The organism is Hydrogenophaga sp. LT287, from assembly GCF_055702805.1.
This window is the reverse complement of sequence record NZ_JBVPZC010000003.1, coordinates 1-111662: the sequence shown is the minus strand read 5'-3', so window position 1 is coordinate 111662 and position 111662 is coordinate 1. Positions and strand designations below refer to the sequence as shown.

The following is a 111662-nucleotide window of genomic DNA, read 5'->3' as shown; positions in this document are numbered from 1 at the left end:
CCAGGTCTTCCTGCACGGCGTCAAAACCGCGCGAGCGCAGAAAGCCGGTGAGGTAAGCGGTGGACGGGTAGGGCGTGTTGAGCTGCGTCATCGGGGGGATGAGGCTCAGCACGCGGAAGTCGGTGGGCATGGGCGGTTGGGCTTGGGGGCAATACCGGGAGCTTAGCCCAAGCCCACCACCGCAGCGGGCTTGGGCGTGCCATGCCCGCTGCCGGTGGAGGCTTACGCGGGTTGCGCGCGCGGCATCAAAGGGCAGGGGCCGGCACCACCAGGCGCGTGTGGCGCTGCTGGGCCTGCCACTGCGCCACATGCCCGGCGAGCTGGTGCGCGGTGATGGCCGAGAGCGTCCAGCCCAGGTGGCCGTGGCCGGTGTTGTAGAACACGTTGGCTTTTTTGCCAGCGCCCACGCGCGGCAGCATGTCCGGCATCATGGGGCGCAGGCCGGCCCAGGGCTCGGCGCGGCGGGTGCTCACGCCGGGGAAACACTGGTTCACCCAGTCGGTCAGCGGGCGGATGCGGTCGGCCCGGATGTCCAGGTTGTAGCCGTTGAACTCGGCTGTGCCGGCTACGCGGAAGCGGTCAGCGCCCAGGCGGCTGGTCACGAGTTTGGTGGCGTCGTCGAGCAGGCTCACCGTGGGTGCGGCGGCCTGGCTGGCTGCGTCGTTCAGGTGCACGGTGATGGAATAGCCCTTGACCGGGTACACGTTGAGCCGGTCGCCCAGTTGCGCGGCCAGAGCGCGGCTGCGCACACCGGCGCAGACCACCACAGCGTCGGCTTGCACGGTGTCGCCGCTGGCCAGCACCACGCGCGCCACTTGCCCGTTGCTGCTGACCGACTGCACGGCCTCACCGGTGAGGAAGCGCACACCCAGGCGCTCGCAGGCCTGGGCCAGTCCGTGGGTGAATTTGTGGATGTCGCCGGTGCTGTCGCTCTCGGTGAAGTAGCCGCCATAAAAATCGCCGTGCAGCGTGGGCTCAATGGCGCGCATCTCGTCGGGTGTCACGGCGCGGCGCGGCAGCCCGCCCGCAGCCAGCAGTTTGGACACTTCGCCCGCGTGGTCAAAGCCGGCCTTGTCGCGGTAAATGTGCAAGATGCCTTCGCGCTTGAGGTCGAAGTCGATGCCTTCGTCCTGGGCCCAGGCAAACAGGTGCTGGCGGGCTTCGATGGCCAGGCGGGTGGTGGCTATGGTGTTGTCGCGGTACTTGGGGATGTTGGCCACGAACTCGGCCATCCAGCTCAGTTTGTGCCAGCTGGGCTTGGGGTTCATGAGCAGCGGCGCGTCGTTTTTCAGCATCCACTTGATGCCTTTGACCAGGGTGGACGGGTGGGTCCACACCTCCGCGTTGGAGGCCGAAAGCTGGCCGCCGTTGGCGTAGCTGGTTTCCATGCCGGCGTAGCGATTTTTTTCAATCAGCGTGACGCGGTGGCCTTGTTTGGCCAGGGTGTAAGCGCTGGTGACGCCGGTGATGCCGCCACCGATGACGATGAGGTGTTGTTGAACCATGGGAATCTCGCTTTCAAAGCCGTCAAACAAAGGGGTACGTGGCCTGCACACGGTGTGCGGACCACGACCCCCTCTGTTTGGGACCTGAGAGATTCACCACCCCGCTGGGGAAATGGCTTGCTCCTGCGGTGGGCCGGGAGACGAATCCCGACCACTCTTCAGAGTTTTGATGCGTGTCGATCGGTCCTTTTGCCTGAGAGTTTCCGGGGCGGTTGCTCCTTCGGCGCTGGCCTGCGTGGCAGGTCAGTCTCTCCCGATCGACTGCGTGATTGTCGCTTAACTTACCGCATCCATTGCACCAACACCAGGCTGATGGAAGGGAATGCCACCAGGACCGCCAGGCGCAGCACGTCGACACCCACAAAGGGGAGCAGGCCGCGGAAGATGGTGCCCACCGGCACCTTGGGCAGGTTGGCTTTGAGCACAAACACATTCATGCCCACGGGCGGTGTGATGAGCCCGATTTCGGTGAGCACGACCACGATGATGCCGAACCAGATCAGGTCATAGCCCTGGGCCACCAGCGTGGGCAGGAACAGCGGTACAAAAATCAGGATGATGGCCATCGCGTCCATGACGCAGCCCAGCAGCAAAAACACCGCCAGGATGGCCAGCAGAATGCCCAGCTTGGAGAGGCCCGAGTCGTTGATGAGGGACAGCAGCTCGTCGGCCAGACCCGAGAAGCTGATGAACTGCGCAAACATCATGGCGCCGAACAGCACCACATACAGCATGACCGAGGTCATGGCGGTTTCCTTCATCACCTCCATGAATCGGCTCCAGCCCATGCGCCGCTGTGCCAGCGCAATGAGCAGCGCCATGCCGGCACCGATGCCGCCGGCTTCGGTGGCGGTGAACCAGCCTATGTACAGGCCGCCGATGATGAGCAGAAACAGCGCCACAAAGGGCCACACGCCAGCCAGCGACGCCCAGCGTTCGGCGGCCGAGACGCGTGCACCGCGCGGTGCGTGCTCGGGTTTGACCACGGCGATCAGGTAGATGACGCCCATGTACATGGCCAGGCCCAGCAGGCCCGGCAGCACGCCGGCGATGAACAGCTCGCCGATGTTTTGCTGCGTCAGGATGCCGTAGATCATCAGGATGATCGAGGGTGGAATCAGGATGCCCAGCGTGCCCCCGGCCGCAATGGTGGCGGTGGCCAGCCGGTCCGAATAGCCGTATTTCTGCATGCTCGGGTACGCCACCTTGGACATGGTGGCGGCGGTGGCAAAGCTCGATCCGCAAACCGCGCTGAAGCCCGCGCAGGTGACCATGGTGGCCAGCGCCAGGCCGCCGCGCACACTGCCCAGAAAGGCGTTGGCGGCGCGGAACAAATCCGCCGAAATACCGGTGCGCGACAACACGTTGCCCATCAGGATGAACAGCGGCACCACGGCCAGTTCATACGAGAAAGCGGCTTCGCTCAGCGTCATCGGCAACAGGGTGGCGGCCACGCCGAAGCTGTTGATGGCGGTGATGCCACCGATGGATACGGTCAGCAGCGCAATGCCCAGCGGCACGCGCAGGAAAGCCAGTAGCAGCACCAGGCCGAGACAGATCAGTCCGATGGTCATGATGGAAGTTCCTCGGTGTGGGATTCGGCGTGCGGTGCTGCCGTAAACAGCGCCAGAAGGGAAGCCAGTGCGGTGGTGATGGCGATGAAGGTGTACATCCAGGCGCGCGGGATCATCAGCGCCGGGCTGATCTCGTTGATCTGCCGCGCCTCTTCGATGGCCAGGTAGTACTCCCAGGCAATCAAGCCCAGCACGGCGGCGATCAGCAGGTCCACCGCCTTGTGCCACAGGCGCCAGCGCGGCTGCAGCAACCAGTGGTCAAACAGGTCGATGCTCAGGTGGCCGCGGCGGGCCGTGAGCAGCGGCAGACCCGCAAAAATGATGACGGCCATGAGGTGCTCGGTGATGTCGTTGGCGCCAAACACCGGGGTGTTGAAGAGGCGCCGCCCCACCACGTCGGTGAAGGTCAGCGCCACCATGGCCGACAGCATGAGCACCAGCAACAGGCTCACCGCCCGCTGGATGCCTTGTTCAAAGGGTTTCATGGCCGTGTTCTCCGTTCAGTCGCGGCTTACTTGGCCAGCGTTTTGTATTGCTGCTCGTAGAAGGCGACCATGGCGTTGTGGTCCTTCACACCAAAGCTGGCGCCGTCTTTATGCAGCTCGCTGAGCATGGAGGTGCGCACCTTGCGAATGTTGTCCAGCAGCGCGGGGCTGGGCTGGGCGAACTTGTGGCCGTTGGCACGCAGCGTGGTTTCGGCCGACTTGTTTTGCTTGTCGAATTCCTGGCCCCAGCGGCGCGACAGGGCCTCGCCAGACACCTTCAGGATCGCCTGCTGGTCAGCAGCGGACAGGCTCTTGAACTTGCCCTCATTGATGCCGATGAAGAAGGAAGCTTCGTACAGACCACCAGGGATGATGGTGTGGTTCTTCAGCTTGCCGTCCAGACGGAAATTGACCACCGATTCCAGCGCGTGCAGCGACGCGTCGATCACGCCGCCTTCGAGCAGTTCGTAGGCCTTGGTGCCGGGGCCGGCCACCGGAATGGCGCCCAGGTCTTCCAGCAGGCGTTTCTGGATCGGGCCGCCCATGCGCACCTTCTGGCCCTTGAGGTCATCAGGCGTGTCGATCACCTTGGAGGGGTGGTGAAACTGGCCGCCACCCAGCATGCCGGTGCCCAGCAGGGTCACGCCCTTGAAGGCTTCGTTGCTGGCCAGGAACTGGGTGTAGGTGCGCCACAGCGCCACCGAAGAGGCTTCGCTGCTTGCGCCCATCAGGGGCAGCTCGGAGAACCAGACGTGCTTGAAGCGCTCGGGCTCGTAGGTGAAGTTGCCCCAGGTGATGTCGGCCACGCCTTTGCGGGCCAGTTCCCAGTGCTGGGCGGGTGAGCCCACGGCCTTGGGCAGCAGGTTGATCTTCACGCGGCCTTCGGTGGCTTTCTCCACCTCGGCCATCCAGGGCTGCAGGATGTCCTTGACCACGTAGTGCGTGGGTGGCACCCAGCTTGACATGGTGAGCGTGGTCTGGGCCTGGGCGGTGGCGGCGCTGCCCAGCGTGAGCAGGGCGGCGCTGGCGATCAGGGCGTGGATGCGTTGGCGGTTTTTCATGGTTTGTCTCCTCGGGTGAAAGTGAGGTGGTGGTGGGAAGGTCAGGGGGCAGGGGAAAGCAGCTCTTGCACCAGCGCGATCCAGTAGCTCGCGCCGGGGCCGATGTTGTTGTCGTTGAAGTCGTAGGCCGGGTTGTGCACCATGCAGGCGCCGGGTTCGCCATCGGCGCCGTTGCCGATGAACAGGTAGCTACCGGGTACTTTTTCCAGCATGAAGGCGAAGTCTTCGCTGCCGGTGAGCTGGGCGCCCTGTGGGTTCACCTGGTGCGCCGGGAAATGCTTCACGGCCACCTGCAGCGCGCGCTGGGTTTGCTCGGCGTCGTTCACCAACACCGCGTAGCCGGGGCGCCAGTCGATCTCGGCGTGCACACCGAAGCTCTGTGCCTGCAGGCGAATCACCTCGTGCAGACGGCGCTCCAGGTCGCGGCGCACCTGCGGATCGAGCGCGCGCACGCTGATCTCCAGCCGGGCCTCGGCCGGAATCACGTTGTTGGCCTGCCCGGCGTGGATGGCGCCCACGGTGACGACCGCTGCGGCCTGCGGGTCCACGTTGCGCGACACCAGGGTCTGCAGCGCCATCACGATGGAGGCCGCGGCCACCACCACGTCGGTGGCCTTGTGCGGCATGGCGCCGTGCCCGCCATGGCCGTGCAGCGTCACGGTGACGTAGTCCGACGAGGCCATGGTCGGCCCGCTGCGAAACACCAACTGGCCCTGCGGGTAGCCCGGCATGTTGTGCATGGCAAAAATGGCGTCGCAGGGGAAGCGCTCAAACAGGCCGTCTTCCATCATCTTCAGCGCACCGCCGCCGCCTTCTTCGGCGGGTTGGAAGATCAGGTTCAGCGTGCCGTCAAAGCGGCCCTGCTGGGCCAGGTGCTGGGCGGCGGCCAGCAGCATGGCGGTGTGGCCGTCGTGGCCGCAGGCGTGCATCACGCCGTGGTGGCAACTGGCCCACGCCGCGCCCGTGGCCTCGGCAATCGGCAGCGCGTCCATGTCGGCACGCAGGCCGATGCTGCGCCCGGAGGTGCCGCGCTTCAGTTGCCCCACCACGCCCGTGCCGCCCAAGCCCGTGCTGACGGCATAGCCCCAGGCGCCCAGCTGGGCCGCCACCAGCGCGGCGGTGCGGCGTTCGCTGAAAGCCAGCTCGGGGTGCTGGTGAATGTCGCGGCGCAGCAGGGTGAATGCCTGTACCGCCGATTCGCTGAGTCGATCCATCCGGGTGTCTCCTGAAACATGAACTTTGTTGCATGTTAGGGAGGGGCTGATTTAAAGTCCAATGCATTGATCGGCAACAACCTATGAATTCGACAGGAGATTAGGGATGACCCTCGTGCAACTCAGGCACTTCGTGGTGCTGGCCGAAGTCGGCAGTTTTGTGCAGGCGTGCAAGGCGCTCTTCCTCACGCAGCCCGCGCTCACGCGCAGCATCCAGGCGCTGGAGGACGAGCTGGGCGGGCAGCTGTTTGACCGCTTGGGCCGCCGCATCGCGCTCACGCCCTTCGGCCAAGAGGCGCTGCAGCGCGCACGCCGCCTGGTGGCCGACGCCGAGGCGCTCAAGCAAACCGGCAAAGGACTGCATGCGGGCCTGACCGGCAGCCTGCGCGTGGGGCTGAGTTCGGGCCCCGGTGCGCTGCTGTCCCTGCCGCTCATGCTGCACATGGCCGAGCACCACCCGAAGCTGCAGTTGCAAATCTCGCGCGGCAACACGGCGGTGCTGATCGATGCCCTGCGCGAACAGCTGCTGGATGCGGCCGTGGTCGATGTGCGCTCGGTGCGCCCCTCGGCCGACCTGCAGGTGGCCCAGGCATTCGAATTGCCCGCAGGCTTTCTGGTGCGCCCCGACCACCCGCTGACCCAGCTGGGCCGGCCCGTGACCCTGGACGAGCTGCTGGCTTACCCGGTGGCGTCCACCCCGCTGAGCGACGAGGTGGCGCGCGTGATGATTGGGCGCTACGGCCCGCAGGCCAACCCCGACGACATGGTGACCCTGCGCTGCGACGAAACCCAGAGCATCGTCGAGGTGGCGCGGCGCAGCCTGGCCATTGTGCTGACCGCCGAGGCCGCAGCGCCCGGGCTGGTGCCGCTCGACATGAGCCCGCCCCTGAACGCCACGGCACGCTTCGGCTTGGTCACGCTGGCGCAGCGCCAGGAAGCGCCGGCCCTGCGGCTTTTGCGCGAGCAGTTGCCCGTGTGGATCCAGGGCTTTCAGCACATGGCCAGCGCGCCATGAAAAAGGGCGCCATCGGCGCCCTCTGTCGTTCAGTGTGGCTTCAAGCCAGTTCGCTGATCGGCACGCAGCTGCAAAACAGGTTGCGGTCGCCGTAGACGTTGTCCACCCGGCCCACCGACGGCCAGAACTTGGTGTTGACGGCACGGCCCGCGGCGGCAACCGCCGTTTCGCGCGGGTAGGGGTGGGCCCACTCGCTCTTGAGCACGCTGGCGGCGGTGTGCGGCGCGTTCTTCAACGGGTTGTCGTCCTGAGGCCAGGTGCCGGCCTCGATCAGGCGGATCTCATGGCGGATCGCGATCATCGCGTCGATGAAGCGGTCCAGCTCTTCCAGCGTTTCGCTCTCGGTCGGTTCCACCATCAGTGTGTTGACCACCGGGAAGCTCAGCGTGGGCGCGTGAAAGCCATAGTCCATCAGGCGCTTGGCCACGTCTTCGGCCATCACGCCGCTGGTTTCTTTCAGTTGCCGCAGGTCCAGAATGCACTCGTGCGCCACGTGGCCGTTGGCCGAGGCGTAGAGCGTGGGGTAGTGATCGGCCAGGCGCTTGCTGATGTAGTTGGCGCTCAAAATGGCTGCTTCGGTGGCGTGCTTGAGCCCATCGGCGCCCATCATGCGGATGTACATCCAGCTGATCGGCAACACCGCTGCGTTGCCCAAAGGTGCTGCGGACACAGCGCCCACGCCGCCCTTTACGCCACCGGTGGCATGACCCGGCAAGAAAGGCACCAGATCTTCCACCACGCACACCGGGCCGACGCCCGGACCGCCGCCGCCGTGGGGAATGCAGAAGGTCTTGTGCAGGTTCAGGTGGCTCACATCGCCGCCAAACTCGCCCGGCGCGGCCACGCCCACCAGCGCGTTCATGTTGGCGCCGTCCACATACACGCGCCCGCCGTGCTGGTGCACCAGAGCGCACAGCTCTTTCACGGTGGTTTCAAACACGCCGTGCGTGCTGGGGTAGGTGATCATCGCGGCGGCGAGGTTGGCGCTGTGCTGCTCGCACTTGGCTTTCAGATCGGCCATGTCGACGTTGCCGTTTTCATCGCACTTGGTCACCACCACTGTCATGCCCACCATCTGGGCACTGGCCGGGTTGGTGCCGTGGGCGCTACTGGGAATCAAGCAGATGTTGCGGTGGCTGTCACCGCGCGAGGCGTGGTAGCCCTGAATGGCCAGCAGGCCCGCGTATTCACCCTGCGAGCCTGCGTTGGGCTGCAGGCTGATGCCGGCGTAGCCCGTGGCTTGGCAGAGCCAGGCGCGCAGTTGCTCGTCCAGCGCTTTGTAGCCCTGCAACTGGTCGGCAGGGGCAAACGGATGCACGTTGGCAAACTCGGGCCAGGTGATGGGAATCATCTCGCTGGTGGCGTTGAGCTTCATGGTGCAGCTGCCCAGCGGGATCATGCTGCGGTCCAGCGCCAGGTCTTTGTCTGACAGGCTGCGGATGTAGCGCAGCATGCCGGTTTCGCTGTGGTGGCTGTTGAACACCGGGTGCGTCATGAACTCACTGGTGCGGCGCAGCTCGGCGGGAATCAGCGGCTCGATGCCTTTTTCGAACGCGTCGAAGCTGGGCAGGGTCTGGCCGCTGGTGGCGAACACGCGCCACAGCGCGGCAATGTCTTCGCGCGTGGTGGTTTCGTCGATCGACATGGTGATGCTCTGGTCACAGGCCTGGCGCAGGTTCAAGCCGGCGTCGCGGGCGCGCTGCATCAGCGAGGCGGTGGCGTCTTTGGCCAGCACCCAGATGGTGTCAAACGCGGTTTCCTTGCGCAGCGTGTAGCCCATGCCCTGCAGACCGCGGGCCAGCACGGCGGTGTAGGCGGCCACGCGCTGGGCAATGCGTTTCAAGCCTTGCGGGCCGTGGTACACGGCGTACATGCTGGCCACCACGGCCGGCAGCACCTGCGCGGTGCAGATGTTGGACGTGGCTTTTTCGCGGCGAATGTGTTGCTCGCGCGTTTGCAGCGCCAGGCGGTAAGCCGGGTTGCCGTGCACGTCCACGCTCACGCCCACCAGGCGGCCGGGTAGCGAACGCTTGTACTCGTCGCGGCAGGCCATGTAGGCGGCGTGCGGGCCACCGGCGCCCATGGGCATGCCAAAGCGCTGGGTGGTGCCCACCACAATGTCGGCGCCCATCTCGCCAGGGGCTTTCAACAGCGTCAGGGCCAGCAGGTCGGCAGCCACAATGAAAGCGGCGGACTGCGCATGGCTGCGGGCGGCGTAGGCGGTGAGGTCTTCCACCAGGCCGGTGCTGTTGGGGTACTGCGCCAGCGCGGCGAAATGCTCGCCGTTCAACGCAGCAGCCCAGGCGTCCGCGCTGGGCGGCACCAGCACTTCAATCCCCAGCGGCTTGGCGCGTGTCTGAATCACTTCAATGGTTTGCGGGTGGCAAGCGCGCGACACCACAAACACCTTGCTTTTGCTCTTCACGGTGCGCATCGCCAGCGTCATGGCTTCGGCCGCCGCCGTGGCCTCGTCCAGCATCGAGGCGTTGGCAATGGCCATACCGGTCAGGTCGGTCACCATGGTCTGGAAGTTCACCAGCGCTTCCATGCGGCCCTGCGAAATCTCGGCCTGGTAGGGCGTGTAGGCGGTGTACCAGGCCGGGTTTTCCAGGATGTTGCGCAGAATCACGCCCGGCGTGTGCGTGCCGTAATAACCTTGCCCGATGAAGCTCTTGAGCAACTGGTTTTGCTGCGCCAGCGCTTTCAGTTCGGCCAGTGCCGCGGCCTCGGTGATGGCGGGCGGCAGTTGCATGCCCACGCTGCGCGCAATGCTGCGCGGCACGATGGAGTCGATCAGCGCGCGGCGCGAAGCCTCGCCAATGACCGACAACATGTGGGCCTCGTCGGCTTCGCTGATGCCGATGTGGCGGGCAATGAACTCGCTGGCGTTTTCGAGTTGATCGAGGGGTTTGACAGACGGCATCAGCATGGGACGACCTTGTTGCGATGGATAAATATCAGAGGGCTTGTCTTGCTCCTTCCCCCTCGGGGGGAAGGCCGGGATGGGGGCTCGTGCCGCGACGATCGAACGTGGCGAGCAGGCTTCTTGGCTCCGCCAGCCCCCGCCCCAACCCTCCCCCAGAGGGGGAGGGAGCAAAAACATCAAGCAGCGAAAGCGGCGTAAGCGGTTTCGTCCAGCAGCGCGTCCACTTGCGAGGCGTCGGACAGCTTCACTTTGAAGAACCAGCCGGTGTTCAGCGGGTCGCTGTTGGCCAGCGAGGGGTCGGCGCGCAGGGCTTCGTTCACTTCCACCACCTCGCCGCTGATGGGCATGTACACGTCGGCCGCGGCTTTCACCGACTCGACCACGCCGGCCACTTCTTTCTGGGCAAAGGTCTTGCCCACTTCGGGCAGGTCCACAAACACCACGTCGCCCAGCGCGTCTTGCGCATGGGGGGTGATGCCGACGGTGGCGATGTCGCCGTCAACGCTGATCCATTCGTGGTCTTCGGTGTACTTGGTGGTCATGGTGGTCCTTTGAGAAATGCGATCGGTTCCGTTCGCCCTGAGCCTGTCGAAGGGCAGCGTGACGGTTGTGTGAGGGCTTCGACAGGCTCAGCCCGAACGGGATTGACTTTATCCGCGGTAGTAGCGGTTGGGAACGAAAGGCATGGCCGCCACTTCCATGGGCACAGTTTTGCCGCGCACGATGGCGTTCACGCGGGTGCCCAGTGCGGCCTGTGCGGGGTTCACATAGCCAATGGCCACGGGCTTTTCAGCGGTGGGGCCCAGCAGGCCGCTGGTGACTTCACCGATGGTTTCGCCCGCGGTGCTTTGCAGTTCGGTGTGCTCGCGCACGGGCACACGCTCCAGCGCGATCAGGCCCACGCGTTTGCGGAGCAGTGGCTCGGTGCCGTCCAGTTGAGCCAGCACGCGGGCCGCGCCCGGAAAGCCGCCAGCACGGGCGCCCCCGGTGCGGCGCACTTTCTGGATGGCCCAGTTCAGCGCGGCTTCCACCGGTGTGGTGGTGGTGTCAATGTCTTGGCCATACAGGCACAGACCCGCTTCCAGCCGCAGCGAATTGCGGGCACCCAGGCCCACGGGCTTCACCTCGGGCTGTGCCAGCAGGGCGCGGGCAAAGTCGGCGGCCACCAGAGCAGGCAGTGAAATTTCGAACCCGTCTTCACCGGTGTAGCCGCTGCGGGTGATGTAAAGGTCAGCGCCGGCCCAGGTGAAGGGCGCGCCGGTCATGAACACCAGTGTTTCCACGCCGGGCAGCAGGCGTTTCAGGGCCGTCACGGCTTGCGGGCCTTGCAGGGCCAGCAGGGCGCGGTCGAACTGCGCATCCACATGGCACAGCTTGCCGATGCTGGACTGGATGTGGGCCAGGTCGCCGTGTTTGCAGGCGCCGTTGACGATCACAAAAATGTCATGGCCCCGGTTGACGAACATCAGGTCGTCGATGATGCCGCCGGTTTCCGTGAGCAGCAGGCCGTAGCGCTGTTTGTTCACGCCCAGGCCCACCACGTCCACCGGCATCAGTGTTTCAAAGGCGGCAGCGGCGTCTGGCCCCACCAGGCGCAACTGGCCCATGTGAGACACGTCAAACAGGCCGGCCGCGGTGCGCGTGTGGTGGTGTTCGGCCATCAGGCCGGCGGGGTATTGCACCGGCATGCTGTAGCCTGCAAAGGGCACCATGCGTGCCCCCAGTTCGAGGTGCAGGGCGTGCAGCGGTGTGTTCAGCAGTTCGGAAGCGGTGGGAGCGTCAGACACGGCGGGCTTTCTGGAGGGTTGTACCGGGACTCAATGGGGCAGGCCCACTGAAGGGCTTACACGGTTCATCCGTGCGCTGCCCCACTGTCCGCTTTACCTGAGAGATTCACGCGGGCGATGCCGCGTTTGCTCCTTCGGTGGGCCGTCTGAACAACGGCCTCTCTCCAGTGGGGTACAGCGGCTTTTCAGCCGCTGCTTGCCAGTCCTTTTGCCTGAGCGTTCAGGGCTTGCTGGTTCGGCAAACCGCCTGCGCCTTCGGCGGCCACCCGTGGGGCGGCTCTCTCCTGACAGACGCGCATTCTAAAGCACAGCGCGTGTTTTCAACCCGGCTCGAATTCAAAACACGCCGTTGCGCCGTTCCAGGCCACCCGGCGGTGGGCGCGGTGCATGCAAGCCTCAATGCGTCGCGCGTTGGGTTCGTCGGTGGTGGCTATCCAGGCCAGTGCCTGCTCGCGGCTGCGGCCAAATTGCTCGTGGCGCCCGGCCAGCCGTTGCAGCCGCAGGGCCGGGTCGACTTGCAGGTACCACACCTCGTCCAGCAGGTCTGCCACGGGCGCCCAGCCAGCGTCTTGCAGCAGCAGGTAATTGCCTTCGGTGATCACCAGCGGGGTGTGTGCGAAGACGGGCAGGGCGCCGGCCACCGGCTCTTCGATTTCGCGGCGAAAGTCGGGCACGTACACCACTTCGTCGCCGGTTTGCCTGCGCAGGCGGCGCAGCAGCGCCGCGTAGCCGGTGGCGTCAAAGGTGTCGGGTGCGCCCTTGCGGTGGGCGCGCCCCAGGCGCTCCAGCTCCACCTGGGCCAGGTGAAAGCCGTCCATGGGCACGGCTTGGGCTTGCGCCCCCAGGCTCTGTGCCATGAGGCTGGCCAGCGTGGACTTGCCCGCGCCGGGTGGGCCCACCACGCCCAGCAAACGGCGCGGCCCGCTGGCCAGCTGCTGCAGGCGCTCGACCAGCGCCGGGTGCAGGCTGGGTGCCTTCACATGCCGGCGTAGTTCGGCCCGCCGCCGCCTTCCGGCGTGACCCACACAATGTTCTGCGTCGGGTCCTTGATGTCGCAGGTCTTGCAGTGCACGCAGTTCTGCGCGTTGATCACCAGCTGGTCCGCGCCGTCCTTGTTCACGTACTCGTACACCCCGGCCGGGCAGTAGCGGCTCTCGGGCCCGGCGTACTTCGCCAGGTTGATCTGCACCGGCACGCTCGCGTCTTTCAGCGTCAGGTGCGCGGGCTGCTGCTCTTCGTGGTTGGTGTTGCTCACAAACACGCTGGAAAGGCGGTCGAACGTGATCACGCCGTCCGGTTTCGGGTACGTGATCTGCGGCATCTCGGCCGCTGGCTTGAGCTTGGTGTGGTCTTTGGTCGTGTTGTGCAGCGTCCAGGGCGGGTTGCTCACGCCCACCTTGGGCAGCAACCAGTGTTCGACGCCGGTCATGAGCTTGCCCATGAGCGGGCTCTTCTTGAACCAGTTCTTGAAGTTGCGGTAGGTCCACAGTTCTTCATGCAGCCAGCTGGCCTTGTAGCCAGTCTCGAAGGCGCTCAGCTCATCGCTCTGGCGGCCTGCGCTCACCGCTTCAAACGCCGCTTCGGCGCACAACATGCCGCTCTTGATGGCCGCATGGCTGCCCTTGATGCGCGCCGCGTTCAGGAAGCCCGCGTTGCAGCCCACCATGGCGCCGCCCGGGAACACCAGCTTGGGCAAGGCCTGGGGCGTGCCGTTGTTCAGTGCGCGGGCGCCGTAGCCCAGGCGCTTGCCACCTTCGATGTGGGCCTTGATGCTAGGGTGGGTTTTCCAGCGCTGCATCTCTTCAAACGGGCTCATCCAGGGGTTCTGGTAATCGAGGCCGATGACGTAGCCCAGCGTGACCTTGTTGCCTTCGAGGTGGTAGAGGAAGCCGCCACCAAACGCGTCGTCGTTCAGCGGCCAGCCAGCCGTGTGCACCACCAGGCCTGGCTTGGCTTTGTCGGCCGGCACTTCCCACAGTTCTTTGATGCCGATGGCGAAGGTCTGCGCGTCTTTGCCTTCGTCCAGTTTGAATTTGGCGATCAGCTGCTTACCCAGGTGACCGCGGGCGCCTTCGGCGAACACGGTGTACTTGGCGTGCAGCTCCATACCGATCTGGAAGCTGTCCATCGGCTCGCCGTCTTTGCCCACACCCTGGTTGCCGGTGGCCACACCCTTGACCGAACCGTCGTCGTTGTAGAGCACTTCGGCGGCACTGAAGCCAGGGAAAATTTCCACACCCAAGGCTTCGGCCTGTTCGCCGAGCCACTTGGTCACCGCACCCAGGCTGATGACGTAGCAGCCGTGGTTGTCAAAGTTGCGCGGCATCAGCCAGTCGGGCGTGCGCTGGGCGCCGGTCTCCGACAGCACCAGCAGGTCGTCGCCGGTCACGGGCTGGTTCAGCGGCGCGCCGAGTTCTTTCCAGTTCGGGAACAGCTCGGTGATGGCTTTGGGGTCCATCACGGCGCCACTGAGGATGTGGGCGCCGGGCTCAGAGCCTTTTTCCAGCACGCAGACGTTGATCTCGCTGCCCTTCTCGGTGGCCAGTTGCTTGAGGCGGATGGCCGTTGACAGGCCGGCGGGGCCGCCGCCGACGATCACCACGTCGTATTCCATCGCTTCGCGTGGGCCGTAGGTGCTGAGGATCTCTTGTGGGCTCATGGTGTGCAGTCTCTGTTGAATGTCAGTCCGGCGGCGCAAGCCGTCCGTCAGAAATGGGGGTGCAGATCTTGTCGTCGTGGAGACGGATTCTAGTGGGCGATGTCGCACAATCGGTGTCACGCCCGACGCGAACACCTTTGCGGCGGGCTCATTCGAGGAGCAACTCTAAATGGCTTACACACTGGATTTGTCGGGCCGCGTGGCCTTGGTCACGGGCGCTTCGGGCGGCTTGGGCGAACAGTTTGCCAAAACGCTGGCCCGCGCCGGCGCGGCGGTGGTGCTGGCCAGCCGGCGCACCGACCGGCTGATGGCCTTGCGCGCCCACATCGAGGCCGAAGGCGGCGACGCCCACGTGGTGGCGCTGGACGTAACCGATATCGCCTCCATCAAAGCGGCCATCGCCCACGCGGAAACCGAGGTCGGCCCGATCGACATCCTGATCAACAACTCGGGCGTGAGCACCACGCAGCGCCTGCAGGATGTGACCGAAGACGACTACGACTTCGTGCTCAACACCAACACCAAAGGCGCGTTTTTTGTGGCGCAAGAGGTGGCCAAGCGCATGCTGGCCCGTGCCAAGGGCGCGGCACCCGGCACCTACGTGGGCGGGCGCATCATCAACATCGCGTCCATGGCGGGTCTGAAAGTGCTGCCGCAAATTGGCGTGTACTGCATGAGCAAAGCCGCTGTGGTGCACATGACCAAGGCCATGGCGGTGGAGTGGGGCAAGTACGGCATCAACGTCAACGCCATTTGCCCGGGCTACATCGACACCGAAATCAACCACCACCACTGGGCCACCGAACAGGGGCAAAAGCTGGTGAACATGCTGCCGCGCAAGCGCGTGGGCCATCCCGCCGACCTGGACGCTTTGCTGGTCATGCTGTGCGCCAGCGAAAGCCATTTCATCAACGGCGCGGTGATCGCGGCCGACGATGGTTTTGGGGTCTGATTCTTGATTGCAACCGACGCCGCACGCACCAGCGTCTGGCCGGCAGGCATGCTCACCGGCATCCTGGCCGGCTTGGGTGCCGGCGCGTTCTGGGGCATGACCTTCGTGACGCCCTTGATGCTGCCGGGCTTCAGCTCGGTGGACGTCACCGTAGGCCGTTTTGTGGCCTGTGGCCTGTTTGCGCTGCTGCTGTTTGCCGCCAGGCCTCTGGCCGGTTTGTTTCGTCGCCGCGCCCACCAGCCTGTGCAGCTGGGTGCCTGGCACGGGCCCACGCCGCGCCAGGCCCTGGCGGCACTGGGCCTGAGCGTGTTGGGCTACACCGGTTATTACCTGCTGCTGGTGCTGGCCATTCAAGACGCGGGTGCTGCCCTGCCGGTGCTGATCATTGGCACCATACCGCTCTGGGTGATGGTGCTCGGCAAGCCGCACGCTTTGCGCTGGGGTGCCCTGGTGCCGGGCGTGTTGCTCACCGCGCTGGGCATGGTGCTGATGATGCAAGCCACGGGCGAGGCCACCGGCCACGCCAGCGCTGACGAGTCGGCCGGGCCGGTGTGGCGCGGTGTGTTGTACGCGGTGGCGGCCATGGCGAGCTGGACCGCGTTTGGCCTGCTCAACGCCGCCTGGCTAAGGCGCCACCCCGAGGTGAATTCGACCGACTGGGCCAACTGGCTCGGCATGGCAGCGGGCGTGGGGGCGCTGCTGCTGTGGGGCTTGTGGGGGACTGACTGGGCCAGCCTGCGGGCCCGTGATGGCTTTGCCACCTTTGTGCTGGTCTGCACCGTCACCGGCATTGGCTCGGCCTGGGTGGCAGCGGTGCTGTGGAACATGGCCAGCCGCCGCCTGAGCCCGAGCCTGGCCGGGCAACTCATCGTCAGTGAAACCGTTTTTGGATTGATCTACACCTTTGCCTGGAGCGCCCAATGGCCGGCCGCCATACAGTGGGCGGCCTGCGTGCTGTTCGTGCTGGGCATCCTGGCTTCTATCAAGGCACACCGATGAAACTCGAACTTCCTGAAGACAAAAAACTGGTGCACAGCGTGGTGGTCCCCATCCGCTGGGGCGACATGGACGCCATGGGCCACGTCAACAACACCCTGTATTTCCGCTACATGGAAATTGCGCGGCTGGACTGGTTTTTTGGCATGGGCCTGCCGGCCGACCCCAAGGGCGAAGGCCCGGTGATCGTCAACGCGTTTTGCAATTTCATCCGGCAGCTGGAGTTTCCGGGCGATGTGCTGGTGCGCACCTACCTGGGCACCATGGGCCGCACCTCGTTTGACACCTACCACGAGATGCTGCGCACCGACGACCCCAGCACGGTCTACGCCAACGGCGGCGCCACCGTGGTCTGGGTCGACTTTCCGCAGCAAAAGTCGGTGCCCATGTCGGACCACGCCCGCGCCCTCATTGAGTGTGCAGGCGGCCCGCCCTTGCTGGGGCGCTGAGCAAGGGAATTCAGCGCCGGGCCGCCCCAAGCGAATTCGCGCCCTCTCGGGGGGCAGCGACCCGCGCAGCGGCGGAGCGTGGGGGGCAAACTACTTTTGCTTCGGCACCCGACCCATCAGGTAAAACTCGGGGTTGGGCATCATGCCGCTGAAGCTGGCGATGCGGTTGGACAGGCCAAAAAACGCGGTGATGGCGGCGATGTCCCAAGCGTCTTCGTCGCTGAAACCGTGGGCGTGCAGGGCGGCAAAGTCGGCGTCCTCGATCTCGTGCGAGGCCAGGCACACCTTCATGGCAAAGTCGAGCATGGCGCGCTGGCGCGGTGAAATGTCGGCCTTGCGGTGGTTCACCGCCACCTGGTCGGCCACCAGCGGTTTCTTCTCGTAAATGCGCAAAATGGCGCCGTGCGCCACCACGCAATACAGGCAGTGGTTGGCCGCGCTGGTGGTGGTGACGATCATTTCCCGGTCGCCCTTGCTCAGGCCCGACGTGCGCCCCGCCGTCTCCGGCGTCATCAGGGCGTCGTGGTAGGCGAAGAAGGCGCGCCATTCGGCCGGGCGGCGCGCCAGACCCAGGAACACATTGGGCACAAAGCCGGCTTTTTCCTGCACTTCCAGGATTTTGGCCTTCAGGTCCTCAGGCAAGCTGTTCAGGTCGGGCAGGGGGTATCGGGGGGTGTTGCTCATGTTCTTGTCTCCTGTCAAAAAAAGGGGGCGTTTGCCAGTTTATCCTTGGGTCATTCTCACCCAAGACACCTGGAGCACAGCATGCAAGACGAGCAATACCGGACCGGCCTGGCCACCCGCCGCGAGGTCATGGGCGACGCATTTGTGGACCGCGCGCTGGCCGGCACCACCCCGTTTACCCAACCCATTCAAGACCACATTTCACGCGCTGCGTGGGGTGACGTGTGGCAGCGCGACGGCCTGGACCGCAAGACCCGCAGCCTGGTCACGGTGGCCATGCTCACCGCGCTGGGCAAGCAGCACGAGCTGAAGGGCCATGTGCGCGGCGCACTCAACAACGGCGCCAGCGTGCAGGAAATTCAAGAGGTGCTGCTGCACGCCGCGGTGTATTGCGGCGTGCCGACTTCGGTGGAGGCGTTTCGCACCGCTGCCGAAGTGTGCGAGCCGCCGGCGGCCTGAGAGGCCGGGCGTTTTCCTTTTCTTCCCTTCAGAACGGAGTTTTTCCATGACACGTCCCCGTCGATCTTTTCTTTCCCGCTGTCTGCGCACGGCACTTTCGGTTGGCGCCACGCTGAGCTTTGGCATGGCTGCGGCCCAGTCGCCGGTGACCAAGCTCATGGTGGGCTTTCCGGCCGGCGGTGGCACCGACGCCATTGCCCGCATCCTGGCTGAGCGCCTGCAAACCGAACTGGGCACCACAGTGCTGGTGGACAACAAGCCCGGTGCTGGCGGTCAGATTGCGGCACAAACGCTCAAAGCCGCCGCGCCCGATGGCCACACGCTGTTTTTGAGCCACGACCACAGCATCACCATCTTGCCCATGGTCACCAAAAACCCAGGCTACGACTCGGCCAAAGACTTTGTGCCGGTGGCCGGTTTCGCCACATTTGTGAACGCCTTTGCCTTGTCTGGCGGCACGCCCGCCACCTCGCTCAAGGGCTATGCCGACTGGGTGCGCCAGCAAGGCGGTGGCAAGGGCGCTGTGGGCATTCCGGCGCCGGGCTCGGTGCCGCAGTTTCTGGTGCAGGTGATCGCCAAACAAAACCAGCTGGACCTGGTGGCAGCACCCTACCGCGGCAGCGCGCCCATGATGGGCGACATGCTGGGCAACCAGATTTCGGCCGGCGTGGCGTCCATTCCCGACTTCATTGAAAACCACAAGGCCGGCAAGCTGCGCGTGGTGGCGGTCATGGGCACCCAGCGCCAGGCGGCCATGCCCGAGGTGCCCACCTTTGCCGAACTGGGCCTGGCAGGTTTTGAAGATATTCCTTTTTACGGCATCTTTGCCCCCGCAGGCACGCCCAAGGCCACGCTGGACAAGCTGGGCGCGGCCATCCAAAAAACCATTGCCCAGCCCGATGTGCAGGCCAAGCTCACCGCCATGGGTTTGACCGTGGGTTACATGACGTCTGAGCAGCTGGCCGCACGCGAACGCAGCTACGCCAAGGTGTGGGCCAAGATCATCAAGGACAGCGGGTTCCAGCCACAGTAAAGTCTGCGCGCCCGGCTGTGCGAGCGCCCGGCTGGTCAACCCGCAATGAGTTTGTGGACCAGGTCCACCGAGCTGCCGGCCTGGTATTTGCGCATCAGCCGCGCGCGGTAAATTTCCACCGTGCGGTGGCTGATGGCCAGCAGCTTGCCGATTTCCTTGCTGGTCAGGCCGTCCATCAAAAAGGCGGCCACTTCGCGCTCGCGCGGTGTCAGCTCGGCGCGCACGGCGCGGCGTGAGCTCAGGTCTTCAAAGCTCCAGATGCCGGCCTCGTGCGGCGCTTCGCGGCGCAGCGCCCGCCCGGTCACATGGCACCAAAACGGTTCGCCCTTCAGGCGGCCGTCCAGCCGCTTCATGATGCGGTCGTCGGCATACGTCCCGCTCTTGCCCAGAATGGGCGCAATGCGGGCGCCGGTGCGCTCGTACTCGTCGGCGCTGGGGTACAAAATTTGAAAGCTCTGGCCCACCAGCTGCTCGCGGCTGGCGCCAAACATGTCGCACAGCGCCTGGTTGCAGTCCACCATGGTGCGCTGGCGCGACAGTGCCAGCCCCACGGGGGCCAGGTCAAAGGCGAGCCGATAGTCAATGCCGCTGGGGCTGCTCAATTCGGTGGGGTTCGGGTTAGTCATTAGGTCAAACTACGTATGTCTTTACGTAGTATCGTCACCTTATCCCTGTTCAACCACTGGAGCAACCGACGTGAACAAGATTTACCCGAGCGCAGCCGAAGCCCTGAAAGGCGTGGTCGCTGACGGCCAACTGATCGCCGTGGGCGGTTTTGGCCTTTGCGGCATTCCCGAAGCCCTGATCGACGCCTTGCGCGATTCTGGCGTGAAGAACCTGACCGCCATTTCCAACAACGCGGGCGTGGACGACTTTGGTCTGGGCAAGCTGCTGCAGACGCGCCAGATCAAAAAAATGATCTCGTCCTACGTGGGCGAAAACAAAGAATTCGAGCGCCAGTACCTGGCGGGCGAACTCGAACTCGAATTCACGCCACAGGGCACGCTGGCTGAAAAGCTGCGCGCTGGCGGTGCCGGTATTCCGGCCTTTTTCACCAAAACTGGTGTGGGCACCCTGGTGGCCGAAGGCAAGGAACTGCGCGAGTTCGACGGCGAGACCTACGTGATGGAGCGCTCGCTGGTGCCCGAAATTTCCCTGGTGAAAGCCGACGTGGCCGACATGTCGGGCAACCTGCGCTTCAACAAGACGGCTCGCAACTTCAACCCCGCCGTGGCCACGGCCGGCAAGATTTGCATTGTGGAAGTGGAGCGCATTGTGGCCACCGGCGACATTGCACCGGACGACGTGCACCTGCCCGGCATTTACGTGCACCGCATCGTGCTCAACCCCACCCCGGAAAAGCGCATCGAGAAGCGCACCACCCGCGACCGCAAGTAAGGAGATCACCATGCCTTGGACCCAAGACCAAATGGCCGCGCGTGCGGCGCAGGAACTGCAGGACGGCTTTTATGTGAACCTCGGTATCGGCATCCCGACGCTGGTGGCCAACCACGTGCCCGACCATGTAGAAGTGTGGCTGCAGAGCGAAAACGGCATGCTCGGCATCGGCCCGTTCCCCTACGAAGACGAGGTGGACCCCGACCTGATCAACGCCGGCAAGCAGACCGTGACCACCATGAAGGGCTCGGCCATTTTCGGCAGCGACCAGTCGTTTGCCATGATCCGCGGCGGCAAGATCAACCTGTCCATTCTGGGCGCCATGCAAGTCACCGCCGAGGGCGATCTGGCCAACTGGATGATTCCCGGCAAGATGGTCAAGGGCATGGGCGGTGCCATGGACCTGGTGGCGGGCGTCAAGCGCGTCATTGTGCTCATGGAGCACGTGGCAAAAAAGAAAGACGGCACCGAAGACCTGAAAATCTTGTCTGCCTGCACCTTGCCGCTGACCGGCAAAGGCGTGGTGGACCGCATCATCACCGACCTGGGCGTGATGGACGTGACACCCGAAGGCTTGAAGCTGGTGGAGCTGGCCGACGGCGTGACCCGCGAGTTCATCCAGAGCAAGACCGGCGTGCCGCTGATCTGATGGGTTGACAGCGTATTGATGGCCAGTTGATAGCACTTTGACAGCCGCAGTGGCTACACTGCTCGCTTGTCCATCGCCCGCACCCGCTCAAGGTGCGGGCTTTTTCATTTGCGTTTTCATGTGCGTTTTGGGGAATGGGTTTGGAAGCATTTTTACTGTCCACGGGCATCGTGGCTCTTGCCGAAATGGGCGACAAGACGCAGCTGTTGTCGCTGGTGCTGGCCGCCCGTTTCAAAAAACCCTGGCCCATCATTTGGGGCATTTTGGCGGCCACGCTGCTCAACCACGCGCTGGCTGGGGCGGTGGGTTCCTGGGTCATGGCTGCTGCGGGGCCCGACGTGATGCGCTGGGTGCTCGGCGTGTCCTTCATCGCCATGGCGGGCTGGATGCTGATTCCCGACAAACTGGACGACGAAGACGCGGTGCCCAAGCGCCAGTTTGGGGTGTTTCTCACAACCACCTGGGCGTTTTTTCTGGCTGAAATGGGCGACAAAACCCAAATCGCCACCGTGGCGCTGGGCGCGCAATACGAGCCGCTGGTGGCCGTGGTGGCCGGCACCACGCTGGGCATGATGCTGGCCAACGCCCCGGTGGTGTTCTTTGGCGACGCCATCACGCGGCGCGTGCCCATCAAAGCGGTGCATGTGGTCGCTGCGCTGATCTTCCTGGCATTGGGCGTGGGTGTGTTGCTGAGCGGTGCATGAGCCCCACCGGCCATAGCGCCAGCTGGGTCCACCGCATCGGGTGGGCCTATTGATTCGGCCCTATGAAGTATCAACCGTTCGCCCTGAGCCTGTCGAAGGGCTCGTGCCCTGTCTGAGGAAGGTTTCGACAAGCTCAACCCGAACGGACTTTAGACTTCACTGGGCCTGATCTATAGGAGCCTGCGCGGCGGGTGTATGCGGCATTTTTTCTTTATGCCTTCAGCCTGGGTGGCCTGTTTCCGTGCATGGGCGAGATCCAGCAGTGCATGGGTGTGGGCGAGGGCGCGCTGGGCCTGGCACTCATTGGCACGGCTTGCGGCACCATGTTGTCGCTCGACCCTGAGGCTTGAACGCAGGGAATCCGCGGGCGCTTGGAAAGGAAAAAAGGCCTGAAAGGGCCTTTTTCTGTATGAACGTGAAGGGGGACTAAAAAACACGCTAGAGGCATGGCTTTTTGGTCCCATGAGCGTCAGGCCAACCGATCGTCCTGATCAAGGTTGTCTGAACCAGGCGGCAGTTCATCGTCGGGCTCGTCCCGAAGCAGCTGAGTCCAACAGATTCGTGTGGGGTCCGCCGCTTCTTCCTCATCCTTCGGCAAGTCTGCCGGCCGGGTGAGTTGTTCGTTTTTCGGTGTCGTGGGCTTATGGGCCAAGTGAACCTCGACGTTTCATGGTGACTGCTTTGAACCTGACATCGTGCCCGATGCTCATGGCGCCGCTGGTGCTCCGCCCTCTTGGTACAACAGCCGCTGAAAGCCAACGAACGTGCTGCGTATCTCGTCGGGTGTCGTCGATATTTTTGAAGGTTTGCTCAAACATGCCCCGGAATTCTTGTTGAGGTGCGAAGGCACTCCCTTCCAGAAGGTAACACGAGGAGCAGCGGTGCCCTGCAACACTGGCACGGTGCGCCAGGGCACCCGGTTTCAGGCCAAAAAAAAGCCGTCAGCAGCAGGTGCTTGACGGCTTTTTGCGCCCACAAGGGGCTTGTATTTTTGGAGCGGTGAAGGGAATAAAACTGTTGCTTGGAAGCCGCATAAATGCTCACTTCTTGTGATTCGATTTATTTTTTACCCCCATTTTTTCCCCATCGCCACCGGTTCTATTCCACGACGGCTGTCGGCGCCGGCTACGGTGTGAAATGCCCATAAAAAAACCCGCCTCTTTCGAAGCGGGTTCTAGTGGGGATCGGCCTTGCCCAGCACACCCTTGAAGCTGGGTTGAGCCTTTCACGCCGTGCTGTCGTCGCCGAATACAGCACCAGAAAAGGTGCCGGCCATGCGCTCCCCAGCGCCGCCGGCGGTCGATCTTTTGCCCGGCTCGACGGACCGGTGAAACGGCCCAAGGCCTTGCTTTTTTGCTTACGCGCTGAGCAGGTCTTTGTATGCGCTGAATGCGCCGATGTTGCGCACTGCCACACCCACCTCGGCACGCGCCACGATGCGCACAGCGCCGGTTCTGGCCAGCGTACGGTCATCCACCAGCAGATCCAGCGCCAGCGGCCCCCAGAAGCCCACCACGATCTCGGCAAGGTCGCCAAAAACCAGCGAAGAGCACACGCCAGTGCTGGTGCCCTTGGTCAGGTTGTCGGGGACCAGGGAGCTGGTGCGCAGCTGGTGACCAAGCAACGTGCTGGCGCTCTCGCTCACGATGAAATCCAGGCCAGCGGCTCGCTGGGTGGTCCGCAGTTTCTTGCGCATGGCTGGGCTGGTCAAAAACGTGGGCTTGCGCATGCTGCCCACTCGCGTTGAAGCCTGGTATTCGGCTTCCACCAGGTGCGCCCAGGTTGGCGCCGCGCCATTGGTGCCCGCGCTCAGCACTTGCAGATCTGGGTGGTTCAGCAGACCGCCGGGCTCGTTCGTACCGTTGCCGTTCAGGGCTGCGCTGTCGATCTCCTGCATTGCTTGGCGCAGCATCTCCGAGCGCAGTTCGGTTTCCAGGTCGACCGAACTGTTCAGCAACAGGCGCCGGCTTATAACCAGCTGGAAAACCATCGATTTAGGGACCAGCGTTGCGGCCTTAAAAGTCGGTTCACGCTGCTCGCCAGGTTCCCCCTCTGTAATCCAGGTGCCCGCCGCGTTGACTTTGGAATCAATACCGGGAATCGAGAAGGTCGAACCAGTCAGGCCGCTCAGCAGCGTGGCGCCACTGAGAACAGCAGACTCGGGAGCCAGCGCCGCCTGCAGCTTGTTGTCAAAGTTGGCGCCCGACGATGTGCCGGCGGCGGTCAGGTCGCGGCTCATGGCGGCCAGGGGAAACCAGATACCGTTTGGGGCAATGCCACTTTGCTGGCGGCAGGCGTTGCTGAGCTCATAGGCTGCGCTGATCGCCCGCTGGTTGGGGACCCATTGCGGGTGTTGCATCATCGCGTTGACCATTTCGCGCAATGAAACGTCACCGGCGGTTTGGGCAACGTGGCGCATCTGGTTGTTGGCCTCGCTGCGGGTGCGCTGGGCAATTTTGGGAATGTCTTGGGTCTGGGAAAAGTCCATGATCTGCTTTCGTGTTGGGTTGGTAGAGACTTGATCTTCAAACCCGCGCCCGGAAGCGCCAGCGCGTTTGCGCTTCACGATTTCAGAATGGTGGCGTACTGGCGTGCCGTGGTGGGCAGGCGCCCGCCTCCGGCCTGCATGGCCAGGAATAGAAGCCGATCCAGTTCGTCGGCATTGGGCGGCGGTTGCGTCAGGTGTGCCCAGCACACCCAGCGGTGCCCAGCGAAGCGGCGGGCCTCGCTGTGCAGCGCAGTGGCCAGGCTTTGTGTGGGCGACAGATCAGCGCGGATCAGGTGCCCAGCGCGGCGCAGGTAGCTGTCACGCTGCGCCATGCGCACCAGGTCTGGTTTGTCGGGCAAGCCCAGGCAGCGCGATAGCGATACCGGGCGTGCACGGATCAGCTTCCCGGCGGCATCGCGCTGGGCACGCCGGCCCGATCTCATCCATATTTCAAAGCTACGGCGCAAGTGCTCCACGGTCGCCGCATCTGGCGTACCGTTGAGAACTTGCTGCAGCCAGTCGGACATGCTCAGTCCCGGAAGATCGGATAAACCAGCAGCACGCCGCGCCCGGTGACGCTGTGCAGCGCCCGCTGGGTCAAGGCCTTGAAGCTCTCGCCAGGCAGTCGCAGAACTTGGGGCATGCGGCCTGGTACCGCCTGCAGGCCGATCAGATCGGCCTCGGGTCGGTGTGGTGGGATAACCAGCATCTCGCACGGCTCCAGGCGGCGCGTGGGGCTCGTTCTTACTTTGCTGGTGTTCACAGGCTCACCCCCGCAAAGAAAAGCTCGCCAGCTGCCACCCGGTACAGGAATTCGCCGGCCTCCTGGGCTTCGTCGTTGGTCATGGCTGCGCCATCGGTGTAAACCGGTGCGCCACAGGACGTGGTGGGGTTGCTGTCGCGTGGTGGGAGCTGATCCAGCAGGTGCGCCAGCAACACCCGCATAACGGGTTCCAGCAGCTCAACACGGTTGCGCTCGGCAAACGGCACGGCCGCAAGTGAGGACCGAAGCGCCGGGATCAGGTCGGCAATGTTGCGCCCGCCGTCCAGGTCGGTCTGTGCCACGCTTTGTAGGGCGCTTGCACGTGCTGCCAGCCTCGCGCCCGCTGGCGCCCCAGTGGGGCGCACGTCCTTGCGGCGGGCAATGTCCAGGTGCTTGCGCCGCCAGGCTTGTGCAGCCTCCAGGGTGTCAATGGGCATCCCGCGTTTAGCGTGCTCTGAAACCGTCGCCTTTGAAATTCCCAGCATCTCGGCCAGGTGTGTCTGTGATCTGGCTTTCATGGCTACTTCACCTCCTTAATTGTTCGGTGTTCGGTGTTCGGCTAAATAAAACGCTGAACACTAGAGAAGCCACGCGGTTTGAATTACCCTTGCGGCCACCCACCGGAAGGGACCCGCACCCGGGGGGTGGTGTGGGAATCCCGCATCGCTTGCAGCTCTGAATCTGCCCCCTCTGAAATACTGTCTTATTTGAAATACTGAATTGAACTTGCCACACTTGCCAAACTGGACGAACTCAGTGTTTATGCGGCTTCCAGCGGCTTTGGCGTGTTCGTTTGAATGGGGTTTTTCGGCCATCACGGTGCACCCCCCGGCAGTTCGGCCAGTTCGGCCAGTTCGGCAGGTTTGGCAGTTCGGCAGTTCGGCAGGGGGGGCACATTGGGGTGCCGTGCGATATACCGGGTGTTCTTCAGCCGGATGTATGTCTCAAGCCAAAGTGACGTGGTGCAGCTCGCATCGCTGGTGCAGTGGCGATCCAGCACCCTGCGCACAGCCTTGACCCCGACCCCCGTCGACTTAGCCACCGCCTCGACAAGCTCTGTGCGGTTCATGCCGCTGCCACCCATGGCGCTCAGGATGGCCTGATTGATTGGCGCATCCTCTTCGCGCTGCACATCGATGCGCTGCAGCTCTCGCACGTTAACGGACCGCTCCAGCACGCGCAGCGCCATCGTGTCGATATCCAGCTCAAAGGTAATCGGCTTGACTGGCGCCCGCTGCTTGTCTGGCGTCATGGTCAGCAGAACCCGGTTGTTCGCGTCGGGCTTGGTGCTTTCGATGTAGAACATCTCGTCAACATCGTTGCGCACGTCTGCCACGCCCTCAAAGATTAGCTTCCCGTCTGTACCAACGTGCTTGTTTGTGTGGCCCAGGAGCACGATGGTCGCGCCGCGCTGGGTCAGTCCGCGCATAAGCGTGAAGAACGCACGCGCACCGCCTTTGCTCATCAGGTCGGTGTACTTCTTGAGCGTGTCAAAGAACATGACAAAGCCGTCAAGGTTTGCCCCCTCTTTCACAAAGCGCTGCAGCACAGCGAGTTGCTGCTCTGGGGTGCTCTGGCTCAGTGTCGAGTTGAGGAGTAGGTACCCGTGTTTCTCCGCGTGTTCATGGAGCGCGGGGATATCACCAGCGCCTGCATCCTCTTGGAAGACCATCACGGTGTGCCCAGCTTGTGCAAGTTCACCGGCTGCATGCTTTGCCACGGTGGTCTTTCCACCGTTGCCGGGTGCGCTCCACACACCGATGTGCTTGTTGACGATGACCGAACGCCAAATGATCGTTGAGGCTTCCATTTCTCGTACCATTTCTTCGTTAACTGCAAAGTTACTCAGGGCTTCCAGCGGGTCTATGGGCGGCTTTTCAGGCTTGCCGCTGCCCTTGCTTGCGCTTTGTGCTTCGCGCCCGCCTGGTGGCGCTTGGGCCTCGCTGTGCACCACATCCTCGAACTCTGGCCAGCCGCGCCCGTGTGTCTGCCCGATTTCTGCGTCAAGGCCTGCGGCCAGGTGGTTGTATTGAGCTGGTGTTTTCATGTGAACGCCTCCACCAGTCTTGTGATGCGGCTGGCGCAAACCAGCAGCCTCGCCAGGTCAACATCACTGAGCGCAACACCGCGCCCAAGGTTGCCAGCAGCCACCGCGCACACGGTCGCTTCAAAGCCCAGCACCTCGAGCGCACTGCGTGGTGACAGCGGCGCGGGCTTGTGGTTTGCCTGCGGTTTGCCGTCATCAACCCAGGCGCCCAGCGCCTTCGCAGCCTCGACAAATTCCAGGCCATCGCTCTGCATTACGTAGGCCAGTACATCGCCACCCTTAGCGCCGCAAGACATGCACACCCAGGCGCCGGTAACGGTGTTCACGCGCATCGAATCACTGCCGCCGTGGAAGGCGCAGTTCGTGGTTTTCCACTTCGCACGGGATGGCCCGGTCAGCTTGTGCCCCAGCTCCTCAAAATAGGTGACAGGCTCGCGGAGTAGGTTTCGGTCGAAGCTCATAGAGGCAAGCCCTCCACCACGGCCAAAAATGCCGACAGGTCGTGTGGGTGGCTGAATACCCGTGTTTGAGCCCAGCGGCGTGCGTGGTAAGTCGCACGCCCATCGTGTGCCCGGTATACCCGGTGCAGCTGATAGCCGCGCTTGGCGAACCTTGCTCGCAGTGCGTCGAACGTCTTGCGGTCCAACGGTTGCAGCTCTACAATTTGGCGGTGATTTGTTTCGATAGCTGCCGTGGGTGTGTCCAGCACCCCGGCGGCTTTTTCTTTGCATGGTTGCATCAGGATGCACCCCCGTGCGAACGAAGCCAGGCGGTCACATCCGATGCCACCCAGCGAGTGCATCGAATCCCGTCCTTGATAGGCGCGGGCATGATGCCTGCAGCCACTTTGCGCCTGATTGAGGACTCTGACAGGCCAGTCAGTTCAATGACGGTTTGAATTTTCAGCCGCGCATCGGGGTTCTGAGCTGCGGCTACGGTTTGCCGGTGTTGCCGGCTGGGCTTGTTGGTTTGTGGCTGCATATTGCACCTCTTGAATGAACATGGTTCAGTGTCAAAGGAGGTGAAAAAATGCGCTACAACGATTCGATGCGTTGCAGCCCTTCGAATCGTTTTACCTTACTGAGCGCAAGCGGTGGCGCTTGATCAGCTCCCGCATCTGCGGCCCGGAATAAGCGCCCGCCGGCGCGTCGACGGAGACCATCGCCAGTGTCGCAAGCTGATCGTGTGTCAGGCAAGTAAGAAAGAATCCATGCGGCAAACCATTGCCGGCCCAATCACCCAGGCGAGCGACCAACCGTAGCGCCCACGGGGACCACGCGCTTTTGTTCGTCCGACTGCCCATCGTGGCTATGTCGGCGGCCTCCATTGAAGTGACGGTGCGCGGCAAGCGCTGCGCCACCTCGTCTAACACGACGGGCCATTCCGGTGCTGGGGTTGCGCCGCTGGTGGCGATTACTGCAAAAAAACTGCTTATCTCTTCGCTATCCATGGAGCGACCCTCCCTCTCTCGGTCCGCTGTCAGCGCAATCTCCAGCGCACCCAGTAGCCTGAATGGGTCTGGAAAACCTTCCTCGGTTTCTTTTGGTCGGTCGCTCAAGCCGTAATCCGTCAGCAACTGTTCGCGCTCACGAAAAAGCGCGGCCAGCAGCTTGGCGCTCTTAGAAATTTCCTCGTTCAAGCGGTCCAGGTTGTGCACCGCATCAACAACACGAGAAGGTTTCTTGTTCGCGCCCATCTCCCAGGCCGATTCAATGGCGCACTCAAGAATGCCCTGCCGAACGTATTCAGCCGGTGGGTATAGGTAATTCTGGCGCAGGTGTGCATAGCTCGGGTGGTCCTCTGGGACGTTCCACCTTTCAGGTTTCAGCTCGTCCCAGCGGTGTGTGAAGCGCCCGCTAAATGCCTCCCATTGCTGCAACCTTTCAGGGTTCGGCGCATCGCCTCTGAATGAGTTTTGGGGCTTGAAGTGTGCAATGGCACGCTCTGCCCAATCGGGTAAATTCATCGCGCCCCTTCCAGGTGCGGCCTTCATAAGGTGCCAGCGCCAGGCCGGTGAAGGATTCCGGCTTTTCGCCCTCGGGGATCAGCCAGGGGCTAGACGTGGCAAAACTCTCAACCCTTCTGGACTTGCTGCCCCAGGAACTGAGCGGCCTGAACCCACTCGGGAGGCGCGGCCCCTTGCTTCCGAGCCATGCAAACCAGGGAGTGGGTGGGCGTGTTGGGCTGGGTGCTGTTCGCAATAGCTACAAGCCGGGACAGCCACGGAAGAAAACCAGGCTCACGCACGCACGCTGGCCAGTAGGGGGCATCGTTTGCGCTTTCGGCGTTTCGCATTACACGTTCCCCCACCACGCGGGGCCGTAAACAGTGGTTTTGGCCTCCTTCATGCTGAAGAGATCATCAGCGAGAGCCCATTGAACAACACGGTTCAGATCGTGGATACGCACGGCAACAGACCGCCGGATAAGGCAATTGTCATCGTCCTCGACAAGCGTCCCAAGTATGCGAGTCAACTGCTCGATTTCGTAAGTTGCGTTGGTCAAAAGCTCAACACAAGCGGGCTCTAAAGTGAGCGGTTTCTGGGCGGGTGTGTTTGTGTTTACAGTTGCGTCAGCCATTTTCAAAGCTCCGTTTTGATGGTGGTCAGGCGGGGAGGGTGGTCGTAACACCTGCCCCGCCGCCTTTTTTTTGCCCAGCAAAAACCGCCGCTGGGCTTGGCGGTTTTTATGCGCGGATCGGGATGATCTGGGCACCCGCACGCAGCTTGTCCAGGTAGTCGGCCCAATCCTTCATCATTTGGCGCCGCTGTGCTAGGTAGGTGGTCCGGTCATAGGCCATGCCCAGCGGTCCCGATTTACCGTGTGCCAGCTGTGCCTCGATCACCTCGGGATCGGTCTCCAGGTGCTCACCCAGGATCGTGCGGGCCATCGCCCTGAAGCCGTGAGCCGTCATTTCGCTGTTGGTGTATCCCATTCGCCGGAGCGCTGTGTTCACGGTGTTGTCGCTCATGGGGCGCTCGCCAGTTAGCAGGCTGGGGAACACGTAGCGACCAGCGCCCGACAGAATGTGCATCCGCTTGAGGGATTCGACGGCCTGAGGCGCCAGGGGAACCAGGTGGGGCTTGCCGGTACGTTTTCCTTGAACGGTGCGTTTCATTGAAGCGGCTGGAATGGTCAGCATTCCCCCATCCAGGTCAACCCACGCCCATTCCATCTGTCGAATGTTGCCGGGGCGCTGAAAGAGCAGGGCGCTCAAAACCAGCGCCTCGCGTGTTGTTGGGTGGCCCTGATAGGCATCGATAGCGCGCAACAGTTCGCCAGCTTGCTTGGGCTCCAACACAGCGGCCATGTGTTTGACAATGACAGCCTGCAGAGCTCCACGCAGCGCGTGCGCAGGGTCTTGGGTGCATCGCCCGGTTGCCATGCCGTAGCGGAACACTTGCCCGGCGTACTGGCGCAATGAATGGGCGGTTTCGTTCTTGCCACGGGCTTCCACGCGGCGCAGTGTCTCCAGCAAAAGTGGGGCCGTTATGTCGGCTATCGGGAGCGGCCCGATCCATGGAAAGAGGTTTGTCTCTTGCAGTCGCAACCACTTTGTGAAGTGGGCTTCACTCCATTCCTTGACTTTCAGCGCGTGGAATTCTCTGGCCACCTTCTCGTATGTCGTGCCTGAGTTGACGCGGGCGGTTGCCTTTTCGATCTTGCGGCGCTGTACCGGGTCGTTTCCTTGAGAAAGCAGTTTGCGGGCGTCATCCCGGTTCAGGCGTGCCTCTTTCAGCTTCACAGCGGGATAGCTGCCCAAAGAAAGCCGTTTTTCCTTGGCATCAAACCGATATTTCCAGAACCAGCGCTTTGCGCCGTTGGGCGTCACTTCCAGGTACAGACCACCCGCATCGGTGAGGCGCACCCGTGGCTTGTCGTCAGGACAGGTGGCGGCTTTGCAGGCGATTTCGGTCAACATGGGGGAACAATCCTCTGGAAAATGGGGCAAATTTGCCCTGTTCCCCCAGTTTGTACCCCCAAATTAGCGGCGCTGCAATGGCTGCTTGTGACGCAACTTGACGGCTTGAAGTGCCGTAAGTATTTGATTTTGTTGGATTTTTGGCTGTTTATGACGGCTTATGACGGTCATAAATGGAGCGGGTGAAGGGAATCGAACCCTCGTCAGTTGCTTGGGAAGCAACAGCTCTGCCATTGAGCTACACCCGCGGTGGGCCGAATCATACCCGAGCGCGCTACCGGCCTCTGTGGGTTGCATGCGGTTGCGCGTTGCGTGCGCTCAATGGCTGCCGGCGCAGGCTGCCTACACTTTTTACGAGGCTGGTGGGTGCTGGTGACGGGGTTGGGCTGTGGGCTGCTGTTGAGGTGGCTGCAGACCTGCATCCCCGTTGGCTTGCCCGCCGAATGGTGGCTTTTTTCAATTTCGGGAGTTTTAGATGCAAGGCTTTAAAAAGGTGTGTGCAGGTTCGTTGGTGGTGGTGTTGCTGGCGGGTTGCGCGGCGCCGGCCGCCCAGGAGCAGAGCGGCATGGTGGTGGGCGGCATTTTGGGCGGCCTGCTGGGGGCGCAGGTGGGGCAGGGCTCAGGCCGCACGGCGGCCACTATTGTGGGCACGGTGATTGGTGCCAGCATTGGCGGCAACATCGGGCGGTCGATGGACGCTACCGATCGCCTCAAGACCGCACACGCGCTGGAGACGGTGCGCACCGATGTGCCGTCGAGCTGGGTGAACCCTGACACGCGCAACCAGTATGTGGTGGTGCCCACGCGCACCTACGACACCGCCACCGGCCCTTGCCGCGAATACACGGTGCGGGCGTTGATTGGTGGCAAGACCGAGACGGTGTACGGCACCGCCTGCCGCCAGCCCGATGGCAGCTGGAAAGCGGTGAATTGATGGCGCTTGGCCCTGGTTGGCCGGGCGGCTCGCTCAGGCGGCTTATTCGGGCAGTTTGAACTCGCCCGTTGAGCTGAAACGCAGGCTGCGCCACTGCAGCCCAGACAGTTTGCCGTTGATGGCGTAGGTGATGGGCGAGCGGTCGCCTTGCGCCATGCCCAGGGCTTGGCGCAGCATGGCCAGAGCGGGCACGGTGACGGGCACGGTCAACAGGGCTTCACCAAAGCGCGGCACGGTCCCCCGTGCGTTGCTCACGCCGCTGGCAAACGACTTGCCGCGCACGTCTATTTCCACAAACAGGCCGTCGTAGTCGATGGCGCTGTCGTTGGGGTTGATCACGCGCAGCTTCACCAGCAGGCGTACTTCCATGCCTTGTCCCGCCAGGGGCTCGACGCCCACCACATCGACACGCGGTGGGTCGCCAGGGGCCAGGCTGGCGCAGGCGTTCAGGCTAGCGGCCAGTGCGAGCACCAGCCACGAGCGCCGGCTGTGGGTTGCGCTGGGCAAGCTGTTCATTTCAAGATGTCGCCGAGGCAGAGGTACTTGATCTCCACATAGTCGTCCATGCCGTGGTGCGAACCTTCGCGGCCCAGGCCCGACTGCTTCACGCCGCCAAACGGCACGTGTTCGGTGGCCAAAATACCCACGTTGATGCCGACCATGCCGTATTCCAGTGCTTCGGCCACGCGGTAGATGCGGCCGATGTCGCGGCTGTAAAAGTAGCTGGCCAGGCCAAACTCGGTATTGTTGGCAGCGTCCACGGCTTCTTGCTCGGTCTCGAACTTGAAGATGGGGGCGAACGGGCCAAAGGTTTCTTCCTTGGCGCACAGCATGTCGGCGGTGGCGTCGGCCACCACGGTGGGCTCAAAAAACTGGCCCGCCAGGCGCTTGCCGCCAGCCACCACGCGAGCGCCCTTGGCTACGGCGTCGTCCACATGGCGCTGCACCTTTACCAGCGCGGCTTCTTCAATCAGCGGGCCTTGGTTCACACCGTCTTCAAAGCCGTTGCCGACCTTGGCCGTTTTCACCTTGGCGGCGAACTTGTTGACGAACTCGTCGTACACGCCGCTCTGCACATACAGGCGGTTGGAGCACACGCAGGTTTGGCCGGCGTTGCGGTATTTGCTGGCAAAAGCGCCTTCCACGGCAGAGTCGATGTCGGCGTCGTTGAACACGATAAAGGGCGCGTTGCCGCCGAGTTCCAGCGACATTTTTTTGACCGTGGGCGCGCTTTGTGCCATCAAAATGCGGCCGACTTCGGTGGAGCCGGTGAAGCTGATGTGGCGCACCACGTCGCTGGCGCAAATCACCTTGCCCACGGCAATGGAGTTGTCGGCGTCGGCCGTGATTATGTTGAGTACACCGGCCGGAATGCCGGCGCGAATAGCCAGCTCGGCAGCGGCCAGCGCCGTCAGCGGTGTCAGCTCGGCCGGCTTGATGATGACCGGGCAGCCGGCGGCCAGCGCGGGTGCGACCTTGCGCGTGATCATGGCGAGCGGGAAGTTCCAGGGCGTGATGGCGGCGCACACGCCGATGGGCTGCTTGAGCACCATCAGGCGGCGGTTGTTGTCGAACTGCGGCAGCGTCTCACCGTTGACGCGCTTGGCTTCTTCGGCAAACCACTCGACGAAGCTGGCGCCGTAGGCCACTTCGCCCTTGGCCTCGGGCAGCGGCTTGCCCTGCTCGGCGGTCATGATGCGGCCGAGGTCGTCCTGGTTGGCCATCAGCAGGTCGTACCACTTGCGCAGGATGATGCTGCGCTCTTTGGCGGTTTTGCCCTTCCAGCCGGCCCAGGCGGCGTTGGCCGCGGCAATCGCCTTTTCGGCTTCGGCAGGGCCGAGGTTGGCCACGTCGGCCAGTTTTTGGCCGGTGGCGGGGTCGATCACGTCAAAACGGCTGCTGCCCTTCACCCACTCGCCGTTGATCAGCGCGTCGGTCTTCAGCAGGGTCGGGTCCTTCAGCAGGGCCAGGGGGGAGGTCTTCATGTCCATGGGGTGTCTCCGATTGTTCGGCAAAGGGTGGCGGGCGGTTGGCCTTTCAGTAACCCACAAGCATAGTCTTTTGACGCCCGCCCGCCAGTGCCGCCGGTGACTTGTCCGTGGGTACCAAAGTGGCCGATGCAAGCCAAATGGAGGTCGCCAGAGCCGTGCCTCAGAAGTGTTGGAAAATACAAGGTTTGGCGCAGTGAGCGCCACGCCATCCGTCGCAACTGAAACCCCACAAGGCCACCATGAACAGCCCAGCCTCCGTCGCCGACATCCGCAAGACCTTTCTGGACTTCTTCGCCTCCAAGGGCCACACCGTGGTGGCGTCCAGCCCGCTGGTGCCGGGCAACGACCCCACGCTCATGTTCACCAACTCGGGCATGGTCCAGTTCAAGGACGTGTTCCTGGGCACCGACAAGCGCAATTACGTGCGCGCCGCGTCCGTCCAGGCCTGCCTGCGCGCTGGCGGCAAACACAACGACCTGGAAAACGTGGGCTACACCGCGCGCCACCACACCTTCTTTGAAATGCTGGGCAACTGGTCGTTTGGCGACTATTTCAAGCGCGAATCGCTGAAGTGGGCCTGGGAGCTGCTGACCGAGGTGTACAAGCTGCCCAAGGAAAAACTGCTGGCCACGGTGTACGAAGAGGACGACGAGGCCTACGACATCTGGACCAAGGAAATTGGCCTGCCACCCGAGCGTGTGATCCGCATTGGTGACAACAAGGGTGGCCGCTACAAGAGCGACAACTTCTGGATGATGGCCGACACCGGCCCGTGCGGCCCGTGCAGCGAGATTTTTTACGACCACGGCGACCACATTCCTGGCGGCCCTCCGGGCAGCCCGGACGAAGACGGCGACCGTTTCATCGAAATCTGGAACAACGTGTTCATGCAGTTCAACATGGACGAGACCGGCGCCGTGACGCCGCTGCCCGCGCCTTGCGTGGACACCGGCATGGGCTTGGAGCGCCTGGCTGCCATCCTTCAGCACGTGCACAGCAACTACGAGATCGACATTTTTGAAGCGCTGATCAAAGCCGCCGGCCGCGAGACCGGCACCGCCGACCTCTCGAACCCGTCGCTCAAGGTGATCGCTGACCACATCCGCGCCACGTCGTTCCTGATCAGCGACGGCGTGATTCCGTCGAACGAAGGCCGTGGCTATGTGCAGCGCCGCATCGTGCGCCGTGCCATCCGACACGGCTACAAGCTGGGCCAGAAGACGCCGTTTTTCCACAAGCTGGTGCCCGATCTGGTGGCGGTGATGGGCGAGGCCTACCCGAACATGGCGAATCAGGCGCAGCGCATCACCGAGGTGCTGAAAGCTGAAGAAGAGCGCTTTTACGAAACGCTGGCCAACGGCATGGAAATTTTGGATGCGGCTCTGGCGGGCGACGCCAAAGTGCTGCCGGGCGACGTGGCTTTCAAGCTGCACGACACCTACGGCTTTCCACTCGATTTGTCGGGCGACGTGTGCCGCGAGCGCGGTCTGACGGTGGACGAAGCCGGCTTCCATGCCGCCATGGAAGCGCAGAAGGCCAAGGGCCGTGCGGCGGGCAAGTTCAAGATGGACAAGGCGCTGGAGTACACCGGTGCGGGCAACACCTTCGTGGGCTACGAGAAGCTCGAAGCCCCGGCCAAGGTGGTGGCGCTGTACCTGGACGGCACGCCCGTGGCCGAACTCAAGGCCGGTCAGCAGGGCGTTGTGGTGCTGGACACCACGCCGTTTTACGCCGAGAGCGGCGGCCAGGTGGGCGACGAGGGTGTGATCACCAGCGGCTCTGCCACGTTTGCCGTGGGCGACACGCAGAAGATCAAGTCGGATGTGTTTGGTCACCACGGTGAGATGGCACAGGGCACGCTCGCCGTGGGCGACACGGTGAACGCCAGCGTCAACCTGGCGCAGCGCGCAGCCACCATGCGCAACCACTCGGTGACGCACCTGATGCACAAGGCGCTGCGCGAGGTGCTGGGCACCCATGTGCAGCAAAAGGGCAGTTTGGTGGATGCCGACAAGACGCGTTTTGACTTCACCCACAACGCCCCGGTGACGGACGCGCAGATTCGCGACATCGAGCAGCGCGTGAACGCCGAGATCGTGGCCAACGCGGCCACGCAGGCGCGTGTGATGGACATCGAGTCAGCGCAAAAAACCGGCGCCATGATGCTGTTTGGCGAGAAGTACGGCGAAACCGTTCGCGTGCTTGACATCGGCTCCAGCCGCGAACTGTGCGGCGGCACGCACGTGAGTGCCACGGGTGACATTGGCTTCTTCACCATCACCGCCGAAGGTGGTGTGGCCGCTGGCGTGCGGCGCGTGGAAGCGGTGACGGGCCTGAACGCGCTGAACTATGTGCAAGGCATGGAAGCGACGCTGGGCGGTGTGGCCGGCACGCTCAAGGTCACGCCAGGCGAAGTGCCGGCGCGCGTGGGTGCGCTGCTGGACCAGATGCGCGATCTGGAAAAAGAAATGAACGCGCTCAAGAGCCGTCTGGCTTCTGCCCAGGGCGATGAGCTGGTGAACCAGGCCGTGGACGTCCATGGCATCAAGGTGCTGGCGGCGGTGCTGGCCGGGGCCGACGCCAAGGCCCTGCGCGAAACTATGGACAAGCTGAAAGACAAGCTCAAGTCGGCAGCCATCGTGCTGGCTGCGGTGGACGGTGCCAAAGTGCAGATCGCAGCGGGTGTGACGGCCGACGTGATGGCCAAGGTGAAAGCCGGCGAGCTGGTGAACTTTGTGGCCCAACAGGTGGGCGGCAAAGGTGGCGGCAAGCCCGACATGGCCATGGCCGGCGGCACCGATGCAGCCAATCTGCCCAAGGCGCTGGCTTCTGTGCAGTCCTGGGTGGCTGAGAGGCTGTAACCTCCCCGCGCCGCCTGCGGCGTTACCCCCCCAGGGGGGCGTGCCTGGCGGACCGGCGGTGCCGGATCCGCGGGCACCTGGCATATGCGTTGGCTCGGCTACGGGCTGGGCCAGTGCAGGCTCAGCCCGCTTTCAAACCGCCGCGCCTCGCCAGTCACCGGGTCGGTAAAAGCCATGCCCTTGGCCAGCAGGCGCAGTGGCGCTGAAAAATCTTCCACATCGTCGGGCGCGTGCAGCACGTCCGGGTACAGCTGGTCGCCCACGATGGGCAGACCCAGTGCGTTCATGTGCACCCGCAACTGGTGGCGCTTGCCGCTCACGGGTTTCAGCGCATAGCGCGCCCAGTCACCGCACCGCTCCAGCACATCGATGCCTGTCTCGCTGTTCGATTCGCCGGCCACCTCGTTCATGCGAAAAAAATCGGTCGGATGCTCCACGATGCGGCTGCAGCGCGTGTGCGGCCATGTCAGGGCGTCGGTGGCCGGTGCAATGGCTTCATAGGTTTTGTGCATGGTTCGCCCGCTGAAGAGCGTGTGGTAGGCGCCACGTTCGTCCGGGTTCACCGCAAACAGCACCAGCCCAGCGGTTTCGCGGTCGATGCGGTGCAGCGGTGCCAACTGCGGCAACCCCAGCTTGCGTTGCAGGCGCACCAGCAGGGTTTGCTGCAGAAAGTGCCCGCCTGGTGTCACGGGCAAGAAGTGCGGCTTGTCGGCCACCACCAGATGCGCGTCCTGGTAAATCACCGACGCTTCAAATGGCACGACCACCTCGTCGGGCACGTCGCGGTAGTAAAAAAGCCGCGTGCCGCCCCGGTAGGGCGTATCGGGCGCGATGGGGTGGGCGCTTTCATCCAGCACATCGCCGTTGGCCAGCCGGGCGGCCCATACGGCTCGCCCCACCTTGGGCAGCCGTTGGTCCAGAAAGTCCAGCGTGTTGGCCCAGGGCATTGCCCCCGGTGGCATGGCGGGCAGCGCCACGCAACTGGCCGACACGCCCTGTCGGGCGGGAATCTGCGGGTGGCGGGTGGAGCGTGACATAGGAACGAAGCCGGTAACCGTTGAGAGCGTGTGAAACGTGTGGTGACGCCGTGGCGGGGCAAAACGGGTATTCTCGGCCGCTTCGCGCGGGCAATTGGGCCGGCGCTGCATTGACATGCCGACAGGACCCGCTTTGAAAGCCGCTTTGAAACCAACCGCCACGCCCTGCACCCGATTGTCTGCCCAGCCGCGTCGGGCCTTGGCGCTTGCCGCACTGGTGTTGAGCAGTCTGGCCCTGAGTGGCTGTGCGGTGATCGCGGTGGCCGATCTGGCCGCCTCTGCCGTGGTCGGTGTGGGCGGGTTGGCTGTGGACGCTGCGGTGGGCACCGCCAAGATCGGCGGCAAGGTCATTGGCAAGACCGCCGATGTGGTGCTGGGCAGCGACACACCCGCCGAATGAGTGCCAGCCCCCCGGGGGGCAGCTTCAGACCCGCTTGAACACCAGATCCCACACCCCGTGGCCGAGTTTCAGGCCGCGGTTTTCAAATTTGGTGAGCGGGCGGTAATCGGGCTTGGGCACGTAGCCACCCAACGCCGGGTCGGTGGCGGTGTTTTGCAACAGCGGCTCGGCGCTCAGCACCTCCAGCATTTGCTGGGCATAGGGTTCCCAGTCGGTCGCCAGGTGGATGTAGCCGCCGGGTTTGAGGTGGCGCGCCAGGCGGTTCACAAACGGCGTCTGGATCAGCCGGCGCTTGTTGTGTTTGGTCTTGTGCCAGGGGTCGGGGAAGAACACATGCACCCCGTCCAGGCTGCCTTCGGGCAGCATGTGGTCGAGCACTTCCACCGCGTCGTGGCGGAAGATCCGGATGTTTTCAAGACCGCCTTCACCGCAGAGCTTGAGCAGCGCACCCACGCCGGGTTCGTGTACTTCGCAGCAAATGAAGTTGTCTTGCGGGCGGGCTTGGGCAATCTGCGCCGTGGCGCCGCCCATGCCAAAGCCAATTTCCATCACCACGGGCGCGGTGCGGCCAAAAGCCGCGGCCACGTCCAGCGGGGCGGGCGCGTAGTTCCGCAAAAAGCGTGGGCCGAACTGCTCGTAGGCGCGTTGCTGCCCCGGGCCGGTGCGCCCAGCGCGCAACACGTAGCTTTTGATGACGCGCATGAACGGCACACCTTCGGGCAGGGGCTTCTTCACCTTTGCCGTGGCGGTGTCGGGTGCGGCGGTTTGGGTGTCCGTGTCGCTTGGGCTGGGCTGTGGTTCTGAGGTCATGACTGGGCAGAAAAATCGGGGCTGGGTGGGGTGGCCGATTGTAGGCGCCGGGGTGGGGCGGCTTGGTGGCGGGTGCCCAGTCATCAGCCCCTGGCAGCGCTGCGGTAGGGCCAGGCCTGCTTCCACAGTGCGAGCGCTTCGGACAGGCTCCGGGCGGCCACAGGCAAGGCCAGGCTTGCTGCGGCCTGGTTCAGCGCGGCCAGCGGGTCGCTCAGGTCCAGCGCCTGTGCGCCGTTTTGTTTGCTGAGCTTTTCGCCGTTGGCGCCCAGCACCAGGGGCGTGTGCAGGTGGGCGGGCGTGGGCACGGCCAGCGCCCGCTGCAACAAGATTTGGCGCGGGGTGTTGTGGGCCAGGTCTTCGCCGCGCACCACATGCGTGATGCCCTGCGCGGCGTCGTCCACCACCACGGCAAGCTGGTAGGCCCACAGGCCATCGGCGCGTTTCAGCACAAAGTCGCCGACAGCGGTGGCCACGTTTTGTACTTGGGGGCCCAGTCGCCGGTCGACCCAGCGCACGTCGGCGCGGGCCAGGTCCAGGGCAAAACGCCAGGCACGGGCTGGTTTGCCCTGCAAGCCTCCGCGCTCGGGCCGGCAGGTGCCGGGGTAGACGGCGGCCTGGTGGCGCTCTCGGCTCAGCCCCTGGCTTTGCAAAGCTGCTTCAATGTCTTTGCGCGAACAGCCGCAGGGGTAGGCGTGGCCGCTGGCGATGAGTTGGTCCAACGCCTGTTGGTAGCGTGCGCCGCGTTGCGACTGCCACACCACAGGCTCGTCGCTGACCAGGCCGCACGTGGCGAGCTGCTGCAGGATGCTTTCGCTCGCGCCGGGCACGCAGCGAGGTGTGTCCACGTCTTCGATGCGCACCAGCCAGGTGCCGCCGTGCGCGCGCGCATCCAGCCAGCTGGCGAGGGCCGCCACCAGCGAGCCCGCGTGCAGCGGGCCGGTGGGGGAGGGGGCGAAGCGCCCCCGGTAACAAGTTGATGTCGACAAACCAGGTCTCCGGAGCGCGTGTCTGTGTCAGCGCACGCCGCGGATCGGGCTTCGCCCGGTCGCCAGCGTGGTCCCCCTGGGGGGAAGGCGCGAAGCGACGCAGGGGGGCTACTTCACACCATCGCCAGCGCCAGCTCAAGGCCAGACACAAACGCGTCTTCCACCCGGTGGCCCAGGCACCAGTCTCCGCACAGGCCTATGCCCAGCGCTTTGTCGTAGATGAACGGGCGGCCCAGCGGTTGCTGGGTTTGGGCGAAGCGCCAGCGGTGCACCTCGGCATGGGTGGGTGTGGCGCGAATGCCGGTGATTTCGGCGAAGCCCTTGAGCAGCTTGGCCTTGACGCGCTCGGCGTCGTCTTCCAGGTGTTTGACCGACCAGGCGGGGCTGGCCTGCACGGTCCAGCGCTCAATGGGGCCGCGGCCCGGTTTGCTGCTCTCGCGCGCCAGCCAGCTGATGCGGTGGTGCACGCTGCGGGCGGCATTCCACTGCGGCCCCAGGTGCGGCAGGCCCGGCTGCATGGCGTTGGGGTAGGCCACCATCAGCGTCCAGCAGGGTGCAACCTGCACGGCATCGAGTTCGTGGCGCAGCTCGGGTGAGTGGCCCGAGGCCAGGAGCAGGTCGTGCGTTTGCAGGTGCGGCATGGCCAGCACGATGCGGTCAAAACCGCCGTGCACATGCAGGCCGCCGTCGGTGTCTTCAACGCGCAGCTGCCATTGTTGGGGGTGCAGGGCATCGCGTTCGATGTGGGTCACGCGCGTGCCGGTGAGGGTGCTGGCGGCCAGGTGGCCGTGCAATTCGGGTTGCACCAGTGGCTCGGCCCAGTATTTCACCAGTGCGTTCATGCCGGGCTTGGCCACAAAGTGGGGTTCGGTGGGTGGGGGCGCGCTGGCCAGCACACGGCCTTTGTCGTCGAGCACGCGCACGGTGTTGGCGCTCCAGGGTCGCACCACCGTCTGTGCGGTGAGCAGGGCTTTTGCAAAGCGCTTGTCGCGCACGGTGAAATACTGGGTACCGTGGTCAAAACCGCCAAACTCGGTTTGGCGGGTGGACATGCGTCCGCCCAGTCCGCGGCTCTTTTCAAACAGGGTGACGCGGTGACCCGCCTGCACCAGCGTGCGGGCGCAGGCCACACCCGCCATGCCGGCACCTACCACCGCGAAATGCAGCTGGGCTGGCGCGGATTTTGTGGCCTTATTCGGCGCTGTTTTGCTGGCGGGTTTGCTTTTGGACAAGGCTGGGGCGCGGGTTTTTTTGGCTGTGGTCATGTCTCTTGGCGCGTTGGGTTTTGGGGTGGTCTCGAAGTTGACTGTAGCAGCCTGTTTGCTGCCATGAAGCCGGGTTGCATCAAATCTGGTGGTGGTTGTTGAGCAGGGCGGCCCGGGTGGTGGGGTGTTGCAGCCGCTCCAGCCACCAGCGCAGCGCGCGGCCGGTGTCGCCTGCGGTGCGGGGCTGGCGCCAGGCGTAGGCCAGGTGAATGACGCGGTTGGGCCGCTGCACCGCTTTCACCACCAACCGCCCGGCGTTGATGAACGGCAGCGCGAGCGGCAGCGGCAAAAAGCCCGCGCCCAGGCCGCGCAGTTGCGCTTCCAGTTTGTGCTGCATGGTGGGCACGGTGAGCACGTCCTGGCCGGGCTGCAGGTTGTGCGTGATGCCGCTGCCCCGCTGCGTGCTGTCGGCCACGGCCACCGCGCGGTGCCCGCGCAGCTCCTCGTCGCACAGGGTGTGGCTGGCCTTGGCCAGCGGGTGGTGGGGCGCCACCGCAAACACAAAGTCCAGCGAACCCAGGGGGGCGGTTTGAATGTCGGTCTGGGCCAGCTCGCCGGGCACGCCCAGCGCCAGGTCGGCCTGGCCGCTTTGCAAGGCTTCCAGGGTGCCTGAAAGCGTTTCGGCACGCAGTTTCAGGCGGGTCGGCGCGGCCTCGGCGTAAAAAGCCTCACACAGTTCAAACAGCGTGGCGCGGGCAATGATGGCGTCGGCCGCAATGGTGATTTGCGGTTCCCAGCCGGTGGCCACGCGCTTGACACGTTGGGCCACGGCGTCCAGTTCGTTCAGCAGGTACTGGCCCGAGCGCAGCAACTCGGCCCCCGCGGGCGTGAGCTGGGCGCGGCGCGCGCTGCGGTCAAACAGCAACACGTCCAGCGCGTCTTCAATCTGGCGGATGCGGTAAGTCAGGGCGCTGGGCACCATGCCCAGTTCGCGGGCGGCAGCGGCCATGCTGCCGAGCCGCGCCACGGCCTCCAGCAAGCCCAGGTTTTCGGGCGACAGTGCGGCACGCGGCGTGTGAGAGGCCATGGTGTAAAGCGGTTAAGTGTTCAATTGAATTGAATGATGCCATCAAAACCGTGCAAACCAAACGCCGTGTGCGCTGCCGACAATGAAGGCATTCCGGCGCACAACCCCCGCGGTTGAGGCCCAAACCCGACGAAAAGGACCCTCCGATGATGCAAATTCGACGCTCTGAAGCCCGCGGCTTTGCCGACCACGGTTGGCTCAAAAGCTTTCACTCTTTTTCTTTTGCCGAGTACTTTGACCCGGCCTGGATGGGTTGGGGCAACCTGCGCGTGATCAACGAGGACCGCATTGCGCCAGGCACCGGCTTCGGCACCCACGGCCACCGCGACATGGAAATCATCAGCTATGTGCTGCAGGGCAACTTGGCGCACAAAGACAGCATGGGCAACGTCAAAGGCATCCCGCCGGGCGATGTGCAGCGCATGAGCGCGGGCAGCGGTGTGCGCCACAGCGAGTTCAACCATGCGCCCGACCAGACAACGCACTTTTTGCAGATCTGGATCGAGCCCAACGTGACCGGTATCGACCCCGGCTACGAGCAAAAGAGCTTTGCCGACGACGAAAAACGGGGCCAGCTCCGGTTGGTGGCCTCCAACGGCGGGGCGCAGGGCTCTGTGCACATCAACGCAGATGCGTCGCTGTACGCTGGGCTGCTGGACGGTGCAGAGACCGCAGAACTGAGCCTGAATCCAACGCGCAAGGCCTACGTGCACCTGGTGCGCGGCTCACTGCTGGTCAACGGCGAGCGCCTGCAGGGTGGTGACGCCGCAGTGCTGGGTGGTGAAAGCGTGCTCACCCTGGCTCAGGGAGACGACGCCGAAGTGCTGGTGTTTGACCTGGCCGCCTGATTCTTCCCTTTTCCTCTGTCCATTCCCGCGCCTCGGCGCCTTTACCCAGGAGTTTTCCCAATGACAAAAGTGGTTGTGGTTTTTCATTCCGGCTATGGCCATACCCAGCGCATGGCGCAGTCGGTGGCGGACGGCGCCAACGCCGAGTTGCTGGCGATTGACGCGGACGGCAACCTGCCCGAAGGCGGCTGGGAAGCGCTGAATGCGGCCGACGCGATCATCATGGGCTCGCCCACCTACATGGGCACCGTGAGCTGGCAGTTCAAAAAGTTTGCCGACGCGTCCAGCAAGCCCTGGTTCAGCCAGCAATGGAAAGACAAGGTGTTTGCCGGCTTCACCAACAGCGCCACCATGAACGGCGATAAGCACTCCACGCTGCACTACCTGTTTACCCTGGCCATGCAGCACAGCGGCATTTGGGTGGGCACCGGCCTGATGCCCAGCAACAGCAAAGCTGCCCAGCGCAACGATGTGAACTATGTCGGTTCCTTCACCGGCGCCATGGCCCAAAGCCCCTCAGACGCGGGCGCCAACGAAATGCTGCCCGGCGACCTGGAAACCGCCCGCCTGTTTGGCGAGCGCGTGGCCGCCACCGCAGCCCGGTTCAAAAGCTGATCCGGCCGTGGCGCGGGGCCCGCATGTCCCCCGCCATGTGCCAGCGGCGCAGTAACATCCGCCGCATGAACATTTTCAGCCTCATTCCCTGGGCAGACTGGCTGGCGCTGGTCTGCTTTTTCGCGTTGTGGACCGGCTACGCGCTGTTTGCCGGGGTGTGGGGCCGCAAAAAGGGCTCGCTGATCCAGACCACCAACCGCTACCGCGGCTACTGGATGGCGCAGGCCACTGCGCGCGACCCGCGCATGCTCGACGGTCTCATCACGCAAACGCTGTCGCACACGCCGTCGTTTTTTTCGTCCACCTCCATCCTGGTCATTGGTGGCTTGTTTGCGCTGCTGGGCACCACCGACAAAGCCACCGAGCTGATGAGCGAAATTCCGTTTGCACAAACCACCACGCTGATCGTTTTCGAGTTCAAGATCCTCGTGCTGGTGGCCATTTTTGTGTACGCCTTTTTCCGCTTTTCCTGGTGCATGCGGCTCTACACCTTCGTGGCCTTGGTCATTGGCGCCATGCCGTCGCCAGAAGACTTCGATTCGGGCAAATTTGACCGCAAACACTACGCCGACCGGGCCGCAGCCATGGTGGGCGCAGCCGCCGAAACCTTCAACGACGGCTTGCGTGCCTACTATTTTTCGTTCGCTGCACTGGCCTGGTTCATTTCGCCCCTGTCCATGGTGCTGGCCACGCTGATCGTGGTGGCCATTCTGTACAGCCGCGAGTTTCGGTCCGAGGTGTTGCACATTTTGAAAGACGAGGGCTGACGCCGGCTGCTGCTTGCGAGCGTCCTCCAGCGCTTGCGATGGTTCCACCGGTCGCCTGGCGGCAAAAACGGGACCACAGCGGCCCAGCCCGGCAGGCCCGGCCTTCTAAAATGGCCGCATGTTCATACACCTGCGCCTGCACACCGAATTTTCCGTCGTTGACGGCACCAACCGCATCGACGATGTGGTGGCCGCCGCTGCCGCTGACCGCCAGCCCGCGCTGGCCATCACCGATCTGAACAACCTGTTTGGCGCCGTCAAGTTTTACAAGGCCGCGCGCGGCGCCGGGGTGAAGCCCTTGCTGGGCGCCGAGGTGATGCTGCAAGGCTTTACCGAAGAAACCCCCAACGCCATGCCCGGCAGCCACCAGCCGGCGGCCCCGCGCGTGGTGCTGCTGGTGCAGGACAAGCAGGGCTACCTGAACCTGTGCGAGCTGCTGGCCCGCGCCTGGACGCGCAACGACGGCCGTGGCGGTGCGCTGGTGCAGCGCGAATGGCTCGAAGAGCTCAATGGGGGCTTGCTCATGCTTTCGGGCGCGCAGGCCGGCCCGGTGGGGCAGGCGCTGATTCAGGGCGACGCCAACCGCGCGGCCGACGTGGCGCTGAAGCTGGCGGGGTTGTTCACCCACCGCTTCTACATTGAAGTGCAGCGCGCTGGCCGTGTGGACGACGAGCGCCACGTGACCGCCGCGGTGCAACTGGCCGCGCGCCTGCACCTGCCGGTGGTGGCCACGCACCCGGTGCAGTTCACCGAGCCGGACGACTACGAGTCGCACGAAGCGCGGGTGTGCATTTCTGATGGCGAAATTTTGGGCAACAACCGGCGCGTGCGCCGCTTCACCCGCGAACAGTATTTCAAGAGCGCCGAGCAAATGGTGGCGCTGTTCGCCGACATTCCATCGGCCGTGGCCAACACGCTGGAAATTGCCAAGCGCTGCAACCTCACGCTGGTGCTGGGCAAGCCGCAGCTGCCCAACTTCCCCACGCCGCTGATCGATGGCGTGCCCATGCCGATGGAAGAGTTCTTCCGGGTGTCGTCGTTTGAGGGCCTGGAAGAGCGCCTGGCGCACCTGTACCCCGACGCTGACAAGCGCGACGCCGAGCGCCCGCGCTACGTGGCGCGGCTCGAATTCGAGATCAATACGATCTTGAACATGGGCTTCCCCGGTTACTTTTTGATCGTGGGCGACTTCATCAACTGGGCCAAGAAAAACGGCTGCCCGGTGGGCCCGGGCCGGGGTTCGGGTGCTGGCTCGCTGGTGGCTTATGCGCTGAAGATCACCGACCTCGACCCGCTGCAATACAACCTGCTGTTTGAGCGGTTTTTGAACCCCGAGCGGGTGTCCATGCCCGACTTCGATATTGACTTTTGCCAGACCAACCGCGACCGGGTGATCGACTATGTGAAGGACAAATACGGCAAAGATGCCGTGAGCCAGATCGCCACCTTTGGCACCATGGCCGCGCGCGCCGCCATTCGCGACGTGGGCCGGGTGCTGGACTTTTCCTACGGTTTTTGCGACGGTATTTCCAAACTGATCCCGAACAAGCCGGGCATGTCGGTCACGTTGCAGTACCCGCCCAACCCCAAGAAAGAGGGCGACAAAAACAACTACGCCATTGAAATGGAGCCGGTGCTGGCCGAGCGCATCAGCAAAGAAGATGACGTGAAAACGCTGATCGAGCTGGCGCAAAAGCTCGAAGGCATGACGCGCAACATCGGCATGCACGCCGGCGGTGTGCTGATTGCGCCGGGCAAGCTCACCGACTTCACGCCGCTGTATGCCCAGCCCGGCAGTGACTCGGCCGTGAGCCAGTACGACAAGGACGACGTGGAGGCCGTGGGCCTGGTGAAGTTCGACTTCTTGGGCCTGGCCACGCTGACCATTCTGGAGATTGCGCGCGAGTTCATCGCCAAGCGCCACAAGGGCCAGGAAGATTTTTGCTTTGAAAACGTGCCGCTGGACGATGCACGCGTTTACGCGCTGTTTTCGCGCGGCCAGACCGAAGCCGTGTTCCAGTTTGAAAGCCGCGGCATGCAGGGCATGCTGAAAGACGCCAAGCCCAGCCGCTTGGAGGACCTGATTGCGCTCAACGCGCTCTACCGCCCCGGCCCAATGGACCTGATTCCCAGCTTCGTAGCGCGCAAGCACGGGCGCGAGGTGATCGAGTACCCGCACCCGCTGGTGGCCGACATGCTGAGCGAGACATACGGCATCATGGTCTACCAGGAACAGGTGATGCAGACCGCGCAGATTTTGGGCGGCTATTCGCTGGGCGGTGCCGACATGCTGCGCCGCGCCATGGGCAAGAAAAAGGCCGAAGAAATGGCCGAGCACCGCGCCATCTTCCGTGCCGGCGCAGCCAAAAACGACATCAGCCAGGAAAAGGCCGACGAGATTTTTGACTTGATGGAGAAGTTCGCTGGCTACGGTTTCAACAAGTCGCACGCCGCTGCTTACTCGCTCTTGGCCTACCACACGGGCTGGCTCAAGGTGCACTACACCGCCGAGTTCTTCTGCGCCAACATGACGGTGGAGATGGACGACACCGACAAGCTCAAGGTGCTGGTGGAAGACGCGCACAAGATGGGCATCTCCTTTGAGGCGCCCGATGTCAACCGCGGTTTTTACCGCTTCGAGCCCATCACCGACAAGTCGATCCGCTACGGCCTGGGCGCCATCAAAGGCACCGGGCAGCTGGCCATCGAAGCCATCGTGGCGGCGCGCGAAGGCCGGGGCGAAGGCCCCAACGGCGCCGAAGCCGGGCCGTTCAAAAGCCTGTTTGACTTTTGCCGCCGGGTTGACCGCTCGCGCCTGAACAAGCGCACGGTGGAAGCGCTCATCAAGGCCGGCGCGTTTGACTCGCTGCACCTGAACCGGGCCGAGGTGTTGGCCTCGGTGGAGCGCGCCTTTGACTTCGCTGCGGCCAGCGTGGCCAACGCCAACCAGGGCGGCCTGTTTGACATGATGGGCGCCGGTGACGACCACGGCTCCAGCACCCAAGAGCCCGAGCTGGTGGCCACCACGCCCTGGGGCGTGAAAGAACGCCTCACGCTGGAAAAAACGGCGATGGGTTTCTACTTTTCGGGCCACCTGTTTGACGAGGTGCAGCGCGAGGTGCGCCGCTTTGCCCGCACCGCGCTGGAAGACGTGACGGAAAGCCGCGACCCGGTGATCCTGGCCGGCATCGTGACCGACTTCCGCGTCATCAACGGGCAGCGCGGCAAGCTGGCGCTGTTCAAGCTGGACGACAAAACCGCGGTGCTGGAGATCAGCGCCGACGAAAACCTCATCAACCTGCACCGCAACTTGCTCAAAGACGACGAGCTCATCATCGTGCAGGCCGTGGCCCAGCCCGACCGCTTCTCCGGCGGCCTGCGGCTGAAGATCCAGCAAATCTGGGACCTGGCTTCGGCCCGCTGCCGTTTTGGCAAATACCTGCGCGTGGCGGTGAACGGCACCGCGCCAGCGGTGCACACCCTGGTGCGCGAATTTCCACCCAAGCGCGAAGTGACCGAGCAGGGTGAACTGGTGCGCGGCCTGCCGGTGCGCCTGGCGCTGCAGCGCAGCGGTGCGCAGTGCGAACTGCAGCTGGATGACCGCGCGCTGTTTTTCCCCACCGACGCCGCGCTGGCCAGCTGGATGGCCCAGGCCCACGGGCAGCGGGCCGAGATCGTGTTCGACTGACGCTGGCGCGCCACATCAAGCCGGCTGGCAGCCCCCAAAAGCTGCCGTGCTGCGGCCTTGTTCACGCTGCGGCCGGTTTTGTCGTTCCGGGCCGCCCGCCCGGTGCCCATAGTCCACGCATTCATGAAGCTCCAACACAAGGCTTGGGTGCTGGTGTTTGCCATCGTATTGATCACGGTGGCGGGCACCATGCTGGGGGTCCGCCATATCGTGGGCGGCTCTTTCGACCAATTGCAATTCGATCGCGCAGCCCGGGAGGGCGAGCGGGCACGGCGCGTGCTTAACCAGCAACTGGTGGCGCTGGCGGCCACCGCGCGCGATTACGCCCACTGGGCCGATGCGGCGGATTTTGCGGCGGGGAGAAATCCCACGTTCATGTTGGACAACTTCGATGTGAGCAACATGGGTTACCTGCGCATTTCGGAGGTGCTGGTTTTTGACCCTGCCGGTCAGCTGCTTGCCAGCGCTCGCAAAGAGGCTGAAGCGCTGGTGGAGGTTCCTGCCCGGCGGCTTGAATCACTGAGCCAGCTGGCGCGCCCGCTCGTGTCGTGGGCAGATCCTATGGCCGTTTTGCAGACCCTGCGGGTGCACGACGGGCGGCTGGAATTCGTGGTGGCGGTGGCGATCCACTACCCCGATCGCTTGGACCAAGCCCCAACGGGCGCTTTGGTCATGGTGCGACATTTCGACGCATCCGAACTCGCGCAGTTTTCCGAGATCCTGATGACGCAGACCAGCCTGCTGCTGGCACCGCCCGATCACGTTGACGAGGACTTCCATCTTTTCGCGGCCGATGACGCCCACGACGTGCTCCACGCCGTGCTGCGGGACCACCAAGGCAACCCGGTGGCCGAACTGGTGTTGCGACTGGACCGCCTGCTGCAGCAACAGGGGCTGGCACTCGCCTGGCAAGGCATGGGTCTGGCGGTGCTGGCGGGTCTCTTTGTCAGCCTATTTCTCGTCCTTCTGCTGAATCGCTTGTTGCTGCGCCGCTTGCAGCACCTGCACGACGATCTGGGCCTGGTGACGCAGGCGGGGCCGTTGACGTCGGGCCGCTTGCGCGAGGACGGCAACGACGAGCTCACCCGACTGGCGCAAGGCGTCAACAGCCTGCTGGGGCGGGTGCGGCAGGACGCGCAAGCCCAGCGGGTGGCCCACGAACGGCAGGAAGTGCTGCAAATGCAGCTTATGCAGAGCCAGAAAACCGAGGCGCTGGGCCGGCTGACCGGTGGCATTGCCCACGATTTCAACAACTCGCTGGCCGCCATCACCGGCTGGGTGCGTCTGGCCGCAGAAGACCTCCCTGACCCGGACCATGCGAGTCAGGAGTCCCTTCAGCAGGCGCTCAAGGCGACCCGCTATGCCGACGGCCTGATGCGCCAACTGCTCGCGTTCGGTCGCCAGTCGGCACCCAAATTGCGGCGCATGCACCTGACCAACCTGATCGAGGAAACGCGCCAGATGATGGCCTCGGGGCTGGCGCGGAGTTGCGACATCGTGGTCGACTACCGGGTGGACGATGACGAGGTGGACGCCGACGCCACGCAGCTGCAACAGGTGCTGGTCAACTTGTTGATCAACGCGTCGGACGCGATGAAGGGCCAGGGGCGCATCGATCTCATACTCGAAGAAGCCGAGCTGCCACAGCCGGCCGGGCAGGCGCTTTTGCCCGGCACGGCGAGTCTGGCGCCCGGGCGCTACCTTGTGCTGAGGGTGTGCGACCGTGGCCCGGGTATTGAGCCAGCCTTGCTTGACCGCGTGTTTGAACCCTTTTTCACCACCAAGCCCAAGGGACGAGGGACCGGGCTGGGGCTGTCGGTCGCGCAGGGCATTCTGGCACGCCACCAGGGCGGTCTGGGCGTTCAGAGCGAGCCCGGTCAGGGTGCCTGTTTCCACGTTTACTTGCCGGTGAGTCCGCGTACTTCGGATGTGGCACCCATCACAGGGCCTGGTGGGCCGGGTGAAGGGCATCACATTCTCTTTGTGGACGACGACCAGATGGTGCGCCACGCGTGGAGCGCCTTGCTGGAGCGCAAGGGCTGGCTGGTCACCCGCGCCCGCGACGGCGAGGAGGCCTGGACCCATTTCAAACAGTCCGGCAAGCGTTTTGATGTGGTGCTCACCGACCAGTCCATGCCCCGACTGGATGGGGTGGGGCTGGCGCACCGTATCGTGGCCAGCGAGCATGCACCCCCGGTCGTGCTGATCAGCGGCCACGCCCACGAGGTGCAACCCGAGTTGCTCGAAGCACTCTTTGTTGCCGTGCTGCACAAGCCGGTCGACACCAGCGAAATTGACCGGGTGCTCAAGGATGTGATTCGGCGCCATGCCGAAGTGCGCGCCCAGGTTTGAACGGCGCACCTCTGGTCTTCGGTCGTAGGCTCATTCGGCGAGGCTGTGGGGCGTCCGACAAGCGCACAGGGCTTGCGCGCAATCGGCAGGTGTTTTTCAACCGATCAAAATGCCCCGGGAATAATGGTGTGGCGATCTGTCGCGCCTGAAAAACGCACATCGGAAAACACCCGAAAACGCCGCCGGTGTTGTCATTTTTCGAGCGGCTCAGCAGCGCCCAGACGCTTCATTCAGGGAGCTTTTTCATCATGTCTGACCCGTCTTGCGAGCCTCAGCGGGCCCGCCTTTTCAACGCTTTTGGCGATACGCGCCTGGGTTTCCACCTCGGGCGCCATGTTCTCAAGGTTTTTGGCTTCGGTTCGGTGCAGCAGTTGTTGCCCGGTCAAGCGCTGGCCGCGCGCCCACCGCGTGCTGTGCACGTCGTGCTAGCAGGCCGACTGGCTGCGCCCGGCGGTCTGTGGCATGGGCCCGGCAACCACTTTGCCGCCAGCCACGAGCCGCTGCAGGCGCTGGACGACCCGACCACGGTCTGGACGCTGGAGACCGGGCAGTACGCCTGGCGATCACCGGCCAATAAAAGCCTGCGCGAAGCCTGGGCCGACGCTGTGCGGGCCGCCACAGGCGATGAGCTTGCGGCCGGCCCACCCAAGTTGCTCCCCGACCCCGCCACCTTGTGTGACCAGGGCCACCCGGCCGTCTTGGCTTTGGCGCACAGCCTGCGGCGCGACAGCCCTGCAGCCTCGGCCCAAGCCATTTTCCATGCCATGCAACGCATGCCCTACCGCTTCGGGCTCTGGCAAGAAACAGCGTCGCGCACCCTGGCGCGCGGCAGTGGCATGTGCACCACCAAAGCGAATCTACAGGTGGCCTTGCTCCGAGCGCTCGACATCGAGGCGGGTTTTGTGGAGGTGCCGCTGGACATCGGCGTGCTCGGGGTGCTCATGCCCGAAGCGTGGCGTGCGCTCATGCGCACCCAGGTCAAGCACTACTTTGCGGCCGTGAAGCTGTCCGGGCGCTGGCACCCGGCCGACGCATCCTTTTGCGACCCCAGCTGCATGCTGTTCACCGAAGCGGCGCCCTACCTGGGCGCCATGGTGCCGGCCTGGTTCGACGAAGGGCGTCCCTTTCACCCGGTGGCCTACATCCAGGGTACCGACCCCTTCGACATCCAGGTGCTCCCACACATCCATGCTGAAATGGGCAAGACGAGCCGCTTTCTGCCCCGGCACTTTGAAGCCATGAACACGCGGCTCGACCACACCTGGCGCAGCACCGCGCCCGCTCAGCCCGCGCCACACCCCACACACGCCACACACGCCACCCGCCGCACCGAAGGAAGCCACCGATGAGCCTGTTCCACTGGGATTTTTCTGCTCCCACCCCCAGCACCCTGGGCGACCACGACGTTCCTGTGGTGTCGCAGCGCCTGGCCGGGCGGCGCATCGCCTTGCTGGTCACCGGCGGCATTGCGGCCATGAAGACCCCGCAGCTGGCCCGCGGCCTGCGCCGCCACGGTGCGACCTTGGTGGCCTTTGCTTCAGACGAAGCGCTGCGCTACGTGGCCCGCGAAGCCCTGGAGTGGGCCACCTGCGCTCCGGTGGTGAGCAGCCTGACCTGGGCCGCTGAACACCTGTCCGACGGTGCGCCCTTCGACGCTTACCTGGTGGCGCCGGCCACCCACAACACCATTGCCAAAATGGCCTGTGGCGTGGCCGATACCGTGGTTACCTCAGCGCTGGCTTCGGCCATCGGCCGCATGGAGCAGGGGCGCACCCGCATTGTGGTGGCGCCCACCATGCACGGCACCCTGCACAACAGCCTGCTGGTGGACAACGCCCGCAAGCTCGCTGGCCTTGGCGTGCAGTTCGTGGCCCCGCACGACGCTTATGGCAAACACAACCTGCCCGGGACCGAGCTGCTGTGTATGGCGGTGGGGCAGGTGCTGAGCACCTCGCCGCTGGCGGGTCAGCGCATTCTGGTGACCGCGGGCCCCACACCCGTGCCGATTGATGGCGTGCGCCGCATCGTCAACCGCTTCCGGGGCCGGCTGGGTGCGGCCATCGCCGAAGAGCTGGTGTGGCGCGGTGCCGACGCCGAGCTGCTGCTGGGCGACGGCGCCTGGCGGCCCACCACGCCGATGCGCCTGAGCATCGCGCGCACCTTTGATGCGTACCGCGACGGCGTGGTTGAGCGGGCGCGCGCCGGCTTGTTTGCTGGCGTGTTTTCGGCCGGCGTGGCCGACTACCGCCCGCGTGAGGCGGTGCAGGGCAAGATCCCGTCGGGCCAGGCAGAGCTTCTGCTGGCACTGGAGCCCACGGAAAAGGTGATCGATCTGGCTTGCGCTGCAGCGCCCGCCATGGCCTGCGTGGCCTTCAAGTACCTCGAAGGCGTGAGCGAAGAAGAGCTGGTGCGCGTGGCCGCAAAACGCCTGGGGCGTGCCAGCCTGGTGGTGGCCACCCGGGGCGAAGACACGCGGGGCAGCGAGCAGCGTGCCCTGATGGTGCAGGCCAGCGGCACCACGCCGGTCGAAGGCAAGCAGCGCATTGCGACCTTTGTGGCCGACCACCTGGAAGCCCTGGCCGGCGGGTAGGTTGCCAACAACCGAGCGCGTTAGAATTATTGGCTGTTATGACTACCGGGTTGCGCCTTGCGGCGACACAAATCCGGCTCGGTCCCCCCTTTCGGAGCCACCGTTGTAAGTCCTAGACCACCCGTTCGTTTCAACGCTGTCGCGCCCATGCCTTCGCAGGGGTGTGGTTGTGCTTGGTACGGGTTGTCCATGAGAGCAGGCAAGCTGGGGCCTTTTTGGCCCGAATGCCTTCGGCCTGCGCTTTACTTCGGGATCTTTCGGCCCGTTGACTTCTCTTTTTTCTTTGTCGTTTTGTGAGGCTGCGGCCGGTCCGCGCTGTCACGGGAGTGTGTCTTTTGTTTAAAAATTTCCAACAGGATTGGACTGCCAACGTCCGCAACGACCTGCTCGCCGGTCTGGTGGTGGCGCTGGCCCTGATCCCGGAGGCCATTGCGTTTTCCATCATCGCGGGCGTGGACCCCAAGGTGGGTCTTTATGCGTCGTTCTCCATTGCCACCATCATTGCCTTTATGGGCGGTCGTCCCGGCATGATCTCGGCCGCTACCGGCGCTATGGCGCTGGTGATGGTGACCCTGGTGAAAAGCCACGGGCTGGAATATTTGCTCGCCGCCACCGTGCTCACCGGGGTGCTGCAAGTGCTGGCGGGCTGGTTCAAGCTGGGCGTGCTAATGCGCTTTGTCTCGCGCTCGGTGGTCACGGGTTTTGTGAACGCGCTGGCCATTTTGATCTTCATGGCGCAGCTGCCCGAGCTGAACCCGCAGACCGTGGGCGTGACCTGGCATGTGTACGCCATGACCGCTGCCGGTCTGGCCATCATTTACGGTTTCCCCCACATCACCAAGGCGGTGCCCTCGCCGTTGGTCACCATCGTGGTGCTCACAGCCGTGTCGCTGGCGCTGGGCTTGGACATCCGCACCGTGGGCGACATGGGCGAACTGCCCGACAGCCTGCCCATGTTCCTGATCCCGGACATTCCGCTCAACCTGGACACGCTGCTGATCATCTTCCCGTATTCGCTCACGCTGATGGTGGTTGGCCTGTTGGAGTCGCTCATGACCGCCACCATCGTGGACGACCTGACCGACACCAAGAGCGACAAAAACCGCGAGTGCGTGGGCCAGGGCGTGGCCAACATCGCCACCGGATTCATGGGCGGCATGGCCGGTTGCGCCATGATCGGCCAGTCGGTCATCAACGTGAAATCGGGCGGGCGCGGGCGCTTGTCCACGCTCACGGCCGGTGTGGTGCTGTTGATTCTGGTGGTGTTTTTGGGCGACTGGGTGAAGCAGATTCCCATGGCCGCGCTGGTGGCCGTGATGATCATGGTGTCCATCGGCACCTTCAGCTGGGCGTCGGTCAAAAGCCTGCGTGAGCACCCGCCCAGCTCCAGCATCGTGATGGTGGCCACCGTGGTGGTGACCGTGGCCACGCACGACCTGGCCAAAGGTGTGCTCACCGGCGTGCTGCTGTCGGGTTTCTTTTTTGCCCACAAGGTGGGTCAGATTCTGCGCATCCGTTCGCTGACCGAAGACGAAGGCCGCCAGCGCACCTACACCGTCACAGGCCAGGTGTTTTTTGCCACCGCCGACCGTTTCAATGACGCGTTTGATTTCAAGGAAGTCATTGAGCGCGTGCGCATCGACGTGAGCCGTGCGCATTTCTGGGACATCACCGCCGTGAGTGCGCTCGACAAGGTGGTGCTCAAATTCCGCCGCGAGGGCACCGACGTTGAAATCATCGGTTTGAACGAGGCCAGCTCCACCCTGGTGGACAAGTTTGGCGTGCACGACAAAGACGGCGCCGAAGACTTGCTGGCCGGTCACTGAAAGCGAGAACCGATATGAACACCGACAACAAAGTGCTCGCCTGTGTGGACCAGTCCGCTTTTGCCGACCACGTGACCGACTACGCCGCCTGGGCGGCGCAGCGCCTGGATGCACCACTGGAACTGCTGCACGTGATCGACCGCCACCCGGAAACCAGTGCCAGCCAAGACCACAGCGGCTCGCTCACGCCCAACGCGCAAGAAAGCCTGCTGGGCGAGCTGGCCGAGGCCGATGCCGCACGCAGCAAGGCCGCGCGCGAGCGGGGCCGCCTGTTTTTGAACCGCTTGCGCGAGCGCGCCCTGGTGGCCGGTGTGCAGACGGTGGACGTGCGCCAGCGTTTGGGCCATTTGGACGAAACCCTGCATGAGCAACAGAACGGCGTGCGCCTGTTTGTGCTGGGCCGCCGTGGTGAATCGGCCCAGTCCACCCCGCGCGACCTGGGCCGCAACGTGGAGCGTGTGGTACGTGCGCTGGACCGCCCCATCTTGACCGTGACCGAAGGCTTCAGAGCGCCCGAGCGCGTGCTGATTGCGTTTGACGGCAGCAGCATCACCCGCAAGGGGGTGGAAATGGTGGCGGGCAGCCCGCTCTTTCGGGGCTTGGCGGTGCACCTGCTCATGGCGGGCAAAGTCAGCCACGACGGCCCCAAGCAGATGGCCTGGGCCACCGCCAAGCTGGAAGCGGCTGGTTTGGGTGTCAGCAGCGACATTGTGCCCGGTGAGCCTGAGAGCGTGATCGCCCAGGCCATTCAGGCGAAAAATACCGATGTGCTGGTGATGGGTGCCTACACCCACTCGCCGCTGCGCAGCCTGTTCATGGGCAGCAAAACCACCGACCTGCTGCGCGCGGCGCGCATTCCGACGCTGCTGTTGCGCTGAACTTTGGCCTCTCCCGCCGGGGCTCGGTTGCCTGACCTGCGCTCGACGTGAGGCGCAGCAAGTTCAGTCCAGCGGGCGCAGCCCAATGATGAGCGACGGCGGCACGCGGCCGTCGGTGTCGCGGGGCAGTGTGCCCGTGCGGTCGATGGCGCGGAGCACCGCTTCGTCCCAGGCCGGGCTGCCACTGGGCTTGACGATGCGCCGCGCGGTTATCGTGCCATCGGGCAGGGTGCGCACCTCCACCTCGGCGCGGGGGTTGCCGCTCACCGTGTCGGTGAATACCACGTTGGGCTTGATGCGCGCCGCCACCCGCCCGCCGTAAGCGGCCGAAGGCCCGCTGGACTGCTGCGCCGTGCCAGTGGCCTGCGGCCCGCCGCTGGCGCCTGCCTGGCCCATGATGCGGGCCAACTGTGCATTGCGCTCTTTCGCGGCCAGCGCTTCCAGCCGCTTTTCTTCGGCCAGCTGGCGCTCTTTCTCGCGTTTTTGCTGCGCGAGTTGCTGCTGGCGCTCTTTCTCTGCTGCGGCTTTGTCCGCCTCGGCTTTTTTGGCGGCAGCGAGCTTCTCTTGCGCGAGCTTGTCGGCAGCGGCCTTTTTGCTGGCTTCTGCTTGCGCCTTTTTCAGATCGGCTTGCGCTTTTTCCTTGGCCTGGGCGGTGGCAATGTCGGCTTGGCTGGGGCCCGGCGGGGGCGGGGCAGGCTGCGCAACCGGTTGGGGTTTGGGGGCTTGTGTGACGGGTGGCGGCGGTGGGGGCGCTGGTTCCACCGCCCGGGGCGCAGCTGCCTGCGCCATGCGCGACCAGATCTCGGCTTCAAACACCACCGGCGGCGCCTCGCGCTGCCAGCCCACGCCCCAAGTGAGCGCGGCCACCAGCAGCCCGTGCACCACCAGCGCCAACCCCAGCGGCCCGAGCCAGCGGCCAGGCTGCGGCGGGGCCAGGTTCAGGTGGTCGGCGGTGGTTCGCATGGCGTTGGGTGTTGGCAGCGTCAGAGGGTGGACAACGCTACCCGCTGCACACCCGCGGCGCGCAGGCGGCGCACCACCTCCATCACGGCGTCGTATTTCACGTTTTTGTCAGCACTCACCAGCACCGGCATGTTGTCGGTACCGGTGCTCAGCGCCTGCACCCGGTCCACCAGCTGGCCCAGCGCCACGTCGGTGGGGGGCTGGCTGTCTTTGCCCATGCGCACCTGCAGCCGCTCGGTTTTGTCGATGATCACCTCCACATAGACGTCGGGCGGGCGGTTGGCCTGGCCCGCGCTGGGCAGGTCAATCTGGCTCGGCGTGATCAGCGGCGCGGTGACCATGAAAATGATCAGCAGCACCAGCATCACGTCGATGAAGGGCACCATGTTGATTTCATTTTTGGTGCGCCGGGCTCGGCGGGTGGAAGCGGCCGCCATGCTTATTGCCCGGCAGGGGCCTGCGCCCCCAGGTTGCGCTGCAAGATGTTGGAAAACTCTTCCATGAAGGTTTCCATGGTGTTGGCCAGGCGGTCAATATCGTGGGCAAACCGGTTGTACGCCACCACCGCCGGTATGGCCGCAAACAGGCCAATGGCGGTGGCCACCAGCGCCTCGGCAATGCCCGGCGCCACCGAAGCCAGCGTGACTTGCGCCAGCGAGGCCAGGCCGGTGAAGGCGTGCATGATGCCCCACACGGTACCAAACAGGCCCACATAAGGCGCCACCGAACCCACCGTGCCCAGGAACGACAGGTTGACCTCCAGCGCATCCACCTCGCGCTGGAAGCTGGCGCGCATGGCGCGGCGGGCGCCGTCCAGCAGAGCGCTGTTGTCGGTGATGCGGCGTTCGCGCAGTTTCTGGTATTCGCGCATGCCGCTGGCAAAAATGCGTTCCATGGGCCCGCCGTGCCGGGCACTTTGCGCGGCTGCCGCATACAGCTCATTCAGGTTGCCGCCCGACCAGAACTCGCGTTCAAAGTCTTCGTTGTGCGCCCGCACGCGCTTGATGGCGAAGACCTTGCGGAAAATGGCCGCCCAGCTGATGACGGACACCGTGACCAGCAAGACGACCACCGCCTGCACCACCCAGCTCGCGTTGAGCATCAATTGAACAATGGAGAGATCGTGGTTCATGGCGGTCGGAGTTCGAGAAACGGAAAAGGTTGCGGCCGGTTGGGCCGCGGCACTCAAGCAGGCGCGTTGAGCGAGTCAAGAATGGCGGCTGGAATGCGCTGCGGCCTCAGGGTGCTGGCGTCTACCCAGCCAATGCGGATGATGCCTTCGCAGAGCAGGGGTGCGTCCTCACCAGGGTTTGCGGCTTGCAGGCGTGCGGTTTGCTCAATTGTGAGTGAGGCACGGCCGGCTTCTTGCACGCGGGCGGTAACCAAAAGCAAATCGTCAAGCCGGGCAGGGCGGTGGTATTTCACCTGCGTGGCGGTCACGACAAACATGCCACCCACCTGTTCGCGCAGGCTTTGCTGTTCAATGCCCAGCGCGCGCAGCCATTCGGTGCGGGCACGCTCAAAAAACTTCAGGTAGTTGGCGTAAAAAACGATGCCACCCGCGTCGGTGTCTTCCCAGTACACGCGCACGGGCCAGGTGAAGTGCGGCCCCCAAGCGTCTTCTCCCCTGCGGGGCGAATCCGGGGCTCCGCCGCCTTGCGGGTCGCTGCCCCCCGAGGGGGCTGACCCCGGCTTGTGGCGGCCCGGCGCTGGGGTCATCGGTGCTTGGTCTTGTGGTGTGTTCACAGCGCCTGCTCCAGCCGCGCCACAGCTTCGCGCAGCTGTGCCATCGAGTTGGCGGTGGAAAAACGCAAATAGCGCCCCGGGTCGGCGCTGCCGAAATCGCGCCCTGGCGTGGTGGCCAGCTGGCAGCGCTGCATGAGTTCAAACGCCAGCGCCCAGCTGCCGCCCGCGTCCGGGCTGCTCTGGGGCGGTATGCCCCAGCGCGCGCACAGGCCGCTCACGTCGGCCCAGGCGTAAAAGGCGCCGTCGGACATCACGGGCACGGTGATGCCCAGGCGGTTGAGTTCGGGAATGAAGTAGTCGCGCCGCGCCTTGAATTCGGCCCGGCGGCGTTCGTATTCGGTCAGGGTGTCGGGCTCAAAGCAGGCGAGTGCGGCATGCTGGGCGATGGTGCTGGCGCAAATGAACAGGTTTTGCGCCAGCCGCTCTACCGCAGGCACGAGCGCAGGCGGCAGCACCAGCCAGCCCAGGCGCCAGCCGGTCATGTTGAAATATTTGCTGAAGCTGTTGATGCTGATGACCTCGTCACCCAGGCCATCGGGCAGGCCCAGGGCGCTGTGGCCGTAGGCATCGTCAAAGCTCAGTCCCAGGTAGATTTCGTCCACCAGCGTCACACCGCCGCGCTCGCGCACCAAGCGGGCAATGCGCTCCAGCTCTTCGCGGGCAATGGATGTGCCGGTGGGGTTGGACGGCGAGGCCAGCAACACACCGCGCGTGGCTGGGCCCCAGGCCGCTTGCACCTGCGCTGCGCTGAGCTGAAAGCGCTCGGCCGGGCCCGAAGGCAGCAGCACCGCAGTGCCCTCGGCGGCCTGCACAAACTGGCGGTTGCAGGGGTAGCTCGGGTCGGGCATCAGTACCTCGTCGCCGGTCTCGATGAGCGCGAGGCAAGCCAGCTGCAGGGCCGCCGAAGCACCTGCCGTGACGACGATGCGGGCCGGATCGATGTCTAGCCCAAAGCGCGTGGCGTACCAGCCGCTGATGGCTTCGCGCAAAGCGGGCAGGCCCGTGGCGGGGGTGTATTGGCTGCGGCCGTCGCGAATGGCGCGTTCGGCAGCCTGCTGCACCTGGGGCGGGGCCGTGAAGTCCGGCTCGCCGATGTTGAGGTACAGCATGGGCCGGTCACCCGGCTGTGCGGCTGCGGCCATGGCAGAGGCCGCTTTGGCCAGCTCCATGACGTAAAACGGTTCGACGCGCTGCGCCCGCTGGGCAATCCTCATGGGTGTGCCCTACCGGTCAAGCGGCATCGTCTGCCGCAGGCGGCACGGCAGCAGCGGATGCAGCGGCTTTGCGCGCAGGGGTTTTGGCGGGTGCGGCGGCCACTTCCACCGGGCGCAGCTGCGCGGCCAGCTGGTGCAGCACGCCGTTCACATACTTGTGGCCGTCGGTGCCACCGAACGACTTGGCCAGTTCAATGCACTCGTTGAGCACCACGCGCCATGGCACGTCCAGGCAATGCTGAAACTCGTAAACCCCGATCCAGAGCACGCCACGCTCGATGGGCGACAGCTCGACCAAGGGGCGGTCAAGCAGCGGGGTGATGAGCGTGTCCAGCGCGTTGGCCTCAGCCACGCAGCCGTGCAGCAGGGCGTCAAAGTGCACGCTGTCGGCCTTGTGAAAGCCGGCCAGATCGCGCGTGAAGGCGTCAATGTCGCCCGCCTCGTTGCGGCCCACCATGTGTTGGTAAATCGCCTGCAGGGCAAATTCGCGTGCGCGTGTGCGGGCCGACTTCTCGGCTGCTTTGCGTACTTTGGGTAGGGCTTGGTTCATTTCGGTCTTCATGGCGTGTGGCGAACCAGGGCGAAGGCCCTGGCAGGGCCGGTGGGTGGCTTGTCGCACCGCACCGGCAGGTGGTGTGTTTATCCGATGTGTTCCAGCACGTGGGCCATCTCAACCGCTACCCGGGCGGCGTCTTGCCCCTTTTCGGTCTGGCGGGCCACGGCTTGTTCCAGGTTTTCGGTGGTCAAAATGGCGTTGGCAATCGGGATCTGGTAGTCCAGCGACAAGCGCGAAACCGACGAGCCCGACTCATTGGCCACCAGTTCAAAGTGGTAGGTTTCACCGCGGATGATGCAACCGAGCGCAATCAGCGCGTCAAAGTCGTCGCGCTCGGCCATGGCCTGCAGCGCCACCGGCACTTCCAGCGCGCCGGGCACCGTGACGTGGGTGATGTTTTTTTCTTGCACGCCCAGCGCCAGCAGCTCAGCGTGGCAGGCTGCAAACAGCGCGTTGGTAATGCCTTCGTTGAAGCGTGCCTGAACAATGCCGATGCTGAGTTTTTTGCCATCCAGCAGGTTGGCTGTTCCTTTGTCTGCGCCGAACATGGTTGATTCCGTTTCTTAATGGTGTGGTTCGAGGCTCAGGCGTTGCGGCTGAGGTAGCCCGTGGTTTCAAGGCCGTAGCCCGTCATGCTGGGCATGCGGCGCGGGTTGCCCATGAGGCGCATTTTTTGCACGCCGCAGTCGCGCAAGATTTGCGCGCCCACGCCGTAGGTGCGCAGGTCCATGCGGCCGCGCTCGGGGGCTTGGGCAGAGCGGGCGGTGCCCTCAAACTGGGCCAGCAACTGCCCGGCAGTTTCGCCGCAGTTCAGCAGCACGGCCACGCCCGCGCCGGCGTCGGCAATGTGGCGCAGGCTGGCTTCCAGGCTCCAGCTGTGCATGGAGCGGCCCACTTCCAGCGCGTCCAGCACCGACAGCGGTTCGTGCACGCGCACATCCACGCTTTGCTCAGGTGTCCAGCTGCCTTTCACCAAGGCCAGGTGCAGGGCGCCGCTGGGTTTGTCGCGGAAGGCGGTGGCGCTGAATTCGCCAAAGGCGGTGTTCAGGCTGCGCGTACCCAGTTTTTCCACCAGGCTTTCGGTGCGGCTGCGGTGTTCAATCAGGTCGGCAATGGTGCCAATCTTGAGGCCGTGTTCGGCTGCAAACAGTTGCAAGTCCGGCAGGCGGGCCATGGTGCCGTCGTCTTTCATGATCTCGCAGATCACGGAAGCGGGCGAGCAGCCCGCCATCACGGCCAGGTCACAACCCGCCTCGGTGTGGCCGGCGCGCATGAGCACGCCACCGTCCACCGCTTGTAACGGGAAGATGTGACCGGGTTGCACCAGGTCGTCAGGCACGGCTTTGGGGTCGACTGCGGCTTGCACGGTGCGCGAACGGTCCGCGGCCGAAATGCCGGTGGTCACGCCCTCGGCTGCTTCAATGGACACGGTGAAGGCCGTGCCTTTTTTGTCGCCATTGCGCGCCACCATGGGCGGCAGCTTGAGCTGTTCGCAGCGCTCGCGCGACAGCGTGAGGCAGATCAGGCCGCGACCGTAGCGGGCCATGAAGTTGATGGCTTCGGGCGTCACGTGGTCGGCTGCCAGCACCAGGTCGCCTTCGTTTTCCCGGTCCTCTTCGTCCACCAAGATCACGATGCGGCCGGCACGCATGTCGGCCACGATGTCTTCAATGGGTGAAATGGGGACCGGTGTCAGGCTGTTTTGGGCGCTCATGCGTTTTCCTTGGGGGTGAGGTTGCCGGCGCTGAGCATGCGTTCCACATAGCGCGCGACGGTGTCGATTTCGAGGTTGACCGGGCTGCCCGCAGTCAGTTGGCCCAGCGCGGTGTTTTCCACCGTGTGGGGAATGAGGTTGATGCTGAATTCACAGCCCTGCGCACTGTCGCTCACGCGGTTCACCGTCAGGCTGACGCCATTGACCGTGATCGAGCCTTTGAAAGCCAGGTATTTGCCCAGTTCGGGCGGGGCCATCACGCACAGCTCCCAGCTCTCACCCACCTGGGCAAAGCGCGTGACCGTGCCGACGCCGTCCACATGGCCCGACACGATGTGTCCACCCAGGCGGTCGTGCGCCCGCAGCGCTTTTTCCAGGTTGATGCGGTGACCGATCTCGGACAGGCCGGTGGTGCGGGCCAGGGATTCGGCTGAAATGTCGATCGTGAAATGGCGCTGGGGCAGGTCCAGCGAAGTGACCGTCATGCAGGCGCCATTCAGCGCGATGCTGTCGCCCAGGCCGACGTCGTTGAGGTAGCCCGGCGGCGCCTCTAGGGTGAGTCGCCTGCCGTGGTCCAAAGAGCTGCCCAGAGCGTGGAGGGCGGCGATGCGCCCCACGCCGGTGATGATGCCGGTAAACATAGGCGCGTATTTTCGCAGGGTTTCAGATCCCTTCGGGCTTGCAGGGTGGCGTGCGGTGCTTCTTTCTCGGAAAACAGCGGTTTTTGGGCGCATCAGGCCGCCAAGTCCGTCTTCATGGGTGCAGGAAACGGTCGTGGCCGGCCACCCGGGCGACGATACGCAAGTCTTCGCCCACCCTGTCGACGGTATGAAAGGCCAGCGAAACGCCATCTTCCAAAGCGGTCAGCGGGCCGAAACTGGACAAACCCGCGCCCCGGCCCAGCAGTTTGGGCGCCAGGTACACCAGGCATTCGTCCACCAGCCCCTCGCGCAGGAACGAGCCATTGAGCTTGTGCCCGGCTTCCAGGTGCAGTTCATTCACCTCGCGCTGTGCCAGGTCCCGCAACAGCGCAGCCAGATCGACCTTGCCCGACGGGCCGGGGAGCTGCTTCACCTGGGCGCCACGGGCCTCCAGTGCGGCCTGTTTTTCGGGGTTTTCCACCGCGCAGTAAATCCAGATCTGGCGCGGCTGTCCGTGGGCGGGCGTGTTGAACAGGCGCGCCTCCAGCGGCGTTTCCAGCCGGCTGTCCACGATCACCAGATGGGGCTGTCTGGGCGTTGCCGCCAGCCGCACATCCAGCACCGGGTCGTCCTCCAGCACCGTACCAATGCCGGTCAGCACCGCGCTGGCGCGGGCCCGCCAGGCATGGCCATCGGATCGCGCGGCCGCACCCGTGATCCACTGGCTGACCCCGTTCTCCAGCGCCGTGGTGCCGTCCAGCGAGGCGGCCATTTTCATGCGAACCCACGGCGTTTTGCGGATCATGCGGCTGAAGAAGCCGATGTTGAGCTCGCGCGAGGCGCGGGCCTGCGGGCTGTCGGTGGGCAGTACCTCGACGGCCACACCGGCGGCACGCAGGCGCTCCACGCCGCGCCCGCTCACCAGCGGATTGGGGTCGAGGGTCGCGACCACCACGCGGCCCACACCGGCTGCGGCCAGCGCATCGCAACAGGGTGGCGTTCGGCCGTGGTGTGAGCAGGGTTCCAGGGTGACGTGTACCGTGGCGCCGCGCACGCTGATGCCGGCAGCCTGTGCAGCCCGCAAGGCCACCACTTCGGCGTGCGGACCGCCCGCCTGCTGCGTGTGGCCACTGAACACCTGGCCGTTGGTGGTTTCGATGCGGCACGCCACACGCGGGTTCGGCTCAGACAGGCCGATGGCATGTTCCGCGAGCAGGTTCAGGCTTTCCATGGGTTCAATGATTTCCCGGTTTCTGCCGTCGCCGGCCTGTTGCAGCGATCCAGCCACCGGCAGGCGGTCTCAGCGGTTGTTGTTGTTGATGCGCCAGTAGATGGGCCGGCGCTTGGGCGGAACAAAAGGCTTGGGGTCGGTCACCGTCAAGGGAGACGGGCCAGCGCCACCGATCAGGAACGGCTGCTTGGTGACGGTGGCTTCACCTTTGGCGTTCTTGCCCTCCAGCAACACCACACCGGCCACCGGCGAGGGAATCATGCCACCGCCCAGGATCTCGGTGGGCTTCAGTGGCACACCGCAGAACAGCGGGAACTGGTAGGCAAAGCCCTGGCCGAGGTTGCCCACACAGACGTTGCGGTTGTCCGGCGCCGGCCGGTTGGTGCCGAAGTAGGTGATGCCCGACACCGTCAAGGGCGCGTTGATGACCTTTTCGCCGTTGGTGGCCAGTTGGATGTAGCAGCCATTCGCACCAGCCGTTTCGCCGGTGGGCGTCGGCACCATGGTGGAGTTGTTGACCGTGGCGATCTTGGTGAGATCGGCGAGGCTCAGCGCTGTGGTGATCGGGGTCAGCAACGGGTCTTTGACCAGGAAGAAGCGGTCGCTCGTCACCTTGAGCATGGGTTTTTCCCGGTCGCCCGTGCCCACCATGATGGCCGCGAAACCTTTGGTCACCACCACGTCGGGCCGGTAGAACACCCGGCCTTCCAGCACCGCGATCTTGGTGGCCGTCGCCGCGCTCCACGTGGTGGACGACACGAGGTCGCCACTGGCCGGCACCGTGATGCGGTACAGGTTGCCGCGCACGTCGGCGAAATACAGCCGGTCGGGCCGGCCGTCCCGGTTGGTGTCGACCAGCGTGATGTCGCTCGGTACTGAAAAGTCGGTGTCAATGCGCTTGACCAGCGCGCCCGTGCGCCCGTTGATGATGAACACCGCATTGCCGATGCCGGTAGAGGTATTGCCGTCCTCGGCAGGGTCGTAGCCCCCCCCCATCACGGTGAGCAACGCAGGCGTGGCGGTTTTGTCCAGCGGGATGGTGCGCGGCATGGACCAGGTTTGCGCCAGCTTGGCAAAGTCGCCGCTGCCGCCCCCGCTGATCCTCCACTTGAATATGGGGGCGGTCTTGTTGGTGACGTCCAGCGCATACACGGTTCGGCCACCGCGGCGCATGGTCGGGTAAATCAGGGCTTCCTGCAGTTCGCCGGTGCTGTTGTAGCGGGTGTAGGTGCCAATGGGCCCGTCCATGCCATAGGTGCGGGGTTTTTTACCGTCTGGTGGCGTCAGGAGGTTGCCGTTTTCGTCGTTCTCCGGGATCTGCAGCAGGTCCATCCCGCTGCGCAGACGCGTTTGCAGTGCGTAGTGCTCTCGCGGAAGGAAGGACCACAGTTCCGAGCCGGCACCGGTGCCGGTCTTCCGGGCGTCGATGGCGTGAAAGTGCCCGTCGTTGGTGCCGTAGTAAACCACCACGTCGGTGCCGCCGTAGTTGATGGCCGTGGGGGTGGAGTGGAGCACATCCCCGTGCATGCTGTGGCGCGCGCCCCGGTTGCCCAACTCTGTGACGGTGGAGCCGGTCAGGGTGGAGCCGTTGAAGGTTTCGGCATGGAGTTCATCGTCGAGGATTGGCACATTGTTTTCACCACGGGCCCAGGCCACCAGGGTTGTATCCAGCTCAGAGTTGGCGGCGGTGAAGGGCCACGAGGCCAAGGGGGTATCACTCGGGGGGCTGTCGGGCAAGGTGTAGACCTTGCGGGCGCTCGCGTCGTTCAGGTTGGCCTGGCGCAGCATCTGCGCAGCGCCACCTTTTTCGGTGACCGCGCCGTCGGGGCTGTCGCTGGCGCTGGCGGGGGTTCCCATGGGGTTCTGGGCAAAGAACACGCTGTCCTCGGTCCAGAAGCTCCTGGCCGTCGAGGCAAAGAAGCCGCCGGAGGTGGCGGGCTTGTCGTCGGCGTCCAACAGGGTGAGGGCCTTGTCGTTGAAGCCGATCTGGTACTGGCGCATGTTGCCAAGCCAGCGGGGGCGGAAGTTGCCGTCCGGGCGGAACATGCCCACGTAGGCCTGGTTCAGGAAGGTGCCCTGGGCGTTGGTGGCCACCGGCAGCGCCGTGGACGCAAACACGCTGTCCTTGGTCGCCACCCGCAGGAACATGTCCTCAAACTCCGAAATGAGCTTCAGCAGGTCGCCACCCACCTCGACGTAGACCTTGTCCGGGCTGCCCACGGCGGCCATGGACTTCAGCAGTTTGGTCTGGTCGGCATCGATCGCTGCATTGAACACGTTCACGGTGTAGGTGTTCAAGGGTTGCACCCCCGAAGCCTCGTTGACGTCCGTGTTGGCGGCAAAATACGCCCATTCGTCGGCCAGGCGGCTGGTGTCTGAACTGGTCGCCGAGAGCGTGGGCGGTGTGTAGCCCAGTCTGTTGAAACTCAGGGGCCCGGTCTTCGGCTCGGCCTTGGGGTAGCCATTGCCGACCAGCAACAGGTAGTTGGCGCTGCACTGGGTTGTGGGCGGGTTGTAGCTTAGATGGGTGCCGTCGGTGAACGCCGCCCGGTCATCAAGCAGGGTCTTCACGGCGCCGAATCGGCCCGTGCCATACGCCGACCGGCTCACCGGGCTGCCCGGCTTGTCGTCGGCGACCCGATCGGGGTTGGTGTAGCCGCCGAAGTACTTGAAGGCTTCGTACACCGCGGCGGAATAGTTGGCGTCCTGAGGAGCCTTGTAGTCCGGGTTGTTGATCTCTTTGTCCAGATTGTCGATTTTCGCCAACAGCGGTGCGCAGGTGTTGGTGGGGGTCTTGTGCAGGGGTTGAACCGCATGGTGGATCACCGCCACCGGGTCGCCTGAGCTCAGCACCGAACCTTTCGTGCCATTAAAAAGGGAAATGCCTACGTTGATACTCACCTTCGGTGAATCGTTGCAGACCATGGCGCTCAGCACGTATTTCAGGGCCCGCAACTGCACCTGCCCTTGACTGGGTGCGACGCTGCTACCCCACTCATTCTTAGCCGTGTAACTTGCATCCCATGGCCACAGGAGCTTGTCGGTCTTTTCGGGGCCGAAAACAAACGTGACGGCATCCCGGCAGGGAGTCTTACCACTGGTGTCCGCCGCCTTGCATTTGGCGTACACGCTGCCGGGCATCCAGGCATTGCTTTGGGCCGACCAGTTTGCCGTGTTGTCGAAGTGGATCAACACATTGGGAGCCAGGGATGCGGTCGCTGACGGGCCGTAAATGTCGATGTCTGCTGCCCAGACCGCCGCCACGGTGGTGAGCGAGCACAGCACGGCGCCGCCTTGGATCATGCGTACCGGGCGCCGGTTGCGTTGGGGGAATGTCTGGCGGGGGGTCATGGCGGGTTCCTTTCCCGTGGTCGGGTCAACGGAGGGAGGTGTCGTGGGGCAGGCTGGTGCGGCCAGGGGTCAAAACTTGCAGACTTCAACGCCGGTTACCCGCACGCCCACACCCTGCTCGATCTGGACGTTGGCTTCGCTCACCGGGTCGGTGGCGGTCAGCTCCACGGAAAACTGGACTTCCGAGCAAAACGTGGTGCTCGCCATATTGGCGCTGTTCATGCAAACCAGGTCTTCCGGCTTCTCGGGGTCCAGGTCTTCCTGCTTCACCTCGGCCACGTAGCTGCATTCCACGGCGTCCACCTTCACCGCGATATCGGGCTTGCCATCGCCGTTGACATCGGGTGAAAACGTAGTTTTCTGGGCCCCCAGGGCGTTCACGCCACCCGTGAGGGCCGGCTGGATGAACCCGTTGTAGTCGCTGAGGATGTTGGCCACCGCTTCGTTGGTGGCGTTGATGGCTTCGGTGCGCCACTGCATGTTGCCCACGGCCTGCACGCTGGTCTGGGAGCCGCGGAACACCGCCGTGGCCACAATGGCGAACAGCAGCAGAAAAACCATGGTGACCAGCAGCACCGAGCCTTGCTCGTGGCGGGAATGTCGAATCTGGAAGCGAGGGTTCATCATTCTCTGCGGCCCGCCACATTGGTCAGTGGCACGGTGGTGGTGAGCAGGGTGCGCTTGAAACCGTTCGGGAGATCGGCGGGCGCGAGGGTGAGCGGACCCATCTGGAAAGTGCGTTGTTCAACGGTGCCCGGATCGGGCAGGCTGGAACGCGTCAGCATGTGCACCCGCACCGCCACCACATTGCTCCACACGTAGGGTGCCACGCCCGTGATGCCCGCAAAACCCAGCACTTCGTCCACCTGCCCGTCATTGCTGGTGTCCACGCCGTACTCAAACTGGAGCTGCTCGACCCCTTCAGCCACCGTGTTGACCACGAAACTGTTGCCAATGAGCTCACCCCGCTTCAGGGTCGGTATTCCGTCGTTGCTGGTGCAGTTGTTGCAGTTGGACAGGAAATAGGTGCGCTGCGACAGGCGGTGAACGTTGTTGGGTGCGTTGCAGGCCAGATTTTGCAGCGTGAAGTTGGCGGCTGGGCCTGTGTTGACGGTCACCCGGGCCGTGTCGGTGGCGCAACTGGTGGTCTGGATGTACAGGTTGGTGACCACGGTGTTGGCAGGCGTCACCGCGTTCCCGGTCTCGGCGTGGGTCACGGTGATGACGCCCGTGCCCGCACGCAGGCCTGTGAGGCAGTTCTGCGCGGCACTGCTCGGGTTGGCGGCCAAGCCCGCCACGGGGGGGGGCATTGCTGTGGCGGCCGTGTTCCAGCCCAGGCCAGCCGTGGTCCCGGGGCAGGGCGCGATGGCGCTGTAGGTAATGCCGCTGCCAGGCACATGGCGGGCGTAGTAGCCCGCGTGCATCAGGTCTTCGGTCAGGGTGTCGAGCGCAAAGCGTGCGTTTTCCAGACGCACGATGCTGCGTTCCAGATCTTGCTGGTTGCGCGAGTTGTAGGAAAAAAAGACGGTCAGACCGAGCAGGACAATCAGGCCGATGGTCATGCCGATCATCAGCTCGATCAGCGTGAAGCCCCGCATGCGGTTGGGGCGCCCCTTCCGGGGAAGGTGGTTGGGTCTCATGGCGCGCATCATCAGGACAGGGAAGGAATTCTGACCGTGGTGCGCAAGACGCGACGGTAGGTGTCGGTACCAAACTGCCCTGCACCGCAGCCGTCGTTCGGAACCTCGCCGGGTGTGGTGCCGCCCCAGGCCACCGTGATGGTGAAGATGGGCGCCACCGCATCCCGGGTGATGCAGCCGCGATATCCCAGCGCAACAGCGTTGCCGCCCGCCTGGGCGTCGTTGGCGCCCAGCAGCAGGTTGTGCCAATTGCATAGATCAGCGCCCGCCACACCGACGCCGGGACACACCGTGCTGGTTGCGCCGGGCGTGCCATAGCCGGTGGCGGGCTGGGTCGCGGCCACGTAGCTTCCGCCCAAAGCCAGTTGTTTGTTCGAGACGAGGCGCCCCGCCATGTCGCTGAGCAGTGAGGACGCCCGGGTGCGCTGGGTCGTGTCGACTGCCATGGCGGTGGCTTTGGTGACGAAGCCTGCGAGCGCCAGCAAGCCAAAGGCGATGATCACCAGCGACACCAGGACTTCGATCAGTAGGAAACCGCGTTGCCCTGAGCGCTGCTTGTGGTGACGTGGGCAGGAGGTCATGACGGACAAGCCTCCTTGAGTGAACGGGCCGATCCGGTCGCCTGGAGCTCGACGCAGCGGGCGGCCACGCCGGACAGGCTGGAGGTGATGCTGAGGGTGGCCGCAGCATCAGGCCTGCCGTTGCCCTGGAAATTGATGGCGTCGACGGCAGATGCGATAGCAACAGAACCTGTGGGGGCCTCATGGGCTTTCAGGGTGGTGCCCCCGGCGGTCAGACGCCATCCCTGGTTCCAGTCCCCGCCTTCCGCCACGATCACGACCTCCGCATTTCGCTTGATGGCTTCCGATCGGGCCGCATTCAGATCATTGACCAGGTCAAATGAGGTGGACTTGATTCGCATGTTGGCGATGGTGTTGCTGAAGCTGGGGGCTGCGAGCGCTGCGAAAATGCCGACGATCGCAATCACGACCAGGGCTTCAATCAGGGTGAAACCGGCGTGTTGCCGACGGCTGCCCACATGGCCCAGAGCTGCCCCTTTGTTCACCAGCAACCCCCTTTGCTGGCACCTTTGGTGCCCTGTGCGTTGAGGGTCAGCGTGCCACATGGATCATTCGCTTGTCCGGCCTTTGGGGCGGCCTGCAACACAAACCCCATTGGCTGGATGTTGTTGACCACGGTGGGCAAAGTGATGTCGTAATGCACGCTGACGGAGGCAGGCACTGCCAAACCCAATGTGACCAGATCGTCTGCGTACAGACGCCGGTCCACCAGATAGTGTTGCTGGCGTGAGGCCACCTCGTACATGAAGGCCTGTGCATCGGCGCGACGGGCTTTGCGCACGTAATCCTGGTAGCTGGGCAACGCAATGGAGGCCAGGATACCGATGACCGCGACCGTGATCATCATCTCTATCAGGGTGAAGCCGCGGTAAAGGCTGATGCGCTGGATGTTCATGGAAAGACGGTGGGTTTACTGAACTGCATCGTAGCGGGCGAAGGGGAAGGGGCTTGTGCCTTTGCGGATGAGCGGCTTGGCCGTCTGGTCCGACGGTGCGCTGTGTGACAAATTGCCTGTGTTTCAGGCTGCCGCGGATTGTGACCCATTGCACCCCCGGCACCTAAATGCTGACCGGCGCATCCCTTCACTGAGGGATGTTCCGCCAGCGGCCAGCGCGCGGGCAGGTCATGCGAATCGCATACTTGCACGTCCCTTCTGCAATACGCCGTTGTGTCAACAGGCGCTGGCCACAAATAGTGCGCAGGTGCTCCTGCTGGCTTTTATTTTCTGGCACTGGTTTTTGAGGAAGGGGGTCTCGTGTCCAGATAAAAACGCGCCATAGGGGAGAGAGATGAAGAGCTGCAAGTGCTCTGGATTCACTTTGGTTGAATCCATGGTGGTCATCGCCATACTGGCTGTCCTGGTGGCCGTGGCCATGCCTGGAATGGCCAGTTTCGGCCATGGCACCCGTCTCTCGGCGTACTCCAACAAATTTTTGGCGGCCTTGTTTTTCGCCAGAAGTGAGGCCATCAAGCGAAATTCCCGGGTGGCTATCTGCAAATCGTCGGATGGGGTGACGTGTGCTGCAGCCGGCAATTGGTCCCAAGGATGGATCGTATTCGCGGATCGAAACAACAATGTGCAACGCGATGCGGGTGAAGCGTTGTTGCTGATGGAGCCGGCCATGCCCGACAACTGGTCGATTTCAGGCAATACACCGGTGGCGAGGTTTGTTTCCTACTCCGGCGCCGGCTCGACTCATCTGGTGAGTGGCGCTTTTCAGGCGGGCACCATCTCCATCTGTCGCAAAACGGAAGTGGCGGCCGTGTCTTCAAGGATCATCATCAACAGTGTGGGGCGACCGAGGACGGTCAGGGTCACGGTGCCATCCTGCTCATGACGGCGGGGCGCCCTGGACCCCGGTTGCCCGTGCCACCATCGCCTTCCGGTGGTTGAGCATCGTGCGGGTGCTTACTTTCTGACTTCGTCCACCAGCGCCCGAAAATCGTCGATGTCTTCGAAGCTTCGGTACACGCTTGCAAAGCGGATGTAAGCCACTTTGTCGAGCTTTTTCAGCTCGCGCATGACCATTTCGCCCAATCGTGTGGCGGGCACTTCACGGGCGCCCAGGTTGAGCAGTTTTTCTTCGATGCGTTCGATGGCGGCGTCCACCTGCTCGGTGCTGACCGGGCGCTTGCGCAAGGCCAGGGAGAAGGAGGCGCGCAGTTTGGCCGGTACGTAGTCCACGCGCCGGCCGTCTTTTTTCACCACGGCCGGGAAGCTGACTTCGGGCCGTTCGTAGGTGGTGAAGCGTTTTTCGCAATGGCCGCATTGGCGGCGCCGGCGGATGAAGTCCGCATCTTCCGAGATGCGGGTTTCCACCACCTGGGTTTCAAGATGGCCGCAAAACGGGCATTTCATCGGATGAATACCTTCGTTAGGCGGCCGTTCTTCACTTGTAGACCGGGAAGCGCGCGGTCAGCGCGTTCACTTTGGCGCGCACGGCGTCGATGTTGGCCGGGTCGCGTGGGTTGTCCAGCACGTCGGCAATCAGGTGGGCGGTCAAGCGGGCTTCTTCGTCCTTGAAGCCGCGCGTGGTCATGGCCGGGGTGCCGATGCGCACACCGCTGGTGACCATGGGTTTTTCCGGGTCGTTGGGGATGGCATTTTTGTTGATGGTCATGTGGGCGCTGCCCAGCACGGCTTCGGCTTCTTTGCCGGTGATGCCTTTGGCCCGCAGGTCGACCAGCATGACGTGGCTTTCGGTGCGGCCGCTGACAATGCGCAAACCACGCTCGGTCAGCGTTTCGGAGACGATACGTGCGTTTGTGAGCACTTGCTGCTGGTAAGCCTTGAATTCAGGTGCAAGCGCTTCCTTGAAAGCCACGGCTTTGGCGGCAATGACGTGCATCAGCGGGCCGCCCTGCAGGCCGGGGAAGATGGCGCTGTTGATGGCTTTTTCGTGTTGGGCCTTCATCAAGATGATGCCGCCGCGGGGGCCGCGCAAGCTCTTGTGGGTGGTGGAGGTGACCACGTCGGCAAACGGCACGGGGTTGGGGTAGACGCCGGCGGCGATCAGGCCGGCGTAATGCGCCATGTCAACCATGAAAATAGCGCCCACGTCTTTGGCCACTTTGGCGAAGCGCTCAAAGTCGATGCGCAGGCTGTAGGCGGAAGCGCCGGCGATGATGAGCTTGGGCTTGGATTCGTGGGCCTTGCGCTCCATGGCGTCGTAGTCGATCGCTTCGTTGGCGTCCAGACCGTAGCTGACCACGTTGAACCACTTGCCGCTCATGTTCAGTGGCATGCCGTGGGTGAGGTGGCCGCCTTCGGCCAGGCTCATGCCCATGATCGTGTCACCGGGCTTCAGGAAAGCCAGAAAAACGGCTTCGTTGGCCGAGGCGCCGCAATGCGGCTGCACGTTGGCAGCATCGGCGCCGAAGATTTGCTTGACGCGGTCGATGGCCAGTTGCTCGGCGATGTCCACGTATTCACAGCCACCGTAGTAGCGCTTGCCGGGGTAGCCTTCGGCGTATTTGTTGGTGAGCTGGGTGCCTTGCGCGGCCATCACGGCGGGCGAGGCGTAGTTTTCACTCGCGATCAGCTCAATGTGGTGCTCTTGGCGGGCGTTTTCCTGCTGGATCGCGGCAAACAGCTCGGGGTCGGTTTGTTCAATCAGAATGTTGCGGTCGTACATATTGGCAGTCCTAGTGACGTGGAACCCTGCGCGGTGGTGACAAAGACAGGGGCTGCCCAGGCGAACGGCTGATCGCCCGTGCGGTGTTTGGCCGTGGGGCGGTACGCTTCCCAGTGGTTGTCCCGGCCGCCAAAGTGTGATGGGGCAGGGGGGCCACGTCAGCGCTTCAAGCCCGTCTGAATTTCAGCAGAGCTTTGCGCCTATCGCCAGTTGCGTACTTGGGTAGTTTAGCCGAGCAACTGTATCCCGGCGCTGGGCTCGGGTAGCACTGGCCGGGGTTTTGGCGCGTGTGGCCAGCGGTGCGTCAGGACTTTGCCAGCGCCTCATCGGTCGGTGTGGTACCGATCGCTGGGGTGACTTCCGCTTCAAGCTCGTCTTGTGGCGTGATGGGTTGAGCGGCGGGTTCCACTGGTGCGACCACAGGGATGGTACGGGCCGGCGGCGTGTAGATTGGCATGGGCTTGCCCAGCGCCACGCTCTGAATGCGCAGGTGCTCGGCCATCACTTTGTTGATGTACCAGCTGCCGTCGGTGCTGACAGCGCCCACATAGAGGCGCAAGCCGCCCTCAACCGAACCTGCCCGTTTGATGCACTCTTGCAGCACCCGCACCCCAACCCGCAGATTCGACACGGGGTCGAACGCAGCCAGTTGACCGCCGAAATCGTCGTATTTTTCGGTGTGTACGCGGGTCATGACCTGCATCAGACCTTGTGCGCCCACGGGGCTTTGGGCAAAGGGGTTGAAGCGCGATTCAATGGCCATGACCGCGAGGATCAGGGTGGGATCGAGCCGGGCTTTTTGGCCGATTTCGAAGGCTTCAGCCACCAGCACGCTCAAGGGCTCGGGGGCCACACGGTATTTACGACTGAGCCAGAAGGCCACATTGGCCTGCTCTTTGGGCAGCGCCTTGGGCTCGGCCGCAGTGACCCGGTCAATGGCGCTGGGTTCTGATGCGTAGACCATGGCGTCGGTGTCTGCCATCGCCACGGCTTCCTGGCGCTGCAGCAGCCAACCCAGCAGATGCTGTTCGGCACTGGAGCGCAGGTCGGCCCGCATGCCCAGCACGATCAGGGCCACCGCCAAGGTGGTGCCCATCAGTGCAATACCGCTGTGGGTGATGTCAAAGAAACCCCGGGACACGTCGCCGAGGGTGGTTTTAAGGGCGGCCACGGCACCTGGGGTGCTCTTGTGTGGCGTTCGCGTTGGTGCGGTCATGTTGTCGGTCCTTTCTGCGCCGGCCTGGCTGTTCGAGTCAGGGCGGCTGGATTGGGTCGCCATCGATGGCGCGACCTTGTGGGTCTTGCGGTCGAATTAGCCTGTCTCGGCAGCGGTTCGGGTTTACCCTGAAGGGGCAAAGTGGCCGGATGTTATGGGCTTATTAATATCAAGTCAATGTTATGAAGTGGTTTCATAGAAACGAATGGATATATAGAAAGGTGCTTCCGGTCTTCGATTCGCACAACCGTAGCGCCAACGCCAGCGCCATCAAGGGCTACGGGCGCCTGCAACACATGCGACCGCTTGTCGCCTAAAAACCACCTTTCAGTTTGGTTGGGCGCATTGCCGTGCGTCCGAATGGGACGTCAATGCGCGATTGAAATTCCCCATCGGCCTAGCCTGCGCGGCCTCTTGATGCGTAGGGTCAACGGGAGTAATCTTCGGTTGCGTGTCATCGCGACTCGCATTTGCTGGCACAAGGGTCCGTCCCGATGCCAGCCCCCAACGGGGGCAATCTCTTGCTCCCAGGTTGGAGAGACACCAATCTCTCTCCACCAAAACCGACGGCAAGAGCGTTTTGCCCGCCGTCAACCCCGGTGGCTCACGCTGCCGGGGTTTCTTTTTTCTCAGGCCACCCTGGGGGTTTGGCCTTCACCGCAGTTCGGCGAAACTCGGCGCATGGAAAAAGAGCTCCCCGAGTCCCCCTCTTCATCAACGGCCTCGCGTGCTGTCTGGGTGCGCCGCCTGTGGCTCGGGCTGGGCGTGTTGTTGCTGGTTTGGTTGCTGGCCTGGCTGGCCATGCCGCCGATATTGAAATGGCAGCTGCAAAAGCAGGCCAGTGCCTTGCTGGGGCGCACCGTGTCAGTGGACCGTGTGGACTTTCGGCCCTGGACGCTGGAACTGACACTTGAAGGCCTGCGGGTGGCCAGCGCAGATGCCACAGGCGAGCAGCTGTCGGTGCACCGTATCTATATGGACGCTGAATTGCAGTCCTTGCTGCGCTTGGCGCCTGTGGTGGACGCCCTGGTGGTGGAACAACCGCGCCTGGCGCTGCGGCATCTGGGTGAGGGCCGGTACGACGTGGACGACGTGTTGCAGCGGCTGGCCCAGCCGCAGCCGGACGGGCCGGCTGAGCCTGCGCGCTTTGCCCTTTTCAACATGGCTTTGACAGGCGGTGAGGTGGTGTTCAACGACGACAGTGTCGCGACCACCCACCGGCTGACCGACCTGGTTGTGAAACTGCCGTTTCTGAGCAACCTGTCTTCCCAGCGAGAGGTTCTGACGCAGCCGGAGCTGGCCTTTGTGCTCAACGGCAATGCTTTTGACTCCCGAGCCGAAACCAAGCCGTTTGCCCCGTCCCGGGCCACACAGGCGAGCCTGACGCTGCCTGCGCTGGACTTGGCGCCTTACCTGCCGTACTGGCCGGCGCAGTGGCCCGTGAAACCTGAGGCCGGCATTTTGCAGCTGGCCCTCACGCTCGACTTTGAACAGGAAGCCGACGTGCCGCGGGTGGCACTGTCGGGTTCGGCATCGCTGTCGGGTTTTCGCGCTGTGCAACGCGGCTTGGGCGGTCAGGGCGCCGCGCAGCCGCTGCTGGCGTTTGAGCGGCTGGCTTTGGTGCTCAATCGGGTGGAGCCTTTGGCGCGGCGTGCGGATGTGGCTTCGGTTGAATGGCTGGGGCCGCAGCTGTCGGTGGTGCGCGACGCGGCTGGGCGCATCAACCTGCAGCAGTTGGCTTCGGCATGGGGGGCGTTGCCCTCTGCTCAGCCTGAGTCTTCGCCTCCCGCCGCAGCGCCTTGGGACGTGCACGCCCGGCGGGCGGTGCTGGAGCGGGGCACGCTGGCTTGGGCCGATGCCGCTGTGCGGCCCTCGGCGCAGATGGCGCTGGAGGATGTGCGCTGGACCGCCGAGGGCTTGCGCTGGCCGGTGCAGGCACCCGTGCCTTTTCAGGCCTCTGCCCGTTTGGCTGCGACACCGCTGAACCTGCAGGGCCTTGCCACCGATGCCTCGGCCCAGGTGCAGCTGACCGTGGGCGAGTTGCCGCTGAACCTGGCCGCACCTTACCTGGCCCACGTGTTGCAGCCGGCGCTGGGTGGGCGCGTGTCGGCCGATCTGGCGCTGGATTGGCAGGCCGCGCGTGGGGGCAAACCGATGGCCCTGGTGTTGCGCGCGCCAAAAATTCAAGGCGATGACCTCAGCCTGGGGCCGGCGAAGGCGCCTCAAGTGGGCGTGCGGCGCCTGTTGCTGGAGGGGTTGAACGTGGACCTGGTGGGCCGCTCTATTGACGCGGCTTCGCTGGTGCTCACGCGGCCCCAAGTGCAGGTCGAGCGGGGGTCTGACGGGCAGTGGATGGCCGAGCGGTGGTTGAAGTCCGGCAGCACAGCCGATTCCCGCGTTGCAGCCGGCACCGCAGCAGAGCAGCCCTGGAGGCTGGCGCTGGCCAGCCTGGCGGTGAACGACGGACTGGTCGGGTTTGAAGACCGATTGCCCGAGCTGCCGGTGGCCCTGCAGTTTGCGGGGCTCAAACTGCAGGTGAAAAACCTGAAGCCTTTTGAGCGCACGCAAGCCGCCATGCCGGTGTCGTTGCAGCTGCGCATGGGCTTTGCACCAGGCGAGGCCACCGCTCAGGCCGACCCCGGGCGACTGGCGCTTAGCGGCTCCCTGCGTTTGCCGGGCGCAGGTCCCCAAGATGCGGGTCTGGCGTTGCGCGGCCAGGTCACCGCCGAGCGGCTGCCTGTGCACGCTTTCGAGCCCTACTTTGGCGACCGGCTGAACCTGGATCTGCTGCGCGCCGACACCAGTTACCGCGGCGCTTTGCAGCTGGGTTTGCCGCCGCAAGGCTTGTCGCTTGGTTTGGCGGGTGATGCCGCGCTGGAAGACTTTCGCGCCAACACGCTGTCGCCCAGTGAAGACCTGCTGGCCTGGAAAGCACTCAACTTGCGGGGCCTGAAGCTCGCCTTGGCACCCGGGCAAACCACGAGCCTGGTGGTGGGTGAAACCGTGCTGAGCGACTATTTCGCTCGCATCATCGTGGCCGAAGACGGCCGCATCAACTTGCAGGGCCTGGTGAAGGCCGATGCCGTTGAGGGTGCCGCAGCGCCGGGGCAAGGTGGGGCGGTCACCGCTTCTTCCGCCCAGGCTGTGACGTCAACCGTGGTCACAACGGCTGTTCAGCCCGCCGGCACAGTCGCCAGCTTGGACACCGCTTCGCCTGCTGGCGGCCCAGACATCCGGTTTGGTCCGGTGAGTCTGGTCAATGGCCGCGTGTTCTTCTCAGACCGCTTCATTCAACCCAATTATTCGGCCAACCTCACCGAGCTCACCGGCGGGCTGAGCGCCTTTGCCAACAATGTTGCTGTGCAAGGTGGCCCGCCCCCGCTATCCGACCTGTCGCTGCGCGGGCGCGCTGAGGGCACGGCGGCGCTGGAAATCGACGGCAAGCTCAACCCGCTGGCCCAGCCCCTGGCGCTGGACATTGAGGGCCGCGTGCGCGATCTGGAATTGCCCCCGCTGTCGCCCTATGCGGTCAAGTACGCGGGCCATGGCATTGAGCGTGGCAAGCTCAGTGTGGACGTGGCCTACCGCGTGGCGCCGGATGGCCAGCTCAGCGCCAGCAACCAGGTGATTTTGAATCAGCTCAGTTTTGGCGACCGCGCACCCGACAGCGAAGCGCCGAACCTGCCCGTGAAGCTGGCGGTGGCGCTGCTGGCCGATCGCAATGGGGTGATTGACATCAACCTTCCCGTGAGTGGTTCGATCAACGACCCGCAGTTCCGGCTGGGCCCGATCGTGGTGCGCTTGGTGCTCAACCTCATCGGCAAAGCTATCACGTCGCCTTTTTCATTGCTGGCAGGGGCTTTGGGCGGCGGTGGAGACGAGATGAGCCAAGTGGTGTTCAGCCCTGGTAGCACCGAGTTGGCAGACGATGCGCGCCAGCGGCTGAACGCGGTGGCCAAGGCGCTGGCAGACCGCCCGGCGCTGCAACTGACGGTGGTGGGGCACAGCGACCTGGAAGCCGAACGCAGCGGCGTGCAGCGCGCCCGGCTGAACGAGCGCGTGCTGGCCGAAAAACGCCGTGTCCTGGCCCGTTCTGGCGGCTCACTCACGGGCACGCTGGTGGTCTCACCCGCTGAATACCCCGCGCTGCTCAAAGCGGTTTACCAGCGGGCCGACATACCCAAGCCTCGCAACCTGGTGGGTATGGCCAAAGACATTCCGCAAGCCGACATGGAAGCCTTGTTGCTGGCTTCAACGGCCGTGAGCGCTGATGCCCTGCGCGAACTGGCCGTGGCGCGCGCGGTGGCGGTGAAGGACTACCTTGCCAGCCGCAACCTGCCCGAAGACCGCATGTTTCTGGGGGCGCCACAGCTCGCGCAGCAAGGCGACCGGTGGGTGCCGCAGGCCGAGCTCAAGCTGGCCGCGCGCTGACGTCTGGTGCATGTCCGCCACCGCGCGCCGGGCTGGCCAGACCGGGGCGTCTTGCCGTAGCATCGGGGCCGCGTCAACACCGGCGACAATACACACATGAGCCGCTCCGCTGGGGTGCGGCCCGCTGAATCTTCTGAAGTCCTTATTTATATATGTCGCTGTTCTCCCTGCGCAAGCCGTCGCCACAGTCCAACGCCCCCGAATCTGCCGTGAACACACCCGCTCAACCCAAAGCCGCTGCATCCCACCCGCTGGACGCCGTGACGGGTGGCGCCTTCACCGCACCCACATCGGGCGAGCGCGCAGCACGCATCCGCGAATGGCTGGCCACCGACCCTGCGCTGGAGCTCATGAACGAGGTGTTCAAAGAATTGTCCCACCGCGACCGCGGTGCGGCCAAGCCGTTGAAGGAAAAGCTCGACGAACTCAAGCGCCAGAAATCGCAAGAGCAGATCGGTGTGGAATGGGCGCAAAAAGCCCAGGCTTTGCTGGACCATTCCCGCCTGAACCTGGCCGATGCCCTGGCCTGGCAACGCGACGCTGCCCGCGCTGGCGCGCCGCTGTCCCGCGAGCCGCTGGCCTCCTTGAAGCAGGCCCTGGCTGAGCGCGTGAAGGCCATTGAAGACCTGCAGCACCGGGTACAGGTAGAGCGTGAAGCCGCTGTGCTGATCGCGCAGCGCATTGAAGTGTTGTCCACCAAGCCCTGGCGCGAAGCCCAGCACAGCACCGAAACCCTGCGCGGCGACGTGGCGCACTGGCAGCAGCAAGCCAGCGCCCTGATGCAAGACGCCCAGTGGCCCAGCGTGGAAGTGAAGTTTCCACCCATGCTGGAAGCATCGCGCAACCAGCTGCAGCTGGTGTGGGACGCTTTTGAGGCCGCCCTGGCCCAAACCGTGGCCGCCGACGCCAACCCGCAGGCGCCGCTGCCCGCCGTGCCCGTGTGGGCTGACGAACTGCGTGCTGCCCGCGGCATGGACGCTGCCGTGCCCGCTGAAAAAGCCGCACATGACTCGCAGGCCGCCCAAGAGAAGCGGGCCCGCGTGGCGGCCGATCTGGACAAAGCACTGACCGTGCTCGAACGCGAGTTGGCCGAAGGCCACGGCAAGGCCACACCCAAAGCGGCCGCCGATGTGCGCGCCGTGCTCAAGAGCCACGGCCGTTTGGTGAGCGCCGAGCAGGAAGCCCTTGCGCACGCTGCGTTGTCGCAAGCGGGAGAGCTGGAAGGTTGGCAGCGCTGGCGTGCCGATCAGTTGCGTGAAGAGCTGGTGGCCAAGGCCGAGTCGTTGTTGCAAGCCCCGGAAGGCCAGCGCATGGGTGGGCGCAAGATGCAGGAATCCCTGCGCAGCCTGCGCGACCAATGGAAAACCACCGACCAGGGCGGTCAGCCCAACCACGCGCTGTGGAAACGGTTTGACGAAGCCTGCACCGAAGCCCACAAAGTGGTGGAAACCTGGCTGGCCCAGGTGCGCCAGCAGGCCGATGCCCACAAGGCCCAGCGCCTCGCCATCATCGAAGAGCTGAAGGCCTGGACCGCAGCGCACGCCGAGAGCACCGACTGGAAAGCCCAAGTGCGTGAACTGCACGCTTTTTCCGAGCGCTGGCGCGAAGCCGGTCACTTGAGCGAAAAAGCCTTTGCCGATATCCAGCCCGTCTGGAAAGACGTGATGCACACCGCCCATGCCCGCCTGGAGGCTGCTCAGGCCGAAAGCACGGCACGCCGCCGCGCCCTGATTGAAGAGGCCGCTGTGCTGGGTGCCGCGCCCATGTTGCGCATTGACGCCGTGAAAGCACTGCAGCAGCGCTGGCAGGCCGAAGCCCACGCGGTGCCGTTGGAGCGCAAACACGAGCAAAAGCTGTGGGAAGCCTTCCGCCAGCCGATTGACGATGCCTTTGCCCGCAAGAGCACCGAGCGCGAAAAAGCGTCGGCCGCACTCAATGAACACGATCAGCGCGTGCTCGACGCCTCCCGTGCGCTGGAAGCGGCCAGTGCCAGCGGCGATGCGCAGCAGATCCGCGCGGCCATGGCCGAGCTGGAAGCCGCAATGGCCGGCCAGCCAGCAGCTGCAGCGCCTGCAGCCCAACCTGCCCATGTGGTTGCCAAGCCCGAGGTGGCCGCTGCGGCCGAGCCCGCTGAGGTCGCTGTGCCAGCGCCTGAAGCCGAATCCGATTCAGAGCCTACCGCTGCTGAAGGCGCCGTTGAAGAACGAGTTGCCGAGCCCGTGGTGGCAGCGGCGCCGGCTGCACCACCCAAAAAAGTGGTGGCCGTGCGCGGCGACGACCGCCCCGGCATGAAGAAAGCCGAGCCTGCTGGCCGCGATGGCCGCCGCAGCGACCGCCCAGGTGACCGCCGCGACGGCCCACCCGGCCGCCCCGATGCCCGCGGTGGCCGCGATGCGCGCGGTGCTGGTGCTGCCCCCATGCGCGACCAGCGCGACTGGCGCGAAGAGCGCGAGCCGCGCGGCCCGCGCCTGGGCGACGCCGCTTTTCGCGCGCAGCGCCAGGCCATTGAAGCGGCGCAGGCCAGCTTGCGCAAGCTGGCCGCGCAGGCCCATGGCGAGGTGCTGACGCAGCTGATGGCGGCGTGGGAGCAGCGCGACGCTCAGCAATTGCCCACGGCGCAAGCACTGGGCCCACGCCTGACGCCTGCCATGCGCTCTGCTTGGGTGGCGGCGGTGTCCAAAGCCGCCGGTGCCTTGGCTGGCGAGACTTTGTTGCGCCTGGAAATGGCCGCCGAAGTGCCCACCCCGGCCGAACACCTGAGCGACCGGCGCATGTTGCAGCTGCAGTTGCTGACGCGCCGCAACGCCGCCAGCCCCACCGAAACCTGGGCTGAGGACGTGGCCAAGGTGCTGGCCAGCCCGTTTGACGCTGCCGTGGCTCGCCGCTTGCAAAACGTGTTGAAGGCGCTGCTCAAGCGCTGATGCCCCAGCAAGCCTCGCTGGCTGCACGCCGTGTGGCCGCTGTTAGGGTGCGCGCGGTCTTTCGGCCGCTGCACAGCTTCTGTGCCGTACCGCGTTCAGGGGCTGCTGGGCTTGGCCTTTGCGGTCGTCCGTCTCGATCAGCGGCCCGGTGACTTGGGTCTGAAGAAGCCGTCGTACAGCGGTAGCAGCTCGTGGAACTCCTGGGCGAAGCGTTCGCGGTTGACGAAATAGGCCTCGCAGGTCACGGCAAAGAACTCGGCAGGGTCTTTGGCTGCGTAGTCATCCAGCCAGGGCCGCTCGCCACCAAATCGTTCGGCCATTGCCACCGCCTCGCGAAAGCGGTCGAACGCGTGTTGCATGGTGCTGCGCCAGTGTTCGCGCGCTTCGGTGGGGTTTTGCATGCCCAAAAAGCCTTGTGGCAAGGGCGGTGCCCCGTCCGGGCTGTCGCCGGGGCGCATGCGGTGCATGTCCATTTTGTGGACGAACTCGTGGATCACCACGTTGCTGCCGCCGGGCGCTGCATGAGCGGCTTGAGCCACCTCTTGCCAGCTGAGCATGATGGGGCCGCGGTCCATGGCTTCGCCTGCGAGCACTTCGCGGTAGCGGTGCACCACGCCGCTCCCGTCGGTGATTTCACGCTGGGCCACGGCGGCGCCTGGCTGCACCACAATGCCCACAAAATCGCCATACCAGTCCAGTGCTTTCAAGCGGTCTGGGTCTGGCCCAAGGCTGCCCACGCCACCCATGTGCAGCAGGGGCAAGCAGGCCTGGGCGGCTATGGCGAGTGCCATGGCGTCGGTAATGTTCAGGCCGTTTGCGCCGTGAAATTCCTTTTCCATCAAAAAGTGCGCAGAGAGTTGGCGCAAATGCCGTTGCTCGGCCGGGTTGAGTGCGGCCAGAAACGGGTGGTGTGCCAAGGTGCTGCGCCACAGGGGCTCCGGCACGGGTGGTGGGCTTCGCAGCCGCCGCGGTAGCCAGCGCTGGACGAAGGCGGGCAAAAAGGCGGTCAGCTGTTGCGCTGGCATGGGTGCTAGCGGGCCGGTGCCCGTGGTGTGCGGTGCAGGCCTTGGGCATCCAGCCGCAACACCTCGGCCCGCGGCGGTTGTGCGCTCAGGTCCCAATCGCTCAGCACCACGCGCTGCAGTCCATCGCCCAGGTCGTGTCGCGCGGGTCGGTGGGTGTGGCCGTGAATCAGCGTGGTGCAGCCGCTGCGTTGCAACCAGGCGCGTGCGGCGGGTGTGTCGACGTCGGCCCAAAGGGCAGGGTCGCCCGCGGTTTCGGCTTTGTGCGCCTGGCTTTGTTGTCGCAGGCTGCGCGCAATGGCTTCGCGTTCAGGCAGCGGTTGGGCCAAAAAATCGCGTTGCCAGGCCGGTTGGCGCACCATGGTACGAAACCGCATGTAGTCCGCGTCATCGAGACACAGCGCATCGCCATGGCTCAACAGCCATCGCTGCGCTTGAAAAACGAGCACCGTGGGGTCGGGCAGTCCCTGCATGCCGCAGGCGCTCAGGGCCTCTGGCCCCAACAGAAAATCGCGGTTGCCGTGCATGAAGAACACGGGCGTGTGCTGGCTGTAGGCGCGCAAAGCGGCGGCACAGTCGCGCCAGAAGCGCTGGTCTTCGGCTTCGGTGAGGGCGGCTTTGGGGGCTGTGGCGTGCAACACGTCGTCGCCCACCCACACCTCGAACAGGTCGCCCAGGATGAAGAGGGCATCGGCCCGCTGGCTGTGCGGCGCTTGCAGCAGCTGCTGCCACGCATCCAACGTGGCGGGGTCTCCCGCGTGCAGGTGCAAATCTGAAATGAAATCGACCGCCCGCCAGTGCGCTGGGGCGTGCCATTCGGCAAACGGGGCGGTGAGGGATTCGTCCATAGAAAAAGGGGGCTGTGAGCCCCCTCTTGTGTGCATCCGTCTTTAGATCGCGACCGCTTTTTCGATCACGACGTCATCTTTGGGCACGTCGTCATGGAAGCCTTTGCGGCCCGTGGCCACGCCTTCAATTTTCTTGACGATGTCAGCGCCGGAGACCACTTTGCCGAACACGGCATAGCCCCAGCCTTGCGCGCTGGGCGCGGTGTGGTTCAGGAAACCGTTGTTCGACACGTTGATGAAGAACTGAGCGGTGGCCGAGTGGGGGTCGCTGGTGCGGGCCATCGCCACGGTGTACTGGTCGTTCTTGAGGCCGTTGTTGGCTTCGTTGTTGATGGGGGCATCGCTGGGCTTCTGGTTCATGCCTGGCTCAAAGCCGCCGCCCTGCACCATGAAGCCGGGAATCACGCGGTGAAACACCGTGTTGTTGTAGTGGCCCTTGTTCACGTAGGACAGGAAGTTGGCGGTGGACAAAGGGGCTTTGTCAGCGTCCAGTTCCAGGGTGACGACGCCAAAGTTGGCAATGTGCAGTTCGACTTGGGGGTTGGCCATGGTCATTTCTCCAGAGTGGCTTTGAGGATGGTGATGGGGGTTTTGGGCACGTTCTGATGCGGCCCCTTGTTGCCGACGGGCACGGTTTTGATTTTGTCCACGACGTCCATGCCTTGGATCACCTTACCAAAAACGGTGTAGCCGTAGCCGTCGGGATTGGGTGCATTCAGCATGGCGTTGTCCACCACATTGATGAAGAACTGTGCCGTCGCAGAGTTGGGATTCGCCGTCCGGGCCATGGCAATGGTTCCACGGTCGTTCTTCACGCCGTTCTGCGCTTCCAGGGGAATGGGGGCTCGGGTCGCCTTTTGCTCAAAATCCACAGTGAAACCGCCGCCTTGGATCATGAAACCATCCATGACCCTGTGGAAGATGGTGTCGTTGTAGTGCTTGTCTCGCACGTACTGCAGGAAGTTGTCTACCGTTTTGGGGGCCTTGTCGGGGTAGAGCTCCAGCACGATGTCGCCCATGGACGTGGTCACGCGCACTTTGGGCGCTGCGGTTTGTGCCAGAGCGTTCAAGGGTGCAAGCGCCACGGCCAGTGTGGCGGTGGCCAGCAGGGTGCCTAACTGGCGGCGCTTCAGGCGCATAGCCACGGGTAGTAGGGTCATCAGGGCGCTCCTTCAAAAAATATTTTCCACTGATCGCTCTCGCGCATCCAGTACTGGCGCTTGGTGGTGCCGCGTGTTTGGCCCAAGGCCACCTCGCCAAAGGTCACCACCATGGTGTCTTCCGTGTCGCGCCAGCGCAGCATCGACACATCTTTCAGCTCCAGTTCGCGCGCACCGGCGGACCGAATTTCGCCTTCCATGCGCGGCCACCATTGGGCCAGATCGCGGCCTTGGCTGCGGAAGCGGTCGGAGTAAAAGCCCTTCAGCTCGCTCAGCTCGCCCTGGCTCTTGAGGCTGCGCCACGCTTCGAGCGCGGCTTCAAATTGCTGGCGGTCGGTGTTCAGGGCCGCTGGTTCCACCCAGTGCAGCTCGGGCGCAATGACCACGGGTGTGGTGCGGATCTGCACCGTGGAAAGCAGGCGTTCCAGGTCGGGGTTGGACATCACCACACAACCATCATACGCTTGTGGCGCGCGCACAAACTGCTCGCGCGGCGTGCCGTGGAGCCAGATGCCACTGCCGGTCTTGCCACGCTGCACATCCAGTGCGTTCGGGTAGTTGATGGGCAGAGCGCCTACGCCGTACAGATCGGGCAGATCGTCCGGGTTGAGGTTGCTGGTGATGTAGTACACGCCCAACGGAGTGCGCTTGTCGCCTTCGACCACTTTTTCAATGCCCGAAAGACCCACCGAAATGTAGTAGTCACCCAGCAGGCGCATCTGTGGGCTGCGCTTGCCGTTGGCGTCAGGCGCCGCAGATGCCACGTTTTCAAACAGATAGAGCCGCGAACGCGACGCGTCAATGGCGATGGCGTGCCGGCTTTGGGACGAGAGCGTCAAAAACTGGGTGGGAATGTGACCCTCGGGCGGGCGCTCGGTGAGTGCACGCAGGCGCCGGCGCGATTCGTCGCGCAACACCGCCAGCTGCTCGGCGGCGGCGGTGGCTTTGGTGTCGGGCACATCACCCAGCAGGCGCACGGGCCGGGTTTGCAGCGTGAGCAGGTCGCCGAGCACGAGCTGCGCCAGCTGAAAGTTGGGGTGCGCGCGCACCAGCGCTTCGGTTTTTGCCAGCGCATCGCGGCGCTCGCCCTGGCTGATGAGTTGGTAGATCTGAATCAACTCCGCTTCGGCGCGCCCCAGCAGAGGGCTGACTTGCTCAAAACTGTCACCGTTCAGGGGCTGGCTGCTCAGGCCCGAAGGCGTTTGTCCAGACAACGCCTGCGCAGCGTCTTGCACCTTCGCCAGGGCGCTGTCCATGAGCGACACCGGCGCGGCAGGGTCTACCGCTTGACCTGAGGCAGCGGACACGGGCTCCACGACATCGCCCGGCCCGGCGAGGCCAGAGGGCTCGCGGCCCCAGCCCGAGAAAAAGACAGCTGCCACGACGGCCGCGGTGACGGCAGCACCGAGGCCCAGAGCGGTGCGACCGTTCCAGGTGGAGGTTGAAGCGGGCCTCACCGATGGAAGCGTGGCGTACCCATGCTGCGAATAACGCCGACTGGCCATCAAGAACCTGTGGACTCGCGCACGATCAGCCAGCGGCTACCGCTTTTGACCATGTCGAGCGTCTTGCGGCTGGTGACGTTGAGGGTGTCAGAGCTGTAGGCCTGGCGAAAGCGCGCGGTGGCCCGGTCACCGTTGACGGTAATCGTAAGGTCGCTGATGTCCACGCCAATGCGTGAGCGGGGCACGATGCGGGCCTTGCGGTCTGCTTCCCACGCGCTACGCGACTGGCCGGATGGTGGCGTGAAGCTGGTCGCGTAAGCGCCCAGGTAGCTGGCCATGTTTTTGGTCGACCATGCTTTGGCCCATGCCCGGACGGCCGCTTCCACGTCGTCTTGAGCGCCGCTGGATGCCGCAGGGGCAGGGGCAGGCGCCGGCTCGGGTTTGGTTGCCGGCGTGACCACTGGGGCGGGCTTGGGAGCCGCAGCCACGGTGGTGGGCGGGGCAGGGCGCGCCCCCTTGGAGTCGGCGGCAAACAGGTTGCGGATCAGGCTCAGCTTGGGTGCGACAGCGGCATTGCCCGCGTCGAGCTGCAGGGCTTTGCTGTAGGCCTGGCTGGCGAGCTTGGCGTACACGTCACCCAGGTTTTCATGCGCGGTGGCGTAGCTGGGGTTGGTGCGAATGGCCATTTCCAGCGCCGCGCGGGCTTTGTCAAACTGGCTCTGGCCTGCGTACAGCACGGCCAGGTTGTTGTATGGCTCTGGCAGTTCCGGGAAGTCTTCGGTCAGCTTGCTGAAGGTGGCAATGGCTTCCGCGGGCTTGCCGCCTTCGGTCTGGATCACGCCTTTGAGAAACCGCATTTGCGGATCGCGGGGTTTGGCCACCAGGTACTGGTCGGCCTTGGCCAGCGCTTCATTGAGTTGACCCGCCCGCACCAGGCGGTTGACGTCGGCGTATTCGTCTGTCTGCGCCATGGCCAGGGGGCTGGCCAAGGTGGCCGACACCGCCACCGACAGGGCCAGACGGCGGAGCTGTTTGCCCAGGCTGGCTTGTGCAGACTTGCCTGGCTGGGCAAAGGTTTGTGTCATTGAGTGGCTCATGGGACCTCGGGGGCGAACGTGTTCGGGTGTGTCGTGCGGCGGGACGTGAAACACGGTTTGAAGGCCCGGATTCGCACGCTGGCACAGCATCGGCTGGCTATACTGGCGGATTGTATCTGAGGGGTGTAGGTCCAATGGTTGCGGCACAACAGGCTTGAGGCCTTGGCAACCCTGCGCGTGGACGTTGTCACACACTGCCCGACCGCAGCGGTTTTTACGCCGTCTGCGCTCCACCCTGCACCCGTAAAGCCCGACCTTTCATGACATTAAGAATTTACAACACGCTCTCGCGTCGCCTGGAAGAATTTCGGCCGATCGAACCCGGTCACGTGCGCATGTATGTGTGCGGCATGACGATTTACGACCTGTGCCACATCGGGCACGCCCGCATGATGATGGCGTTTGACGTGGTGCAACGCTGGCTCAAGGTCAGCGGCTACCGCGTGACCTATGTGCGCAACATCACCGACATAGACGACAAGATCATCAAACGGGCGCTTGAGCGCGGCATCACGCTGCGCGCACTGACCGACGAAATGACCGCGGCCATGCACGCGGACACGGGAGCTTTGGGGATCGAGCCGCCCACCGTGGAGCCGCGTGCCACGGCCTATGTGCCGCAAATGCTGTCGTTGATCGGGCAGTTGCAGACCAAAGGCCTGGCGTACCAGGCCGACAACGGCGACGTGAACTTTGCGGTGCGCAAGTTTGACGGCTACGGCAAGCTATCCGGCAAGTCGCTGGACGACCTGCGTGCCGGCGAGCGTGTGGCGGTGGCGAGCGACAAAAACGATCCGCTGGACTTTGTGCTGTGGAAGTCGGCCAAGCCGGATGAGCCCGCAGAAGCCAAATGGGACAGCCCGTTTGGACCGGGGCGCCCGGGCTGGCACATCGAGTGCTCGGCCATGAGCTGCGCCACGCTGGGTGAGACGTTTGACATCCACGGCGGGGGCGCTGACCTGCAGTTTCCGCACCACGAAAACGAGATTGCCCAGTCCGAAGGCGCGAGCGGTCAGCCGCTGGCCCATGTCTGGATGCACAACGGGTTTGTGCGTGTGGACAACGAAAAAATGTCCAAAAGCCTGGGCAACTTCTTCACCATCCGCGAGGTGCTGCAAAAGTACGACGCCGAAACGGTGCGCTTTTTCATCTTGCGAGCGCATTACCGCAGCCCGCTGAACTACAGCGACGTGCACCTGGACGACGCCCGCGCTTCGCTCAAGCGCCTTTACACCGCGCTCAGCCTGTTCGACGCCGTGCCTGCTGCGCCCATCGATTGGAGCCAGTCATTTGCCCAGCGCTTTCGCGCGGCGATGGACGATGACTTTGGCACACCCGATGCGGTGGCCGTGTTGTTTGACCTGGCGAGCGAAGTCAACCGCAGCAAAGATGCCGCACTGGCTGGCCTGTTGCGGGCGCTCGGCGGTACGCTGGGCTTGCTTCAGGCCGATCCGGTGGCCTATCTGCAAGGGGGCGGTGCCGCAGAGGGCGGTCTGGACGAAATCCAGATCCGGGCGCTGATTGCCGAGCGCGCAGCGGCCAAGCAAGGCAAGAACTTCGCCGAGGCCGACCGCATTCGGCAGTTGCTGCTGGCTCAGGGCTTGGTGCTCAAAGACGGCCCCGCAGGCACGAGCTGGGAGCGCACCTGATGGCGGTGGCTCCGTTGCCCGACGTGGGCCCAGGCGCTCCCGTGTATTGGCAAGACGCCTGCCGCCACTTGATGAAGCGCGACCGCGTGATGAAAAAGCTGATCCCGCAGCACACGGGCGTCAGCCTGGAGTCGCGCGGAGATGCGTTTGTGACCCTGGCGCGCAGCATTGTGGGCCAACAGATTTCGGTGAAGGCCGCACAGTCGGTCTGGGACCGCTTTGCCCTGCTGCCCAAAAAAATGGTGCCGGCCCAGGTGCTCAAGCTCAAGGTGGACGATATGCGCGGCGCAGGTCTGTCGGCCCGCAAGGTGGAGTACCTGGTTGATTTGGCATTGCACTTTGCCAACGACCAGGTCCATGTGAACGCCTGGGCTGGCATGGACGACGAGGCGATCATTGCCGAGCTGATCGCTATCCGCGGTATTGGCCGCTGGACCGCCGAGATGTTTTTGATCTTTCACCTGATGCGGCCCAATGTGCTCCCGCTGGACGACGTCGGCTTGCAGAACGGCATCAGCCGCTGCTACTTTTCTGGCGAGCCAGTGAGCCGCAGTGAGATACGCGAAGTGGCGGCCAGCTGGGCACCTTATTGCAGCGTGGCAACTTGGTATATTTGGCGATCTTTGGACCCGGCCCCCGTGGCCTACTGAAAAAAGCTTAACTTGGGCGTTTGCTCGCCGCCTACCGCGACCTGCTCCGCAGGACCCACTGCCCACAGTGCGGTGCAGCCGCTACCACCCTACAAGACCACAGGAGTTACACCTTGGCCAAAAAGAATTTTCTCGACTTCGAGCAACCCATTGCCGAACTCGAATCCAAAATCGAAGAGCTGCGTTATGTGCAAACCGAGTCGGCGGTGGACATTTCGGCCGAAATTGAACAGCTGGCCGGCAAAAGCCTGCAGCTGACCAAAGACATCTACAGCACCCTCACACCTTGGCAGATCACCAAGATTGCGCGCCACGCGGACCGGCCCTACACGCTGGACTATGTGCGTGACATCTTCACGCACTTTCAGGAGCTGCACGGCGACCGCCATTTTTCGGACGACCTGAGCATCGTGGGCGGTCTGGCCCGTTTCAATGGCCAGCCCTGCATGGTGTTGGGCCACCAAAAAGGCCGCGACACCAAAGAGCGTGGTTTGCGCAACTTCGGCATGACCAAGCCCGAGGGCTACCGCAAGGCGCTGCGCCTGATGAAAGTGGCCGAAAAGTTTGGCTTGCCGGTGTTCACCTTTGTGGACACGCCGGGCGCTTATCCCGGTATTGACGCCGAAGAGCGCGGGCAGTCTGAAGCCATTGGCCGCAACATTTTTGAAATGGCGCAGCTGGAAGTGCCGATCATCTCCACCATCATCGGTGAAGGCGGTTCGGGCGGCGCGCTGGCCATTTCGGTGGCCGACCAGGTGCTGATGCTCCAGTATTCGGTGTACTCGGTGATCAGCCCGGAAGGCTGCGCCTCCATCCTCTGGAAAACCAGCGACCGGGCCAGCGACGCCGCCGACGCGCTGGGCATCACCGCGCACCGCCTGAAGGCGCTGGGGCTGGTGGACAAGATCGTCAACGAACCGGTGGGCGGCGCTCACCGAGACCACAAGCAAATGGCCGCCTTCCTCAAGCGCGGGTTGACGGATGCCTGGCGCCAGGTGGCCGACCTCAAGGTGAATGAGCTGGTCGAGCGGCGTTACGCACGCATCAACAGCTACGGCCGGTTCACCGACACCAAGGCCGACAGCAAAGCGGACAAGCGCTGACGTGACCGCCAGCGCACCACCCGCCAACCCCTGCGAACAGGCGTTGACCCACTGGTGCGAGCGCTGGCAGCCCGGGGGCAGAGCGGGGCAAGTTGACATGCGCGTGGCCGTGGCCTACAGCGCCGGTGCCGACTCCACCGCGTTGCTGCTGGCCGCACACCGCCGCTGGCCGGGCCGGCTCACAGCCTTTCACGTGCACCACGGTTTGCAGGCCGCTGCCGATGGTTTTGAAGCCCAGGCCCGGGCGTTTTGCACACTGCATGGCATCGACTTGCATGTGAGTCGGGTGGATGCGGCGCACGGCCCCGGCGAAAGCCCCGAGGCCGTGGCCCGAGACAGGCGTTACACCACACTCGCCAGCATGGCGCAGCAAGCGGGTGCCCACGTGGTGTTGCTGGGGCAGCACGCCGATGACCAGGCTGAAACCGTTTTGCTGGCGCTCAGCCGGGGCTCTGGGCTGCCTGGTTTGGCTGGTATGGCTGAGTGGTTTGAACGGCATGGCGTGGCGTTTGGCCGCCCGTTGCTGGCGGTGGCCGCTGCCGAACTGCGCGGCTGGTTGCAGGCTTCGGGCCATGCGTTTGTGGACGACCCGACCAACACCGATGTGCGTTACACGCGCAACCGCATTCGCGCGGTGTTGATGCCGGCCTGGGACGCCTGCTTCCCCGGGTTTCGCCCCATGCTGGCCCGCAGTGCACGCCACGCCGCGCAGGCACAAACGCTGCTGGATGATCTGGCCCGGCTGGACCTGGCCCAGACCGGTGAGCCGCCTGCCGTGGCCGCGCTGCAAGCCCTCAGCCGTGAGCGCCAGGCGAATGCGCTGCGCCACTGGCTGCGCACCTGCCACGGTGTGGCGGCCAGCGCGGCACAATTGGACGAACTGCTGAACCAGGTGGCGGACTGCCGCACGCGCGGGCACCGTATCCACCTCAAAGTCGCCAGTGGCTTTGTGGTCCGCGCGGGCGAGCAGCTGCGCTACACCCCCCCGATATAATCCGAGGGTTTTGCCCTAGTCGGGCAAGCGTCGGGAGGCTACGTGATTTCAGCGCGGCCAGCCGATTCCCACGACCTACCCAACCCAATCCAACCCGATGGCTTTGATTGTTCACAAGTACGGCGGCACCTCCATGGGGTCGACCGAGCGCATCCGCAACGTTGCACGCCGCGTCGCCAAATGGCACAAGGCGGGCCACCAGATGGTGGTAGTGCCCAGCGCCATGAGCGGCGAGACCAACCGCCTGCTGGGCCTGGCCAAAGAGCTGGCACCTGCCAACACCGACAGCGCCTACAACCGCGAACTCGACATGCTGGCTTCGACCGGTGAACAGGCTTCGTCGGCGCTGCTGGCCATTGCTCTGCAGGCCGAAGGCATGCAGGCCGTGAGCTATGCCGGCTGGCAAGTGCCCATCAAAACCAACAGCGCGTTTACCAAAGCTCGCATCGAATCCATTGACGACGCCCGCGTGCGCGCCGACCTGGACGCGGGCAAAGTGGTCATCGTGACCGGTTTCCAGGGTGTGGACCCCCAAGGCAATATCACCACCCTGGGCCGTGGCGGCAGCGACACGTCGGCCGTGGCCGTGGCCGCTGCCCTGAAGGCGGCCGAGTGCCTGATCTACACCGACGTGGACGGCGTTTACACCACCGACCCGCGCGTGGTGCCCGAAGCGCGCCGCCTGCTGCGCGTGAGCTTTGAAGAAATGCTGGAAATGGCCAGCATGGGCAGCAAAGTGCTGCAAATCCGCTCGGTGGAATTCGCCGGCAAATACAAAGTGCCCCTGCGTGTGCTGTCCAGCTTCACGCCCTGGGACATCGACCTGACTGAAGAAGCCGCCTCCGGCACCCTGATCACTTTTGAGGAAGACGAACAAATGGAACAAGCCGTCGTTTCCGGCATTGCCTTCAACCGCGATGAAGCCAAAATTTCTGTGCTGGGCGTGCCCGACAAGCCCGGTATCGCTTACCAGATCCTGGGCGCCGTGGCCGCAGCCAACATCGAGGTCGATGTGATCATTCAAAACCTGAGCAAAGACGGCAAGACCGACTTCAGCTTCACGGTGCACCGCAACGATTTCCAGAAGACCATGGACTTGCTCAAGTCCAAGGTGGTGCCCGAGCTTGGCGCCGCCGATGCCGTGGGCGACGCGCGCATCTGCAAGGTCAGCATCGTGGGCATCGGCATGCGCAGCCATGTGGGCGTGGCCAGCCGCATGTTCAAGTGCCTGAGCGACGAAGGCATCAACATCCAGATGATCTCGACGTCGGAAATCAAGACCTCGGTGGTGATTGATGAGAAGTACATGGAGCTGGCTGTGCGCGCCTTGCACCGAGAGTTTGATCTGGACCAGACCGCCGACACGATTGCGGGTTAAAAACAGAGTTGCTTCGGTGCGCGGCCAGCGCTAAAGCGGCTGCAAACTGAGGCATAATACGAGGCTCGGAGCGATGACCGAGTGGCCGAAGGTGCTCCCCTGCTAAGGGAGTATGGGGTGTAGAGCCTCATCGAGGGTTCGAATCCCTCTCGCTCCGCCACTTACGAAAAACCCGCCCACATTTTTGATGTGGGCGGGTTTTTTCTTGGGCGCGAGGTGCCGAGTCAGTGGCGTTATTTCGGTGTGTCACCGCTGTGCACATGCGTTCTGAAGTGTGACCTTTGCTGCCCCCGCGACAGGCGCTGGCGCAGCTTGTTCGACAATGCCCGGATGCGTACACCTTCCCCTGTTGCCGCCCTCTCGGGCACGGCGTTTGCCACCTTGTTGTTGATTGCGTTCATGATGGGCGCGAACCATGTGGCGGCGCGTATGGCGTTTGACCACGGTGTGGACGTGTCCACGGCGGTGGTGTTTCGCAGTGGGGTAACGGCGCTGGTGGTGGCGCTGTTGTTGCGCTTCTACCGTGTCCCGGTGCGGCTCACGGCCCGACACCGCAAAGCATTGCCTGCCATGGGCTTGCTGGTGGGGGTGCAGAGCCTGTGCCTGTATTCGGCGGTGGCGCGTTTGCCGGTGGCGCTGGCGCTGCTGGCCTTTAACACCTACCCACTATGGGCCGCTTTGTGGGCGCGGCTGGTGTACGGCCAGCGGCCGCCGGCTGCTGTGGTGCGCGCCATGCCGGTGATGCTGCTGGGCCTGGCGCTGGCGCTGGATGTGCTGGGTGCTTCATCGGGGCTGGGCGCTTCGGGCCATTGGCACGACATTGGCGCGGGTGTTGCGTTTGCCTTGGCGGCCGCCGCCACGTTTGGCTTGGCGCTGGTGCTGACGCAGCACGAAACAGCGGATCTGGATGGTCGTCTGCGCACCGCCAGCACCATGGGCATTGTGGCGGTGCTGGCGCTGGCTGGCGTGGGCGTGCAGGGCGGTTTTCATTTGCCGGTGGCTGCGCCGGGCTGGTGGGGGCTGTTGGGGCTGACGGTGTTGTACGGCACCGCTTTCACCATCATGTTCACCGTGCTGCCTCGGCTGGGCGTGGTGGGCAATTCCGCGATCATGAACATCGAGCCCATTTTTGCGCTGGTGCTGGCTTGGGCCATTTTGGGGCAGACGATTGCGCCGGTGCAGGTGGCCGGTGGCTTGCTGGTGGTGGCCACGGTCATGTGGCTGGGCCTGCGAAAGGCGTGAGGCGCTGAGCCTGATGTGGCTCAGTCGTCCAGCGAGGCGCTCCATCGCGCGTTCCAGTCACCGCGCACCTTGCCATCGCTCAGCTGATCCAGGTCGCGCCGGTCGCGCTTGGTGGGGCGGCCCTGGCTCAGGCTTTGCGCGGGTTCGGGGGCCAGTCGCCGCTGCTCCGCGGCGGCCGCCCGCAAACCGATGGATTCAGCCGTTTCTTCATAGAGCAAGGCCGCTACCGGCGCTGGGCCGCGCACACCGCTGAGCGCCCGCACCACCACGGTTCGGAGCACCTGGCCGCTGCGAATTTCAAGCACGTCGCCGGGTTTCACATCGCGCGAGGGTTTGGCCAGCTGGCCATTGAGCCTGACCCGGCCCTTGTCGATTTCTTCGGCGCTGAGGCTGCGGGTTTTGTAGAAGCGGGCCGCCCATAACCACTTGTCGAGGCGAACCTTGGCGGATGTGTTGTCGCTGTGCATGGGTGGGGTGTTCGATCAGTTGTTGGATTCAGAAGACAGGGGCAAGCGCACGGTGGCGTCGAGGCCCTTCACCTGGGCGTTGGGTCCGCGGTTGATCAGTTCGATGCTGCCACCCAGGGATTGCACGATGCCCAGGCAAATGGCCAGCCCCAAACCCGAGCCGGTGCTGGCCGAGCCGGCCCCGGTCTCGGTCGAGAACGGCTGGAACAGGCGCTCACGCAAGGCGGGTGATATGCCGGGGCCGCTGTCGCTGATGGTGAGCGCGGCGGTCCGTGCGTCGCTGACCAGTGCCACCGCCAGCCGCGAGCCTACCGGGGTGTTTTTGATGGCGTTGTGCAGCAGGTTGCGGCTGAGCTCGCGCAGCGCCCAGGCGTGGGAACGCACCAGGGCCGGGGTGGTGTCGAGCGAGAAGTCCAGCGAGCGCTCGGCGATCAGGGCAGACAGGTCGAGCGCCACATCGCGCACCACGTCGGCCCAATCGGTCCGGGGGGTGTTTTGGTCGTCGTGCAGTTGCTCCACCTTGGCCAGCGCCAGCATCTGGTTGGCCAGTTCGTTGGCGCGCTCGACCGTGTGTCCGATTTCTTCAAAGGCCTGCTTGGGCTCGACGTCGCCGCGCAATGCCGACTGCACCTGGACCTTGAGCACCGCCAGCGGTGTGCGCAGCTGGTGCGAGGTGTCGCGCACAAAGCGTTTCTGGTGTTCGAGCAAATGGGCCAGGCGCTGCATGTGCTGGTTGGTGGCGTCCAGCAAGGGCAGCAATTCGCGGGGCGCGCCGGCGGTGGGCAGCGGCGCTAGGTCGTTGTCGGTGCGCGCACTTAGCGCCTGGCTGAGCTCACGCACGGGGCGCGTGGCGCGCTGCACCACGAACACGACGATCAACGCGATGACGAGCACCAGTGCCGCCTGCCGCCACAGGGTGTCGATCAGGATCTGCCGTGCGAGCGTCTCGCGCAGTTCCAGTGTTTCGGCGACCTGAATGGTGACCATTCCTTGTTCGTAAACCCCCGAGACCGGTTGCAGCAGCACCGCCATGCGCACCGGCACACCGCGGTACTCGTCGTCGTAAAAATGCACCAGGGCGGCATAAATGGTTTGCGTCGGCAGGGCTTCTCGCCACACAGGCAAGTCTTCAAAGCCCGACACCAGTTCGCCCTTGAAGCCACTGACGCGGTAGAACAGGCGGCTGCGGTTGTCCGCTTCAAAGGCTTCAAGCGCCGAGTACAGCAGGGACGATGTCACCCGTGCGCCTGGGCCTTCACCCACCAGCGTCAGCTGTTCCCCAAGCGACTTGGCGGTGGCCAGCAGGGTGCGGTCGTAGGCTGTGTCAGCGGCGGCCAGCGCCTGGCGATACAGCACCACGGTGTTGATCAACACAAAGCCGAACACGGGCAGCAAGATGCCCAGCAGCAAGGTTCGCCTCAGCGAACTGGGCCGGGGGCTGCTGGCGGTTGGGTGGGGGGCGGCGGCGCCCGCAGGTCCCATCAGGTTCCCGCCTTGAGCAGGTAACCCAGGCCACGCAATGTGACCAGTTCGGCGCCTGTGTGGGCGATTTTTTTGCGCAGGCGGTAGGCCACCACCTCAATCGCTTCGGGCTGCACCTGACTTTGGCCCGGAAACACCGATTCAAACAGGCGCTCTTTGGCGATGGCGTGGCCTGGCTTGCCCAGCAGCGCACGCAGCAGGGCGAGTTCACGGGGGGCCAGCTCCAGAGGCGTGCCGTTGAAGTAGGCAGCGCCACTGTCTTTTTCCACGTGCATGCCGCACCAGGTGAGCGGTTTGCCCGGTGCCGTGTTGTGTGCGTCTGCGTTGCCGCTGGCTCGGCGCACGAGGGCGCGCACCCGCGCTTCGAGCTCGTCCAGGTCAAAGGGTTTGGGCAGGTAGTCGTCGGCCCCTGTGTTGAGCCCAATGATGCGGTCACCGACGGTGCCGCGAGCGGTCAGGATGATGACGGGCGTGGTGAGGCCGGCTGCACGCGCGTCGCTCAGCACCAGCAGGCCATCGCGTCCGGGCAGGCTCAGGTCCAGCAACACCGCGTCGGGCAGGCTGGCCTGCCACAGGGCCAGTGCGCGGGCGCCGTCGTCGCAGCTCAGCACCTGCACGCCACGCCGCTCCAGGCTGCGCCGCAGCGTGGTCTGCATGGTGGCGTTGTCTTCAATCAGCAGCAGTTTCATAGTCCGGATTATGGGCACCTGGCGCCCAGTTCATCCGTCCGTTCGAGGGCGCACCGCACAGGGTTTTCACGGGTCTGGTGGACAGCAGACTGACAGCCGGCGACCGGAGCATACAGCTGTCCGATCACCGCGCCGGACACATCGGGCACGGTGCCTGTAGCGGGTTGTCTGTATAGCCATGAAAGTCAAACATGAAACGAAACGCGATCACTCTGGGTATCCTGGGTTTCTTCAGTGCAACGGCCTTTGCGCAATCGTCCGTCACCCTTTACGGTGTTGTCGACTTGGCCGTTGAGCGCATCAAGGGCGAGACCTCCATCACCCGTGTGGCGTCGGGGCAGCAACAAGGTTCACGCTGGGGTTTGCGTGGCACCGAAGACCTGGGCGGCGGACTCAAGGCCATGTTTGTTCTGGAGTCCGGGATCAATGCCGACACCGGTGCCTTGGGCCAGGGCGGCCGCATGTTTGGCCGTCAGAGCTACCTGGGCCTGGGAGGCCACTGGGGCGCCGTGCGCGTGGGCCGTCAGTACTCGCCCATGGACGACATTGCGGGCATCGTCGGCACCAAAACGTATGACGTGCTGAGCGTTGTGCCCATCATCGGCAACGGTGACTACAACCGCGTGAACAATGCCATCACCTACATTTCGCCAACCATTGCCAGCACCGTCTTCCAGTTGCAGTACAGCCTGGGCGAGGAGCGCCCCAGCACCGACACGAGCCAGGACTTTGCCAAACAGGTGAGCGCGCATGCCTTGTATGCCAACGGGCCTCTGACCGCGGGTGTTTCGCTCATGAAGGTGACCGATGCCGATGGCACGACCGCTGGCAAGCAGGGCAAGGACGCGCTGCTGCTCGCGGGGGCTTACGACTTCGGGTCGGTCAAGGTCACTGCGTATTACGACGCCGAAGACAAAGCGGCGAAGAAGCTCAAGGTTTATGGTTTGGCCGCAGCGTTCAAGCTCGGCGAAACCACGGTCTCGGTGGGCGTTGCACAGGCCAAGGACGTCAACGGCTCGGCGGCGGCAGCCAGCGATGACGCCACGGTCTACACCCTGCAGGCCAGCCACAACCTGTCCAAGCGCACGGCGCTCTACGGCCACCTCACCGCGGTGTCCAACGACGCAGCTTCGGCGCTCGGCTTCAACAGCCCGGTGGCCGGCTCCAGCTCCAACGGTGTGCAGTTCGGCGTGCGTCACCGTTTTTGACGGCTGGGTGTTCACCGCCTCAGGGTTTGTCCTAGGGCGGTGGACGGCAAGTTGACAGCCACAGGTCGCAAGATCAAACCCTCAAATCACCAACAGCAGGAGACACGCATGCGTCGCGATACCTTTCTGAAATCTTTGGCCGCACTGGCCGCTGCCGGGGCTCTGCCCAATGTGGCCTGGGCCAACGCCAATCTGAAAATGATGATTCCGGCCAACCCGGGTGGCGGCTGGGACAGCACCGGCCGTGCGCTGGGCGAAGCCTTTCGTGAATCGAAGGCGGCCGACTCGGTCACGTTTGAAAACAAGGGTGGTGCTGCCGGCGCCATCGGCCTGGCCCAGTTTTACAACGCCAACAAGGGCGACCCGAACGCGCTGATGGTGATGGGTGCCGTGATGCTGGGCGGCATCATCACCGGCAAGCCGCCGGTGTCGATCACGCAGCTCACGCCCATTGCCCGTCTGACCACCGAGTACAACGTGTTTGTGCTGCCGGCCAACTCGCCCTTCAAGACCATGAAGGATGTGGTGGAGCAGCTCAAAAAAGACCCGGGCAGCGTCAAGTGGGGCGGCGGTTCGCGTGGGTCCACCGAACACATCGCTGCGGCCCAGATTGCGCAGTCGGTGGGGGTGCCAGCGTCCAAGATCAACTACGTGCCGTTCCGGGGCGGTGGTGAGGCGGTGGCGGCCATTCTGGGTGGCAACGTGACCATCGGCGGCAGCGGCTTCAGTGAGTTCCAGCAGTACATCGAGGCCGGCAAGATGCGCGCCGTGGGCATCACCTCGGGCGAGCGCGTCAAGGGTATCAACGTGCCCACGCTCAAGGAGCAGGGCATTGGCGTGGAGATTGGCAACTGGCGAGGCGTGTTTGGCGCCGCCGGCCTCACACCGGCCCAGCGCGACGAGCTGACCGCGCGCGTGGTCAAAGCCACCAAGAGCAAAGCCTGGCAAGACGCACTGGTCAAGAACAACTGGATGCCCGCGCTGCTGACCGGCAAGGCATTTGACGAGTTCGTGGACCGCGATTTCTCCAGCCTGCGAGCCACCATGGTGCGCGCCGGCATGGCCTGACGCTGCCGACCTGCCGCTGACCGGCCGCGGCACCTGTTGTCGCGGCCTTGTTTTTTGGAGATACAGATGAACACCACCCATTCCCCCAACCCATCCGCAGGCGCTGACCACCGCCTGGGTCAGCTGGCCCTGGGCACCGCCGCCGTGTTGCTCGCTGCCGGGCTCGCCTACGGCGCGGCCAACATCCCGTCGGACGCGGGCTACGCCGGCGTGGGCCCGAATTTCTTGCCCTGGGTGGTGGCGGCTGCCATGGGGTTGTGCGGCGTGTTGCTGATCTGGGAAGTGCGCACCGGCGGCTTTCGCAACATGCCCGAACCCTCGGGCGCGGCCCGTGGCGACTGGCACGCCATGGCATGGGTGTCGGCGGGCATTCTGGGCAACGCGGCGCTCATCACCACCATCGGCTTTGTGCTGAGTTGCGCGCTGTGCTTCACGCTGGCGGTGCGCGGCCTGCGCATCAGCGAAGGCAAGCCCGCAGGCCATGCCATGCAGACGGTGAAAGACGTGGTGACCGGCATGCTGATCTCGGCGCCCACCTTCTGGCTGTTCACCAAATTCCTCGCCGTCAACCTGCCGGGCCTCACGGGCACGGGCTGGCTCTGATCTGCCCGACGGACCATCAGGAGAACACCATGCTCGACCTCTGGAACAACCTGCTGGGCGGCTTTGCCACCGCGGGTACCCCCATCAATTTGCTGTGGGCGCTGGCCGGCTGTGCCCTGGGCACCGCCATTGGCGTGCTGCCCGGCCTGGGCCCTGCCGTTACGGTGGCCATGCTGCTGCCCATCACCGGGCAGGTGGAAGCCACCGCCTCCATGATCTTCTTTGCCGGCATCTACTACGGTGCCATGTACGGCGGCTCGACCACCTCCATTTTGCTCAATACCCCAGGCGAAACCGGCACCATGGTGACCGCGCTGGAAGGCTTCAAGATGGCGAAGAACGGGCGCGCCGGCGCCGCGCTGGCCACCTCGGCCATCGGCTCCTTTGTGGCCGGCACCATCGCCACCATTTTGGTTACGCTGTTTGCACCGTTTCTGGCCGAGTTCGCCGTGAAGCTTGGTCCGCCCGAGTATTTTTGCCTGATGCTGCTGGCCTTCACCACCGTGAGCGCGGTGCTGGGGCAGAGTACGCTGCGCGGCATCACGGCGCTGTTTTTCGGCCTGGCGCTGGGCCTCGTGGGCATGGACCAGATCACCGGGCAAGTGCGCTACACCGGCGGCGTTATCGAATTCATGGACGGCGTGGAAGTGGTGCTGGTGGCGGTGGGCCTGTTCGCCGTGACCGAGGCGCTCTACAACGCGCTGTACGAAGGCAAGAGCGCAGCCAGCATGAACAAAATGAACAAGGCGCACATGACGCGCAGCGAGTGGAAGCGCTCGTGGCCCGCCTGGCTGCGTGGCACCTTCATCGGTTTTCCCTTCGGCACCATCCCCGCGGGCGGCTCCGAGATTCCCACGTTTCTCAGCTACGCCACCGAACGCAAGCTGGCCGACCCGGAGCACAAGAAGGAATTTGGCACCACCGGCGCCATTGAGGGCGTGGCCGGCCCGGAAGCCGCCAACAATGCCGCCGTGACCGCCACCCTGGTGCCGCTGCTGACGCTGGGCATTCCTACTTCGGTCACCGCCGCCATTTTGCTGAGCGCGCTGCAAAACTACGGCATCAACGCCGGGCCGCAGCTGTTCCAGACCTCGTCCGCCCTGGTGTGGGCGCTGATCGCCTCGCTCTACATTGGCAACGTCATGCTGCTGGTGCTCAACCTGCCCATGGTGGGGCTGTGGGTCAAGCTGCTGAAGATTCCGAAGGCGCCGCTCTACGCCGGCATCCTGATCTTCGCCACGGTGGGCGTGTACGGCATGCGCCAGAGCTCGTTTGACCTTTTCATCATGTTCGGCCTGGCGCTGGTGGGTGTGGCGCTGCGCCGGTTTGATTTCCCGACCGCACCCGTGATCGTGGGTCTGATTCTTGGGCCATTGGCCGAGGCGCAGTTCCGCAACGCCATGTCGATCGGGGAGGGCAGTGCGGCGGTGTTCTTCGAACGCCCCATGTCGGCCACGCTGCTGACCATTGTGGTGCTGGTGCTGGTGACGCCGCGTTTGCTGGCCTGGCATAGGAAGGCTTGACGAACACCCCCCCCGCGTCGCGCGCGACACCCTCAAGGGGGTGATACGTGTGGCCCGGTGGAGTCGGTTCCAAGGCAGTCCAAGTGGGGGCCTGTCGTGCAAATGGGCGATACCATGCGCCCATGACCGCAGACAACCGACTTCCCCGCGACGCGCAGAGCATTCTGGAGCTGGCTGCGCGGTCCATGTTTGACCTTTTTGCCAACGCCAGCGAGGGCATGATGCTGGTGGACCGCAACGCCCGCGTGGTCTGGATCAACGACCAGTACCGCCGTTTTCTGCCGGCGCTGGGTTTTGACCGCGAAGAAGATTTTGTGGGCCACCCCGTGTCCAGCGTGGTTCAAAACACGCTGATGCACCAGGTGCTGGCCACGGGGAAACCGATCTTGATTGACCTGCTGGACAACAAGGCGGGCACGTTTGGGGTCAGCCGCATTCCCCTGCGTGACGAGGCCGGCGAGGTCATTGGCGTGCTGGGGATCGTGCTGTTTGACCACCCGGAAACCACGTTGCAACCGCTCATCACCAAGTTTGCCCGGCTCGAACAAGACTTGAACGATGCCCGCCGCGAACTCGCCAGCCAGCGCCGCACCAAGTACACCTTTGCCAGCTTTGTGGGCAGCAGCCCTCCCGCGCTGGAGGTGAAGCGCCAGGCGCGGCGCGCGGCCCAGTCGTCCAGCCCGGTGCTGCTGCTGGGCGAAACCGGCACCGGCAAAGAACTGCTGGCCCACGCGATTCACGCAGCCTCGCCCCGCGCAGGGCGGCCGTTTGTCAGCGTGAACATGGCCGCGGTACCCGACACCTTGCTGGAGGCCGAGTTTTTTGGTGTGGCGCCCGGGGCCTACACCGGCGCCGACAAAAAAGGCCGCGACGGAAAATTCAAGCTCGCCGACGGTGGCACGCTGTTTCTGGATGAGCTGGGCGACATGCCGATGTCGGTGCAAGTGAAGCTGTTGCGCGCGCTGCAAGAAGGCGAGATCGAGCCGCTGGGTTCCAACAAGCTGGTGCGGTTTGATGTGCGGGTGGTGGCGGCCACCTCGCGCGATTTGCAGCAGATGGTGCGCGAAGGCAGCTTCCGCGAAGACCTGTATTACCGGCTCAACGTGTTGCCGGTTCGTGTGCCGCCCTTGCGTGAGCGCCGGGGCGACATTGCCCTGTTGATTGAAGCGCTGGGCGAAGACATGGCCGCCCGCGGCGGCGGGCCGCAGCTGGAACTGGAGCCCGATGCCCAGGCGCTGCTGGCCGCTCAGGCATGGCGCGGCAACATTCGCGAGCTGCGCAACGTGTTGGAGCAGCTGGCGCTGCGCAGCGACTCGCACCACATCGAAGCCGCTCAGGTGGCCGCCGTGCTGCAAGAGACGGGTCTCGCCGCCGTGGCCTGGGTGCCAGCGCCCGAAACAGGCTTGGCCCGGGTCTCAGCACCGGCGGCCTCGGCGCTTGCGCCACGGCCCTTGCCCGAGCAAATTGCGGCACTGGAGCAACAGGCCATTCGGGCTGCGCTGGCCCACACCCGCGGCAACCGCACGGCAGCGGCCAAGCTGCTGGGCATTTCCAGGGCAAGCTTTTACGACCGCTTGGCCGGGATGCCTGACGTGTTTGAAGTGTCAGAAAATTAGACGATCGTCCAAATATTGAACGATTCTTTGGGGTGTTGTTGTCTGATATTCAGACGAACTTCACCGGGTCAACGGCCCTTTTTCATACAAATCAAGGACTTAGGGCGCTGGCACGGAGCGTGCAAAGTGCCCAGTGCGGCGCGCAGCGCTGTGATCGTTCAAACTCAGGAGACAAGACATGACACACACCACCCGCCGCCTCGCGGTCATTGCGCTCGCTTGCACGGCCACGCTGGGCTTTGCCCAGTCCAAGTCGGGCGAAATCCGCATCGCCCACGTGTACGACAAAACCGGCCCGCTGGAGGCTTATGCCAAGCAGACCCACACCGGCTTGATGATGGGTTTGAACTACGCCACCGCCGGCACGATGGAGGTGAACGGCAAGAAGCTGGTGGTGATCGAGAAGGACAGCCAGTTCAAGCCCGATGTGGGTCGTGCCCAGCTGGCGGCCGCCTACGCCGACGACAAGGCCGACATCGCCATTGGCCCGACCGGCTCGGGTGTGGCGCTGGCCATGCTGCCCGTGGCGGAAGAATACAAAAAGATCTTGCTGGTGGAGCCCGCCGTGGCCGACTCGATCACCGGTGACAAGTGGAACAAATACATCTTCCGCACCGGGCGCAACAGCTCGCAAGACGCGATTTCCAACGCCGTGGCGCTGGACAAGGCCGGCACCACCATTGCCACCCTGGCGCAAGACTACGCGTTTGGCCGCGACGGCGTGAAGGCGTTCAAAGAAGCCGTGAAGAACGCCAAGATCGTGCACGAGGAATACCTGCCCACCAACACCACCGACTTCACGGCCGGTGCCCAGCGCCTGATCGACAAGCTCAAGGACCAGCCGGGCCGCAAGATCATCTGGATCGTCTGGGCGGGAGCGGGCAACCCGTTCAAGATCGCCGACCTGGACCTGAAGCGCTACAACATCGAGATCGCGACCGGCGGCAACATCTTGCCTGCCATGGCTGCCTACAAGCAGTTCCCCGGCATGGAAGGCGCCAGCTACTACTATTTCGGTTTGCCCAAGAACCCGGTCAACGACGCGATGGTGGCCGAGCACTACCGCCAGTTCAAGACGCCGCCTGACTTCTTTACCGCTGGCGGCTTCTCCGCCGCCATGGCGGTGGTCACGGCGCTGAAGAAAACCGGCGGTGACACCAACACCAACAAGCTCATCAGCACCATGGAGGGTATGAGCTTTGACACCCCCAAAGGCAAGATGACCTTCCGCAAGGAAGACCACCAAGCCTTGCAGAGCATGTACCACTTCAAGATCAAAGTGGACCCGGCCTTTGCCTGGGGCGTGCCTGAGCTGGTGCGCGAGATCAAGCCGGAAGACATGAACATTCCGATCCGGAATAAAAGGTAACACCCCCGCGCCGCGCCCAAGGGCGCGTCACCCCCTCCAGGGGGCAACACCTGCGGCCCGCCCTGAGCCTGACGAAGGGCGGTTCCGCGGTGTTCCCGGAGGTCGCGGCAGGTGCCGCGCCCGAACTGTCTCTCCCTGTCGGAGACCCCATGCTCGAAACCTTTGATCTCACGGTCCGCTTTGGCGGGCACGTGGCGGTGAACGCTGTGTCCTGCGCTTTCCAGCCCGGCACGCTGACCGCCATCGTCGGCCCCAACGGTGCCGGCAAAACGACCTACTTCAACCTCATCTCGGGGCAGATCAAGGCCAGCGCAGGGCGTGTGCTGCTGGGTGGCCAAGACATGTCTGGCCTGGGTGCGCCGGCCCGGGCGCAAGCCGGGCTGGGCCGGGCGTTCCAGCTCACCAACCTGTTTCCCAACCTGACGGTGCGAGAAAACGTGCGCCTGGCGGTGCAGGCCAAGGCGGGTGCCGGGCTCAACCTCTGGCGCATCTGGAGCGACCGCAAGGACCTGCTGGAGCGTGCCGACCAGGTGCTGGAAACCGTGGCGCTCGCAGACAAGCGCGATGCCCTGGCGTCGAGCCTGCCGCACGGCGACCAGCGCAAGCTGGAGGTGGGCATTTTGATGGCGCTGGAACCGCTGGTGTTCATGTTTGACGAGCCCACGGCGGGCATGAGCGTGGACGAAGCGCCGGTGATCCTGGATCTGATCCGCCGCCTGAAGGCCGACAAGACCAAGACCATTTTGCTGGTGGAACACAAGATGGATGTGGTGCGCGAACTCTCGGATCGCATCATCGTGCTGCACAACGGTGAGCTGGTGGCCGACGGCGACCCGGCCACGGTGATCGCGTCGCCGGTGGTGCAGCAGGCTTACCTGGGCATCAACCCGGAAGAAAAAGAAGAAGGGGTGTTGGCATGAACGACCAAGGCCAGCGCGAGCCGGCTCTGCCGGGCCGCAGTCGGCGCCCCCCTTGGGGGCTGACGCCGCAAGCGGCGCGGGGGTGCTTCTAAAGCTTCAAGGCGTGCACACCCATATCGGCGCGTACCACATCTTGCACGGCGTGGACCTGCAAGTGCCCACCGGGCAGCTCACCATGCTGCTGGGCCGCAACGGCGCGGGCAAGACCACCACGCTGCGCACCATCATGGGCCTGTGGCACGCGAGCCAGGGCTCGGTGGTGCTGAACGGCCAGGACATCACGCAGACGCCCACGCCCGACATTGCGCAAAGCGGCGTGGCCTACGTGCCCGAGAGCATGGGCATTTTTTCCGACCTGTCGGTGCGTGAAAACATGCTGCTGGCGGCGCGCGGCGCCCGCAACCTGAACGAGATCGACACGACCCGGCTGGAATGGATTTTTGGCCTGTTTCCGGCCATGAAAAAGTTTTGGCTGCACCCGGCGGGCAAGCTCAGCGGCGGCCAAAAGCAGATGCTGGCCGTGTCGCGCGCCATCATCGAGCCGCGCCAGCTGCTCCTGATTGACGAGCCCAGCAAGGGCCTGGCGCCGGCCATCATCCAGAACATGATCGAGGCCTTTCGCCAGCTCAAGGCGGCGCAAACCACGATCTTGCTGGTGGAACAAAACTTCAATTTCGCACGCCAGCTGGGCGACTCGGTGGCCGTGATGGACGACGGGCGCGTGGTGCACAGCGGCAGCATGGCCGAGCTGGCCGCCGACGAAGCGCTGCAGTCGCGGTTGCTCGGTCTTTCCCTCGGGAGTCACGCATGATCCAACTCAAAGACCTCGACTGGAAGCCCATGGCTCTGGTGCCGGCGCTGGCGCTGATTGCGCTGCCGCTCACGGGCAGCGCTTCCACCTGGCTCACGCTCACCGTGGCCGGCCTGGCCATGGGCATGATCGTGTTCATCATCGCCTCGGGCCTCACGCTGGTGTTTGGCCTCATGGACGTGCTGAACTTCGGCCACGGCGTGTTCATTGCGCTCGGCGCGTTTGTGGCCACTACCGTGCTGGCCAGCATGGGCAGCTACACCACGGCCGACAGCCTGTGGCTCAACCTGATGGCGCTGTTTCCGGCCATGCTGGTGGCCATGGCGGTGGCCGGTGCCATTGGGCTGGCGTTTGAACGCCTGATCATCCGCCCGGTGTACGGCATGCACCTCAAGCAGATCCTCATCACCATGGGCGGCATGATCATTGGCGAAGAGCTGATCAAGGTGTTCTGGGGCCCCGAGCAGGTGCCGCTGCCGTTGCCCGAGGCGCTGCGCGGCTCGATCTTGCTGGGCGACGCGGCGGTGGCGAAATACCGCCTGCTCGCGGTGCTGGTGGGGGGCACCGTGTTCGCCGCCATGGTGTGGACGCTCAACCGCACCAAGGTGGGCCTGCTCATCCGCGCCGGTGTGCAAGACCGTGAAATGGTGGAGTCGCTGGGCTACCGCATCAAGCGCCTGTTTGTGGGCGTGTTCGTGGTGGGCAGCGCGCTGGCTGGTCTGGGCGGTGTCATGTGGGGGCTGTACCAGGAAACCGTGACGCCGCAAATGGGGCACCAGGTCAACGTGCTCATCTTCATCGTCATCATCATCGGCGGGCTCGGCTCCACGCTGGGCGCCCTCATTGGTGCGCTGCTGGTGGGGCTGATGGCCAACTACACCGGCTTCTTGTTTCCCAAAGTCGCGCTGTTTTCCAACATCGCGCTGATGGTGGCGATTTTGCTGTGGCGCCCGCAAGGCGTGTACCCGGTGACGAGCCGGTAATGGACACCCCCCGCGCCGCCTGCGGCGTCACTTCCCAGGGGGCGCAGCCTGGGCCCGGCAAGCCCGGTTCCGCGGCTGCCCTGGCCTTCGCTCTCCCGATCTCCGAGATTTGACCATGCTGAACCGATTGCTTTCCAATGATTTGCCGCGCAGCCGCTGGCTGGCGGCGCTCCTGCTGGTCCTGTTTCTGGGCCTGGCCTTCGCGCCGTTTCTGTTTCCCGGCGTCAAGGCGCTCAACGTGGCCGCCAAGGTGCTGATCTTCATCGCGCTGGTGGCCAGCTTTGACCTGCTGCTGGGTTACACCGGCATCGTCAGTTTTGCCCACACCATGTTTTTTGGCATCGGTGCTTATGGCGTGGCCATTTCGCTCAACGCGGCCGAGAGCCCGAGCTGGGCCGCGCTGGGCTTTGGCGTGCTGGCGGCGTTGCTGGTTTCGCTGGTGTTGTCGCTGGTGATCGGGCTGTTTTCGCTACGGGTCAAAGCCATCTTTTTCGCCATGATCACGCTGGCGGTGGCTACCGCGTTCCTCACGCTGGCGTCGCAGTTGTCCGACTTCACCGGCGGTGAAGACGGCCTGAGCTTTTCGGTGCCCGAGCTGCTGACACCCGGCTTTGCGCTCATGGAAGGGCCCTTGCAGACGCCGTTGGGTGAGGTTGACCTCAATGGGCGCTTCATCACCTACTACCTCATCTTCGGCATGGTTTGCGCCATCTTTCTCACCCTGCTGCGCATCGTGAATTCGCCTTTTGGCCGGGTGCTGCAAGCCATTCGCGAAAACGACTTTCGCGCCGAGGCGCTGGGCTACCGCACCGTGGTCTACCGCACGCTGTCCAACGTGTTGTCGGCCGGCTTTGCCACGCTGGCGGGCTGCTTGCTGGCCATCTGGCTGCGCTACAACGGGCCAGACACCTCGCTCTCGTTTGAAATCATGTTGGACATCTTGCTCATCGTCGTCATTGGCGGCATGGGCACCGTGTACGGCGCGGTCATTGGCAGCGTGCTGTTTGTGCTGGCGCAAAGCTACCTGCAAGACCTTCTGCGCCTGGCCGGCGGCGCCACCGAAGGCCTGCCGCTGTTGCCCGCCTTGCTCACGCCCGACCGCTGGCTGCTCTGGCTGGGCGTGCTGTTTGTGTTGTCGGTGTATTACTTTCCCAGCGGTGTGGTGGGCAAGCTGAGGGAACGGGCCGCCCGCCCGCCGCGTGCCCAGCCTGGGGCTGGTGGCCCTGCGCAGCCCGCCGCGCGGCGCCCCTGAGCCACTTACTCACACGCGGCTCACCTCTTAGCTACCGGGTCTGAACACCATGAACACCCCACCCATTCCCCAGTCGCGCTACCTCAGCTGCGAAGGCCGTGAAATCCACTTCATGGACTGGGCACCCGCCCCGGTGGACCAACCCCCAGCCTGCCCGTTGGTCATCGCCTGGCACGGCCTGGCGCGCACTGGCCGCGACATGGACGCACTGGCCGCCCACCTGGCGGGCCACGGCTACCGCGTCATCTGCCCCGACACCATTGGGCGCGGCCTCTCGCAGTGGAGCCCGGTGCCCGAGGTGGAATACTGCCTGGCCTTTTACGCCCGCCTGGCCGAGTCGCTGGCCAACCAGCTGGGCCTGGCCCGTTTTCATTGGGTCGGCACCTCCATGGGCGGCGCCATCGGCATGGTGTGCGCGGGCGGCGCGCTGCACGGTCGCATCGAGCGGTTGGTCATCAACGACATCGGCCCCCAGCCCAACCCTGTGGCCATCGACCGCATCCGCAGCTACGCCGGTAACCCGGCATCGTTCGACACCGTGGGTGAGCTGGAACAGTACTTCCGCACCGTCTACAAACCCTACGGCTACCTCACCGACGCGCAGTGGCGCCTGCTCACAGAAAGCTCCGTGCGCCGCCTGCCCAACGGCCGCGTCACCCCGCACTACGACCCCGCCATGGTGATGCAGTTCACCCACCACCCGGCCGACTACGACCTGTGGCCCGACTACGAGCGCATCGCCACGCCAGTGCTGTGCCTGCGCGGCGCCGATTCCGACCTGCTGCTGGCCGACACCGCAGAAGCCATGCGCGACCGCGGCCCGCGTGCGCGGGTGGTCACCATTGCGGGCTGTGGGCATGCGCCGGCGCTGAATGTGCCTGAGCAGCTGGAACTGGTTGAGCGGTTTTTGGCGGGGGAGTGAGAGTGGGGTGGATGGCCTATTGCTGTGCAATGCGTTTAGATCGAATTCCGATCATTAAAACGGGCTGCGTCGCAGCTACTCCGATTGCAGCGTTTGGCAGGTCCGGTAGAGCCAAAGGTGAGCATCCGAGTACACTGATATATTGATCACTTCGGTCAGTCTGCAATTTTGGCCAGGTGTTTCAGTGTGGTTATGCCTGTTGAATCCTTTGCTTCAGCCCTCCATCCCGCGGTTAGATCTATCTAATTGAATCTGAGCGCTTTGCGGGAGCGGTACGTGACTATCTTCCCTGCGACAGGCTGCTTTGCTTATGCGTTAATTTAACTAAGCACACCAGACGATGAGGCTGCTTTACAAATACCAATCCCTTGATGGAGCCCGTATAAATTGGCTTGAGAGAATGCTTTCGGGCTGGGTTTACTATGCGAGTCCGTTATCGTTTAATGATCCTTTTGAAATTTCACCAACGTTTTTGGCCCCTGATGAGAAAGCTGTTGCGAAGTTTTTGGATAAACAAGAATTGGGAATTTCAAAATCATTGAGGGCTCGCGTCATCAAAGACTCGTTGTCAAAGTTGAGAAGCGTCCACGTGGCTGCAGTAGAAGCAGACTGGGTAGGCGAACTTGGAGTTTTGTGTCTAACGAATGATCATAAGAACTTGCTTATGTGGAGCCACTATGCTGGATCCCACAGCGGAATTTGCATAGGATTCGATGCATCTTTTTACCCTTTGTCAACGGCGAAAGCTATCAGATACACCTCCGAGCGTCCGCAGGTTCCGCTTGTTGAAGGCCCTGTAGTTAACGATGCGATCATAGAGTCAATATTCTTGTCAAAATCTCCTCACTGGAAATACGAGGCGGAGTGGAGGTCTATTAAGCGCCCCGTTAGAGAATCCGAGAAAGATTTTTATAAGAAATCATTGGATTCTGGTGATATGAATGATGAAGAGGTTGCTGAACTCCTAGCCTCTGAGGGGGGAGCTGGTTTGTACGAGTGTGACCCTCGAGCTATTAAAAGAATAGTTTTCGGAGCAAAGATTCGAAGCGAGTACAAAGCACGAATTATTGATATGATATCAAAAATGTCCTGGGTTAAGCTATTTCAGGCGGAGCTTGATAAGCGGCATTTCGTTCTAAATATTAATGAGATTAAAAGATAGGTCGGGCGGTGTGTTTGGTGTGGTTACGAGCATTGGCCATATATTTCGGCGTTGTCATCAATCATGCGGGAGCACTCCAGCCTGCGGATCCCCGCGCTGGTAAACCCGTTTACGAATCAACCTTGATCGGTTGACCAAAGATAATTACCAGTCATCAACATTCCGCCAGCACACCCACGAAAACGAGGTCTTCCCTTTTGCTCTTGCGAGATCTTGAAGAAAAAGGCAAGACCTGACCCCAAAAGCGCTGCGCTTCAGGAGAGACGCATGACCAACTTATGGAGCGGCGGCCAGTTTATAGAGGGCGGATTCAAAAGTGAAGGGCAACACCCTGGGTTTCAATGAACGAGAGTGGAGTGTTGCGGGCTGTTGAGCAAGAGTTCTCGATAGACCGCCAAGGGTGATCGTACGCCCAGGCCTTTCCTGGGCCGGTTGTTGATCTGATCGGCGATGGCATCGAGTTGCGCCTGGCTGTAGCCCGAGAGATCGGTGCCCTTGGGCAAGTACTGGCGCACCAGTCCGTTGGTGTTCTCGTTGGACCCACGCTGCCAAGGGCTGTGCGGGTCACAGAAGTACACCGCAGCGCCCGTGCGTTTGCTCAGCTCCTTGTGCATCGCCATCTCCCGGCCCTGGTCGTACGTCATGCTCTGGCGCATGGGCGCGGCAATGCCCAGCAGCTTGTCAGAGAAGGCCTGCATCACGTTGGCTGCACTGGCAGGCTTGAACTCGGGCAGCTTGATGAGCATGAGCAGTCTGCTGGTGCGCTCGACCAAGGTGCCCACCGCACTGGCGTTGGCCGCGCCCTTGATGAGGTCGCCCTCCCAGTGGCCAGGGAACTGCCGATCCTCAATCTCAGGCGGGCGCACATGGATACTCACCATGTCCGGGATCTGCCCTCTACGGTCTTGTCCCTTGCTGCGCGGCACGCGCTTGTTATGGGCGTGGCGCAGGGTGGCGATCAGCTCACGCTTGAGCTCGCCCACGGGCTGGGCGTAGATACAGTTGTAGATGGTCTCGTGTGACACGCGGTGCTCATGGCCTTTGGGGAAGATGCGTGCCAGTGTCAGGGCAAGCTGCTCGGGCGACCAGCGCTGGCCCAGAAAGTGGCGCATCAGGCCGAACAGGATGCCATCTGGATGGAGCTTGGCCAGTGGGCGACCCTGCTGGCGCCGCAGCTGGGCACATGTTCGCGCTGTGGCGCTGGCGTAGCCTGCGGGCTGTGTGTTGCGCCGTAGTTCTCGGCTGATGGTGCTGGGGGAACGCCCCAGGACTTGGGCCATGGCGCGAACAGTGAACTTCTGCTGGGCCAAGCTGGCCAGCGTCACCCGGTCTTCAGGCTGGAGCTGTTGATAGCGCTTGGATGGGGTGCTTTGCATCTGCGGACCTTAGGAAACTCTGCAAAACCACCCCAGCGGCATGGCAGATGTAAGCCCAGCGCGGCACACTCGGGCACCATGAAACAAAGCAGCTTTGACTTGAACCTGAGCACGCGCAAGACCCGCAAGCAGGTGTTTT

The 111662-nt window shown here is 64.0% G+C and carries 102 protein-coding genes, 2 tRNA genes and 3 riboswitches (1 of these 107 running past the window's edge); of the genes, 44 read left to right on the top strand and 60 right to left on the bottom strand.

Annotated features, from left to right (window positions below; genetic code table 11):
- From AC0GNR_RS04065 to AC0GNR_RS04040, 6 genes are all read right to left on the bottom strand, one after another.
- A protein-coding gene (locus AC0GNR_RS04065; protein WP_472899724.1) for a B12-binding domain-containing radical SAM protein crosses the window boundary here: on the bottom strand, positions 1-130 show its 5' end (the start). It extends 1784 nt beyond the left edge of the window; 130 of the gene's 1914 nt are visible here — the first part of the coding sequence; it begins with the start codon at positions 128-130; its stop codon lies off the left edge, out of view.
- 115 nt (positions 131-245) lie between these two features.
- Positions 246-1505 carry a D-amino acid dehydrogenase gene (locus AC0GNR_RS04060; protein WP_472899723.1) on the bottom strand — a complete coding sequence of 420 codons (1260 nt, stop codon included), beginning with the start codon at positions 1503-1505 and terminating at the stop codon, positions 246-248.
- A gap of 171 nt (positions 1506-1676) precedes the next feature.
- Positions 1677-1771: riboswitch (glycine riboswitch) on the bottom strand.
- A gap of 15 nt (positions 1772-1786) precedes the next feature.
- The gene (locus AC0GNR_RS04055) at positions 1787-3079 is read right to left on the bottom strand and encodes a TRAP transporter large permease (protein ID WP_472899722.1); all 1293 of its coding nucleotides are present in this window, start codon (positions 3077-3079) and stop codon (positions 1787-1789) included.
- Entirely contained in the window at positions 3076-3564 is a 489-nt protein-coding gene (locus tag AC0GNR_RS04050; protein WP_305343344.1) for a TRAP transporter small permease, read from the bottom strand. Before AC0GNR_RS04050 ends, AC0GNR_RS04055 begins: the two co-directional genes overlap by 4 nt.
- 26 nt (positions 3565-3590) lie before the next feature.
- Entirely contained in the window at positions 3591-4625 is a 1035-nt protein-coding gene (locus AC0GNR_RS04045; protein WP_472899721.1) for a TRAP transporter substrate-binding protein, read from the bottom strand.
- 41 nt (positions 4626-4666) lie between these two features.
- Positions 4667-5839 (bottom strand): M20 aminoacylase family protein, encoded by a 1173-nt coding sequence (locus AC0GNR_RS04040; RefSeq protein WP_472899720.1) that lies wholly within the window; start codon positions 5837-5839, stop codon positions 4667-4669.
- A gap of 106 nt (positions 5840-5945) precedes the next feature.
- On the opposite strand from AC0GNR_RS04040, the gene AC0GNR_RS04035 reads away from it, so the two are divergent.
- The gene (locus AC0GNR_RS04035) at positions 5946-6854 is read left to right on the top strand and encodes a LysR family transcriptional regulator (RefSeq protein WP_472899719.1); all 909 of its coding nucleotides are present in this window, start codon (positions 5946-5948) and stop codon (positions 6852-6854) included.
- Positions 6855-6894: 40 nt separating this feature from the next.
- On the opposite strand, the gene gcvP is transcribed toward AC0GNR_RS04035, so the two are convergent.
- From gcvP to AC0GNR_RS04010, 5 genes are all read right to left on the bottom strand, one after another.
- Positions 6895-9783, bottom strand: a complete 2889-nt coding sequence (gcvP, locus tag AC0GNR_RS04030) for an aminomethyl-transferring glycine dehydrogenase (RefSeq protein WP_472899718.1) — start codon at positions 9781-9783, stop codon at positions 6895-6897.
- A 173-nt stretch (positions 9784-9956) separates the two neighbouring features.
- On the bottom strand, positions 9957-10322 hold the full coding sequence (gcvH, locus tag AC0GNR_RS04025; RefSeq protein WP_472899717.1) for a glycine cleavage system protein GcvH: 366 nt from the start codon (positions 10320-10322) through the stop codon (positions 9957-9959).
- Between the two features lie 108 nt (positions 10323-10430).
- On the bottom strand, positions 10431-11567 hold the full coding sequence (gcvT, locus tag AC0GNR_RS04020; protein WP_472899716.1) for a glycine cleavage system aminomethyltransferase GcvT: 1137 nt from the start codon (positions 11565-11567) through the stop codon (positions 10431-10433).
- Positions 11568-11641: 74 nt separating this feature from the next.
- Positions 11642-11745, bottom strand: a riboswitch (glycine riboswitch).
- Positions 11746-11757: 12 nt separating this feature from the next.
- A riboswitch (glycine riboswitch) is annotated at positions 11758-11864 on the bottom strand.
- A gap of 23 nt (positions 11865-11887) precedes the next feature.
- Positions 11888-12547, bottom strand: a complete 660-nt coding sequence (locus AC0GNR_RS04015) for a nucleoside/nucleotide kinase family protein (protein ID WP_472899715.1) — start codon at positions 12545-12547, stop codon at positions 11888-11890.
- A complete protein-coding gene (locus AC0GNR_RS04010; RefSeq protein WP_472899714.1) occupies positions 12544-14226 on the bottom strand; it encodes an electron transfer flavoprotein-ubiquinone oxidoreductase in 1683 nt (560 codons plus the stop codon). Before AC0GNR_RS04010 ends, AC0GNR_RS04015 begins: the two co-directional genes overlap by 4 nt.
- 169 nt (positions 14227-14395) lie before the next feature.
- Between AC0GNR_RS04010 and AC0GNR_RS04005 the strand changes: the two genes are divergently transcribed.
- The 3 genes from AC0GNR_RS04005 to AC0GNR_RS03995 are packed head-to-tail and all read left to right on the top strand — an operon-like array spanning position 14396 to position 16623.
- Positions 14396-15178 (top strand): SDR family oxidoreductase, encoded by a 783-nt coding sequence (locus AC0GNR_RS04005; protein WP_305335490.1) that lies wholly within the window; start codon positions 14396-14398, stop codon positions 15176-15178.
- Positions 15179-15181: 3 nt separating this feature from the next.
- Entirely contained in the window at positions 15182-16177 is a 996-nt protein-coding gene (locus AC0GNR_RS04000) for a DMT family transporter (protein WP_472899713.1), read from the top strand.
- A complete protein-coding gene (locus AC0GNR_RS03995; RefSeq protein ID WP_472899712.1) occupies positions 16174-16623 on the top strand; it encodes an acyl-CoA thioesterase in 450 nt (149 codons plus the stop codon). Before AC0GNR_RS04000 ends, AC0GNR_RS03995 begins: the two co-directional genes overlap by 4 nt.
- Positions 16624-16713: 90 nt before the next feature.
- Here AC0GNR_RS03995 and AC0GNR_RS03990 read toward each other — a convergent pair whose 3' ends face one another.
- Positions 16714-17307, bottom strand: a complete 594-nt coding sequence (locus AC0GNR_RS03990; RefSeq protein ID WP_472899711.1) for a peroxidase-related enzyme — start codon at positions 17305-17307, stop codon at positions 16714-16716.
- Positions 17308-17388: 81 nt separating this feature from the next.
- Between AC0GNR_RS03990 and pcaC the strand changes: the two genes are divergently transcribed.
- Together pcaC and AC0GNR_RS03980 are read left to right on the top strand one after the other, a co-directional pair.
- Positions 17389-17766, top strand: a complete 378-nt coding sequence (gene pcaC / locus AC0GNR_RS03985) for a 4-carboxymuconolactone decarboxylase (RefSeq protein WP_472899710.1) — start codon at positions 17389-17391, stop codon at positions 17764-17766.
- Between the two features lie 46 nt (positions 17767-17812).
- A complete protein-coding gene (locus AC0GNR_RS03980) occupies positions 17813-18799 on the top strand; it encodes a Bug family tripartite tricarboxylate transporter substrate binding protein (RefSeq protein ID WP_472899709.1) in 987 nt (328 codons plus the stop codon).
- Positions 18800-18834: 35 nt separating this feature from the next.
- On the opposite strand, the gene AC0GNR_RS03975 is transcribed toward AC0GNR_RS03980, so the two are convergent.
- Entirely contained in the window at positions 18835-19425 is a 591-nt protein-coding gene (locus tag AC0GNR_RS03975; RefSeq protein ID WP_472899708.1) for a LuxR C-terminal-related transcriptional regulator, read from the bottom strand.
- Between the two features lie 70 nt (positions 19426-19495).
- Between AC0GNR_RS03975 and AC0GNR_RS03970 the strand changes: the two genes are divergently transcribed.
- From AC0GNR_RS03970 to AC0GNR_RS03955, 4 genes are all read left to right on the top strand, one after another.
- Positions 19496-20197 (top strand): CoA transferase subunit A, encoded by a 702-nt coding sequence (locus AC0GNR_RS03970; RefSeq protein WP_472899707.1) that lies wholly within the window; start codon positions 19496-19498, stop codon positions 20195-20197.
- 10 nt (positions 20198-20207) lie between these two features.
- Positions 20208-20846, top strand: coding sequence for a CoA transferase subunit B (locus tag AC0GNR_RS03965; protein WP_472899706.1), 639 nt, complete (start codon positions 20208-20210; stop codon positions 20844-20846).
- A 140-nt stretch (positions 20847-20986) separates the two neighbouring features.
- Positions 20987-21550 carry a TMEM165/GDT1 family protein gene (locus AC0GNR_RS03960; protein ID WP_472899705.1) on the top strand — a complete coding sequence of 188 codons (564 nt, stop codon included), beginning with the start codon at positions 20987-20989 and terminating at the stop codon, positions 21548-21550.
- Positions 21551-21741: 191 nt separating this feature from the next.
- A complete protein-coding gene (locus tag AC0GNR_RS03955) occupies positions 21742-21900 on the top strand; it encodes a hypothetical protein (RefSeq protein WP_472899704.1) in 159 nt (52 codons plus the stop codon).
- Between the two features lie 1007 nt (positions 21901-22907).
- Here AC0GNR_RS03955 and AC0GNR_RS03950 read toward each other — a convergent pair.
- From AC0GNR_RS03950 to AC0GNR_RS03905, 10 genes are all read right to left on the bottom strand, one after another.
- On the bottom strand, positions 22908-24038 hold the full coding sequence (locus AC0GNR_RS03950; protein ID WP_472899703.1) for a phage major capsid protein: 1131 nt from the start codon (positions 24036-24038) through the stop codon (positions 22908-22910).
- A gap of 74 nt (positions 24039-24112) precedes the next feature.
- A complete protein-coding gene (locus AC0GNR_RS03945; protein ID WP_472899702.1) occupies positions 24113-24565 on the bottom strand; it encodes a hypothetical protein in 453 nt (150 codons plus the stop codon).
- A gap of 2 nt (positions 24566-24567) precedes the next feature.
- The gene (locus AC0GNR_RS03940) at positions 24568-24747 is read right to left on the bottom strand and encodes a hypothetical protein (protein ID WP_472899701.1); all 180 of its coding nucleotides are present in this window, start codon (positions 24745-24747) and stop codon (positions 24568-24570) included.
- A 50-nt stretch (positions 24748-24797) separates the two neighbouring features.
- Positions 24798-25238 (bottom strand): hypothetical protein, encoded by a 441-nt coding sequence (locus AC0GNR_RS03935; RefSeq protein WP_472899700.1) that lies wholly within the window; start codon positions 25236-25238, stop codon positions 24798-24800.
- 377 nt (positions 25239-25615) lie between these two features.
- Positions 25616-26848, bottom strand: coding sequence for an AAA family ATPase (locus tag AC0GNR_RS03930; RefSeq protein ID WP_472899699.1), 1233 nt, complete (start codon positions 26846-26848; stop codon positions 25616-25618).
- Complete coding sequence (locus AC0GNR_RS03925; RefSeq protein WP_472899698.1) at positions 26845-27309, bottom strand: CHC2 zinc finger domain-containing protein; 465 nt, start codon at positions 27307-27309, stop codon at positions 26845-26847. Before AC0GNR_RS03925 ends, AC0GNR_RS03930 begins: the two co-directional genes overlap by 4 nt.
- A 277-nt stretch (positions 27310-27586) precedes the next feature.
- Positions 27587-27829 (bottom strand): helix-turn-helix transcriptional regulator, encoded by a 243-nt coding sequence (locus AC0GNR_RS03920; protein ID WP_472899697.1) that lies wholly within the window; start codon positions 27827-27829, stop codon positions 27587-27589.
- Positions 27830-27920: 91 nt separating this feature from the next.
- The gene (locus AC0GNR_RS03915; RefSeq protein WP_472899696.1) at positions 27921-28814 is read right to left on the bottom strand and encodes a hypothetical protein; all 894 of its coding nucleotides are present in this window, start codon (positions 28812-28814) and stop codon (positions 27921-27923) included.
- A gap of 719 nt (positions 28815-29533) precedes the next feature.
- Positions 29534-30769 carry a tyrosine-type recombinase/integrase gene (locus AC0GNR_RS03910; RefSeq protein ID WP_472899695.1) on the bottom strand — a complete coding sequence of 412 codons (1236 nt, stop codon included), beginning with the start codon at positions 30767-30769 and terminating at the stop codon, positions 29534-29536.
- 174 nt (positions 30770-30943) lie between these two features.
- Positions 30944-31017, bottom strand: a tRNA-Gly gene (locus AC0GNR_RS03905).
- A 227-nt stretch (positions 31018-31244) separates the two neighbouring features.
- On the opposite strand from AC0GNR_RS03905, the gene AC0GNR_RS03900 reads away from it, so the two are divergent.
- A complete protein-coding gene (locus AC0GNR_RS03900) occupies positions 31245-31703 on the top strand; it encodes a glycine zipper 2TM domain-containing protein (RefSeq protein WP_472899694.1) in 459 nt (152 codons plus the stop codon).
- A gap of 42 nt (positions 31704-31745) precedes the next feature.
- Here the strand turns inward: AC0GNR_RS03900 and AC0GNR_RS03895 are convergent, their stop codons facing one another.
- Together AC0GNR_RS03895 and AC0GNR_RS03890 are read right to left on the bottom strand one after the other, a co-directional pair.
- Positions 31746-32219, bottom strand: coding sequence for an LEA/WHy family protein (locus AC0GNR_RS03895; RefSeq protein ID WP_472899693.1), 474 nt, complete (start codon positions 32217-32219; stop codon positions 31746-31748).
- Entirely contained in the window at positions 32216-33694 is a 1479-nt protein-coding gene (locus AC0GNR_RS03890) for an NAD-dependent succinate-semialdehyde dehydrogenase (RefSeq protein ID WP_472899692.1), read from the bottom strand. The genes AC0GNR_RS03895 and AC0GNR_RS03890 overlap by 4 nt, the downstream gene beginning before the upstream one ends.
- Positions 33695-33933: 239 nt before the next feature.
- Here AC0GNR_RS03890 and alaS point away from each other — a divergent pair, with 239 nt between their 5' ends.
- Positions 33934-36555 carry an alanine--tRNA ligase gene (gene alaS, locus AC0GNR_RS03885; RefSeq protein WP_472899691.1) on the top strand — a complete coding sequence of 874 codons (2622 nt, stop codon included), beginning with the start codon at positions 33934-33936 and terminating at the stop codon, positions 36553-36555.
- 98 nt (positions 36556-36653) lie between these two features.
- Here the strand turns inward: alaS and AC0GNR_RS03880 are convergent, their stop codons facing one another.
- Positions 36654-37592 carry a pseudouridine synthase gene (locus AC0GNR_RS03880; protein ID WP_472899690.1) on the bottom strand — a complete coding sequence of 313 codons (939 nt, stop codon included), beginning with the start codon at positions 37590-37592 and terminating at the stop codon, positions 36654-36656.
- A 145-nt stretch (positions 37593-37737) separates the two neighbouring features.
- On the opposite strand from AC0GNR_RS03880, the gene AC0GNR_RS03875 reads away from it, so the two are divergent.
- Positions 37738-37992 carry a hypothetical protein gene (locus AC0GNR_RS03875; RefSeq protein ID WP_472899689.1) on the top strand — a complete coding sequence of 85 codons (255 nt, stop codon included), beginning with the start codon at positions 37738-37740 and terminating at the stop codon, positions 37990-37992.
- A gap of 24 nt (positions 37993-38016) precedes the next feature.
- Here AC0GNR_RS03875 and trmB read toward each other — a convergent pair whose 3' ends face one another.
- The 4 genes from trmB to AC0GNR_RS03855 all read right to left on the bottom strand — a co-directional run bounded on the left by trmB (position 38017) and on the right by AC0GNR_RS03855 (position 42080).
- The gene (gene trmB, locus AC0GNR_RS03870; RefSeq protein WP_472899688.1) at positions 38017-38802 is read right to left on the bottom strand and encodes a tRNA (guanosine(46)-N7)-methyltransferase TrmB; all 786 of its coding nucleotides are present in this window, start codon (positions 38800-38802) and stop codon (positions 38017-38019) included.
- Between the two features lie 83 nt (positions 38803-38885).
- The gene (gluQRS, locus tag AC0GNR_RS03865; protein ID WP_472899687.1) at positions 38886-39788 is read right to left on the bottom strand and encodes a tRNA glutamyl-Q(34) synthetase GluQRS; all 903 of its coding nucleotides are present in this window, start codon (positions 39786-39788) and stop codon (positions 38886-38888) included.
- A gap of 113 nt (positions 39789-39901) precedes the next feature.
- The gene (locus tag AC0GNR_RS03860) at positions 39902-41053 is read right to left on the bottom strand and encodes an NAD(P)/FAD-dependent oxidoreductase (protein ID WP_472899686.1); all 1152 of its coding nucleotides are present in this window, start codon (positions 41051-41053) and stop codon (positions 39902-39904) included.
- Positions 41054-41132: 79 nt separating this feature from the next.
- Positions 41133-42080, bottom strand: a complete 948-nt coding sequence (locus AC0GNR_RS03855) for a LysR family transcriptional regulator (RefSeq protein ID WP_472899685.1) — start codon at positions 42078-42080, stop codon at positions 41133-41135.
- A gap of 146 nt (positions 42081-42226) precedes the next feature.
- Between AC0GNR_RS03855 and AC0GNR_RS03850 the strand changes: the two genes are divergently transcribed.
- The 9 genes from AC0GNR_RS03850 to AC0GNR_RS03810 all read left to right on the top strand — a co-directional run bounded on the left by AC0GNR_RS03850 (position 42227) and on the right by AC0GNR_RS03810 (position 55644).
- Positions 42227-42928, top strand: a complete 702-nt coding sequence (locus tag AC0GNR_RS03850; RefSeq protein ID WP_472899684.1) for a pirin family protein — start codon at positions 42227-42229, stop codon at positions 42926-42928.
- Between the two features lie 60 nt (positions 42929-42988).
- On the top strand, positions 42989-43543 hold the full coding sequence (locus tag AC0GNR_RS03845) for a flavodoxin family protein (RefSeq protein ID WP_472899683.1): 555 nt from the start codon (positions 42989-42991) through the stop codon (positions 43541-43543).
- Between the two features lie 65 nt (positions 43544-43608).
- Entirely contained in the window at positions 43609-44310 is a 702-nt protein-coding gene (locus AC0GNR_RS03840; RefSeq protein ID WP_472899682.1) for a DUF599 domain-containing protein, read from the top strand.
- 118 nt (positions 44311-44428) lie between these two features.
- Positions 44429-47998: a DNA polymerase III subunit alpha gene (dnaE, locus tag AC0GNR_RS03835; protein ID WP_472899681.1), complete on the top strand. Its 3570-nt coding sequence runs from the start codon at positions 44429-44431 to the stop codon at positions 47996-47998.
- A gap of 123 nt (positions 47999-48121) precedes the next feature.
- Complete coding sequence (locus AC0GNR_RS03830; protein WP_472899680.1) at positions 48122-50350, top strand: ATP-binding protein; 2229 nt, start codon at positions 48122-48124, stop codon at positions 50348-50350.
- A gap of 248 nt (positions 50351-50598) precedes the next feature.
- Positions 50599-51699: a transglutaminase-like domain-containing protein gene (locus AC0GNR_RS03825; protein WP_472899679.1), complete on the top strand. Its 1101-nt coding sequence runs from the start codon at positions 50599-50601 to the stop codon at positions 51697-51699.
- The gene (locus AC0GNR_RS03820) at positions 51696-52940 is read left to right on the top strand and encodes a phosphopantothenoylcysteine decarboxylase domain-containing protein (protein ID WP_472899678.1); all 1245 of its coding nucleotides are present in this window, start codon (positions 51696-51698) and stop codon (positions 52938-52940) included. The genes AC0GNR_RS03825 and AC0GNR_RS03820 overlap by 4 nt, the downstream gene beginning before the upstream one ends.
- A 335-nt stretch (positions 52941-53275) precedes the next feature.
- Complete coding sequence (locus AC0GNR_RS03815) at positions 53276-54766, top strand: SulP family inorganic anion transporter (protein ID WP_472899677.1); 1491 nt, start codon at positions 53276-53278, stop codon at positions 54764-54766.
- A 14-nt stretch (positions 54767-54780) separates the two neighbouring features.
- The gene (locus AC0GNR_RS03810; RefSeq protein WP_472899676.1) at positions 54781-55644 is read left to right on the top strand and encodes a universal stress protein; all 864 of its coding nucleotides are present in this window, start codon (positions 54781-54783) and stop codon (positions 55642-55644) included.
- A gap of 63 nt (positions 55645-55707) precedes the next feature.
- Here AC0GNR_RS03810 and tolA read toward each other — a convergent pair whose 3' ends face one another.
- The 17 genes from tolA to AC0GNR_RS03725 all read right to left on the bottom strand — a co-directional run bounded on the left by tolA (position 55708) and on the right by AC0GNR_RS03725 (position 70629).
- Complete coding sequence (tolA, locus tag AC0GNR_RS03805; RefSeq protein ID WP_472899675.1) at positions 55708-56607, bottom strand: cell envelope integrity protein TolA; 900 nt, start codon at positions 56605-56607, stop codon at positions 55708-55710.
- Positions 56608-56627: 20 nt separating this feature from the next.
- On the bottom strand, positions 56628-57044 hold the full coding sequence (locus AC0GNR_RS03800; RefSeq protein WP_472899674.1) for a biopolymer transporter ExbD: 417 nt from the start codon (positions 57042-57044) through the stop codon (positions 56628-56630).
- Positions 57045-57046: 2 nt separating this feature from the next.
- Entirely contained in the window at positions 57047-57739 is a 693-nt protein-coding gene (gene tolQ / locus AC0GNR_RS03795) for a protein TolQ (RefSeq protein WP_472899673.1), read from the bottom strand.
- 53 nt (positions 57740-57792) lie between these two features.
- Positions 57793-58197: a tol-pal system-associated acyl-CoA thioesterase gene (gene ybgC, locus AC0GNR_RS03790; protein ID WP_472899885.1), complete on the bottom strand. Its 405-nt coding sequence runs from the start codon at positions 58195-58197 to the stop codon at positions 57793-57795.
- Positions 58198-58349: 152 nt separating this feature from the next.
- Positions 58350-59567 (bottom strand): pyridoxal phosphate-dependent aminotransferase, encoded by a 1218-nt coding sequence (locus tag AC0GNR_RS03785; RefSeq protein WP_472899672.1) that lies wholly within the window; start codon positions 59565-59567, stop codon positions 58350-58352.
- A 16-nt stretch (positions 59568-59583) separates the two neighbouring features.
- Positions 59584-60117, bottom strand: coding sequence for a transcription antitermination factor NusB (gene nusB / locus AC0GNR_RS03780; protein ID WP_472899671.1), 534 nt, complete (start codon positions 60115-60117; stop codon positions 59584-59586).
- Between the two features lie 89 nt (positions 60118-60206).
- Positions 60207-60671 (bottom strand): 6,7-dimethyl-8-ribityllumazine synthase, encoded by a 465-nt coding sequence (gene ribH / locus AC0GNR_RS03775; protein WP_304838385.1) that lies wholly within the window; start codon positions 60669-60671, stop codon positions 60207-60209.
- 35 nt (positions 60672-60706) lie between these two features.
- A complete protein-coding gene (gene ribBA, locus AC0GNR_RS03770) occupies positions 60707-61837 on the bottom strand; it encodes a bifunctional 3,4-dihydroxy-2-butanone-4-phosphate synthase/GTP cyclohydrolase II (RefSeq protein ID WP_472899670.1) in 1131 nt (376 codons plus the stop codon).
- Complete coding sequence (locus tag AC0GNR_RS03765) at positions 61834-62478, bottom strand: riboflavin synthase (RefSeq protein WP_472899669.1); 645 nt, start codon at positions 62476-62478, stop codon at positions 61834-61836. The genes ribBA and AC0GNR_RS03765 overlap by 4 nt, the downstream gene beginning before the upstream one ends.
- Before the next feature lie 112 nt (positions 62479-62590).
- Positions 62591-63709, bottom strand: a complete 1119-nt coding sequence (gene ribD, locus AC0GNR_RS03760; protein ID WP_472899668.1) for a bifunctional diaminohydroxyphosphoribosylaminopyrimidine deaminase/5-amino-6-(5-phosphoribosylamino)uracil reductase RibD — start codon at positions 63707-63709, stop codon at positions 62591-62593.
- A gap of 69 nt (positions 63710-63778) precedes the next feature.
- Positions 63779-67060, bottom strand: a complete 3282-nt coding sequence (locus AC0GNR_RS03755; protein ID WP_472899667.1) for a pilus assembly protein — start codon at positions 67058-67060, stop codon at positions 63779-63781.
- Positions 67061-67129: 69 nt separating this feature from the next.
- Positions 67130-67684: a pilus assembly PilX family protein gene (locus AC0GNR_RS03750; RefSeq protein WP_472899666.1), complete on the bottom strand. Its 555-nt coding sequence runs from the start codon at positions 67682-67684 to the stop codon at positions 67130-67132.
- Positions 67684-68700 (bottom strand): PilW family protein, encoded by a 1017-nt coding sequence (locus AC0GNR_RS03745; RefSeq protein ID WP_472899665.1) that lies wholly within the window; start codon positions 68698-68700, stop codon positions 67684-67686. Before AC0GNR_RS03745 ends, AC0GNR_RS03750 begins: the two co-directional genes overlap by 1 nt.
- 11 nt (positions 68701-68711) lie before the next feature.
- Positions 68712-69281, bottom strand: a complete 570-nt coding sequence (locus AC0GNR_RS03740) for a prepilin-type N-terminal cleavage/methylation domain-containing protein (RefSeq protein WP_472899664.1) — start codon at positions 69279-69281, stop codon at positions 68712-68714.
- Positions 69278-69766, bottom strand: a complete 489-nt coding sequence (locus tag AC0GNR_RS03735; RefSeq protein ID WP_472899884.1) for a GspH/FimT family pseudopilin — start codon at positions 69764-69766, stop codon at positions 69278-69280. Before AC0GNR_RS03735 ends, AC0GNR_RS03740 begins: the two co-directional genes overlap by 4 nt.
- The gene (locus AC0GNR_RS03730) at positions 69763-70176 is read right to left on the bottom strand and encodes a type IV pilin protein (protein WP_472899663.1); all 414 of its coding nucleotides are present in this window, start codon (positions 70174-70176) and stop codon (positions 69763-69765) included. Before AC0GNR_RS03730 ends, AC0GNR_RS03735 begins: the two co-directional genes overlap by 4 nt.
- Before the next feature lie 276 nt (positions 70177-70452).
- The gene (locus AC0GNR_RS03725; RefSeq protein ID WP_472899662.1) at positions 70453-70629 is read right to left on the bottom strand and encodes a hypothetical protein; all 177 of its coding nucleotides are present in this window, start codon (positions 70627-70629) and stop codon (positions 70453-70455) included.
- Here AC0GNR_RS03725 and AC0GNR_RS03720 point away from each other — a divergent pair.
- Positions 70613-71119, top strand: a complete 507-nt coding sequence (locus AC0GNR_RS03720; protein WP_472899661.1) for a GspH/FimT family pseudopilin — start codon at positions 70613-70615, stop codon at positions 71117-71119. The genes AC0GNR_RS03725 and AC0GNR_RS03720 overlap by 17 nt on opposite strands.
- Positions 71120-71190: 71 nt before the next feature.
- Here the strand turns inward: AC0GNR_RS03720 and nrdR are convergent, their stop codons facing one another.
- From nrdR to AC0GNR_RS03705, 3 genes are all read right to left on the bottom strand, one after another.
- Positions 71191-71640, bottom strand: coding sequence for a transcriptional regulator NrdR (gene nrdR / locus AC0GNR_RS03715; protein ID WP_304838413.1), 450 nt, complete (start codon positions 71638-71640; stop codon positions 71191-71193).
- A gap of 31 nt (positions 71641-71671) precedes the next feature.
- Positions 71672-72916, bottom strand: coding sequence for a serine hydroxymethyltransferase (glyA, locus tag AC0GNR_RS03710; RefSeq protein WP_472899660.1), 1245 nt, complete (start codon positions 72914-72916; stop codon positions 71672-71674).
- A gap of 304 nt (positions 72917-73220) precedes the next feature.
- Positions 73221-74132 carry a lytic transglycosylase domain-containing protein gene (locus tag AC0GNR_RS03705; protein WP_472899659.1) on the bottom strand — a complete coding sequence of 304 codons (912 nt, stop codon included), beginning with the start codon at positions 74130-74132 and terminating at the stop codon, positions 73221-73223.
- 681 nt (positions 74133-74813) lie between these two features.
- Here AC0GNR_RS03705 and AC0GNR_RS03700 point away from each other — a divergent pair.
- On the top strand, positions 74814-78563 hold the full coding sequence (locus AC0GNR_RS03700; RefSeq protein WP_472899658.1) for a DUF748 domain-containing protein: 3750 nt from the start codon (positions 74814-74816) through the stop codon (positions 78561-78563).
- Between the two features lie 152 nt (positions 78564-78715).
- Positions 78716-81484 carry a DUF349 domain-containing protein gene (locus AC0GNR_RS03695; protein WP_472899657.1) on the top strand — a complete coding sequence of 923 codons (2769 nt, stop codon included), beginning with the start codon at positions 78716-78718 and terminating at the stop codon, positions 81482-81484.
- Between the two features lie 137 nt (positions 81485-81621).
- On the opposite strand, the gene AC0GNR_RS03690 is transcribed toward AC0GNR_RS03695, so the two are convergent.
- The 6 genes from AC0GNR_RS03690 to AC0GNR_RS03665 all read right to left on the bottom strand — a co-directional run bounded on the left by AC0GNR_RS03690 (position 81622) and on the right by AC0GNR_RS03665 (position 87044).
- The gene (locus AC0GNR_RS03690) at positions 81622-82509 is read right to left on the bottom strand and encodes a M90 family metallopeptidase (protein WP_472899656.1); all 888 of its coding nucleotides are present in this window, start codon (positions 82507-82509) and stop codon (positions 81622-81624) included.
- A 5-nt stretch (positions 82510-82514) separates the two neighbouring features.
- The gene (locus AC0GNR_RS03685) at positions 82515-83354 is read right to left on the bottom strand and encodes a UDP-2,3-diacylglucosamine diphosphatase (protein ID WP_472899655.1); all 840 of its coding nucleotides are present in this window, start codon (positions 83352-83354) and stop codon (positions 82515-82517) included.
- Between the two features lie 42 nt (positions 83355-83396).
- Positions 83397-83903 (bottom strand): peptidylprolyl isomerase, encoded by a 507-nt coding sequence (locus AC0GNR_RS03680; RefSeq protein ID WP_472899654.1) that lies wholly within the window; start codon positions 83901-83903, stop codon positions 83397-83399.
- Positions 83904-83905: 2 nt separating this feature from the next.
- Complete coding sequence (locus AC0GNR_RS03675) at positions 83906-84514, bottom strand: peptidylprolyl isomerase (RefSeq protein ID WP_472899653.1); 609 nt, start codon at positions 84512-84514, stop codon at positions 83906-83908.
- A complete protein-coding gene (locus tag AC0GNR_RS03670; RefSeq protein WP_472899652.1) occupies positions 84514-85896 on the bottom strand; it encodes a L,D-transpeptidase family protein in 1383 nt (460 codons plus the stop codon). The genes AC0GNR_RS03675 and AC0GNR_RS03670 overlap by 1 nt, the downstream gene beginning before the upstream one ends.
- A 122-nt stretch (positions 85897-86018) precedes the next feature.
- A complete protein-coding gene (locus AC0GNR_RS03665; protein ID WP_472899651.1) occupies positions 86019-87044 on the bottom strand; it encodes a YybH family protein in 1026 nt (341 codons plus the stop codon).
- A 272-nt stretch (positions 87045-87316) separates the two neighbouring features.
- On the opposite strand from AC0GNR_RS03665, the gene cysS reads away from it, so the two are divergent.
- The 7 genes from cysS (at position 87317) to AC0GNR_RS03630 (ending at position 94072) form a co-directional block, all read left to right on the top strand.
- The gene (gene cysS, locus AC0GNR_RS03660) at positions 87317-88705 is read left to right on the top strand and encodes a cysteine--tRNA ligase (RefSeq protein ID WP_472899650.1); all 1389 of its coding nucleotides are present in this window, start codon (positions 87317-87319) and stop codon (positions 88703-88705) included.
- Positions 88705-89355: a DNA-3-methyladenine glycosylase family protein gene (locus AC0GNR_RS03655; protein WP_472899649.1), complete on the top strand. Its 651-nt coding sequence runs from the start codon at positions 88705-88707 to the stop codon at positions 89353-89355. Before cysS ends, AC0GNR_RS03655 begins: the two co-directional genes overlap by 1 nt.
- A gap of 113 nt (positions 89356-89468) precedes the next feature.
- On the top strand, positions 89469-90458 hold the full coding sequence (locus AC0GNR_RS03650; RefSeq protein WP_472899648.1) for an acetyl-CoA carboxylase carboxyltransferase subunit alpha: 990 nt from the start codon (positions 89469-89471) through the stop codon (positions 90456-90458).
- Between the two features lie 97 nt (positions 90459-90555).
- On the top strand, positions 90556-91452 hold the full coding sequence (tilS, locus tag AC0GNR_RS03645; RefSeq protein ID WP_472899883.1) for a tRNA lysidine(34) synthetase TilS: 897 nt from the start codon (positions 90556-90558) through the stop codon (positions 91450-91452).
- 97 nt (positions 91453-91549) lie between these two features.
- Positions 91550-92830, top strand: a complete 1281-nt coding sequence (locus tag AC0GNR_RS03640) for an aspartate kinase (protein WP_472899647.1) — start codon at positions 91550-91552, stop codon at positions 92828-92830.
- A 67-nt stretch (positions 92831-92897) separates the two neighbouring features.
- Positions 92898-92990, top strand: a tRNA-Ser gene (locus tag AC0GNR_RS03635).
- A 170-nt stretch (positions 92991-93160) separates the two neighbouring features.
- On the top strand, positions 93161-94072 hold the full coding sequence (locus AC0GNR_RS03630) for a DMT family transporter (RefSeq protein ID WP_472899646.1): 912 nt from the start codon (positions 93161-93163) through the stop codon (positions 94070-94072).
- 20 nt (positions 94073-94092) lie between these two features.
- Here AC0GNR_RS03630 and AC0GNR_RS03625 read toward each other — a convergent pair whose 3' ends face one another.
- The 3 genes from AC0GNR_RS03625 to AC0GNR_RS03615 are packed head-to-tail and all read right to left on the bottom strand — an operon-like array spanning position 94093 to position 96710.
- On the bottom strand, positions 94093-94539 hold the full coding sequence (locus AC0GNR_RS03625) for an RNA-binding S4 domain-containing protein (RefSeq protein ID WP_472899645.1): 447 nt from the start codon (positions 94537-94539) through the stop codon (positions 94093-94095).
- Between the two features lie 15 nt (positions 94540-94554).
- Positions 94555-96021, bottom strand: coding sequence for a sensor histidine kinase (locus AC0GNR_RS03620; RefSeq protein ID WP_472899644.1), 1467 nt, complete (start codon positions 96019-96021; stop codon positions 94555-94557).
- Positions 96021-96710: a response regulator transcription factor gene (locus AC0GNR_RS03615; protein ID WP_472899643.1), complete on the bottom strand. Its 690-nt coding sequence runs from the start codon at positions 96708-96710 to the stop codon at positions 96021-96023. Before AC0GNR_RS03615 ends, AC0GNR_RS03620 begins: the two co-directional genes overlap by 1 nt.
- Positions 96711-96901: 191 nt before the next feature.
- Between AC0GNR_RS03615 and AC0GNR_RS03610 the strand changes: the two genes are divergently transcribed.
- The 12 genes from AC0GNR_RS03610 to AC0GNR_RS03555 all read left to right on the top strand — a co-directional run bounded on the left by AC0GNR_RS03610 (position 96902) and on the right by AC0GNR_RS03555 (position 110147).
- On the top strand, positions 96902-97918 hold the full coding sequence (locus tag AC0GNR_RS03610; RefSeq protein ID WP_472899642.1) for a porin: 1017 nt from the start codon (positions 96902-96904) through the stop codon (positions 97916-97918).
- A 108-nt stretch (positions 97919-98026) separates the two neighbouring features.
- Positions 98027-98986, top strand: coding sequence for a tripartite tricarboxylate transporter substrate binding protein (locus AC0GNR_RS03605; RefSeq protein WP_472899641.1), 960 nt, complete (start codon positions 98027-98029; stop codon positions 98984-98986).
- Positions 98987-99052: 66 nt separating this feature from the next.
- Positions 99053-99589: a tripartite tricarboxylate transporter TctB family protein gene (locus AC0GNR_RS03600; RefSeq protein ID WP_472899640.1), complete on the top strand. Its 537-nt coding sequence runs from the start codon at positions 99053-99055 to the stop codon at positions 99587-99589.
- A 29-nt stretch (positions 99590-99618) separates the two neighbouring features.
- A complete protein-coding gene (locus tag AC0GNR_RS03595; RefSeq protein WP_472899639.1) occupies positions 99619-101112 on the top strand; it encodes a tripartite tricarboxylate transporter permease in 1494 nt (497 codons plus the stop codon).
- Positions 101113-101234: 122 nt separating this feature from the next.
- Positions 101235-102728, top strand: coding sequence for a sigma-54 interaction domain-containing protein (locus AC0GNR_RS03590; RefSeq protein ID WP_472899638.1), 1494 nt, complete (start codon positions 101235-101237; stop codon positions 102726-102728).
- Positions 102729-102906: 178 nt separating this feature from the next.
- Complete coding sequence (locus AC0GNR_RS03585) at positions 102907-104097, top strand: substrate-binding domain-containing protein (protein ID WP_472899637.1); 1191 nt, start codon at positions 102907-102909, stop codon at positions 104095-104097.
- A 149-nt stretch (positions 104098-104246) separates the two neighbouring features.
- A complete protein-coding gene (locus AC0GNR_RS03580; protein ID WP_472899636.1) occupies positions 104247-105017 on the top strand; it encodes an ABC transporter ATP-binding protein in 771 nt (256 codons plus the stop codon).
- A gap of 103 nt (positions 105018-105120) precedes the next feature.
- Positions 105121-105828: an ABC transporter ATP-binding protein gene (locus AC0GNR_RS03575; protein ID WP_472899635.1), complete on the top strand. Its 708-nt coding sequence runs from the start codon at positions 105121-105123 to the stop codon at positions 105826-105828.
- On the top strand, positions 105825-106811 hold the full coding sequence (locus AC0GNR_RS03570; protein WP_472899634.1) for a branched-chain amino acid ABC transporter permease: 987 nt from the start codon (positions 105825-105827) through the stop codon (positions 106809-106811). The genes AC0GNR_RS03575 and AC0GNR_RS03570 overlap by 4 nt, the downstream gene beginning before the upstream one ends.
- A 115-nt stretch (positions 106812-106926) precedes the next feature.
- Positions 106927-108063 carry a branched-chain amino acid ABC transporter permease gene (locus AC0GNR_RS03565; RefSeq protein ID WP_472899633.1) on the top strand — a complete coding sequence of 379 codons (1137 nt, stop codon included), beginning with the start codon at positions 106927-106929 and terminating at the stop codon, positions 108061-108063.
- 49 nt (positions 108064-108112) lie between these two features.
- Positions 108113-108985 carry an alpha/beta fold hydrolase gene (locus AC0GNR_RS03560; RefSeq protein WP_472899632.1) on the top strand — a complete coding sequence of 291 codons (873 nt, stop codon included), beginning with the start codon at positions 108113-108115 and terminating at the stop codon, positions 108983-108985.
- A 340-nt stretch (positions 108986-109325) separates the two neighbouring features.
- Positions 109326-110147 (top strand): DUF2971 domain-containing protein, encoded by an 822-nt coding sequence (locus AC0GNR_RS03555; protein WP_472899631.1) that lies wholly within the window; start codon positions 109326-109328, stop codon positions 110145-110147.
- A gap of 338 nt (positions 110148-110485) precedes the next feature.
- Here AC0GNR_RS03555 and AC0GNR_RS03550 read toward each other — a convergent pair whose 3' ends face one another.
- Positions 110486-111523 carry an IS30 family transposase gene (locus AC0GNR_RS03550; RefSeq protein WP_472899630.1) on the bottom strand — a complete coding sequence of 346 codons (1038 nt, stop codon included), beginning with the start codon at positions 111521-111523 and terminating at the stop codon, positions 110486-110488.
- Positions 111524-111662: the final 139 nt, after the last annotated feature.

What these genes read in the sequence shown, in the direction of transcription:
- AC0GNR_RS03675 (WP_472899653.1), bottom strand. Translation starts at nt 84,514, where the DNA reads ATGACCCTACTACCCGTGGCTATGCGCCTGAAGCGCCGCCAGTTAGGC.
- AC0GNR_RS03595 (WP_472899639.1), top strand. Translation starts at nt 99,619, where the DNA reads ATGCTCGACCTCTGGAACAACCTGCTGGGCGGCTTTGCCACCGCGGGT.
- cysS (WP_472899650.1), top strand. Translation starts at nt 87,317, where the DNA reads ATGACATTAAGAATTTACAACACGCTCTCGCGTCGCCTGGAAGAATTT.
- ribBA (WP_472899670.1), bottom strand. Translation starts at nt 61,837, where the DNA reads ATGAGCGCCCAAAACAGCCTGACACCGGTCCCCATTTCACCCATTGAA.
- AC0GNR_RS03895 (WP_472899693.1), bottom strand. Translation starts at nt 32,219, where the DNA reads ATGAACAGCTTGCCCAGCGCAACCCACAGCCGGCGCTCGTGGCTGGTG.
- AC0GNR_RS04005 (WP_305335490.1), top strand. Translation starts at nt 14,396, where the DNA reads ATGGCTTACACACTGGATTTGTCGGGCCGCGTGGCCTTGGTCACGGGC.
- AC0GNR_RS03565 (WP_472899633.1), top strand. Translation starts at nt 106,927, where the DNA reads ATGCTGAACCGATTGCTTTCCAATGATTTGCCGCGCAGCCGCTGGCTG.
- AC0GNR_RS03925 (WP_472899698.1), bottom strand. Translation starts at nt 27,309, where the DNA reads ATGAGCTTCGACCGAAACCTACTCCGCGAGCCTGTCACCTATTTTGAG.
- AC0GNR_RS03990 (WP_472899711.1), bottom strand. Translation starts at nt 17,307, where the DNA reads ATGAGCAACACCCCCCGATACCCCCTGCCCGACCTGAACAGCTTGCCT.
- AC0GNR_RS03900 (WP_472899694.1), top strand. Translation starts at nt 31,245, where the DNA reads ATGCAAGGCTTTAAAAAGGTGTGTGCAGGTTCGTTGGTGGTGGTGTTG.
- tolA (WP_472899675.1), bottom strand. Translation starts at nt 56,607, where the DNA reads ATGCGAACCACCGCCGACCACCTGAACCTGGCCCCGCCGCAGCCTGGC.
- AC0GNR_RS03980 (WP_472899709.1), top strand. Translation starts at nt 17,813, where the DNA reads ATGACACGTCCCCGTCGATCTTTTCTTTCCCGCTGTCTGCGCACGGCA.
- nusB (WP_472899671.1), bottom strand. Translation starts at nt 60,117, where the DNA reads ATGAACCAAGCCCTACCCAAAGTACGCAAAGCAGCCGAGAAGTCGGCC.
- AC0GNR_RS03930 (WP_472899699.1), bottom strand. Translation starts at nt 26,848, where the DNA reads ATGAAAACACCAGCTCAATACAACCACCTGGCCGCAGGCCTTGACGCA.
- AC0GNR_RS03765 (WP_472899669.1), bottom strand. Translation starts at nt 62,478, where the DNA reads ATGTTTACCGGCATCATCACCGGCGTGGGGCGCATCGCCGCCCTCCAC.
- AC0GNR_RS03745 (WP_472899665.1), bottom strand. Translation starts at nt 68,700, where the DNA reads ATGAGACCCAACCACCTTCCCCGGAAGGGGCGCCCCAACCGCATGCGG.
- AC0GNR_RS03580 (WP_472899636.1), top strand. Translation starts at nt 104,247, where the DNA reads ATGCTCGAAACCTTTGATCTCACGGTCCGCTTTGGCGGGCACGTGGCG.
- dnaE (WP_472899681.1), top strand. Translation starts at nt 44,429, where the DNA reads ATGTTCATACACCTGCGCCTGCACACCGAATTTTCCGTCGTTGACGGC.
- AC0GNR_RS03825 (WP_472899679.1), top strand. Translation starts at nt 50,599, where the DNA reads ATGTCTGACCCGTCTTGCGAGCCTCAGCGGGCCCGCCTTTTCAACGCT.
- AC0GNR_RS03610 (WP_472899642.1), top strand. Translation starts at nt 96,902, where the DNA reads ATGAAACGAAACGCGATCACTCTGGGTATCCTGGGTTTCTTCAGTGCA.
- AC0GNR_RS03975 (WP_472899708.1), bottom strand. Translation starts at nt 19,425, where the DNA reads ATGACTAACCCGAACCCCACCGAATTGAGCAGCCCCAGCGGCATTGAC.
- AC0GNR_RS03855 (WP_472899685.1), bottom strand. Translation starts at nt 42,080, where the DNA reads ATGGCCTCTCACACGCCGCGTGCCGCACTGTCGCCCGAAAACCTGGGC.
- alaS (WP_472899691.1), top strand. Translation starts at nt 33,934, where the DNA reads ATGAACAGCCCAGCCTCCGTCGCCGACATCCGCAAGACCTTTCTGGAC.
- AC0GNR_RS03850 (WP_472899684.1), top strand. Translation starts at nt 42,227, where the DNA reads ATGATGCAAATTCGACGCTCTGAAGCCCGCGGCTTTGCCGACCACGGT.
- AC0GNR_RS03840 (WP_472899682.1), top strand. Translation starts at nt 43,609, where the DNA reads ATGAACATTTTCAGCCTCATTCCCTGGGCAGACTGGCTGGCGCTGGTC.
- AC0GNR_RS04040 (WP_472899720.1), bottom strand. Translation starts at nt 5,839, where the DNA reads ATGGATCGACTCAGCGAATCGGCGGTACAGGCATTCACCCTGCTGCGC.
- AC0GNR_RS03630 (WP_472899646.1), top strand. Translation starts at nt 93,161, where the DNA reads ATGCGTACACCTTCCCCTGTTGCCGCCCTCTCGGGCACGGCGTTTGCC.
- AC0GNR_RS03860 (WP_472899686.1), bottom strand. Translation starts at nt 41,053, where the DNA reads ATGACCACAGCCAAAAAAACCCGCGCCCCAGCCTTGTCCAAAAGCAAA.
- AC0GNR_RS03665 (WP_472899651.1), bottom strand. Translation starts at nt 87,044, where the DNA reads ATGACACAAACCTTTGCCCAGCCAGGCAAGTCTGCACAAGCCAGCCTG.
- AC0GNR_RS03940 (WP_472899701.1), bottom strand. Translation starts at nt 24,747, where the DNA reads ATGCTGGTTATCCCACCACACCGACCCGAGGCCGATCTGATCGGCCTG.
- AC0GNR_RS03620 (WP_472899644.1), bottom strand. Translation starts at nt 96,021, where the DNA reads ATGGGACCTGCGGGCGCCGCCGCCCCCCACCCAACCGCCAGCAGCCCC.
- AC0GNR_RS03625 (WP_472899645.1), bottom strand. Translation starts at nt 94,539, where the DNA reads ATGCACAGCGACAACACATCCGCCAAGGTTCGCCTCGACAAGTGGTTA.
- AC0GNR_RS03945 (WP_472899702.1), bottom strand. Translation starts at nt 24,565, where the DNA reads ATGTCCGACTGGCTGCAGCAAGTTCTCAACGGTACGCCAGATGCGGCG.
- AC0GNR_RS04060 (WP_472899723.1), bottom strand. Translation starts at nt 1,505, where the DNA reads ATGGTTCAACAACACCTCATCGTCATCGGTGGCGGCATCACCGGCGTC.
- AC0GNR_RS03615 (WP_472899643.1), bottom strand. Translation starts at nt 96,710, where the DNA reads ATGAAACTGCTGCTGATTGAAGACAACGCCACCATGCAGACCACGCTG.
- AC0GNR_RS04035 (WP_472899719.1), top strand. Translation starts at nt 5,946, where the DNA reads ATGACCCTCGTGCAACTCAGGCACTTCGTGGTGCTGGCCGAAGTCGGC.
- tilS (WP_472899883.1), top strand. Translation starts at nt 90,556, where the DNA reads ATGCGCGTGGCCGTGGCCTACAGCGCCGGTGCCGACTCCACCGCGTTG.
- AC0GNR_RS03605 (WP_472899641.1), top strand. Translation starts at nt 98,027, where the DNA reads ATGCGTCGCGATACCTTTCTGAAATCTTTGGCCGCACTGGCCGCTGCC.
- AC0GNR_RS03590 (WP_472899638.1), top strand. Translation starts at nt 101,235, where the DNA reads ATGACCGCAGACAACCGACTTCCCCGCGACGCGCAGAGCATTCTGGAG.
- AC0GNR_RS03785 (WP_472899672.1), bottom strand. Translation starts at nt 59,567, where the DNA reads ATGAGGATTGCCCAGCGGGCGCAGCGCGTCGAACCGTTTTACGTCATG.
- AC0GNR_RS03705 (WP_472899659.1), bottom strand. Translation starts at nt 74,132, where the DNA reads ATGACCGCACCAACGCGAACGCCACACAAGAGCACCCCAGGTGCCGTG.
- AC0GNR_RS03935 (WP_472899700.1), bottom strand. Translation starts at nt 25,238, where the DNA reads ATGCCCATTGACACCCTGGAGGCTGCACAAGCCTGGCGGCGCAAGCAC.
- AC0GNR_RS03950 (WP_472899703.1), bottom strand. Translation starts at nt 24,038, where the DNA reads ATGGACTTTTCCCAGACCCAAGACATTCCCAAAATTGCCCAGCGCACC.
- AC0GNR_RS03685 (WP_472899655.1), bottom strand. Translation starts at nt 83,354, where the DNA reads ATGGACGAATCCCTCACCGCCCCGTTTGCCGAATGGCACGCCCCAGCG.
- AC0GNR_RS03695 (WP_472899657.1), top strand. Translation starts at nt 78,716, where the DNA reads ATGTCGCTGTTCTCCCTGCGCAAGCCGTCGCCACAGTCCAACGCCCCC.
- AC0GNR_RS04045 (WP_472899721.1), bottom strand. Translation starts at nt 4,625, where the DNA reads ATGAAAAACCGCCAACGCATCCACGCCCTGATCGCCAGCGCCGCCCTG.
- AC0GNR_RS03720 (WP_472899661.1), top strand. Translation starts at nt 70,613, where the DNA reads ATGGTGGTCATCGCCATACTGGCTGTCCTGGTGGCCGTGGCCATGCCT.
- ribH (WP_304838385.1), bottom strand. Translation starts at nt 60,671, where the DNA reads ATGTTCGGCGCAGACAAAGGAACAGCCAACCTGCTGGATGGCAAAAAA.
- AC0GNR_RS04010 (WP_472899714.1), bottom strand. Translation starts at nt 14,226, where the DNA reads ATGAGCCCACAAGAGATCCTCAGCACCTACGGCCCACGCGAAGCGATG.
- AC0GNR_RS04050 (WP_305343344.1), bottom strand. Translation starts at nt 3,564, where the DNA reads ATGAAACCCTTTGAACAAGGCATCCAGCGGGCGGTGAGCCTGTTGCTG.
- tolQ (WP_472899673.1), bottom strand. Translation starts at nt 57,739, where the DNA reads ATGAACCACGATCTCTCCATTGTTCAATTGATGCTCAACGCGAGCTGG.
- ribD (WP_472899668.1), bottom strand. Translation starts at nt 63,709, where the DNA reads ATGGAAAGCCTGAACCTGCTCGCGGAACATGCCATCGGCCTGTCTGAG.
- AC0GNR_RS03550 (WP_472899630.1), bottom strand. Translation starts at nt 111,523, where the DNA reads ATGCAAAGCACCCCATCCAAGCGCTATCAACAGCTCCAGCCTGAAGAC.
- AC0GNR_RS04055 (WP_472899722.1), bottom strand. Translation starts at nt 3,079, where the DNA reads ATGACCATCGGACTGATCTGTCTCGGCCTGGTGCTGCTACTGGCTTTC.
- AC0GNR_RS03830 (WP_472899680.1), top strand. Translation starts at nt 48,122, where the DNA reads ATGAAGCTCCAACACAAGGCTTGGGTGCTGGTGTTTGCCATCGTATTG.
- AC0GNR_RS03600 (WP_472899640.1), top strand. Translation starts at nt 99,053, where the DNA reads ATGAACACCACCCATTCCCCCAACCCATCCGCAGGCGCTGACCACCGC.
- AC0GNR_RS03690 (WP_472899656.1), bottom strand. Translation starts at nt 82,509, where the DNA reads ATGCCAGCGCAACAGCTGACCGCCTTTTTGCCCGCCTTCGTCCAGCGC.
- AC0GNR_RS03910 (WP_472899695.1), bottom strand. Translation starts at nt 30,769, where the DNA reads ATGTTGACCGAAATCGCCTGCAAAGCCGCCACCTGTCCTGACGACAAG.
- AC0GNR_RS03740 (WP_472899664.1), bottom strand. Translation starts at nt 69,281, where the DNA reads ATGACCTCCTGCCCACGTCACCACAAGCAGCGCTCAGGGCAACGCGGT.
- AC0GNR_RS03915 (WP_472899696.1), bottom strand. Translation starts at nt 28,814, where the DNA reads ATGAATTTACCCGATTGGGCAGAGCGTGCCATTGCACACTTCAAGCCC.
- glyA (WP_472899660.1), bottom strand. Translation starts at nt 72,916, where the DNA reads ATGTACGACCGCAACATTCTGATTGAACAAACCGACCCCGAGCTGTTT.
- nrdR (WP_304838413.1), bottom strand. Translation starts at nt 71,640, where the DNA reads ATGAAATGCCCGTTTTGCGGCCATCTTGAAACCCAGGTGGTGGAAACC.
- gcvP (WP_472899718.1), bottom strand. Translation starts at nt 9,783, where the DNA reads ATGCTGATGCCGTCTGTCAAACCCCTCGATCAACTCGAAAACGCCAGC.
- AC0GNR_RS03965 (WP_472899706.1), top strand. Translation starts at nt 20,208, where the DNA reads ATGCCTTGGACCCAAGACCAAATGGCCGCGCGTGCGGCGCAGGAACTG.
- AC0GNR_RS03585 (WP_472899637.1), top strand. Translation starts at nt 102,907, where the DNA reads ATGACACACACCACCCGCCGCCTCGCGGTCATTGCGCTCGCTTGCACG.
- AC0GNR_RS03730 (WP_472899663.1), bottom strand. Translation starts at nt 70,176, where the DNA reads ATGAACATCCAGCGCATCAGCCTTTACCGCGGCTTCACCCTGATAGAG.
- AC0GNR_RS03700 (WP_472899658.1), top strand. Translation starts at nt 74,814, where the DNA reads ATGGAAAAAGAGCTCCCCGAGTCCCCCTCTTCATCAACGGCCTCGCGT.
- AC0GNR_RS03810 (WP_472899676.1), top strand. Translation starts at nt 54,781, where the DNA reads ATGAACACCGACAACAAAGTGCTCGCCTGTGTGGACCAGTCCGCTTTT.
- gcvH (WP_472899717.1), bottom strand. Translation starts at nt 10,322, where the DNA reads ATGACCACCAAGTACACCGAAGACCACGAATGGATCAGCGTTGACGGC.
- AC0GNR_RS03820 (WP_472899678.1), top strand. Translation starts at nt 51,696, where the DNA reads ATGAGCCTGTTCCACTGGGATTTTTCTGCTCCCACCCCCAGCACCCTG.
- AC0GNR_RS03755 (WP_472899667.1), bottom strand. Translation starts at nt 67,060, where the DNA reads ATGACCCCCCGCCAGACATTCCCCCAACGCAACCGGCGCCCGGTACGC.
- AC0GNR_RS03655 (WP_472899649.1), top strand. Translation starts at nt 88,705, where the DNA reads ATGGCGGTGGCTCCGTTGCCCGACGTGGGCCCAGGCGCTCCCGTGTAT.
- AC0GNR_RS03570 (WP_472899634.1), top strand. Translation starts at nt 105,825, where the DNA reads ATGATCCAACTCAAAGACCTCGACTGGAAGCCCATGGCTCTGGTGCCG.
- AC0GNR_RS03800 (WP_472899674.1), bottom strand. Translation starts at nt 57,044, where the DNA reads ATGGCGGCCGCTTCCACCCGCCGAGCCCGGCGCACCAAAAATGAAATC.
- AC0GNR_RS03920 (WP_472899697.1), bottom strand. Translation starts at nt 27,829, where the DNA reads ATGCAGCCACAAACCAACAAGCCCAGCCGGCAACACCGGCAAACCGTA.
- AC0GNR_RS03640 (WP_472899647.1), top strand. Translation starts at nt 91,550, where the DNA reads ATGGCTTTGATTGTTCACAAGTACGGCGGCACCTCCATGGGGTCGACC.
- AC0GNR_RS03750 (WP_472899666.1), bottom strand. Translation starts at nt 67,684, where the DNA reads ATGAACCCTCGCTTCCAGATTCGACATTCCCGCCACGAGCAAGGCTCG.
- pcaC (WP_472899710.1), top strand. Translation starts at nt 17,389, where the DNA reads ATGCAAGACGAGCAATACCGGACCGGCCTGGCCACCCGCCGCGAGGTC.
- AC0GNR_RS03995 (WP_472899712.1), top strand. Translation starts at nt 16,174, where the DNA reads ATGAAACTCGAACTTCCTGAAGACAAAAAACTGGTGCACAGCGTGGTG.
- AC0GNR_RS03560 (WP_472899632.1), top strand. Translation starts at nt 108,113, where the DNA reads ATGAACACCCCACCCATTCCCCAGTCGCGCTACCTCAGCTGCGAAGGC.
- AC0GNR_RS03680 (WP_472899654.1), bottom strand. Translation starts at nt 83,903, where the DNA reads ATGGCCAACCCCCAAGTCGAACTGCACATTGCCAACTTTGGCGTCGTC.
- AC0GNR_RS03845 (WP_472899683.1), top strand. Translation starts at nt 42,989, where the DNA reads ATGACAAAAGTGGTTGTGGTTTTTCATTCCGGCTATGGCCATACCCAG.
- trmB (WP_472899688.1), bottom strand. Translation starts at nt 38,802, where the DNA reads ATGACCTCAGAACCACAGCCCAGCCCAAGCGACACGGACACCCAAACC.
- AC0GNR_RS03890 (WP_472899692.1), bottom strand. Translation starts at nt 33,694, where the DNA reads ATGGACATGAAGACCTCCCCCCTGGCCCTGCTGAAGGACCCGACCCTG.
- AC0GNR_RS03880 (WP_472899690.1), bottom strand. Translation starts at nt 37,592, where the DNA reads ATGTCACGCTCCACCCGCCACCCGCAGATTCCCGCCCGACAGGGCGTG.
- AC0GNR_RS03555 (WP_472899631.1), top strand. Translation starts at nt 109,326, where the DNA reads ATGAGGCTGCTTTACAAATACCAATCCCTTGATGGAGCCCGTATAAAT.
- AC0GNR_RS03725 (WP_472899662.1), bottom strand. Translation starts at nt 70,629, where the DNA reads ATGGCGATGACCACCATGGATTCAACCAAAGTGAATCCAGAGCACTTG.